At 72.2% G+C, this 114,692-nt stretch carries 101 protein-coding genes (1 of these 101 running past the window's edge); 57 read left to right on the top strand and 44 right to left on the bottom strand.

Annotation, left to right across the window (positions count from 1 at the left end; genetic code table 11):
• Positions 1–126, bottom strand: partial view of an amino acid adenylation domain-containing protein gene (locus tag ABGB17_RS16260; protein ID WP_347630175.1) — the beginning only. Its footprint begins 10,014 nt before the window's first position; only the first 126 of its 10,140 coding nucleotides appear in the window; the start codon lies at positions 124–126; the stop codon falls past the left edge of the window.
• Positions 123–1,970, bottom strand: a complete 1,848-nt coding sequence (locus ABGB17_RS16255; protein ID WP_347630173.1) for a non-ribosomal peptide synthetase — start codon at positions 1,968–1,970, stop codon at positions 123–125. Before ABGB17_RS16255 ends, ABGB17_RS16260 begins: the two co-directional genes overlap by 4 nt.
• 433 nt (positions 1,971–2,403) lie before the next feature.
• On the opposite strand from ABGB17_RS16255, the gene ddaH reads away from it, so the two are divergent.
• Both ddaH and rocD read left to right on the top strand, forming a co-directional pair.
• The gene (ddaH, locus tag ABGB17_RS16250) at positions 2,404–3,204 is read left to right on the top strand and encodes a dimethylargininase (protein WP_347630171.1); all 801 of its coding nucleotides are present in this window, start codon (positions 2,404–2,406) and stop codon (positions 3,202–3,204) included.
• Positions 3,201–4,430, top strand: coding sequence for an ornithine--oxo-acid transaminase (gene rocD / locus ABGB17_RS16245; RefSeq protein ID WP_347630169.1), 1,230 nt, complete (start codon positions 3,201–3,203; stop codon positions 4,428–4,430). The genes ddaH and rocD overlap by 4 nt, the downstream gene beginning before the upstream one ends.
• A 131-nt stretch (positions 4,431–4,561) precedes the next feature.
• Here the strand turns inward: rocD and ABGB17_RS16240 are convergent, their stop codons facing one another.
• A complete protein-coding gene (locus tag ABGB17_RS16240; protein WP_347630167.1) occupies positions 4,562–6,157 on the bottom strand; it encodes an alkaline phosphatase D family protein in 1,596 nt (531 codons plus the stop codon).
• Positions 6,158–6,223: 66 nt separating this feature from the next.
• Positions 6,224–6,652 (bottom strand): MarR family transcriptional regulator, encoded by a 429-nt coding sequence (locus ABGB17_RS16235; protein WP_347630165.1) that lies wholly within the window; start codon positions 6,650–6,652, stop codon positions 6,224–6,226.
• Between the two features lie 41 nt (positions 6,653–6,693).
• Here ABGB17_RS16235 and ABGB17_RS16230 point away from each other — a divergent pair, with 41 nt between their 5' ends.
• The 3 genes from ABGB17_RS16230 (at position 6,694) to ABGB17_RS16220 (ending at position 10,329) form a co-directional block, all read left to right on the top strand.
• Positions 6,694–7,794, top strand: a complete 1,101-nt coding sequence (locus tag ABGB17_RS16230) for a substrate-binding domain-containing protein (protein ID WP_347630163.1) — start codon at positions 6,694–6,696, stop codon at positions 7,792–7,794.
• Positions 7,795–7,903: 109 nt separating this feature from the next.
• Complete coding sequence (locus ABGB17_RS16225) at positions 7,904–9,316, top strand: APC family permease (protein WP_347630162.1); 1,413 nt, start codon at positions 7,904–7,906, stop codon at positions 9,314–9,316.
• Positions 9,313–10,329, top strand: a complete 1,017-nt coding sequence (locus tag ABGB17_RS16220; RefSeq protein ID WP_347630160.1) for an acetamidase/formamidase family protein — start codon at positions 9,313–9,315, stop codon at positions 10,327–10,329. The genes ABGB17_RS16225 and ABGB17_RS16220 overlap by 4 nt, the downstream gene beginning before the upstream one ends.
• An 80-nt stretch (positions 10,330–10,409) precedes the next feature.
• Here the strand turns inward: ABGB17_RS16220 and ABGB17_RS16215 are convergent, their stop codons facing one another.
• Positions 10,410–10,937, bottom strand: coding sequence for a GNAT family N-acetyltransferase (locus ABGB17_RS16215; RefSeq protein WP_347630158.1), 528 nt, complete (start codon positions 10,935–10,937; stop codon positions 10,410–10,412).
• A gap of 150 nt (positions 10,938–11,087) precedes the next feature.
• Here ABGB17_RS16215 and ABGB17_RS16210 point away from each other — a divergent pair, with 150 nt between their 5' ends.
• The 3 genes from ABGB17_RS16210 (at position 11,088) to ABGB17_RS16200 (ending at position 13,703) form a co-directional block, all read left to right on the top strand.
• On the top strand, positions 11,088–11,975 hold the full coding sequence (locus ABGB17_RS16210; RefSeq protein ID WP_347630156.1) for a sulfotransferase: 888 nt from the start codon (positions 11,088–11,090) through the stop codon (positions 11,973–11,975).
• Positions 11,972–13,123 (top strand): glycosyltransferase family 4 protein, encoded by a 1,152-nt coding sequence (locus ABGB17_RS16205; RefSeq protein ID WP_347630154.1) that lies wholly within the window; start codon positions 11,972–11,974, stop codon positions 13,121–13,123. The genes ABGB17_RS16210 and ABGB17_RS16205 overlap by 4 nt, the downstream gene beginning before the upstream one ends.
• 238 nt (positions 13,124–13,361) lie before the next feature.
• The gene (locus tag ABGB17_RS16200; protein ID WP_347630152.1) at positions 13,362–13,703 is read left to right on the top strand and encodes a hypothetical protein; all 342 of its coding nucleotides are present in this window, start codon (positions 13,362–13,364) and stop codon (positions 13,701–13,703) included.
• On the opposite strand, the gene ABGB17_RS16195 is transcribed toward ABGB17_RS16200, so the two are convergent.
• Positions 13,700–14,641, bottom strand: coding sequence for an NAD-dependent epimerase/dehydratase family protein (locus tag ABGB17_RS16195; RefSeq protein WP_347630150.1), 942 nt, complete (start codon positions 14,639–14,641; stop codon positions 13,700–13,702). The genes ABGB17_RS16200 and ABGB17_RS16195 overlap by 4 nt on opposite strands.
• 23 nt (positions 14,642–14,664) lie before the next feature.
• Positions 14,665–15,006 carry a YrdB family protein gene (locus tag ABGB17_RS16190; protein ID WP_347630148.1) on the bottom strand — a complete coding sequence of 114 codons (342 nt, stop codon included), beginning with the start codon at positions 15,004–15,006 and terminating at the stop codon, positions 14,665–14,667.
• Between the two features lie 122 nt (positions 15,007–15,128).
• On the opposite strand from ABGB17_RS16190, the gene ABGB17_RS16185 reads away from it, so the two are divergent.
• The 6 genes from ABGB17_RS16185 (at position 15,129) to ABGB17_RS16160 (ending at position 21,179) form a co-directional block, all read left to right on the top strand.
• Positions 15,129–15,836: a TetR/AcrR family transcriptional regulator gene (locus ABGB17_RS16185; protein ID WP_347630146.1), complete on the top strand. Its 708-nt coding sequence runs from the start codon at positions 15,129–15,131 to the stop codon at positions 15,834–15,836.
• A gap of 41 nt (positions 15,837–15,877) precedes the next feature.
• Complete coding sequence (locus ABGB17_RS16180; RefSeq protein WP_347630144.1) at positions 15,878–16,603, top strand: phytanoyl-CoA dioxygenase family protein; 726 nt, start codon at positions 15,878–15,880, stop codon at positions 16,601–16,603.
• Positions 16,604–16,760: 157 nt separating this feature from the next.
• Complete coding sequence (locus ABGB17_RS16175; protein WP_347630142.1) at positions 16,761–17,114, top strand: VOC family protein; 354 nt, start codon at positions 16,761–16,763, stop codon at positions 17,112–17,114.
• A 99-nt stretch (positions 17,115–17,213) separates the two neighbouring features.
• Positions 17,214–19,601 carry an excinuclease ABC subunit UvrA gene (locus tag ABGB17_RS16170; protein WP_347630140.1) on the top strand — a complete coding sequence of 796 codons (2,388 nt, stop codon included), beginning with the start codon at positions 17,214–17,216 and terminating at the stop codon, positions 19,599–19,601.
• Between the two features lie 544 nt (positions 19,602–20,145).
• Entirely contained in the window at positions 20,146–20,970 is an 825-nt protein-coding gene (locus ABGB17_RS16165; protein WP_347630138.1) for a helix-turn-helix transcriptional regulator, read from the top strand.
• Positions 20,958–21,179 (top strand): DUF397 domain-containing protein, encoded by a 222-nt coding sequence (locus tag ABGB17_RS16160; RefSeq protein WP_347630136.1) that lies wholly within the window; start codon positions 20,958–20,960, stop codon positions 21,177–21,179. The genes ABGB17_RS16165 and ABGB17_RS16160 overlap by 13 nt, the downstream gene beginning before the upstream one ends.
• 22 nt (positions 21,180–21,201) lie before the next feature.
• Here the strand turns inward: ABGB17_RS16160 and ABGB17_RS16155 are convergent, their stop codons facing one another.
• Positions 21,202–21,558 (bottom strand): hypothetical protein, encoded by a 357-nt coding sequence (locus ABGB17_RS16155; protein WP_347630134.1) that lies wholly within the window; start codon positions 21,556–21,558, stop codon positions 21,202–21,204.
• Positions 21,559–21,704: 146 nt separating this feature from the next.
• Here ABGB17_RS16155 and ABGB17_RS16150 point away from each other — a divergent pair, with 146 nt between their 5' ends.
• Entirely contained in the window at positions 21,705–22,358 is a 654-nt protein-coding gene (locus ABGB17_RS16150; RefSeq protein WP_347630132.1) for a winged helix-turn-helix transcriptional regulator, read from the top strand.
• A 20-nt stretch (positions 22,359–22,378) separates the two neighbouring features.
• Here ABGB17_RS16150 and ABGB17_RS16145 read toward each other — a convergent pair whose 3' ends face one another.
• The 9 genes from ABGB17_RS16145 to leuA form a co-directional block, all read right to left on the bottom strand.
• Positions 22,379–23,020: a DNA alkylation repair protein gene (locus ABGB17_RS16145; RefSeq protein ID WP_347630235.1), complete on the bottom strand. Its 642-nt coding sequence runs from the start codon at positions 23,018–23,020 to the stop codon at positions 22,379–22,381.
• Positions 23,021–23,097: 77 nt separating this feature from the next.
• Positions 23,098–24,366, bottom strand: coding sequence for an ATP-binding protein (locus ABGB17_RS16140; protein ID WP_347630130.1), 1,269 nt, complete (start codon positions 24,364–24,366; stop codon positions 23,098–23,100).
• 99 nt (positions 24,367–24,465) lie between these two features.
• Positions 24,466–26,208, bottom strand: coding sequence for a HAMP domain-containing sensor histidine kinase (locus ABGB17_RS16135; protein ID WP_347630128.1), 1,743 nt, complete (start codon positions 26,206–26,208; stop codon positions 24,466–24,468).
• On the bottom strand, positions 26,205–26,906 hold the full coding sequence (locus ABGB17_RS16130) for a response regulator transcription factor (protein ID WP_347630126.1): 702 nt from the start codon (positions 26,904–26,906) through the stop codon (positions 26,205–26,207). Before ABGB17_RS16130 ends, ABGB17_RS16135 begins: the two co-directional genes overlap by 4 nt.
• 43 nt (positions 26,907–26,949) lie before the next feature.
• The gene (locus ABGB17_RS16125; RefSeq protein ID WP_347630124.1) at positions 26,950–27,765 is read right to left on the bottom strand and encodes an ABC transporter permease subunit; all 816 of its coding nucleotides are present in this window, start codon (positions 27,763–27,765) and stop codon (positions 26,950–26,952) included.
• Entirely contained in the window at positions 27,762–28,655 is an 894-nt protein-coding gene (locus ABGB17_RS16120) for an ATP-binding cassette domain-containing protein (RefSeq protein WP_347630122.1), read from the bottom strand. The genes ABGB17_RS16125 and ABGB17_RS16120 overlap by 4 nt, the downstream gene beginning before the upstream one ends.
• A 101-nt stretch (positions 28,656–28,756) precedes the next feature.
• Positions 28,757–29,125 carry a peptidase inhibitor family I36 protein gene (locus tag ABGB17_RS16115; protein ID WP_347630120.1) on the bottom strand — a complete coding sequence of 123 codons (369 nt, stop codon included), beginning with the start codon at positions 29,123–29,125 and terminating at the stop codon, positions 28,757–28,759.
• A gap of 239 nt (positions 29,126–29,364) precedes the next feature.
• On the bottom strand, positions 29,365–29,724 hold the full coding sequence (locus ABGB17_RS16110; RefSeq protein WP_347630118.1) for a peptidase inhibitor family I36 protein: 360 nt from the start codon (positions 29,722–29,724) through the stop codon (positions 29,365–29,367).
• Between the two features lie 485 nt (positions 29,725–30,209).
• Positions 30,210–31,925, bottom strand: coding sequence for a 2-isopropylmalate synthase (gene leuA / locus ABGB17_RS16105; RefSeq protein WP_347630116.1), 1,716 nt, complete (start codon positions 31,923–31,925; stop codon positions 30,210–30,212).
• A 362-nt stretch (positions 31,926–32,287) separates the two neighbouring features.
• Between leuA and ABGB17_RS16100 the strand changes: the two genes are divergently transcribed.
• From ABGB17_RS16100 to ctaD, 4 genes are all read left to right on the top strand, one after another.
• Positions 32,288–32,533, top strand: a complete 246-nt coding sequence (locus ABGB17_RS16100; protein ID WP_347630114.1) for a DUF2630 family protein — start codon at positions 32,288–32,290, stop codon at positions 32,531–32,533.
• Between the two features lie 228 nt (positions 32,534–32,761).
• On the top strand, positions 32,762–34,183 hold the full coding sequence (locus tag ABGB17_RS16095) for an SGNH/GDSL hydrolase family protein (RefSeq protein ID WP_347630112.1): 1,422 nt from the start codon (positions 32,762–32,764) through the stop codon (positions 34,181–34,183).
• Between the two features lie 316 nt (positions 34,184–34,499).
• Positions 34,500–34,703, top strand: coding sequence for a cold-shock protein (locus ABGB17_RS16090; RefSeq protein ID WP_347630110.1), 204 nt, complete (start codon positions 34,500–34,502; stop codon positions 34,701–34,703).
• A gap of 494 nt (positions 34,704–35,197) precedes the next feature.
• Positions 35,198–36,856 (top strand): cytochrome c oxidase subunit I, encoded by a 1,659-nt coding sequence (ctaD, locus tag ABGB17_RS16085; protein WP_347630108.1) that lies wholly within the window; start codon positions 35,198–35,200, stop codon positions 36,854–36,856.
• An 8-nt stretch (positions 36,857–36,864) separates the two neighbouring features.
• On the opposite strand, the gene urtE is transcribed toward ctaD, so the two are convergent.
• The 5 genes from urtE to urtA form a co-directional block, all read right to left on the bottom strand.
• On the bottom strand, positions 36,865–37,557 hold the full coding sequence (gene urtE / locus ABGB17_RS16080) for an urea ABC transporter ATP-binding subunit UrtE (RefSeq protein ID WP_347630106.1): 693 nt from the start codon (positions 37,555–37,557) through the stop codon (positions 36,865–36,867).
• Positions 37,557–38,372, bottom strand: coding sequence for an urea ABC transporter ATP-binding protein UrtD (gene urtD, locus ABGB17_RS16075; RefSeq protein WP_347630104.1), 816 nt, complete (start codon positions 38,370–38,372; stop codon positions 37,557–37,559). Before urtD ends, urtE begins: the two co-directional genes overlap by 1 nt.
• Positions 38,369–39,472 (bottom strand): urea ABC transporter permease subunit UrtC, encoded by a 1,104-nt coding sequence (gene urtC, locus ABGB17_RS16070; protein WP_347630102.1) that lies wholly within the window; start codon positions 39,470–39,472, stop codon positions 38,369–38,371. Before urtC ends, urtD begins: the two co-directional genes overlap by 4 nt.
• On the bottom strand, positions 39,469–40,335 hold the full coding sequence (gene urtB, locus ABGB17_RS16065; RefSeq protein WP_347630099.1) for an urea ABC transporter permease subunit UrtB: 867 nt from the start codon (positions 40,333–40,335) through the stop codon (positions 39,469–39,471). Before urtB ends, urtC begins: the two co-directional genes overlap by 4 nt.
• Positions 40,336–40,596: 261 nt before the next feature.
• Entirely contained in the window at positions 40,597–41,826 is a 1,230-nt protein-coding gene (urtA, locus tag ABGB17_RS16060) for an urea ABC transporter substrate-binding protein (RefSeq protein WP_347630097.1), read from the bottom strand.
• Positions 41,827–42,150: 324 nt separating this feature from the next.
• Here urtA and ABGB17_RS16055 point away from each other — a divergent pair, with 324 nt between their 5' ends.
• The 6 genes from ABGB17_RS16055 to ABGB17_RS16030 are packed head-to-tail and all read left to right on the top strand — an operon-like array spanning position 42,151 to position 46,750.
• Positions 42,151–42,453 (top strand): urease subunit gamma, encoded by a 303-nt coding sequence (locus ABGB17_RS16055; protein WP_347630095.1) that lies wholly within the window; start codon positions 42,151–42,153, stop codon positions 42,451–42,453.
• Positions 42,450–42,815 carry an urease subunit beta gene (locus ABGB17_RS16050; RefSeq protein WP_347630093.1) on the top strand — a complete coding sequence of 122 codons (366 nt, stop codon included), beginning with the start codon at positions 42,450–42,452 and terminating at the stop codon, positions 42,813–42,815. Before ABGB17_RS16055 ends, ABGB17_RS16050 begins: the two co-directional genes overlap by 4 nt.
• Positions 42,808–44,532 carry an urease subunit alpha gene (locus tag ABGB17_RS16045; RefSeq protein WP_347630091.1) on the top strand — a complete coding sequence of 575 codons (1,725 nt, stop codon included), beginning with the start codon at positions 42,808–42,810 and terminating at the stop codon, positions 44,530–44,532. Before ABGB17_RS16050 ends, ABGB17_RS16045 begins: the two co-directional genes overlap by 8 nt.
• 2 nt (positions 44,533–44,534) lie before the next feature.
• Complete coding sequence (locus ABGB17_RS16040; RefSeq protein WP_347630089.1) at positions 44,535–45,266, top strand: urease accessory UreF family protein; 732 nt, start codon at positions 44,535–44,537, stop codon at positions 45,264–45,266.
• Positions 45,256–45,954 (top strand): urease accessory protein UreG, encoded by a 699-nt coding sequence (gene ureG, locus ABGB17_RS16035; protein WP_347630087.1) that lies wholly within the window; start codon positions 45,256–45,258, stop codon positions 45,952–45,954. Before ABGB17_RS16040 ends, ureG begins: the two co-directional genes overlap by 11 nt.
• Positions 45,955–45,997: 43 nt before the next feature.
• A complete protein-coding gene (locus ABGB17_RS16030) occupies positions 45,998–46,750 on the top strand; it encodes an urease accessory protein UreD (RefSeq protein WP_347630085.1) in 753 nt (250 codons plus the stop codon).
• On the opposite strand, the gene era is transcribed toward ABGB17_RS16030, so the two are convergent.
• From era to ABGB17_RS16015, 3 genes are all read right to left on the bottom strand, one after another.
• Complete coding sequence (gene era / locus ABGB17_RS16025; protein WP_347630083.1) at positions 46,741–47,661, bottom strand: GTPase Era; 921 nt, start codon at positions 47,659–47,661, stop codon at positions 46,741–46,743. The two genes, ABGB17_RS16030 and era, sit on opposite strands and share 10 nt — an antisense overlap.
• Positions 47,662–47,670: 9 nt before the next feature.
• The gene (locus ABGB17_RS16020; RefSeq protein WP_347630081.1) at positions 47,671–48,009 is read right to left on the bottom strand and encodes a cytidine deaminase; all 339 of its coding nucleotides are present in this window, start codon (positions 48,007–48,009) and stop codon (positions 47,671–47,673) included.
• 61 nt (positions 48,010–48,070) lie between these two features.
• Positions 48,071–48,715 carry a hypothetical protein gene (locus tag ABGB17_RS16015; RefSeq protein ID WP_347630079.1) on the bottom strand — a complete coding sequence of 215 codons (645 nt, stop codon included), beginning with the start codon at positions 48,713–48,715 and terminating at the stop codon, positions 48,071–48,073.
• Between the two features lie 201 nt (positions 48,716–48,916).
• On the opposite strand from ABGB17_RS16015, the gene ABGB17_RS16010 reads away from it, so the two are divergent.
• Positions 48,917–50,074, top strand: a complete 1,158-nt coding sequence (locus ABGB17_RS16010) for a S8 family serine peptidase (protein ID WP_347630077.1) — start codon at positions 48,917–48,919, stop codon at positions 50,072–50,074.
• A gap of 209 nt (positions 50,075–50,283) precedes the next feature.
• Complete coding sequence (locus ABGB17_RS16005) at positions 50,284–52,380, top strand: hypothetical protein (RefSeq protein ID WP_347630075.1); 2,097 nt, start codon at positions 50,284–50,286, stop codon at positions 52,378–52,380.
• A gap of 60 nt (positions 52,381–52,440) precedes the next feature.
• Here the strand turns inward: ABGB17_RS16005 and ABGB17_RS16000 are convergent, their stop codons facing one another.
• Both ABGB17_RS16000 and ABGB17_RS15995 read right to left on the bottom strand, forming a co-directional pair.
• Positions 52,441–53,553 (bottom strand): arabinogalactan endo-1,4-beta-galactosidase, encoded by a 1,113-nt coding sequence (locus ABGB17_RS16000; RefSeq protein WP_347630073.1) that lies wholly within the window; start codon positions 53,551–53,553, stop codon positions 52,441–52,443.
• A 35-nt stretch (positions 53,554–53,588) separates the two neighbouring features.
• Positions 53,589–55,556, bottom strand: coding sequence for a beta-galactosidase (locus ABGB17_RS15995; RefSeq protein ID WP_347630071.1), 1,968 nt, complete (start codon positions 55,554–55,556; stop codon positions 53,589–53,591).
• A 209-nt stretch (positions 55,557–55,765) separates the two neighbouring features.
• Here ABGB17_RS15995 and ABGB17_RS15990 point away from each other — a divergent pair, with 209 nt between their 5' ends.
• From ABGB17_RS15990 to ABGB17_RS15935, 12 genes are all read left to right on the top strand, one after another.
• On the top strand, positions 55,766–57,088 hold the full coding sequence (locus ABGB17_RS15990) for an extracellular solute-binding protein (RefSeq protein WP_347630069.1): 1,323 nt from the start codon (positions 55,766–55,768) through the stop codon (positions 57,086–57,088).
• Positions 57,085–57,996 carry a sugar ABC transporter permease gene (locus ABGB17_RS15985; RefSeq protein WP_347630067.1) on the top strand — a complete coding sequence of 304 codons (912 nt, stop codon included), beginning with the start codon at positions 57,085–57,087 and terminating at the stop codon, positions 57,994–57,996. Before ABGB17_RS15990 ends, ABGB17_RS15985 begins: the two co-directional genes overlap by 4 nt.
• Before the next feature lie 43 nt (positions 57,997–58,039).
• The gene (locus ABGB17_RS15980) at positions 58,040–58,918 is read left to right on the top strand and encodes a carbohydrate ABC transporter permease (RefSeq protein WP_347630065.1); all 879 of its coding nucleotides are present in this window, start codon (positions 58,040–58,042) and stop codon (positions 58,916–58,918) included.
• A gap of 5 nt (positions 58,919–58,923) precedes the next feature.
• On the top strand, positions 58,924–59,928 hold the full coding sequence (locus ABGB17_RS15975) for a LacI family DNA-binding transcriptional regulator (RefSeq protein WP_347630063.1): 1,005 nt from the start codon (positions 58,924–58,926) through the stop codon (positions 59,926–59,928).
• 156 nt (positions 59,929–60,084) lie between these two features.
• Positions 60,085–60,435, top strand: a complete 351-nt coding sequence (locus ABGB17_RS15970; protein ID WP_347630061.1) for a YbaB/EbfC family nucleoid-associated protein — start codon at positions 60,085–60,087, stop codon at positions 60,433–60,435.
• Positions 60,436–60,494: 59 nt separating this feature from the next.
• Positions 60,495–61,391: an SseB family protein gene (locus ABGB17_RS15965; RefSeq protein WP_347630059.1), complete on the top strand. Its 897-nt coding sequence runs from the start codon at positions 60,495–60,497 to the stop codon at positions 61,389–61,391.
• Complete coding sequence (locus ABGB17_RS15960; protein ID WP_347630057.1) at positions 61,388–61,777, top strand: hypothetical protein; 390 nt, start codon at positions 61,388–61,390, stop codon at positions 61,775–61,777. Before ABGB17_RS15965 ends, ABGB17_RS15960 begins: the two co-directional genes overlap by 4 nt.
• 191 nt (positions 61,778–61,968) lie before the next feature.
• A complete protein-coding gene (locus ABGB17_RS15955) occupies positions 61,969–62,373 on the top strand; it encodes a YbaB/EbfC family nucleoid-associated protein (RefSeq protein WP_347630055.1) in 405 nt (134 codons plus the stop codon).
• A gap of 3 nt (positions 62,374–62,376) precedes the next feature.
• Complete coding sequence (locus ABGB17_RS15950) at positions 62,377–62,703, top strand: hypothetical protein (protein ID WP_347630053.1); 327 nt, start codon at positions 62,377–62,379, stop codon at positions 62,701–62,703.
• An 84-nt stretch (positions 62,704–62,787) separates the two neighbouring features.
• Positions 62,788–73,608, top strand: a complete 10,821-nt coding sequence (locus ABGB17_RS15945; protein ID WP_347630051.1) for a hypothetical protein — start codon at positions 62,788–62,790, stop codon at positions 73,606–73,608.
• Positions 73,608–74,132: a hypothetical protein gene (locus ABGB17_RS15940; RefSeq protein WP_347630049.1), complete on the top strand. Its 525-nt coding sequence runs from the start codon at positions 73,608–73,610 to the stop codon at positions 74,130–74,132. Before ABGB17_RS15945 ends, ABGB17_RS15940 begins: the two co-directional genes overlap by 1 nt.
• A 51-nt stretch (positions 74,133–74,183) precedes the next feature.
• Positions 74,184–74,795, top strand: a complete 612-nt coding sequence (locus ABGB17_RS15935; RefSeq protein ID WP_347630047.1) for a hypothetical protein — start codon at positions 74,184–74,186, stop codon at positions 74,793–74,795.
• 14 nt (positions 74,796–74,809) lie between these two features.
• Here the strand turns inward: ABGB17_RS15935 and eccCa are convergent, their stop codons facing one another.
• Entirely contained in the window at positions 74,810–78,784 is a 3,975-nt protein-coding gene (gene eccCa / locus ABGB17_RS15930; protein ID WP_347630045.1) for a type VII secretion protein EccCa, read from the bottom strand.
• A gap of 889 nt (positions 78,785–79,673) precedes the next feature.
• Between eccCa and eccD the strand changes: the two genes are divergently transcribed.
• Positions 79,674–81,161 carry a type VII secretion integral membrane protein EccD gene (eccD, locus tag ABGB17_RS15925; RefSeq protein WP_347630043.1) on the top strand — a complete coding sequence of 496 codons (1,488 nt, stop codon included), beginning with the start codon at positions 79,674–79,676 and terminating at the stop codon, positions 81,159–81,161.
• Here the strand turns inward: eccD and ABGB17_RS15920 are convergent.
• The 3 genes from ABGB17_RS15920 to ABGB17_RS15910 are packed head-to-tail and all read right to left on the bottom strand — an operon-like array spanning position 81,131 to position 82,773.
• On the bottom strand, positions 81,131–81,535 hold the full coding sequence (locus ABGB17_RS15920; protein ID WP_347630041.1) for a YbaB/EbfC family nucleoid-associated protein: 405 nt from the start codon (positions 81,533–81,535) through the stop codon (positions 81,131–81,133). The two genes, eccD and ABGB17_RS15920, sit on opposite strands and share 31 nt — an antisense overlap.
• Before the next feature lie 19 nt (positions 81,536–81,554).
• The gene (locus ABGB17_RS15915; RefSeq protein ID WP_347630039.1) at positions 81,555–82,331 is read right to left on the bottom strand and encodes a hypothetical protein; all 777 of its coding nucleotides are present in this window, start codon (positions 82,329–82,331) and stop codon (positions 81,555–81,557) included.
• A 55-nt stretch (positions 82,332–82,386) separates the two neighbouring features.
• Entirely contained in the window at positions 82,387–82,773 is a 387-nt protein-coding gene (locus tag ABGB17_RS15910) for a hypothetical protein (RefSeq protein WP_347630037.1), read from the bottom strand.
• Between the two features lie 105 nt (positions 82,774–82,878).
• Here ABGB17_RS15910 and ABGB17_RS15905 point away from each other — a divergent pair, with 105 nt between their 5' ends.
• The gene (locus tag ABGB17_RS15905) at positions 82,879–83,283 is read left to right on the top strand and encodes a YbaB/EbfC family nucleoid-associated protein (protein ID WP_347630233.1); all 405 of its coding nucleotides are present in this window, start codon (positions 82,879–82,881) and stop codon (positions 83,281–83,283) included.
• Positions 83,284–83,320: 37 nt separating this feature from the next.
• Here ABGB17_RS15905 and ABGB17_RS15900 read toward each other — a convergent pair whose 3' ends face one another.
• Together ABGB17_RS15900 and ABGB17_RS15895 are read right to left on the bottom strand one after the other, a co-directional pair.
• Positions 83,321–83,809, bottom strand: coding sequence for a hypothetical protein (locus ABGB17_RS15900; RefSeq protein ID WP_347630035.1), 489 nt, complete (start codon positions 83,807–83,809; stop codon positions 83,321–83,323).
• A gap of 165 nt (positions 83,810–83,974) precedes the next feature.
• Entirely contained in the window at positions 83,975–84,775 is an 801-nt protein-coding gene (locus tag ABGB17_RS15895) for a hypothetical protein (RefSeq protein WP_347630033.1), read from the bottom strand.
• Between the two features lie 158 nt (positions 84,776–84,933).
• On the opposite strand from ABGB17_RS15895, the gene eccB reads away from it, so the two are divergent.
• The 5 genes from eccB to ABGB17_RS15870 all read left to right on the top strand — a co-directional run bounded on the left by eccB (position 84,934) and on the right by ABGB17_RS15870 (position 89,037).
• On the top strand, positions 84,934–86,373 hold the full coding sequence (gene eccB / locus ABGB17_RS15890) for a type VII secretion protein EccB (RefSeq protein WP_347630031.1): 1,440 nt from the start codon (positions 84,934–84,936) through the stop codon (positions 86,371–86,373).
• Between the two features lie 175 nt (positions 86,374–86,548).
• Entirely contained in the window at positions 86,549–86,866 is a 318-nt protein-coding gene (locus ABGB17_RS15885) for a WXG100 family type VII secretion target (RefSeq protein ID WP_347630029.1), read from the top strand.
• Positions 86,867–86,889: 23 nt separating this feature from the next.
• A complete protein-coding gene (locus ABGB17_RS15880) occupies positions 86,890–87,201 on the top strand; it encodes a WXG100 family type VII secretion target (RefSeq protein ID WP_347630027.1) in 312 nt (103 codons plus the stop codon).
• A gap of 69 nt (positions 87,202–87,270) precedes the next feature.
• Complete coding sequence (locus ABGB17_RS15875) at positions 87,271–87,669, top strand: hypothetical protein (RefSeq protein WP_347630025.1); 399 nt, start codon at positions 87,271–87,273, stop codon at positions 87,667–87,669.
• Positions 87,670–87,684: 15 nt separating this feature from the next.
• A complete protein-coding gene (locus ABGB17_RS15870; RefSeq protein ID WP_347630023.1) occupies positions 87,685–89,037 on the top strand; it encodes a hypothetical protein in 1,353 nt (450 codons plus the stop codon).
• 443 nt (positions 89,038–89,480) lie between these two features.
• On the opposite strand, the gene ABGB17_RS15865 is transcribed toward ABGB17_RS15870, so the two are convergent.
• The 4 genes from ABGB17_RS15865 to ABGB17_RS15850 all read right to left on the bottom strand — a co-directional run bounded on the left by ABGB17_RS15865 (position 89,481) and on the right by ABGB17_RS15850 (position 92,845).
• Positions 89,481–90,773 (bottom strand): hemolysin family protein, encoded by a 1,293-nt coding sequence (locus tag ABGB17_RS15865; RefSeq protein WP_347630021.1) that lies wholly within the window; start codon positions 90,771–90,773, stop codon positions 89,481–89,483.
• Complete coding sequence (ybeY, locus tag ABGB17_RS15860) at positions 90,770–91,249, bottom strand: rRNA maturation RNase YbeY (protein WP_347630019.1); 480 nt, start codon at positions 91,247–91,249, stop codon at positions 90,770–90,772. The genes ABGB17_RS15865 and ybeY overlap by 4 nt, the downstream gene beginning before the upstream one ends.
• 7 nt (positions 91,250–91,256) lie before the next feature.
• Positions 91,257–92,213: a PhoH family protein gene (locus ABGB17_RS15855; protein ID WP_347630231.1), complete on the bottom strand. Its 957-nt coding sequence runs from the start codon at positions 92,211–92,213 to the stop codon at positions 91,257–91,259.
• Positions 92,214–92,500: 287 nt separating this feature from the next.
• Positions 92,501–92,845 carry a histidine triad nucleotide-binding protein gene (locus ABGB17_RS15850; RefSeq protein ID WP_347630018.1) on the bottom strand — a complete coding sequence of 115 codons (345 nt, stop codon included), beginning with the start codon at positions 92,843–92,845 and terminating at the stop codon, positions 92,501–92,503.
• Positions 92,846–92,992: 147 nt separating this feature from the next.
• Between ABGB17_RS15850 and ABGB17_RS15845 the strand changes: the two genes are divergently transcribed.
• Entirely contained in the window at positions 92,993–93,598 is a 606-nt protein-coding gene (locus ABGB17_RS15845; protein WP_347630229.1) for a SigE family RNA polymerase sigma factor, read from the top strand.
• Entirely contained in the window at positions 93,595–94,275 is a 681-nt protein-coding gene (locus tag ABGB17_RS15840) for a hypothetical protein (RefSeq protein ID WP_347630016.1), read from the top strand. The genes ABGB17_RS15845 and ABGB17_RS15840 overlap by 4 nt, the downstream gene beginning before the upstream one ends.
• 9 nt (positions 94,276–94,284) lie before the next feature.
• Here the strand turns inward: ABGB17_RS15840 and ABGB17_RS15835 are convergent, their stop codons facing one another.
• From ABGB17_RS15835 to ABGB17_RS15825, 3 genes are all read right to left on the bottom strand, one after another.
• Positions 94,285–95,010, bottom strand: a complete 726-nt coding sequence (locus ABGB17_RS15835; protein ID WP_347630014.1) for a 16S rRNA (uracil(1498)-N(3))-methyltransferase — start codon at positions 95,008–95,010, stop codon at positions 94,285–94,287.
• A 10-nt stretch (positions 95,011–95,020) separates the two neighbouring features.
• Positions 95,021–96,334 (bottom strand): acyltransferase, encoded by a 1,314-nt coding sequence (locus tag ABGB17_RS15830; protein WP_347630012.1) that lies wholly within the window; start codon positions 96,332–96,334, stop codon positions 95,021–95,023.
• 104 nt (positions 96,335–96,438) lie between these two features.
• Entirely contained in the window at positions 96,439–97,023 is a 585-nt protein-coding gene (locus ABGB17_RS15825; RefSeq protein WP_347630227.1) for a helix-turn-helix domain-containing protein, read from the bottom strand.
• A 126-nt stretch (positions 97,024–97,149) separates the two neighbouring features.
• Between ABGB17_RS15825 and ABGB17_RS15820 the strand changes: the two genes are divergently transcribed.
• Entirely contained in the window at positions 97,150–98,169 is a 1,020-nt protein-coding gene (locus ABGB17_RS15820) for an aldo/keto reductase (RefSeq protein WP_347630010.1), read from the top strand.
• Between the two features lie 21 nt (positions 98,170–98,190).
• Here ABGB17_RS15820 and dnaJ read toward each other — a convergent pair whose 3' ends face one another.
• Both dnaJ and hrcA read right to left on the bottom strand, forming a co-directional pair.
• On the bottom strand, positions 98,191–99,330 hold the full coding sequence (dnaJ, locus tag ABGB17_RS15815) for a molecular chaperone DnaJ (RefSeq protein ID WP_347630008.1): 1,140 nt from the start codon (positions 99,328–99,330) through the stop codon (positions 98,191–98,193).
• Complete coding sequence (gene hrcA, locus ABGB17_RS15810) at positions 99,330–100,337, bottom strand: heat-inducible transcriptional repressor HrcA (protein ID WP_347630225.1); 1,008 nt, start codon at positions 100,335–100,337, stop codon at positions 99,330–99,332. Before hrcA ends, dnaJ begins: the two co-directional genes overlap by 1 nt.
• 183 nt (positions 100,338–100,520) lie before the next feature.
• On the opposite strand from hrcA, the gene ABGB17_RS15805 reads away from it, so the two are divergent.
• From ABGB17_RS15805 to ABGB17_RS15795, 3 genes are read left to right on the top strand one after another with little or no spacing between them, the layout of a single operon-like run.
• Entirely contained in the window at positions 100,521–101,513 is a 993-nt protein-coding gene (locus tag ABGB17_RS15805; protein WP_347630006.1) for a hypothetical protein, read from the top strand.
• A gap of 20 nt (positions 101,514–101,533) precedes the next feature.
• The gene (locus tag ABGB17_RS15800) at positions 101,534–102,364 is read left to right on the top strand and encodes a DUF3097 domain-containing protein (RefSeq protein ID WP_347630004.1); all 831 of its coding nucleotides are present in this window, start codon (positions 101,534–101,536) and stop codon (positions 102,362–102,364) included.
• On the top strand, positions 102,361–103,137 hold the full coding sequence (locus ABGB17_RS15795) for a DUF4870 domain-containing protein (RefSeq protein ID WP_347630003.1): 777 nt from the start codon (positions 102,361–102,363) through the stop codon (positions 103,135–103,137). The genes ABGB17_RS15800 and ABGB17_RS15795 overlap by 4 nt, the downstream gene beginning before the upstream one ends.
• A gap of 24 nt (positions 103,138–103,161) precedes the next feature.
• Here the strand turns inward: ABGB17_RS15795 and hemW are convergent, their stop codons facing one another.
• Together hemW and lepA are read right to left on the bottom strand one after the other, a co-directional pair.
• A complete protein-coding gene (gene hemW, locus ABGB17_RS15790; protein ID WP_347630001.1) occupies positions 103,162–104,379 on the bottom strand; it encodes a radical SAM family heme chaperone HemW in 1,218 nt (405 codons plus the stop codon).
• A gap of 7 nt (positions 104,380–104,386) precedes the next feature.
• Entirely contained in the window at positions 104,387–106,213 is a 1,827-nt protein-coding gene (gene lepA / locus ABGB17_RS15785) for a translation elongation factor 4 (RefSeq protein WP_347629999.1), read from the bottom strand.
• A gap of 249 nt (positions 106,214–106,462) precedes the next feature.
• On the opposite strand from lepA, the gene rpsT reads away from it, so the two are divergent.
• From rpsT to ABGB17_RS15760, 5 genes are all read left to right on the top strand, one after another.
• Positions 106,463–106,732 (top strand): 30S ribosomal protein S20, encoded by a 270-nt coding sequence (rpsT, locus tag ABGB17_RS15780; RefSeq protein ID WP_347629997.1) that lies wholly within the window; start codon positions 106,463–106,465, stop codon positions 106,730–106,732.
• 233 nt (positions 106,733–106,965) lie between these two features.
• Entirely contained in the window at positions 106,966–110,325 is a 3,360-nt protein-coding gene (locus ABGB17_RS15775) for an ABC transporter permease (RefSeq protein WP_347629995.1), read from the top strand.
• A complete protein-coding gene (locus ABGB17_RS15770) occupies positions 110,322–113,036 on the top strand; it encodes an FtsX-like permease family protein (RefSeq protein WP_347629993.1) in 2,715 nt (904 codons plus the stop codon). Before ABGB17_RS15775 ends, ABGB17_RS15770 begins: the two co-directional genes overlap by 4 nt.
• A 2-nt stretch (positions 113,037–113,038) precedes the next feature.
• On the top strand, positions 113,039–113,983 hold the full coding sequence (locus ABGB17_RS15765; RefSeq protein WP_347629991.1) for an ABC transporter ATP-binding protein: 945 nt from the start codon (positions 113,039–113,041) through the stop codon (positions 113,981–113,983).
• The coding region (locus ABGB17_RS15760; RefSeq protein WP_347629989.1) for an ABC transporter ATP-binding protein at positions 113,980–114,692 on the top strand (713 nt) is incomplete at its 3' end. The genes ABGB17_RS15765 and ABGB17_RS15760, both read left to right, overlap by 4 nt.

The following is a 114,692-nucleotide window of genomic DNA, read 5'->3' as shown; positions in this document are numbered from 1 at the left end:
GAGTGCCGCGCAGTCCACGACTCCGGACAGCTCCACGAGCCACGGCACGTTGTACAGCGCGCCATGGTCATCCATCTGCTGGTGCAGCCACAGGCGCTTCTGCGCGTGGGAGAGCGGTCCGCTCACAGGTCGTCTCCGCTCTGAGGGGGCCGGGAGGCCCGGATCAACGACGGCCGGGCAGCCGGCAGGGTATGCAGGTTCGCCGCCAGGGCTTCGATGGTTCCCATGGCGAACAGCTCCGTGAGTGGCATCTCGACCCCCGCCGCACGCCGCATCCGCTCGATCAGCCGCTGCGCGACGATCGAGGTGCCGCCCAGATCGACGAAGTTGTCGTCGATGCTCACATGGTCGATGCCGAGGACCTGGCCGAACAGGTCGCACAGCAGCCGCTCCGGGTCCGTGCCCGGCTCGCGGCCCGCGCCGCGCCTCGCTTCCGGGCCGGGTGGGGGCAATGCGGCACGATCGACCTTGCCGTTGGACGTCGTCGGCAGCTCCGCCAAGACCACGTAGAAGCTCGGGACCATGGCGGAGGGCAGGTGCCGTGCGGCAAGGCCCCGCAGCTCCCGTACCAGGTCCTGGTCGTCCGGCGCCTTCCTCCGCGTGAGATAGGCGACGAGGACGGGCTCCCCGTTGTACGGCGCGGCGGTCACGACCGCCCTCGCCACGGCGGGGTGCGTGCCCAGAACGGCCTCTATCTCGCCGAGTTCGATCCGGTGGCCCCGCAGCTTCACCTGATGATCCACGCGACCGGCGAACTCCAGGTCGCCCGACTCGTTTCGCCGGCCCAGGTCACCCGTGCGATACATGCGCGTGCCAGGCGGGCCGTACGGGTCGGCCACGAATCGGGTGGCCGTCAGGCTCGAACGGTTCAGGTAGCCCCGGGCCAGCCCTTCGCCGGCGATGTAGAGCTCGCCGATCTCGCCCGGCGTGACCGCCGTCAGCTGATCGTCGAGGACGTACACAGCGGTGTTCCGCACCGGCTGACCGATCGGCGGCGGCTTCGTGTGGCTCCCCGACAGCCGCGCGAACGTGGACCAGACCGTGGTCTCCGTCGGCCCGTAGAGGTTGGTCACCCCCTGCGCGAACCGGCACAGACGGGTCGCCAGATCCGGTGGCAGGGCTTCACCGCCGACCATGGCATGCACCCCTGACAGTGCTTCGGGATGCCGCTCCACCAAGCCCTGCCACAGGGTCGGCGTGGCCTGCATGACGTCGGCGCCGGAGCGTACGAGGAGCTCGGCGAGGGCAGCCGGGTCGTCCACCGTCTCCTTGTCCGCGAGAACGACCGTCATCCCGCACAGCAACGGAAGGACCAGTTCGAGCACGGCGATGTCGAAGGCGGGCGTGGTCACGGCGAGGAGCGTCGTCCCCTGCCTCAGGCCGATGAGGTCGGCCACGGAGACGCAGATGTTCGCGAGCGCGCGGTGAGTGACCACTACCCCTTTGGGCTTGCCCGTGGAGCCGGAGGTGTAGATCGCGTACGCCGCGTCGTCCGGGTGGACCATGACGAACCCGGCAGCGGGGCTGCCGGGTGAGGGCCGATCCATCAGGATCTTGGGGATCGCCGCCTCGACGTCGCCGACCGCCGAGTGCGTGAGGACCAAGGCGGGCCTGGCGTCGTGGAGGACGTCGCCGATCCGCTCGGGGGGGTGAGCCGGGTCGAGGGGGATGTAGGCTGCCCCGGCGCTCAGCACGCCGAGGATCGCCACCACCATGTCGACGGAACGAGGCAGCAGGAGCGCGACATAGCTGCCTCGCCCGACACCGCCGGCGATGAGCCGATCCGCGAGCCGGCTGACTCTTTGCGCCAATTCGCCATAGGTGACATGCCGGTCTTTCAGCCTGACGGCGATTTCCTCAGGGATTCGTGCCGCGGTCGCTTGAAAAGGCGTCAGAACCGATTCTGATTCCGTCATGCCCGGCCAGGGCTGGGTGTGTGGGGTTGTTGCCAGGTTCAGCCACTGCCCCATAACCACTAGCTCTCCTTGGCCACAGCTTTCTCCGCGTTCTATGCGGAAGAACATAACCAGGTGAAAATGCCGCAATGGGCAGGTTGACCGGCAGGGCTGCGGCACCTTACCGGGAGCGGGCCGGCGTGCGAGCGTGGGCCCGCACCCGCCGCCAGGCAGCATGAGCCCGCCACAACGCGATCACTCCTGCGGGCGGATGCCGCTCGATCGCTGCCGTGGTGGTGAGTGGGCTCGGGTGGTGGGGTGGTGTGACGGGGGTGTAACGGCTGCGTGGCGGTGGGGTCACTGTGCAACGGATCGATGGTTCTGGCTTTCGGGACGCAATCGATCCTCGGGGAGGCGCAAGGTCTGTGGCTGGTTGGGGCGTATCGCGGTTTTTAGGCTGTAGCCATCTCTGACCAGCAGGTTTCGATGGTTCTCGACGGAGTGATACATGGCGCCCAGCCGGCATTTCCTTATGTGCCGACCCGAGTACTTCGCGGTTGAGTACGCGATCAATCCCTGGATGGATCCTCAGGCGGGGGCCGACGCGGCCACGGCCGTGCGGCAGTGGGAGGGGCTCAAGGCCGCGTATGAGGAGCTGGGGCATCGGGTCAGTCTCATCGAGCCGGTCGAAGGGCTGCCGGACATGGTGTTCGCGGCCAACGGGGCGCTCGTGGTGGGGGGGCGGGTCTACGGGGCGCGGTTCGCTACGGCGGAACGGGCGGCGGAGGGGCCGGCGTACCTGGAGTGGTTCACCTCGAACGGGTTCGGCGACACGATGGCGGCGACGCAGATCAATGAGGGGGAAGGGGACTTTCTCACCCTCGATGATGTGATTCTCGCGGGGACGGGGTTCCGGACGGCGGTGGCGGCGCATCAGGAGGCGCAGGAGTTCCTCGGGCGGGCGGTGGTGACGCTCCGGCTGGTGGATCCGCGGTACTACCACCTGGACACGGCGCTCTTCCCGATCGACGGGCGGAACGTCGCGTACTATCCGGGGGCGTTCTCGCCGGGGAGCCAGGAGGTGCTGCGGCGCATGTTCCCGGACGCGGTGATCGCGTCGGCGGAGGACGCGGCGGTGCTGGGGCTGAACGCGGTGAGCGACGGTGAGAACGTCGTGGTCAACGTGGAGGCGGCGGAGTTGTCGCTGGAGTTGAAGCGGCGCGGGCTGAACGTCATCCCGGTCGACCTGAGCGAGTTGCGCAAGGCCGGCGGCGGGCCGAAGTGCTGCACATTGGAGATCCGCCCATGAGCGTGACGCACGACCTGATCGAGCGCGCGGAACGGCACAGCGCGCACAACTACCACCCGCTGCCTGTCGTCGTCCGCGAGGCCCGGGGCGCCTGGGTGACGGACGTGGAGGGCCGGCGGTACCTGGACTGCCTGGCGGGGTACTCGTCGCTGAACTTCGGGCACGGCAACGAGGAGATCCTCAAGGCCGCCGAGGACCAGCTCAGGAGGCTGACCCTCACCAGCAGGGCGTTCTTCCACGACCGGTTCGGGGAGTTCTGCGAGGGTCTCGCCGCGTTGTGCGGCAAGGACATGGTGCTGCCGATGAACACCGGCGCCGAGGCGGTGGAGACCGCGATCAAGGTGGCCCGCAAGTGGGGGTACGAGGTCAAGGGCGTGCGCCCGGACCAGGCCAACATCGTGGTCATGGAGGACAACTTCCACGGCCGCACCACCACGATCGTGAGCTTCTCCACCGATCCCGACGCCCGTGACGGCTTCGGCCCCGCCACCCCAGGGTTCAAGATCGTCAAGTACGGCTCGGCCGAGGCGGTCCGTGACGCCATCGACGCCGACACGGTGGCGGTGCTGCTTGAGCCGATCCAGGGCGAGGCGGGCGTGCTGGTGCCGCCGCCGGGCTACCTGCGGCAGGTGCGGGACATCTGCACCGAGAACGACGTGCTGTTCATCGCGGACGAGATCCAGTCCGGCCTCGGCCGCACCGGCGACACCTTCGCCTGCGACCACGAGGACGTCGTGCCCGACATGTACGTGCTCGGCAAGGCCCTCGGCGGCGGCGTCGTGCCCGTGTCGGCGGTCGTGGCGGACGCGGACGTGCTCGGCGTGATCAAGCCGGGCCAGCACGGTTCGACGTTCGGCGGCAACCCGCTGGCCTGCGCCGTCGGGCACAGCGTCGTGGAGTTGCTGCGTTCCGGCGAGTACCAGGCCAGGGCGCGGGAGCTCGGCGAGATCCTGCACGAGCGGCTGCGTGCCCTGATCGGCCCGGTGGAGCGCGGCGGCCGCGGCGTCGTCGCGGTCCGCGGGCGCGGCCTGTGGGCCGGCGTGGACATCGACCCCACGCTCGGCACCGGCCGCCAGGTCTGCGAGGCCCTGCTGCGCCACGGCGTGCTCGCCAAGGACACCCACGGCTCCACCATCCGCCTGGCCCCGCCGCTGGTCGTCACCGCCGAGGACGTGCACTGGGCGGTGGACCGGCTCGCCGAGGCCCTCGCCGAACTGGCCGCCTGACCGGGGCGGGAGATCGCGCACGGCCCGGACCCGCGGGCCGTGCGGCGAATCAGGAGGCTGTGCGACCGGTCAGAGAGCCGGCGCGGCGAGGCAGAGGGCGGCGCGGTGGTCGCGGAGCCGGCGCCGCGGCGTCAGAGCCGCGGCGGTGTGGTGGTGAGCACGACCTCGGCCAGCTTCTCGTACTCGGGGCGGGCCGTGTGCCAGCGCACCGCCGCCTTGCGTCCGTCCAGCACCAGGGTCGCGAGCACGTTGGGGAACCACGGCCCGTCGGTGATCTTCCATCGGAAGGCCCGCCGGGGCAGCCGCGCCGCGCGGGCCAGCACGGCCCCCACCAGGGTCGCGACGCCGAACTGCCCGACCACGTTGGCGAACCGCACGACGCGGCTCAGCGGGTTCCGGATCGGCGAGCACACCGCCTGGTAGATGCGGGCGTGGTCCAGGTCCCCCCCGGCGGAGGTGGCCGCCGCCAGGTAGGAGTAGTGCACGTCCCCGGACAGCAGCACGACGGTGGCCGGCGCCCGCCCCCGCCGCCCGGCGGAGATGTCCACCAGCAGCGACCCCAGCCGGTCGAACGACCGCCGGAACGCCCCCCAGTGCTCCAGGTCGATGGCCTGGCGCATCGTCTCGGCCACCTTGGCGGCCCCGCGCCCCCAGGCCCCGCCCGCGACGGCCTCGTTCCAGCTCTCCACGTCGAAGATGCCGCTCGGCAGGAACACCGGCACCGAGGAGCCGATGAGCAGGTGGTCGACGTCCCCGGTGGCCCGCTCGGCGAACCACTCCCATTCCCCTTCGTCCACCATGCTCCGCTTGTCGGGGTCGAGCTCGCGGGCGCAGCGGGTGTCCAGCATGATCAGCCGGTTGTGGCCGACGTCGCGGCTGTAGCTCCACCGGTTGGAGGAGGGGTCGGCGTCGGCGAGCGCGGCGAACGCGTCCAGCGCCGCGCCGCCGTCGGCGTCGCCGGAGGTGATCTCCGCGTACGTCGGGTCGGCCTTGCGCTCGGACGGCGAGAGATTGCCGAGGTGCTGGTAGATCCAGTACGCGCCGAGCGCGGCCACCACCCGGCTGCTCCACCAGGGCACCTTGGAGATCTCGCGGCGCCAGGCGTCGGAGGTGTTCCAGTCGTCGCGCACGTCGTGGTCGTCGAAGATCATCGCTGTGGGCACCACGGACAGCACCCAGCGCACCAGCGGCTCGGTCCACGCCTGCCGGTACAGCTCGGCGTACTCGTCGAAGTTGACGATCTCGTTCGGCCCGTCGTCGCGCCGGGCGCGGATGAACGCGAGCATCTCCTGTGACAGCTCGTCGGCGTACACCTGGTCGCCGAGGAACAGCAGCAGGTCCGGCGGCTCCTCCCCCGCCATCAGCCGTTTGCCGTACTCACGCAGCACGTCCACGCCGTGGGTGGCCTCGTGCGCGGGGTCGTGCGGCACGGTGGTGCGGCAGGAGCCGAACGCGACGCGGCGCAGCTCGGTGACGTGGCGGATGCGGCTCGGCGGGAAGTCCTCCACGGGCCAGACCCGGGTGCCGTCCAGCTCGACGGCGTACTCGCCGCTCTCCTGGACCTCGACGATGGCGTAGTGGTGCCCGTGCACGGTGAAGGTGCGGACGGCGGAGCGGGTGCCCTCCACCTCGACGGCCACCTCGCAGGGGTCGCTTGTCTCCACCCAGATGGACGCGCCGTCCTCGTCGGAGTAACGCAGCATCGGGCCCACCAGCAAGCCGGCCACGGGACCTCCTTCGTTGAGCACTGTCGAGCAGCGTTATGAACCTTATGCGCAAACCTGGCGGCGGGCTCATCCCTCCAGGGACCGGACCAACTCTTCCAGGTCGCGCATCAGCCGCTCGGTGCGGGCCGTCCCGTAACCGGCGAGGATCACCCGGTGGTGCTCGGCGATCCCCGCCTCCAGGCGGCCGAGAAGGTCACTGCCCCGTGAGGCGAGGAACACCGCGACCTTCCGGCGGTCGGCCGGATCGTGGCCGCGGTAGACCAGCGCGCGGTCCACCAGACGGTCCACGGCCTTGGTCAGCGTGGGGTGCGGCATCAGGGCCGCCTCGGCGAGGTCGCCCATGGAGTGGCCGCGGCCGTCGGCGAGGGCCTGCAGGATGCGCCACTGGTCCACGGTGACGTCCTCGGCGGCGAGCGCCGCCGCGAGGGCCCGGTTGACGGCTCGCTCGGCGCGGCTCAGAAGGTACGCCAGCGAAGACCCGAGTCCCGTCACCATCGCAGGCTCCCTTCGTCCGGGCGTGCGCAAGGAGGATACTCGTGCGCGTGGCCGAGCACGTCCCGATGGTCATCGACCCCCTGGAGGCGCACCTGCTCCAGGCTTGCACGCTGCGCGTGGGCCTGGTGGTGCCGGTGTCGGGGGTGCTCGGCATGCTCGGGCCCTGCGCCATCAACTGCGCGACGCTGGCCGCCACCGAGGTCAACGCGGCCGGCGGCGCGCTCGGCAGGCCGCTGGAGCTGGTGCTGGTGGACGGCGGCCGGGACCCGGCGCGGGTGGCCCGCGAGGTCGCCGGGCTGGTGCGGGCGGGTGCGGTGCACGCGCTGGTCGGCACGCACGCCAGCGACGTCCGCGTCATGATCGAGCGCGCGGTGCGCGGCGCCGCGCCGTTCGTCTACACCCCGCCGTACGAGGGCGGCGCGCGTCCCCCGGGGGTGTACTTCCTCGGCGAGCCCGCGTCGCGGCAGGTGGGGCCGGGGCTGGACTGGCTAGTGACGCACCGCCGGGCGCGGCGGTGGTTCCTGATCGGCAACGACTACGTGTGGCCGCGCCTGGTGCACGCCTCGGCGCGGGCCCACCTGCGGGAGCGGGGGGCGACGGTGGCCGGCGAGCGGCTCGTGCCGTCCGGCACGGCCGACATGGCGCCGCTGGTGCGCGAGGTGGCCGCGCTGCGTCCGGACGCGGTGCTGCTCAACCTCATCGGCAGCGACCTGATCGCCTTCAACCGGGCGTTCACCGCGCACGGGCTGACCCTGCCGCGCCTGTGCGGGGCGCTGGAGGAGCACGGGCTGCTCGCCATCGGCGGCGACACCACGGGCGAGCTGTACGCGGCGATGGGGTACTTCGGCAGCGTCGCCACCGACGCCGGGCTCGGCCTGGTCGAGCGGTACACCCGGATGTTCGGGGCGGACGCGCCGCTGCTCAACGCGCACGGGCACGGCTGCTACGAGGGCGTGTTGCTGGTCGCGGCGCTGGCCCGGCGGGCCGGGTCGCTCGCCGTGCCCGCGGTCGAGGCGGTCGCCGACGGCACCACCATCGTCACCGGGCGCGGGCCGCTCACGCTGACCGGCCGCCAGGTGCGGCAACGGGTGTACGTCGGGCGGGCCGACGGGCTGGACTTCGACGTCGTCACCTCGGCCTGACCCCGGGGGCTTTGTCACTCGCGTGTAAATCTTTCGATAGAAACCTTTTCCGTTTCAAGGATAGGTCCTAATGTACGGCTCTGCCCAGTTTTGTCAGAAGGAGCCGTCCATGACCTCCACCCCCGGGACCTCGTCCCCCTCCGCGTCCGGCGTGGAGCGTTTCGGCTACAAACAGGAACTCCAGCGATCCCTCGGGTTCGGCGACCTGCTGATCTACGGCCTCATCTTCATGGTGCCGATCGCGCCGTTCGGCATCTTCGGCGGCGTCTTCCAGGCCTCCGGCGGCATGGTGGCGCTGGCGTACGTCATCGGCATGGTCGCCATGGCGTTCACCGCGCTGTCCTACGCCCAGATGGCACAGGCGTTCCCGATGGCCGGCTCGGTCTACACCTACGCCGGGCGCGGCATTGCCCCGTCCGTCGGGTTTCTCGCCGGGTGGGTGATCCTGCTCGACTACGTGCTGGTGCCCGCCCTGCTGTACCTGGTGGCGAGCGCGGCCATGGCGTCGTTCGTGCCCGCCGTGCCGATCTGGGCGTGGCTGATCGGGTTCATCGTGCTGAACACCGGGGTCAACTACTTCGGCATCAAGATGACCGCGCGCACCAACAAGATCATGCTGGTCGGCGAGCTGATCGTGCTCGCGATCTTCCTGGTCGTCGGCGTGGTCGCGCTCGCGCAGGGCAAGGGCCACGGGAGCTTCTTCAGCCCGCTGTTCGACTCCTCCACCTTCTCCTGGTCGCTGGTGTTCGGCGCGGTGTCGGTGGCGGTGTTGTCGTTCCTCGGCTTCGACGGCATCTCGATGCTCGCCGAGGAGAGCCGCGAGGACAGCAGGCGCCTCGGCCGCTCCATGGTGATGGCGCTCGCGCTGGCCGGCGTGCTGTTCATCGTGCAGACCTGGGTGGCGGCGCTGCTGGTGCCGGACCGGGCGGGGCTGCTCGCCGGCGGCGACCCGGCGGGCACCGCGTTCTACGACACCGCGGAGTACGCCGGCGGGCACTGGCTGAGCGTGCTCACCGCGGTGACCACCGCCGTGGCGTGGGGCTTCGCCAACTCGCTGGTCGCCCAGGCCGCCACCTCGCGCCTGCTGTTCGCCATGGCCCGCGACCGGCAGCTCCCCGCCTTCCTCGGCAAGGTGCATCCCACGCACAGGGTGCCGGTCAACGCCACCCTGCTGGTCGCCCTGGTGTCCCTCGGCCTCGGGCTGTACATGAGCACCCGCGACGACGGCATCACGCTGCTCAGCAGCCTGGTGAACTTCGGCGCGATGACCGCGTTCCTCGCGCTGCACGTCTCGGTGGTCTGGCACTACGTCATCCGGCGCGGCAGCCGCGACTGGTGGAAGCACCTGATCGCCCCCGCCGCCGGGTTCCTCATCCTGCTGTACGTCGTGATCAACGCCAGCATCGCCGCCCAGGTGCTCGGCTTCGTCTGGCTGGCCGTCGGCGTCGTCGTGCTCGTCGGGTCGTACCTGCTCGGCCGCCGCCCCACCCTGTCCGGCATCAACACGGAGGTCTCGGAGTGAACGTCGTCTCCTACCGCCCCTCCCCCGGGGAGCTGTCCTACACCTTCGGCGGACGGCCCGCCGTCGGCCGGGTGACCCCCGGCACGGTGCTGGAGATCTACACCGAGGACTGCTTCGGCGGGCGGGTGACGGGGGTGGACGACCTGCCGTCCCAGGTGTGCGAGTTCCCCTACCTCAACCCCGTCACCGGCCCGTTCCACGTGGAGGGCGCCGAGCCGGGCGACACCCTCGCGCTGCACTTCGTGAGCATCACGCCGGCGCGCGACTGGGCGGTGTCCACGACATTCCCGCACTTCGGCGCGCTGACCTCCACGCACACCACGGCCACGCTCCAGCCGCCGCTGGAGGAGGTCGTGTGGATGTACGAGGTGGACACCGAGCGGGGCGTGGTGCGCTACCGGGCCCGGCGCGGCGACTTCACCATGGAGATGCCGCTCGACCCGATGCACGGCACCGTCGGCGTGGCGCCCGGCGCGTCCGAGGCCCGCATGACGATCACCCCGGACGCGCACGGCGGCAACATGGACACCCCCGAGCTGCGCGCCGGCGTCACCGTGTACCTCGGGGTCAACGTCCCCGGCGGGCTCTTCGCCGTCGGCGACGGCCACTGCCGCCAGGGCCACGGCGAGGTCTGCGGCACCGCCGTGGAAGCCGCGATGAACACCGTGGTCGCCGTCGAGCTCGTCAAGGGCGCCGTCACCCCCTGGCCCCGCCTGGAGGACGACGGCCACCTGATGTCCACCGGCTCGGCCCGCCCCCTTGAGGACGCCTACCGCATCAGCCAGCACGACATGGTCACCTGGGCGTCGTCCCTGACCGGCCTGGACGAACTGGACGCCTACCAGCTCGTCAGCCAGGGCGGCGAGGCCCCGGTGGGCAACGTGTGCGACACCAACTACACGATGGTCGCCAAGATGCCGAAACGCTACCTCGGCGTGCCGGAGGTGTACGAGGGGGCACACGCCCGGCTCCGCGCCCTCGGCGCGGAGTATCTCGGCCGGCCTGGTGCTTAGTTGGACTTAGTAAGTGAACGGCCTGCCCGGCTCGTCGGCACGATTCCTGTTCGCATCGGCGGCGGCCGTGGCATGCGGCGTCATGATGGCCACGAGGACGGCCTCGGCCCTGAGAGGCCGTTCGGGGGCTCGGGCAGCCGAAACTGGAGTGCGGGGAAACGTGGCGCGGTGAAGCCGGCCGCGTGGTACAGGTCGATCGCGTCGGCGGTGGCGTTGAGGTCGATCACCTGGACGCCGGTCTCGTCGCGGAACCAGGTGAGCAGCGCTTCCAGGCAGGCCCGTGCGTGGCCGCGCCGCCGCCGGCGTGGGTCGGTGCTGATGTTGAAGACGTGGCCGTGCAGGCCGCCGGGGTTGGACGGGCCGGGGGCGCGGCGGTCGCAGATGCCCGCCGCGGCGCACACGACCCCGAGCTCGGGATCGTCCACCACGAAGGCGGCGAAACCCGTCCTGTCCGCCAGCCGTTCGGCGAACCATGCCTCGGCGGCCTTGCGCCACTGCGCGTCCTCGTCGCCGACCGGCACGCCCATCGCGTCCAGCATCAGGGCACGCAGGCGGGTCAGGGCCTCCGCGTCGGCCACCGCCGCCCTGCGGATCATCGAGTCGGGCATGTCAGGAATCAAAGCAGCGGGCGGCCGGCCACCGCGAACCCATTTCCGGACGGCGGACGCCGTGTGCCGCGTTCGCGGTCAATTCATCTGGTCGATGCTGGAAGGTAATACTCAGTCATTTCCCAGGTAAGCCGGGTATGTTGAACCAGCATGAACTGGAAGCGCAAGATCAACGATGCGCTGACCGGGGCGACCGGATTCCAGATCCAACGAGTAGGAAAAGTAGACTCCACCGCTCCTGGGCCGGTCCCGGCCCCTTCCGCCGATTCCCTGATCCGGCCGCCGGCCGATCCGAAGGCCGACCGGCTGCTGGTGAGTCCTATCTTCATCCTTTCTCCGGTGCGATCCGGATCGACCCTGCTCAGGGCCGTCCTCAACGCTCACCCGGCGCTGCACGCGCCGCATGAGCTGCACGTACGCCGGCTGACCGTCGGGTTCGGCACGTCCCTGGCGGAGAAGGCCATGGACGCGCTGGGGCACAACCAGGCCGACCTGGAACATCTGCTGTGGGACCGGGTGCTGCACCGCGAGCTCGTCAGGAGCGGCAAGCAGTACATCGTGGACAAGACGCCGGCGAACGCGTTCGCGTACCAGCGGATCAGCACGTGCTGGCCGGACGCGCGGTTCGTCTTCCTGCTGCGGCACCCGGCGTCCATCGCCAAGTCGTGGCACGAGGCGAGCCCCACCAAGCGGACGCCGGAGGAGGCCGCGCTGGACGCCCTGCGGTACATGAAGGCGGTCGAGCGGGCCCGCGCCGCGCTGCCGGGGCTCACCGTGCGGTACGAGGACCTGACGGCCGACCCGGAGACCGTGACCAGGAGCATCTGCGACTTCCTGTCGCTGCCGTGGGAGCCGGGCATGCTGACGTACGGGGAGCAGGCCGTGGTGGTCAAGGGGCTCGGGGACTGGAAGGACAAGATCCGCTCGGGCACCGTGCAGGCGGGGCGGGAGCTGCCGTCCGCGGACGAGATCCCCGAGTCGCTGGTCCCGATGGCGCGCACGTGGGGGTACCTGCCGGGGGTGACCGACCCGACGTGAAGATCCGTTACATGCTCCTGCACGCCTACGGCATGGGCGGCACCATCCGCACCGTGGTGAGCCAGGCCAACGCGATGGCCGCGCTCGGCCACGACGTCGAGATCGTCAGCGTGGTGCGGCGCCGCACCAAGCCCCAGTTCCAGATCGACCCCCGCGTCCAGGTATGGGCCCTGAACGACCAGCGGCAGGGGGTGCCGTCCGACTCGTTAGGACGCCGGGCCTGGCGCCGGGTGCGCGGCAAGCTCGTGCCGCCCCGCGAGTACGCCGCCCGGTACTTCACCGAGGGGGTCGAGGCCGCCGTCATCCGGTACGTGTCCTCGCTGGAGGACGGCATCCTCGTCACCACCCGTCCGGCGCTGAACCTGATCTCCGCCCGCCGCGCCACCGCAGGCGTCATCCGGGTGGGCCAGGAGCACATGAACCTCAAGACCTACCCCAAACGGGTGGGCTCGGCCATCGTCCGCCACTACGGCAAGCTCGACACGATCGTGACGCTGACCGCGAGCGACCAGGCCGAGTACGAGAAGGCCCTGCCCGGCGCCCGCATCGTGCACATCCCGAACGCCGTGTCCGCCGCCGGCCGCGAACCCACCCGCCAGGAGAACCCCGTGGTGATCGCCGCCGGCCGCCTGGTGGCGCAGAAGGGGTTCGACATGCTGATCCCCGCCTTCCGCCAGGTCGCCGACGCCAACCCCAACTGGGAGCTCCGCATCTTCGGCTCCGGCCCCAAGGAGGAACGCCTGACCACCCTCATCAAGGAACACGGCGTCGAGGACACCGTCCACCTGATGGGCCGCACCCAGAACCTCCCCGACGAACTCACCGCCGCCTCCATCTACGTCCTCAGCTCCCGGTTCGAAGGCCTCCCCATGGTCATGATCGAGGCCATGAACCACGCCCTCCCCGTGGCCGCCTTCGACTGCCCCACCGGCCCCGCCGACGTCCTCACCCACGAGAAGAACGGCCTCCTGGTCCCCCCCGACGACATCGACGCCCTGGCCGCGGCACTCAACCGCCTGATCGCCGACCGCGACCTCCGGGTCCGCCTCGGCACCGCCGCCAGGGAACGGGCCCGCGACTACACCCCCGAGGTCGTCATGCCGCAGTGGGAGTCGTTGTTCCGGGACCTGCTGGAGCATCGGGGCTGACACCCCGGACTGGAAGGTCGTCAGGCTCCACCGGGTGCCGTGAACGGTACGCCCCGGGCCCCGGCATGAGGAATGCGCGGGAAATATCCGGTGGAGCTTGAGGCCATATATGGCGTATCCGCTGTTTTATTGGCGTTGATCGTGCGCACGGCGGCGAATATCTTTGAGTTCCGCCGGGGAATTCATGGGTCCGGCGTGACGAATGTCGCCGACCCGGCGACGGCACGAAGGGGGCACCGTGCGCAAGATAATCCGTACCGGTTTCGTGGTGGTGACCGGCCTGGTGGCGGCGCTGGCGATCGCACCGGCCGGGAGCCAGGCCGCGGCGGCGCACGCGGGCGCCGAAACCGGCTCGCACGATCCGTGCATCAGGACAGTCCGGGTATATCAGGACGACGAGGGTTTTTGGCATGGGGTCGGATACAACTGCTCGCTGTACGGCGGCAATCGATCCCTGAGATACGCCGACGGACTGAATCACAGCCCTTGCGCTTTCGTGGAGGGAAAGGCGTTCCACGACTGGATCATTCCTCCGTGGGCGGCCCAGGGGCCGATCACCATGGTGGCCTACTGCGTCTAGGCCGGACGGCCGGCGTGCCACCAGGCGAGGGTCTCGCGGAGAGCGGTGTCCGTGGAGGTGGGGGCGACGCCGAAGGTGGTCTCGAAGGCGGTGGAGTCGAGGATGAAGGGACGGGTGCGCTGGTGCTGGGTCTCCATGAGTTCGCGGATCATGGGGGTGAACAGGCCTATGGCGCGCAGGGCGATGTCGGGGACGCGGGTGACCTTGGGTGTGGGGGCACCGGCGATCTGGGCGAAGCGGACGGCCATCTGTTCCATCGTGAGGGCGGGGGTCGCGGTGGGGATGTGCCAGGGGCGGCCCCAGGCGCGGGGGTCGGAGCCCGCCACGGCGAGGGCGCGGGCGACGTCGGGGAGGTAGGTGACGCTGTGGGGTGCGTCCACGGCGCCGATGTGCCGGACCGGCTTGCCGGCCAGGATGGGGGCGATGAAGCGGTCGGCGAAGAAGGTCTGGTCGCTCATGCCGGGGCCGTAGAAGTCGGAGCCGCGTAGTTCGGTGGCGCGGACGCGGCCCTCGCGGTGGGCGGCGAGCATGTCGTGCCACATCGTCGCGCGGACGCGGCCCTTGGTGCCGGTGGCGGCCAGCGGCAGGTCCTCGGTCATGGGGCGGTTCACCTCGCCGTACACGTAGAGGTTGCCCAGGGTGACGAGCACCGCGCCGGACGCCTCGGCGGCGCCGAGCAGGGCGGAGGCCATGGGGGGCCAGTCCTGCTGCCAGCGGTGGTACCGGGGGTTGACGCAGTTGTAGAGGACGTCGGCGCCCTTGGCGATGCCGGTCAGCGCCTCGCCGTCCGAGATGTCGGCCGGCGTCCGGGTGATGCCCGCCGCCACCGGGCCGGAGCCCGAGCGGGTGACGACCGTCACCTCGTGTCCCTGGCCCGCCAGCAGCCGGGCGAGCCGGCCGCCGACCTGTCCCGCTCCGACCACAACGTGCTTGCCCATGAGGGGCTCCTTTTCGAGAGATGTCAGACCTGGCGCCACACGACGCGCAGCACCGCGTTCAGGAGGAACAGCGCCGCGAAGACCGCCGCCGCGGCCGGCAGCCCGGCGGCGAAAGCCGCCGCCACTCCCCCGCCGAACCACACGATCTCCAGCGCGGCCCGCGCGACCCCGCGCAGGGGCACGCGCGCCTTGGGCGCCCCGAAGACCCCCCAGACCACCGCGAACAGCAGCGGTAGAGCGACGGCGGCGGGCAGCGCCCACCCGGAGGGCGCGGCGGTGAACGCCCAGTACCCGGCGGCCAGGTAGACGCCGAGCTCCAGGAAGAACATCAGAGCCATGTTGGCTCCCTTGGCCACGACCGTCATCGGAGGTTCCTCTGGTTTCGTCCAGTACTGCTCTGCAATGAGAGCAATGCTCTCTCAAGAGAGCGGCACTCGTCAAGAGCAGTGCTCTCGATTAAGCCGCCCGCTCTGCTATGGTCGGTACCGTGAACGCAAGCCGTACCGCCAGGGAACGCGTCCGCGCCGAGCTCATCGGCGAGATCAAGGACGTCGCGCGCCGCCGGCTCGCCGCCGAGGGCACCGCCGGCCTGTCCCTTCGCGCCGTGGCCCGCGAGCTGGGCATGGTCTCCTCGGCCATCTACCGCTACTTCCCGAGCCGCGACGACCTGCTGACCGCGCTCATCATCGAGGCCTTCAACGCCGTCGGCGAAGCGGTGGAGGCCGCCGACGCCGCCTGCCCGCGGGACCGCCACCTGGACCGCTGGATGGCCGTCTGCCGCGCCGTCCGCACCTGGGCCCTCGCCCACCCCCACGAGTACGCCCTCATCCACGGCTCCCCCGTCCCCGGGTACGTCGCACCCCAGGACACCGTCGTTGCCGCCGCCCGCGACGGCATCGTCATGACCGCCATCATCCGCGACGCCCAGGAGGCCGGCGTCCTCACGCCACGCCTGACCGGTCTCCCGCCCGCGCCGCCGAGTTTCGCCCTCGACGCCGCCCGCCTGGGCGAGGCCCTCGGCGCCCCGTTCTCCGAGGACCTGCTGCTGGCCGCCCTGATGGCGTGGACCCAGATCTACGGCTTCATCAGCTTCGAGCTGTTCGGCATGTACAACAACGTGCTCGACACCCCCGCCGACGCCTTCGACCACACCGCCCTCGTGCAGGCCCACCTGCTCGGCCTGGTCCCCGGCTGAGCCGGATAAATCGCTGGACGCCGCTGATAGCGTCCTTATCCGTGCATGCCATCGACGTCGACCGTTTCCTCACCGACGGCTTCGCCAAGGTCGAGGCGATCGTCCCCCGGGACGTCGCCGACCAGGCCAGGGCCCTGCTGTGGCGCCGCATCGGCCTCTCCCCCGACGATCCGTCCACCTGGACCCAGCCCGTGGTCTGGACCGCCGACCTCACCGGTCAGGGCCCGTTCGGCGAGTTCATGCGCAGCCCTCGCCTGCACGCCGCCCTGAACGCCGTCGCCGGCGAAGGCGGCTGGCACCCCCGCACGAGCCTCGGCAACATCCCCGTCCGGTTCCCCGTGAGCCCCCCGGCGGACGACCGCGGCTGGCATGTCGACCACAACACCCAGCGCCCCGACCACACCTGGGGGGTCAGCGGCCGCCCGCACACGTTGCTGCTCCTCGTGCTGTTCTCCGAGGTGAGCGAGGCGGACGCCCCCACCCGCATCCGCGCCGGCTCCCACCGCGACCTCGCCCCCCTGCTGGACGAGACCGTCTTCGACCCCATGCAGGCGGGCCCCTTGTTCGACGAGACAGGCAAGAACCGCCCCGTCGTCCTGGCGACCGGCCTCCCGGGCGACGCCTACGTGGTGCACCCCTTCACCGTGCACGCGGCCCAGGAACACCTCGGCACCGAACCCCGCTTCATGGCCCAGATGCCGATCATCCTGAAGAGACCTCTGTCGCCGGGCGACGACACGCCGCTCGGCCGCGCCGCCGGCTGGTAAGCCCCGCGCCAGGCGAGACCGGTCAGGAATCGAGAAGCGCAGGTCACCGGGTCACACATAGCCTGACCTGCGAAGAAAGAACGATTCACGCCGGGCCCCTCGACTTGCGGACCTCCCGTCCGCGCGTCCGGGCCCGGCCACGACTTCAGGAGTGACCATGACCGGCGCTTCCCCCCAGGGAATCAAGACCGTGCTGCACCCCGTTTCCGACCTGGAGAAGGCCAAGGCCGTGTACGCCGCCCTGCTCGGTGTGCCACCGCAGGTCGACGAGTCCTACTACGTCAGCTTCGAGGCCGCGGGCCAGCACATCGGGCTGGTGCCGGGCGGTGGGCCGCAGGGCATGACCTCGCCGGTGGCCTACTGGCACGTCCCGGACATCGAGGCGAAGCTGGCCGAGGTGACCGCCGCGGGCGCCACCGTGAAGGAGCCCGCGCACGACGTCGGCGGCGGCCGCCTGGTGGCCACCGTCATCGACCTCGACGGCAACGTCCTCGGGCTGCTTCAGGACTGATGAGCGTCCGCCGCCAGACCGACATACTGGTCGGAACTGGTTAGGCCTAGCCAGGCGACGCCGACCGACAGAGACCACCGCGTAACAGATGGAGACACGATGAGCACGGCCATGAGGACGGACACGGGGTCGCCCGCGCCGCACGTCGCCGACAGCCACGACCTGATCCGCGTGCACGGGGCGCGCGTGAACAACCTCAAGGACGTCAGCGTCGAGATCCCGAAGCGCCGGCTGACGGTGTTCACCGGCATCTCCGGCTCCGGCAAGAGCTCTCTGGTGTTCGGCACGATCGCCGCGGAGTCGCAGCGGCTGATCAACGAGACCTACAGCGCCTTCGTGCAGGGGTTCATGCCGTCGCTGACGCGGCCCGAGGTCGACGTGCTCGAAGGGCTGACGACCGCGATCATCGTCGACCAGCAGCGGATGGGTGCCGACCCGCGTTCCACGGTCGGCACCGCCACCGACGCCAACGCGATGCTGCGCATCCTGTTCAGCCGGCTCGGGCAGCCGCACATCGGCTCGCCCAACGCGTTCTCCTTCAACGTCCCCTCGGTCCGGGCCAGCGGCGCGATCACGGTCGAACGCGGCAACAGCAAGACCGTGAAGGCCACCTTCACCCGCACCGGGGGGATGTGCACGCGCTGCGAAGGCCGGGGGTCGGTCACCGACATCGACCTGACCCAGCTCTACGACGACAGCAAGTCGCTCAACGAGGGTGCGCTCACCATCCCCGGCTACAGCGCCGACGGCTGGTACGGCCGCATCTTCAGCGGCTGCGGCTTCTTCGACCCGGACAAGCCGATCCGTAAGTTCACCAAGAAGGAACTGGACGACCTCCTCCACAAGGAACCCACCAAGATCAAGGTAGACGGCATCAACCTGACGTACGAGGGCCTGATCCCGCGGATCCAGAAGTCGTTCCTGTCCAAGGACGTCGACGCGCTGCAGCCGCACATCCGCGCCTTCGTGGAGCGGGCGATGACGTTCACCACGTGCCCCGAGTGCGGCGGCACCCGGCTCAGCGAGGCGGCGCGGTCGTCGAAGATCAAGGGCATCAGCATCGCCGACGCCTGCGCCATGCAGATCAGCGACCTGGCCGGATGGGTCCGCGAGCTCGACGAGCCGTCGGTGGCGCCGCTGCTCGCCACGCTGCGGCGCACCCTCGACTCGTTCGTGGAGATCGGGCTGGGCTACCTGTCGCTGGAGCGGCCGTCGGGCACGCTGTCGGGCGGCGAGGCGCAGCGCGTCAAGATGATCCGCCACCTCGGCTCCTCGCTCACCGACACCACCTACGTCTTCGACGAACCCACCACGGGCCTGCACCCCCACGACATCCAGCGGATGAACAACCTGCTGCTGCGGCTGCGGGACAAGGGCAACACGGTGCTCGTCGTGGAGCACAAGCCGGAGACGATCGCGATCGCCGACCACGTCGTCGACCTCGGCCCCGGCGCCGGCGCGGCGGGCGGCACCGTCTGCTTCGAGGGCACCGTCGAGGAGCTGCGGGCCAGTGACACCGTCACCGGCCGCCACCTCGACGACCGCGCCTCCCTCAAGGAGACCGTGCGGACGCCCGCCGGCAGGCTGGAGATCCGCGGCGCGTCGACGCACAACCTGCGTGACGTGGACGTCGACATCCCGCTCGGGGTGCTCGTCGTCGTCACCGGCGTCGCCGGCTCCGGCAAGAGCTCGCTCATGCACGGCTCGATCCCCGCCGGCGCGGGTGTGGTGTCGGTCGACCAGGGCGCGATCCGCGGCTCGCGGCGGAGCAACCCGGCGACCTACACCGGCCTGCTCGACCCGATCCGCAAGGCGTTCGCGAAGGCCAACGGCGTGAAGCCGGCCCTGTTCAGCGCCAACTCCGAGGGCGCGTGCCCCACCTGCAACGGCTCCGGCGTCCTCTACACCGACCTGGCGATGATGGCCGGCGTCGCCACCACCTGCGAGGAGTGCGAAGGCAAGCGGTTCCAGGCATCGGTGCTGGACTACCACCTCGGTGGCCGTGACATCAGCGAGGTCCTGGCGATGTCCGTGACCGAAGCCGAGCAGTTCTTCGCCACCGGCGAGGCACGCACCCCCGCCGCCCACACCATCCTGACCCGCCTGTCCGACGTCGGCCTCGGCTACCTCACCATCGGCCAGCCCCTCACCACCCTGTCCGGCGGCGAACGCCAGCGCCTCAAGCTGGCCACCCACATGGCCGAGAAGGGCGGCATCTACGTCCTGGACGAGCCCACCGCCGGCCTGCACCTCGCCGACGTCGAACAACTCCTCGGCCTGCTGGACCGCCTGGTCGACTCCGGCAAGTCAGTGATCGTCATCGAACACCACCAGGCCGTCATGGCCCACGCCGACTGGATCATCGACCTGGGCCCCGGCGCCGGCCACGACGGCGGCCGGATCGTCTTCGAAGGCACCCCCACCGACCTCGTCAGAACCCGCTCCACCCTCACCGGCGAACACCTGGCGACCTACGTCGGCCTCTGACCCCCCGCCACCGGCCCGGACGGCGCACCACACGGTGCGCCGTCCGCCGTCGCCGCAGACTCCCCACCCCAGAGAGATCGCCTGCACGATGACGAGCCCCCGCCCGTGCTCGTCGCCGCCGTGCTTCAGCACCCGGGGCTCGTGGAGGCGCGACCCCGGGTCGGTCACCTCCACATAGACGACCCCTTCGGCCTCGCTGACGATGAGACCGATGAAATCCTCCGGCCCGGCACCGGAGTGCGTGACCGCGTTCGTCACCAGCTCCGACACGGCCAGCACGACGTCGTCCACCGCCGGATGCCCGTCCCCCAGCCATCCCCGCACCTCGGCCCGCGCCCGCGCGACGGACTCATGGACTCCGGCGAGTTCCGTCTCGCCCAGGACTCTCGGTACCGCGCTCGCCGTCTGCATGTTTCACCAGTTTCGAAGGTCTCTTCACGGTTGCCCCTCCAACCATCCCCGATATTGGATACAGTCCGTAACTGATTGACTTCAACGGGCAATCAACGGTTTCGGTGAAAGGCTGAGAAGACAAGGGCTCCCCATGCCGAAGGAAAGCGAGCTGTCCCCGTCAGATTCGCCTGTGGCTCTGTTCGGCTACGAACTGCGCCGATTCCGCAAGGAGAAGGGCTGGTCTCAACAGCGCCTGGCGCGGACGGTGCCGTACTCGGTGGGAACCATCAGCATGATCGAGACAGCGAAACGGTGCCCGTCCGAAGAATTCGCGCGCCACTGCGACGAGGCGTTGCAAACCGACGGCGCCTTGACGCGGCTCTGGCCGATGGTCACCCGTGCGTCCGCGCCTCCATGGTTCCGGCCGTGGCTCGACGTGGAGACCACCGCAGAAGTGATCCGGACGTGGGAGCCTTCGCTCGTCCCCGGCCTGCTGCAGACAGAGAACTACGCCCGGGCCATGCTGAGCGGCGAGCCGGGCGTGACGATGGAGGAGGTAGAGGAGCAGGTCACGGCACGGATGGAACGCCAGTCGGTCCTGAGGCGCAGCAAGCCGCCGATGTTGTGGGCCGTGCTCGACGAAGCGGTACTGCATCGCCCGATAGGCAGTTCGGCGGTCATGGCCGAACAGTTGGAACACCTGATCCAGGCCGGGCAGACACCACGGATCACCATTCAGATCCTCCCCCTCACGGCCTGCTCGACCACTGGCCTTCTGGGAGGATTCGCCATCGCCGAGGCGGATGGCTCACCCGATACGGCATACATCGAGGCTGCCTCGAATGCCCAGGTAACAGACTGGACAGAAACCGTCAGAACCCTAGCATTCAGGTACGAAGGCATTCGGTCCGAAGCACTGCCACAGCGTGAATCCCTGGAGTTGATCAAGGAGACGATGTCCCGATGGACGAGCTGATGATGGTGTGCGGCACCACCCACTGGACACGATCCTCCTATTCCGGCAGCAACGGCGGTAACTGCGTCGAGGTGGCGAGACTCCCGGGAGCGCGGCGGGCCGTGCGGGACAGCAAGGATTCGTCCGGGGTGGTGCTGGTGGTCGGCGGACGGCAGTGGAGTGCTTTCGTCGCCGGGGTCAAAGCGCGGACGCTCGGCGGGCGAGCCTGACTGCCGGCGCCGCCCACATCGCTTACTTCTCGGCGTTCGCCGACTTGACCTCGACAAGGATCACGTTCACTTCGCCTGCCAGCAACTCCCAGGCGTGATCGAAAGCGGTCTCCTGCCAGACGACCGCACCGGGGTTGAGATCCACGATCTGTGCGGTCCCATCAGGCCAGGTCACTTTCTGCCGCCCGGAGCCGAGGTTGACCACGAGCATCGGTCGGTGGGAGTGCATCGCGCTTTCCCAGCCGTGAGAGGCCCGCGCCTGGATCACCCGGACGTGGTCGTTCTCGAACACGACCTGGTGGGCGTCGGGGTCCACGATCGTCGCATGCTGGGGGTTCTGAGCTGGGGCCGTGGTCGGTCTCGGCAGCGAAATGCTCATAGCAGGCTCCTGTCTCGGCTTGTCGCGCGACCTCGGCGCCGGTTCCGCCCGGTCGGTTGCTAAACCATAACCATGCAAGGTTGTTAAAAACAACCGTAGTCGGTGATGGTTTAGGATCAGGTTGAGAGCGTCAAAGAGGGAGTGTCATGCCGACCAGTCGTAGCTATCGGGACTCGTGCGGGATGGCTCGGGCTCTCGACGTCGTCGGGGAGCGGTGGGCACTGCTGGTCGTCCGGGAGTTGCTCTTGACGCCTCAGCGTTTCTCCGAGCTGCGGCACGCTCTGCCCAACGCCAGCTCGAACCTGCTTGCCGATCGGCTTCGGGAGCTCGAACAGCACGGGGTGATCCGTCGCCGCAAACTGGCCTCGACGGCAGGTCCGCAGGTGTATGAGCTGACGGAGTGGGGCCGGAAGCTGGAACCGGTCGTCCTGGCTCTGAGCGATTGGGGGATCGATGCCCCGAACCCGCCGGAGCCCACCTCGCTCAGCGCCACCTCGGTGCTGATCTTCTTGCGGATCGGGGTCCGTCCCGACCCGGCGGCGCCGCCGATCGTCTGCCGCCTCGATCTCGACGGCTCGGTCTGGACGGTCCGCGTAGCGGGCGGAGAGGTTCAGGTGCAGAGCGGTGAACCCGCCACGGCCGACATCTCGCTTCGCACGGACCCCAAGACGCTCGGCGGCCTCCTGGCCGATCCGGCCTTGCTCGACGCCGCGCTCGCCGACGGGCGCGTGGCCCTTGTGGGTGACCTTCTCACCCTTGAGCGGCTGCTGTACGGGGCCGCCGAGCCGCACCGGTCGTGAGATCTGTGCCGGGCCACGCCCTAGTCGTGCCGGCGGCGCACCATCTCGGTGATCCAGATGGGGGCGAAGGGGGACGTGCAGCCTGGGGAGGTCGGGTAGTCCTTGAGAACCTCCAGGCGCTCGCCGATGGCGATGGCGCGGTCGCGGTGGGTGGGGTGCTCGATGCCGATCTGGGCCAGGCAGTGGTTCATCGCCCACTGGAGGCGGTCGGGAGCGGATTTCATCTCGGCCTCGATGACGTCCAGCAGACCTGGGAGGTCGAGGGTTTCGGGGTTCTTGGCGACGCGTTCGGTGGTGAGGGCCCAGCCGGCGCTCGCGACCACGGGGTCGGGGTCGGCGAACCAGGTCAGGCGCAGGGCTTCGGAGTGGGGGTTCTTCTTCACCACGTAGTTCACGAGCCAGTCGTGGACCTTGGGGGTGCGCGACTCGCGCAGCATGATGTCCAGTTTGTCGCGGTCGAAGGCCTTCGGGCGGCAGATCAGGAGTGCCAGCAGTCTCGCGGCGGTGTCGCCGGTGTCCCAGAGGAGACAGGCGAGATCCTGCTGGGTCTTCAGGCGTTTCGCGATCGCGCGTAGTTTGCTGAGGTTCACGCCGTGGTCGTCGCCGTGTCTCTCGTTCACCTCGCGGATCTTCGGGTCCTCAAGACCGGCCAGTTCCGCCATCAGCTCGGCCACCGTCGTCTCGGCCACCGTCGTCTCGGGCACGTCAAGCCTCCTGTCCGTCATGTGCGGGATGCAGCTTATGGGGTGGCTTGCCAGAGGGCGCTGATGGGGACGGCGCGCATCCGGGGGCCGAAGGGGAGTGTCTGGGTGCCGGTGTAGAGGACCATGCCTACTACGAAGTCGTCGCCTACGCGGTCGGAAATGTGATGGAGGCCCCGGAAGTCGTGGGGGCGGACGGTCGAGGAGGCCTTCACCTCTATGCCGGCCACCTTTCCCTGGCGGGTCTCCAGGACGGCGTCCACCTCGACCTGGTCCTTGGTGCGGTAGTGGTACAGGTCGGCGCGTTCCTCCGACCAGGTGAGCTGGCGTGCGAGTTCCATCAGGACGAAGCCCTCAAGGAGGGGGCCGAGGGAGCCTTCGGGGCGGATCAGGGTGCGGGTGTCGGCGCCCAGGAGGTTGGCGGCCACGCCGGAGTCGACGAAGGCCAACTTCGGAGTGTTCGTCGCACGACCGCTGAGGTTGCGGGACCAGGCGGGGACGCGTTTGGTGAGGAAGACCTCCTCCAGGAGGGCCAGGTAGCGGTGGACGGTGCTCATGGAGACGCCGGTGGCGCCCGCCAGGGAGTTGGCCACCAGGAGGCTGCCGGAGCGGGCCGCCAGGAGGCGCAGGAGGGTGCGTAGCTCGGGGGCGCGTTCTATCTCGGAGAGCTGGGTGATGTCGCGGGCTATCAGGTCGGCCACGTAGGAGTCGAAGAAGCGTTCGCGGCGGCGGGGGTTGGTGCGGGCGATCGCCTCGGGGAAGCCGCCCCGGACGACACGGTCGGCGTATTCGGTGCGGGTGACGGCCGAGGTGTGGCGCAGGTCGGGGCCGTGGGTGAACAAGGCGTCCACGAAGCGGTCGGGGGTTCCGTCGATCTCGCCTTGGGAGAAGGGCCAGAGCTCTATGGTCTCCACCCGGCCCGGGAGGGTGTCGGGCAGAGCACGCAGGCCGAGAACGCGGGCGGAGCCGGTGAGGAGGTAGCGGCCGGGGCGGGGGTCGGCGTCCACCTGTTCCTTGATGGCCAGCAGGAGTTCGGGGGCACGCTGGATCTCGTCGATGACCATCGGGTCGGGGAAGGCCACGAAGCCCGCCGGGTCGGTGAGCGCGGCCTGGCGGACGACCGGGTTGTCCAGGGTGCGCCATTCGGCCGCCCTGTCCTTGGCCACCACGCGGACGAGAGTGCTCTTCCCGGCCTGGCGCGCGCCGTTGACCAGGACCACGCGGGTGTCGGACAGCGCTTCGGCCACCGCCGTCTCGGCGTGCCTCGGGCGTACGTCGCCGAGCGGGGTCCATCCAGTGCCTGCCACCAGATCAGGATGCCATACCTGGCACGTTCGCCAGGGTTGCGCTGACACATTGGTCGCAGGGTCGCTGGAACGTTGGTCGCTGCCCAGCTGAGACGTCGGTCAGAGGACTGCCGGGAGGATCAGGACGAAGGAGGCGCCGTGGCCGGGAATGGTGTGGAGGGTCAGGGCGCCGTCGTGGGCCCGTGCGAGGGAGTGGGCGATGGAGAGGCCGAGGCCGGCGCCGGTGGAGGTGGAGCGGGAGCGGGAGGGGTCGGTGCGGTAGAAGCGGTCGAAGACGCGGGCGGCCTGGGCGGCGGTGAGGCCGGGACCGTGGTCGGTGACGGCGAGTACGGCCACCGGGGCCGGAATGCCGACGCCGGTCACCGTCATGCCGATCCCCGCCAGACCAACTCTCGCCACACCAGACCCCGTCACACCAGCCCCCGTCTCACCGGTCCATGTCGTGCCGATCCCCGCCGAACCGACCCCCGTCGTGCCGGTCCCCGGCGTCGTGCCGTTCTCTGTGATGGTTCCTACGGTGATCTCGACGGGGGTGCCGGGTGGGGTGTGGGTGACGACGTTGCTGATGAGGTTGGTGACGACCTGGCGGAGGCGGGACTCGTCGCCGAGGACGGGGGCCGGGGCGGGTGGGCCGCCTTCCGGGGCGGTGAGGGTGACCGTCCGGTCGGGGGCCAGGGCTTGGAGGTCCAGGCGGGCGTCGGCGGCCAGGGTGCGCAGGTCCATGGGGGCGAGGTCCAGGGGGAGCGCGTCGCCGCCCTCGTCCAGGCGGGCCAGGAGCAGGAGGTCCTCCACCAGGTGGGACAGGCGGGTGGCCTCGGTTTCCATCCTCGCCATCGCCTGGTCGACGTCGGTGAGGCCGCCGAGGCGGTGAAGCTCGGTGAAACCCTTGATGCCCGAGAGCGGGGTGCGCAGTTCGTGGCTGACGTCGGCGACGAAGCGGCGGAGACGGGACTCGGACTCGGCGCGAGCGGCGAAGGCGTGTTCGATCTGGGTGAGCATGCCGTTGAGTGAGGCGGAGAGGCGGCCGATCTCGGTGTTCCCCGCGCCGGGGACGCGGCGGGTGAGGTCGCCCGAGGCGATGGCGGCGGCGGTCTCCTCGATGCGGCGCAGGGGGCGCAGCCCGGCGCGGACGGCGAACAGGCCGGTCAGGGTGAGGACGGCGAGGAGCGCGGCGCCCGTCACGAGGACGGCGACGCGCAGGCGGGCCACGGTGGAGATCACGCCGTCGAGGGAGACGGCGAGGACCACGTCACCCCCGGCCGTGGTCACACCGGGGATCACGGGACGGGGCAAGGCGACGACCCGCCACGAGCCGCCGCCCGCGCGGTCGGGGACGTCGAAGGGGTGCTGGGCCCGGCGGGCGACGTCGTCCGGGGCGAGGGACGGCAGGACGGGGCCGCCGTGGCCCTCCCGCGCCGGGAGGCGGACCTCCTGGCGGACGGCGCCCGCCGGGGTCAGGATCGCGACGTAGACATCAGTGATCAGGTCGAGGTTCGCGGCGGGGTTCCGCGTGGTGAAGGGGGCGGCCCTCGCGGGGAGGTCGGGGGCGATGAGCGGGAGCAGGGCGGCGAGTCCGCTGAGAGAGCGCAACTGCCGGTCCACGCGGTCCACCAGGTTCGCGCGCAGCATCCCGATCACGATCGACCCGCTGACCACGAGCCCGACCGCCAGCAGACCGCTGGTGATCAGCAACAGGCGGGCACGCAACGAGAGCCGCCACCGCCGGCGGGAACGCGTCCGTACCTCGGCGCGACGCGGGCCGAGGCCGGAGGGGGCCGTGCCACCGGAGGGTGGGGTGGTGGGGTGGCGCGGTGGGTGGTCGCCGCCGGGAGGGGGGGTCATCGGGGTTTGCGCAGGACGTAGCCCACGCCGTGGACGGTGTGGATGATCCGGGGGCCGGTGGGGTCGAGTTTGCGGCGCAGGTAGCTGATGTAGGTGTCGACGATGCTGGAGTCGCCGGCGAAGTCGTACTGCCAGACGTGGTCGAGGATCTGGGGTTTGGAGACCACGCGGCCGGCGTTGAGCACCAGGTAGTGCAGGAGGCGGAACTCGGTGGGCGACAGGCGGACGGGGACGCCCGCGCGGTGGGTCTGGTGGGCCTCGGGGTCGAGTTCCAGGTCGCCGACGACCAGGGTGGACGCCTCCGGGGAGCCGGTGCGGCGCAGGACGGCGCGGATGCGGGCGATCAGTTCCTCCAGGTCGAACGGTTTGGTGACGTAGTCGTCGCCACCGAGGGTGAGCCCGGTGACCTTGTCCCGCGGGGAGTCGCGTGCGGTGAGGAAGAGGACGGGGACCGGGGGGCGGGCGAGGTCGCGCAGGCGGCGCACCACCTGGAAGCCGTCCAGGTCGGGCAGCATCACGTCGAGCAGCACCAGGTCGGGACGGTCCGCCCGTGCCGCGTCGAGCGCCTCCGCTCCGGTGGCGGCGGACGTCACGGCGAAACCCGCGAAACGCAGGGTCGCCGAGAGCAGCTCACGCACCGTGGGCTCGTCGTCCACGACCAGCAGCCGCTCCCGCCGGTCACCGTCGCCCCCCGTCATCCCGTCCCCTCCTCATCGGCTCATCGCCCTGACCAGGGTGGCATCAGGCGTCACGGCGGCGGAAGACCACGAGGGCAGCCGTCAGGAGCACCGCGATGTAGGCGCAGAACACCGCGAAACCGGCCCACGGCGGGAGAAGCGCGGGGCCCTCGTTCAGGCTGACGAGCCGGCCGCCCGCCGTGGTCGGGAAGTACTTCACCGCGAACGTCGCCAGCCAGGCCGGGAACAGCGACGACAACGCCGGGATGAGCAGGGACACCAGGAACAGGACGGTGACCGATCCGGTGGTGGTGCGGACGAGCAGGCCGATCGCGAGGCCGAACAGGCTCGTCAACGCCATGTGCAGCCCCACCCCCGCCAGGGCCCGGGCCACCCCGGGGTCGGTGAGGGCGAAGAAGGGCAGTCCCTTGGCGGCCAGCACCGCCCGGGCGGTGAGGAACATGGTCACCGCGGCGACCCACCCCGCGACCAGCGCCATGGCCGCGTACACCGCCGCCTTGGCCGCGAGGACCCGCCCCCGGCGCGGGGCCGCGGTGAGGGAGCCGCCCATGGTGCCGGTCGCGTACTCCACGGTCACCGCCCTCGCCCCGAAGTAGCCGGCGACGAGCTGCACGATGACGAACCCGCGGAACACCCAGTCGAACGGATGCGCCGCCTCGTCCGATCCGCCGTGGTCCTGACCGGCGGCACCCGCGAAGAGCGCGGTGAGCAGCACGCCCACCAGCACCAGGGCCACCAGCGCGATCCAGGTGGACCGCAGTGTGCGCGCCTTGGACCACTCGGACCGCAGCACGTCCCGGAACCGGGCCCGTCCCCGCGCCACCACGGACGTGAGGTCCCGGCCGGTCGTGGCGGTCATCGGGCCGCTCCGAACTCGACGTCGGCGCGGGTCAGCTCCATGAAGGCGTCCTCCAGGGACGTCCGGCGCGGGGTCAGCTCGTGCAGGACGACGCTCTCGTCCGCGGCCAGCCGCCCCACCTCTTCCGGGGTGACACCGGCGATGGTCAACTCCTCGCCGTCCTGCCGCACCGCGGCACCCATGGCGGTGAGGGCGTGGGCGAACCGGCGGGCCTCCGGGGTCCGGACGTGGACCTCGCGGGCGCGCAGGACGTCCTCCACGGAGGTGTCCGCGATCAGGCGACCCCGGCCGATCATGACGAGGTGGTCCGCCGTGAGCGCCATCTCGCCCATCAGGTGACTGGACACCAGCACCGTGCGCCCCTCCGCGGCGAGGTCCCGCATCAGTGTGCGGATCCACAGGATTCCCTCAGGGTCGAGACCGTTGACCGGCTCGTCGAAGATGAGCACCGCGGGGTCGCCGAGCAGCGCCGCCGCGATCCCCAGCCGCTGCCGCATGCCGAGCGAGAACGTCCCGGCCCGCCGCCCCGCCACCGAGGACAACCCGGCGAGGCCCAGCACCTCGTCCACCCTCCGGCGCCCGATCCCGTTGCTGTCCGCCAGGCACACCAGATGGTCCCGCGCGGTACGGCCAGGATGCGCCGCCCCGGAGTCCAGCAGCGCCCCCACCGCCCGCATCGGCGCCGGCAGCGCCGCGTACCGCACGCCGAGCACGAGCGCGTCCCCCGAGGCCGGCGCGTCCAGCCCCAGGATGACGCGCATCGTGGTGGTCTTGCCCGCCCCGTTCGGCCCGAGGAAGCCGGTGACCACCCCGGGCCGCACGTCGAAGCTCAGCCCGTCGACCGCCATGACGTCGCGGTACCGCTTGCTGATCCCCCTTACCTCGATCACTGTTCCCCCTCCGGACGACGTGGACATCTCATGCCGCGAGATGCTGGCACGCCGCGCTGGAGGTCCCCGCAGAACTCCTGTGAGGTCTCTGTGAGCTCAGGTCACCAGTTGATGAAGACACTCAACGCCGGCTCGGGGAGGGTGGGGTAACGCCGCTGCGGGCCCACACTCATGAGGAAACGCCCCGTGCAGTTCGACCCGCTGTACAGCAGGGCCGTCAGGCCACCCGGGCTGTTGGTGTTGTTGACGACGGATCTGACCTGGAACGGCGCGTTGTGACACCCGGAACCCGTCGGCAGCACGGCCATGCTGCCGACATAGACCGAGGAACTCCAGCCGCAGACCCTCCCCACCGGGCAGTCCCCGGGCGCCATGGCCCTGGCCTGCACCTGTGCCGGGCTGAGCGCCACCAGGGCGGCGCCGGCGACGAGCATCGCGGACAACATCCTGACCGACCTGCGTACGGACATCGGGACTCCCTTTCCTGGATCACCGTGGTGAGGCGGGCAGGGATGAATGCCGGTCGTTTACTGATCCCCGTCAGGAACCCGCCGTCATCCTCGGAGGCCGATTCGTCCCCCGCATCAACGCATCCGCGCCGGGGGCGGTCAACAAGTCCGCGACGCGTCGCCGCATCGCCCGTGCGTGCGTGGACCACCCCCGGTTCCGCCCTGAACGTTTCCACGCCGGGCAGGACCGGAAAACCGCCTCACCAGGCGAGCATCGCGCTGAGGGCGGGGGCGGGAAGGACGGGGTAGCGCTGGGTGGGCAGGACGTTGACCATGGAGCGGCCCGTGCAGTTGAGGCCGGTGTACAGGAGGGCCACGGCGGGGATGCCGGGGCTGCCGAAGGTGTTGGCGATGGAGTTGAGCGGGAACGGCGTGTTGACGCACCCGCCGCCCGCCCGCAGGACGGTCATCTTGCCACGGTAGTACTGCTCGCTCCAGCCGCAGATGTTCCCGGGGCGGCAGTCCTCCAGGGCCACGGCCTGGGCCGGGGTGACGGACAACAGGGCGGCTCCCGCGACCAGCGCCGTCGACAACACGCGGGTGAATCTGCGTACGGACATCGGTACTCCCTTCCCTGGATCACCGTGGGTGAGGCGGGCAGGGATGCCTTGATGACACCTGGGTCTTCCCCGTCCCCGTTCACGAAACCGCCGTCGCCCGCGGAGATGGATTCGTCCACCGCATCAACGCACTCGCGCTGAGAGCGGTCAAGATCTCATCACAGCATCGCCGCGTCCCCCGTGCGTACGGGGACGACGCGCCGTTGCCACCATGAATCTTTCCTCTGCCGTCGCACGTCCCTCCCGTCCCCGGGTGATCCGCCGTACAGCGGCGCCGGATTCGCCGTACCACGTCCCGCCGACGCGGCGCCGATCAAGGACGGCACACGGCGGCGGGGCGGGGGGCGGGCTCAGGGCGGTGGCACGGCCGCCGTGGCGGCGGCCGTGCCCAGGAGGGTCGAGGTCATGCGCGGTGGCATGGCGGCCGCGCCCAGGGAGGGCCAGGGTCAGGTGCGATGGCGCGGCGGCCGTGTCCAGGGCCGGGGTCAGGTGCGGTGGGCGCGGTTGACGGCGGAGAGGATGGCCTTCAGGGAGGCGGTCACGGTGTTGGCGTCCACGCCGATGCCCCACAGGGTGCGGTCGGCGATCTGGCACTCGACGTAGGCGGCGGCGCGGGCGTCGGAGCCGGCGCTCATGGCGTGTTCGCTGTAGTCGAGGACGCGGATGTCCACCCCGACGCGGCTGAGGGCGTCCACGAAGGCGGAGATGGGGCCGTTGCCCACGCCTTCCACCTCGCGGATCTCGCCGTCCATGCGGATGTCGGCGCTGATGACGTCCTTCTCGTCGACCTTGGAGACGTTGCGGTGGGCCAGCATGGCGAAGCGGCCCCAGGGGCGGTCGGGGTTGGGGAGGAACTCGTCGCTGAAGATCTTCCACATCTCGGCGGGGGTGACCTCGCCGCCCTCGGTGTCGGCGCGGGACTGGATGACGCCGGAGAACTCGATCTGCAGGCGGCGCGGCAGGTCGAAGCCGTGCTCGGCCTTCATGATGTACGCGACGCCGCCCTTGCCGGACTGGCTGTTGACCCGGATGACGGCCTCGTAGGTGCGGCCGACGTCCTTGGGGTCGATGGGCAGGTACGGGACGGCCCACGCGAAGTCGTCCACGGGGACGCCGGCGGTGGCGGCGTCGCGTTCCAGGGACTCCAGGCCCTTCTTGATGGCGTCCTGGTGGGAGCCGGAGAAGGCGGTGTACACCAGTTCGCCGCCGTAGGGGTGGCGGGGGTGCACGGGGAGCTGGTTGCAGTACTCGACGACGCGGCGGATCTCGTCGATGTCGCCGAAGTCGATCTTGGGGTCGACGCCCTGGGAGAACAGGTTCATGCCCAGGGTGACCAGGCAGACGTTGCCGGTGCGCTCGCCGTTGCCGAACAGGCAGCCCTCGATGCGGTCCGCGCCCGCCATGTAGCCGAGCTCGGCGGCGGCGACGGCCGAGCCGCGGTCGTTGTGGGGGTGCAGGGACAGCACGATGGAGTCGCGGTAGCGCAGGTTGCGGTGCATCCACTCGATCTGGTCGGCGTAGACGTTGGGCGTCGCCATCTCGACCGTCGCGGGCAGGTTGATGATGACCTTGTGGTCGGGGGTGGGCTGCCACACGTCGTTGACGGCGTCGCAGACCTCGACGGCGTACTCCAGCTCGGTGCCGGTGAACGACTCCGGCGAGTACTGGAAGAAGATCGTGGTGCCGGTCATCTGGTCGGCCAGCTTCTTGCACAGCTTGGCGCCCTCGACGGCGATGGCCGTGATGCCGTCCTTGTCCTGCCCGAACACCACACGCCGCTGCAGGGTGGAGGTGGAGTTGTACAGGTGGACGATGGCCTGCTTGGCGCCGCGCACCGACTCGAAGGTGCGCTCGATCAGCTCGGGCCTGGCCTGGGTCAGTACCTGGATCACCACGTCGTCGGGGACGCGGCCCTCTTCGATGATGCGGCGGACGAAGTCGAAGTCGGTCTGCGAGGCGGCAGGGAAGCCCACCTCGATCTCCTTGTAGCCCATGCGCACCAGCAGCTCGAACATCTTCAGCTTGCGGTGCGAGTCCATGGGGTCGATCAGGGCCTGGTTGCCGTCGCGCAGATCGACCGCGCACCACTGCGGCGCCCGGTCGATCACCTGATCAGGCCAGGTGCGGTCTTTCAGGCGTACGGGGGTGAACGCCTCGTAGCGCTGGAACGGCATGGGGCTGGGCTGCTGCTGGGGATACATCGTGCTCCTCGTCGGTCTGCCGGAACCGGGGCGGCACAGGAACGACCTGGCATGAAAGAAGGTTCGCCGCCACCGGGAAAGTCACAGGCGGCCGACGCGCAGCACATCGCTCCGCGGCGAGGGAGCCGGCCTCTTACAGGCCCTCGCCGCGGCGGCTAAGAAGCAGCCCGCGCAGCATAGGTCCGACGGTAGCAGATGGGCGGGGGCCGGCGAGACGGCGTCTCACCTGGTGACCGTTCCCTGACGTGTCGCGGAGGCCGGTGGAGGGTCCCCGGCCTGGTCAGGAGCATACCGGCCGACCTTTGTCAGCGTATGGGATGCGATACCCGTAAGCTCCCCCTAAATACGACGAGGAGGCGGGCATGCAGGACGGGGAGATCTTTTCGAGGATCAAGGAACTTGTCGCCGAGGAGCACGAGCTGCGGGAGCGCGTGGCGGGCGGCGAGGTGTCCTCGGAGGACGAGCGGAACCGGGTGCGGCACCTGGAGGAGTCCCTGGACCAGTGCTGGGACCTGCTGCGCCAGCGCAAGGCCCGCCGCGAGTTCGGTGAGGACCCCGACCACGCGGCCCCGCGGCCGGTCAGCGAAGTGGAGAACTACCTGCAGTAAGCGGGCCGTGGAAGTTTCAGCCAGGCGCGGGACGCCGAAAGGTTTCCGTCCCCTCCCCTAAGGCATTCACCTGCCCTCCGGCAGGCCCATCGCGGGGTATGCGGCCATGCGGCCGTGGATCCGTTGACCGTGTGACGCGGGCGACGTACGTTGCGCCCGGAAACGTTCGGGTCGATCACCGAAACGTTTCAATCTGATTCGTCGGAACGGTCGAAGAGGAGACCTGTGATGCGACGCCCCATGCCCGCGCTCATGCCGGTGTCAGGCAGGCGGGGAGCCTTGGCCGACCTTGGAGAGTCGTCGATTGGCAGATGGGTCACCGCCGTCCTCATCGCCTTCGCCGTCGTCGTGGCATCGCCGGCGATCGGCGCGCTCGGCGCGCCCAAGGACCCCGTCCCGGTGAACGACCTGACCGGCGGCGGCCACGGCGGCGTGAGCAGCGCGCACTGGGTGAACACCTGGGTGTCGATGCCGCAGCTCACCGAGCCGCACAACATGCCGCCCGCGCCGTTCACCCAGGACGGCCTGGTGCTCGCCGACGCCACGCTGCGCCAGACGGTGCAGGTGTCGGTCGGCGGACGGCAGGCGCGGCTGCGGTTCTCCAACGCCTTCGGCGGCGCCGCGCTGCCCATCACCAAGGTCGCGGTGGCCCTCCCGGCCGGCGGGCAGGCCGGGGTGACGGGCATCGAGCCGGGCACGTCCCGCCCGGTCACCTTCAGCGGACGGCCGTCGGTGACGATCCCGGTGGGCGCGCAGGCGGTGTCCGACCCGCTGAACTTCACGCTGGCGCCGCGGTCCAACCTGACCGTCACGATCTACCTGGCGCAGGGGCAGGCGTCCAGCGACATCACCTCGCACCCCGGTTCCCGCACCTCCTCGCACCTCCTCGCCGGCGACCACGTCACCGACCAGGACCTGACGGGGGCGACCCGGACCGACCACTGGTACTTCCTCAGCGGCGTCGAGGTGTGGTCCCCGCCGCAGACCGCGGGCGTGGTCGTCGTGGGCGACTCGCTCACCGACGGCCGGGGCTCCACCACCAACGGCAACGACCGCTGGCCCAACCAGCTCTTCGACCGCCTGCAGGCGAGCCCGTCCACGCGTCACATCGCCGTGCTCAACCAGGCCGCGGGCGGCAACCGCGTGCTGAACGACGGGCTCGGCCCGAACGTGCTGGCGCGGCTGGACCGTGACCTGCTCGCGCAGAGCGGGGTGAAGTGGCTGCTGCTGTTCGAGGGCGTCAACGACATCGGCACGGCCGCGGCGACCGCGGAGGCGCAGGAGAAGGTCGCGGCCGACCTGATCGCGGCGTACGAGCAGATCATCACGCGGGCGCACGCGCACCAGATCCCGGTGTACGGCGGCACGATCACGCCGTTCGGCGGCAACAACCCCGGCTACGACGACCCCGAGGGCCTGCGCGAGAACACGCGCCAGGCCGTCAACCGCTGGATCCGCACCGGCGGCAGGTTCGACGCGGTGATCGACTTCGATCGCGCGGTCCGTGACCCGGCGAACCCGCGCCAGATCCTGCCGGCCTACGACACCGGCGACCACCTGCACTTCAACCCGGCCGGCTACAAGGCCATCGCCGACGCCGTACCGGCGCGGCTGTTCCTCGGCTCCCCCACCCCGCGGGGCTTGGAGTGACCCCTCCGGCGTGACGCGGCACCGAGGTCTCCGTGTGCCCCGCCCCACCGTCCCTGCGCCGAGGAACGCCGGTCAGGACGGCGGGGTGGGGCCCCGTCGCCGGCGACCGGGCGGGGGCCAGGTGCGTTCTCCCGGCGCAGGTGATATTCTCTGACCAGTTGCAGTTGTGGTACCCATGAAACTTGTGTGCGCCTAACGGTATGTGACGTTCAGGTGCACTTTTTGTTTTCCGGCCAGCTCCGGAGGGGCCTCATCAGGCGACGCGGAACCCGTACGGTGCGGGTTCCGGCTCGGCCCCCTGTAAAGGAGTATTGACATGGCTGTCGGCACTGTGAAGTGGTTCAACGCGGAAAAGGGCTTCGGCTTCATCGAGCAGGACGGCGGCGGCGCCGACGTCTTCGCCCACTACTCGAACATCGCCGCGCAGGGCTACCGCGAGCTGCGCGAGGGTCAGAAGGTACAGTTCGACGTCACCCAGGGCCAGAAGGGCCCGCAGGCGGAGAACATCGTTCCCCTCTAACCCCGGGACGCCACCAAGAGCAAGGGCCCGCGCCTTCCAGGCGCGGGCCCTTGCTCGTCGTGGTGCCTCAGAGTTTGTGCAGCTTGCTGCATGGTGTCGGGATTCGTTCCTGCCGTGATCGAAAATCGATGAGCACGGCGACTCCGTCTTCCACACCCATGACCACACCAAGACCGTACCGATCGTGGGTCACCTGGTCGTGGACGCTGAACCTCTCGGAGGGAGGGAGGGGAGGCGGCGGTTTGAAGGGACTCGTGGACAGGTGACGGCGGGACGCGCCGCTGGCTGGCTTCATTGTCTCCAGTATGTGCCGTCGGCGAGACCGCCCGCTACGTGTTGCCCCTGGCGATCGACGCCGGGGCAGACCCGTGGAGCCTCAGGGCCGGCCACCGAGCGTGCGGTGTTTTGTAGGGGTTTGCTGGTGAAACACCCGCGGGTGGCGCGGGCGGGGGAATGAAAGAGGTGTGGCCGCCCAGGGCGGACGGGGGTGGGGCATGGTCTCGGAAGCCGTGCTGGAGCGACGGGAACGACGGCGCGAGCGTGCTTATTCCGCGGTGAAGTGGGCCGCGTCCACCGATCACAAGGTGATCGGCAATCTCTATCTCATCACGGCGTTCGGGTTCTTCCTGTTCGCGGGGATCCTGGCGATGCTGATCCGGGCGGAGTTGTTCGCGCCGGGACTGCAGATCTCCGGCGCGAAGAGCTACAACCAGTACTTCACCATCCATGGCACGCTGATGCTGCTGTTGTTCGCGACGCCGCTCTTCGCCGGGTTCGCCAACGCCGTGATGCCGCTGCAGATCGGCGCGCCGGACGTGGCGTTCCCCAGGCTGAACATGCTCAGCTACTGGCTCTTCCTGTTCGGCGGCCTGATCGTGGTGGCGGGCATGTTCACGGCGGACGGGGGCGCGGACTTCGGATGGACGGCCTACACGACGCTGTCCACGGAGCAGTACACCCCGGGCCTCGGGCCGGACATGTGGATCATGGGCCTGGTCATGTCGGGCCTCGGCACCATCCTCGGCGCGGTCAACTTCATCACCACGATCATCACGATGCGGGCGCCCGGCATGACGATGTTCCGCATGCCGATCTTCACCTGGAACACCCTGCTCACCAGCATGCTGGTGCTGCTGGCGTTCCCGGTGCTGGCGGCGGCGCTGCTCGCGCTGGCCATCGACCGCAGGCTCGGCTCGCACATCTACGACCCGGAGACCGGCGGGGTGCTGCTGTGGCAGCACCTGTTCTGGTTCTTCGGCCACCCGGAGGTGTACATCGTCGCGCTGCCGTTCTTCGGCATCGTGACCGAGGTGCTCCCGGTGTTCAGCCGCAAACCGGTGTTCGGCTACATCGGGCTGGTCGGCGCCACCATGGCCATCAGCGGCCTGTCCGCGGTGGTGTGGGCGCACCACATGTTCGTCACCGGGCACGTGCTGCTGCCGTTCTTCTCGTTCATGTCGTTCCTCATCGCGGTGCCCACGGGGGTGAAGTTCTTCAACTGGGTGGGCACGATGTGGCGCGGGCACCTGGTCTTCCCCACGCCGATGTTGTTCGCGGTGGGGTTCCTGGTGACGTTCCTGTTCGGCGGCCTGACCGGGGTGGTCCTGGCGTCGCCTCCGCTGGACTTCCACGTGAGCGACAGCTATTTCGTGGTGGCCCACTTCCACTACGTGCTGTTCGGCACCGTCGTGTTCGCCATGTTCGCCGGCTTCTACTTCTGGTGGCCCAAGCTGACCGGCAAGATGCTGGACGACCGCCTCGGCAAGCTGCACTTCTGGACGCTGTTCGTCGGGTTCCACCTCACGTTCTTCGTGCAGCACCTGCTCGGCACGCAGGGCATGCCGCGCCGCTACGCCGACTACCCGGACGAGGGGAACCTGGTGTTCATGAACCAGCTCTCGTCCGTCGGCGCATTTCTGCTGGGCGCGTCCACCCTGCCGTTCATCTGGAACGTGGTGAAGACGTGGTGGCGCGGCGAGAGGGTGACCGTGGACGACCCGTGGGGCCACGGCAACTCGCTGGAGTGGGTCACCTCCTGCCCGCCGCCCCGGCACAACTTCCTCCGGATCCCGCCGATCCGCTCCGAGCGTCCGGCGTTCGACGTGCACTACGCCCTGCGCCCGCCCCCGCGGGAGCCGGTGCGCAGGGAGTAGCCGCGGCGTCACACGGCCAGCAGCCGGTGCACCTCCTCGTCGTGCAGGTCGTCGGCGGTGCCGTCGCGCACGACGTGCCCGGCGTCCAGGATGAGGAACCGGTCGGCGAGCCGCAGCGCCAGGTCGAGGTACTGCTCCACCAGCAGCACCGCGAGCCCCGAGGCGTGCAGCCGCTCGATGGCCTCCTCGATCTCCAGGATGATGGACGGCTGGATGCCCTCGGTGGGCTCGTCCAGGATCAGCAGCTTGGGCCGGGTGACCAGCGCCCGCGCCATCGCGAGCTGCTGCTGCTGGCCGCCGGACAGGAAGCCCGCCCGCCGTTTCAGCAGCGGCTTCAGCCGGGGGAACACCTCCAGCGCCTCGTCGATGGCCGACGGGTCCCGGTGCGGCGAGGCCTCCAGCGTCACCTGCAGGTTGCCCTGCACGCTGAGCTGCGGGAACGTCTCGTGGCCCTGCGGGACGTACCCGAGGCCGAGCCTCACCCGCTGGTGCGGCGGCAGGCGCGTCACGTCGGTGCCCTCGAACGTCACGGTGCCCCCGGTGGCGGGCAGCACACCCATCACCGTGTTGAGCAGCGTGGTCTTGCCCACGCCGTTGCGCCCCATGACGCAGACCAGGCTCCCCGGCGCCACGTCGAACGACACGCCGAACAGCACGCGCGCCCTGCCGTACCCGGCCTCAAGGCCCCGGACCGACAACATCACGTCACCTCCCCGGCGGCCGTGCCCACGCCCGCCGTCCGTTCCCCGTCCGGCACGCGGGCGCCGGCCTCGTCCCTGGCCCGGCCGAGGTAGACCTCCTGCACCCGCGGGTCGGCACGCACCTCGTCCACCGAGCCCTCGGTGAGCACCTTGCCCTCGTGCAGGACGGTGACCTGCGAGGCGTACCGCCGCAGGAACTCCATGTCGTGCTCGATCACGATGACCGTGTGGTCCTTGGCGATCTCGGTGAGCAGCAGCCCGGTGCGGGACCGCTCGTCGGCCGACATGCCGGCCACCGGCTCGTCCAGCAGCAGCAGCCGGGGCCGCTGCGCGATGAGCATGCCGATCTCCAGCCACTGCCGCTGCCCGTGCGACAACACCCCGGCGGGGCGTTCCGCCAGCGCGTCCAGGCCGGTGATCTCCATCGCCGCGGCGACGTCGCCGGAGACACCGCGCCGCCGCCGCGCCAGCGACCACAGCGGCCTGCGGAACGACGCCGCCAGGTCGAGGTTCTCGATCACGGTGAGCTTCTCGAACACCACCGAGGTCTGGAACGTGCGCCCCACGCCCATGCGGACGATCTCGTGCTCCTTGCGGCCCACCAGGTCGGCGCCCTCGAACCGCACGGTGCCGGACGCCGGCTTGGTCAGCCCGGTGACGACGTCCACCAGCGTGGTCTTCCCGGCGCCGTTCGGGCCGATCAGGAAGCGCAGCTCGCCCTGCCGCACGGTGAGGTCGATGCCGTCGATGGCGCGGAAGCCGTCGAACACCACCGAGAGGTCCCGCACCTCCAGCAGCGCGCCGTGGTCGCTCATGCGGGACGCCTCCTGCGTGCCGTGACGAGGTCACGCGCGGCGGCGGCGACCCCGAAGATCCCCTTGGGCGCGAGCGTCATGACCAGGATGAACAGCGCCCCCTGCAGGTACAGCCAGCCGTCGGCGAACTGCTCGCTGAAGGACGTCTTGGCGTACCCCATGACCACCGCGCCGAGGATGGCCCCGGCCAGCGCGAACCGGCCGCCGACCGCGACGGCGACGACCAGCTCCAGTGAGGGCACCACGCCGAGCAGCGCGGGCGAGATGATGCCGACGACCGGCACGAACAGCGCCCCGGCCAGGCCCGCCATGCCGGCGGACACCGCGAACGTAAGGGTCTTGACCGTCGCGGGGTTGTAGCCGAGGAACCGCACCCGGTCCTCGCCGTCGCGCACCGCGATGAGCAGCCGCCCGAACCTGCTGCGCACCATCTGCCAGGCCAGCAGGTACAGCACCAGCAGCACGACGGCGACGACGACGTACAGCCCGCGCTGCGTGTTGTCGGCGGCGAGGTCCTGCCCGAACAGGTCGAAGAAGTTGGTGAGCCCGTTGGTGCCGCCGGTGAGCCCCTGCTGGCCGACCAGCAGGATCACCAGGGCGGCGGCGAGCGCCTGGGTGAGGATGGCGAAGTACGCGCCGCGCACCCGCTGCCGGAACACCAGCGAGCCGAGCAGCACCGCGAGCAGCACGGGCCCCGCCACCGCGAACACTATGGCGAACACCGGGTTGGCGAACGGCACCCACAACGCGGGCAGCTTCTCCACGCCGCTCCACACCATGAAGTCCGGCAGGTCGCCCCCGGCGTCGCGCAGCTTGAGGTACATGCCCATCGCGTAGCCGCCGAGCCCGAAGAACACGCCCTGGCCCAGGGTGAGCATGCCGCCCTGCCCCCAGGCGAGGCCGATGCCGAGGGCCACGATGGCGTAGCAGAGGTACTTGGCGAGCAGCCCGAGACGGAACGGCTCCAGCAGCAGCGGTGCCACCACCAGCGCCAGGATCGCGACGGCGGCGAACACGGCGGGGCCGCGCAGGCGCCGTCCGAAGGACGGCCCGGGGGGCGGGGCCGCGACGGTCACGGCGTCGCGCACGGTGGTCGTCATGTGAGCGCCCTCGATCGAAGCACGAACAGGCCCTGCGGCCGGATCTGGAGGAACGCGATGATGGCCACGAACACGATCACCTTGGCCAGGCTGGCGTTGGTCCAGAACTCGGCGTAGGAGTTGAGCAGGCCGAGCGCGACGGCGGCGAGCACCGCGCCGCGCAACTGCCCGAGGCCGCCGGCCACCACCACGAGGAACGCGTCCACGATGTAGTAGGTGCCGAGGGCGGGGCCCACCGGGCCGATGAGGGTGAGCGCGACGCCCGCGATGCCGGCGAGGCCGGAACCGATGAAGAACGTGCGCTGGTCGACCCGCCCGGTGTTGATGCCGCTGACCGCGGCGAGCTGCCGGTTCTGCATGACGGCCTGCATGCGGCGCCCGTGGGAGCTGCGCGTCATGTACACCCAGATCGCGACGACGCTGCCGACGGCGAGGGCCATGATGAACATGCGGTTGTAGGGCAGGATGCCGATGCCGCCCTGCAGCCACGCCGGCGCCGGCACCTGCACGTTCGGCGCGCCGAACAGGTCGCGGGCGAGTTGCTGGAGCACCAGGCTGACGCCCCAGGTGAGCAGCAGCGTGTCCAGCGGGCGGCCGTAGAAGTGGCGGATGGCCGTGCGTTCCAGGATCCAGCCCATGATCCCGGCCACGAGGAACGCGACGGGCAGCGCGACGAGCACCGCCTGGCGCCCGGCCCAGTCCTGCAGGAGGTAAGCGGTGTAGGCGCCGGCCATGATGAACTCGCCGTGCGCCATGTTGATCACGCCCATCTGCCCGAACGTGAACGTGAGGCCGAGCGCGATGAGCAGCAGCACGGCCCCGATCGACAGCCCGATGGGGAGCTGGTTGACTACCGCCTCCATCCGGCCGTCACCTCCCGCCCGTCCTGGCCGACCGCATGGACGGCTCGCCGCCGTCCATGTCAGTCCCGTTGTGCATAAGCCGGAGATCCCTTCTGTACGGCGGGGCGGGGACGGCCCTGCCGGCTCCGGGACGCGGGGGCGCCGCGTCGCCGCGCCGCGGTGCTTCCCGCGGTCGGGTCGCCCCGCGTCCCGGAACCCGTTCTGGTGTGGCCGGGTGAGACTCGCCCGGCCCGGCCACTCATCTCGTCGGGCACGCCCTCGTCAGGCGAGGCCGCCCGCCCAGGAGTACGTCTTCAGGTAGGGGTCGGGCTTGATGGGCTTGCCGGAGTTCCAGACCTCCTTGATGAGGCCGTCCGGCTCGATCACGCCGATCCGCGCGGTCTTGTACATGTGCTGGTTCTCGCCGTCGATGGTGACGAGGCCCTCGGGCAGCTCCAGGGCGATGCCGCCCGCCGCCTTCTTCACCGCCTCGATGTCGGTGCTGCCGGCCTTCTTCACCGCCTCGGCCCACAGGTAGACCGCGTTGTAGCCGGCCTCCATCGGGTCGGACGTCGGGCGGTCGGCGCCGTACTTGGCCTTGAACGCCTCGACGAACTTCTTGTTGGCCGGGTTGTCGGTGGTCTGGTAGTAGTTCCACGCCACGAGGTGGCCGGCGATGTTGTCGACGCCGATGCCCTTGACCTCTTCCTCGGCGACGCTGACCGACATGACCGGCATCTTCTCGGCGGTGACCCCGGCGCTCTTCAACTGCTTGAAGAACGCGACGTTGCTGTCGCCGTTCAGCGTGTTGAAGACCGCGTCCGGCTTGGCCTGCACCACCTTGTTCACCAGGGTGCTGTACTCGGTGTGGCCGAGCGGGGTGTACTCCTCACCGAGGATCTCCATGCCGTTCGCCGCAGCGTACGCCTTGATGATCTTGTTGGCGGTACGCGGGAAGACGTAGTCGCTGCCGACCAGGAAGATCTTCTTCTTGCCCTCTTCCTTCAGGTAGTCGAGGCCCGGCACGATCTGCTGGTTGGTGGTGGCGCCGGTGTAGAAGATGTTCGGCGAGCTCTCCAGGCCCTCGTACTGCACCGGGTACCACAGCAGGCCCTTGCGCTTCTCGAAGACCGGGAGCATGGCCTTGCGGCTGGCGGAGGTCCAGCCGCCGAACACCGTGGCCACCTTGTCCCGGGCGATCAGCTTCGTGGCCTTCTCCGCGAAGGTCGGCCAGTCGGACGCGCCGTCCTCGACGACGGGCTCGATCTTCTTGCCGAGAACGCCGCCCGCGGCGTTGATCTCCTCGATGGCGAGCAGTTCCGCGTCCCGCACCGTGACCTCGCTGATCGCCATGGTGCCGCTCAGCGAATGAAGTACGCCGACCTTGATCGTGTCGCTTCCAGCTCCTGCGGAGGCACCGCCCGAGGCCGTCGTCGGCTCACCGCCACAGGCGGTGAGACCGGTCGCCAGGAGCGCGACCGCAGCCCCGATGCGCCAAGCTGAATTCCGCAATTAGTCCTCCTTGCCGATACGGCCCCCGCACCGACCCGTCTGCCGCAAAGGTCCGCGAACGAGGTTTCGCGACAAGGTCGCAAATGTTAATTGCCGTTTACCGGCTCTTCACCTCATCAACACGACCGCACCTCAAAGCCCTGACGCCATAAGGTTTTTCGCGCCGGCCGAATCTGGCCGCGAAATCTCACCCATAGCAAAACTTTCTGGTGAATCAGGGACGCCGGGCGCCGGAGTAAGGTGACAGCGGGCCCCGCCGGTGCCGACACGAACTGGAAATCCGCACGTCACCTCACCGAAACGGTCGTTGCCTAGGGTCCGGCCATGCGGCTCACCCCACACGAACAGGAACGCCTGCTCATCCATGTAGCGGCGGGTGTCGCCCGTGACCGGCAAGCCCGTGGGCTGCGGTTGAACCACCCGGAGGCCACCGCCGTCATCGCCTCCTTCCTGCTGGAAGGCGCCAGGGACGGCCAAAGCGTGGCCGACCTCATGGAGGCGGGCCGCAAGGTCCTGCGCCGCGAGGACGTCATGGAAGGGATCCCCGAGATGCTGGAGTCCGTGCAGATCGAGGCGACCTTCCCCGACGGCACCAAGCTCGTCACCGTCCACCGGCCGATCACATGATCCCCGGCGAGATCGTGCACACCGGCCCGCCCGTCCCGCTCAACCCGGGACGCGAACGGGTCGTCCTGCGCGTCGTCAACACCGCCGACCGGCCGGTCCAGGTCGGCTCCCACTACCATTTCGCCGCCGCCAACCCCGGCCTGGAGTTCGACCGGGAGGCCGCGTGGGGCCTGCGGCTGGACGTCCCCGCGGGCACCGCCGTCCGGTTCGAGCCCGGCGTCGAGCGGGACGTCACCCTGGTGCCCATCGCCGGGCGGCGCGTCGTCCCGGGCCTGCGCCCCGAGTGGGCCGGGCCGCTCGACCACGGCCCGCCCGCCACAGAACCATCACAGACCAGTGCGGACGGGGACCCACATGCCTGAACCGGCGATCGAACGCCCGAGATACGCCGTCCTGTACGGCCCGACGACCGGCGACCGGATCCGTCTCGCGGACACCGATCTGTTCGTCGAGGTGTCGGAGGACCTCAGCAGGGGCCAGGACGGCGGGGGCGACGAGGTCGTCTTCGGCGGTGGCAAGGTCATCCGCGAATCCATGGGACAGGCCCGCGCGACCCGGGCCGAGGGCGCCCCCGACCTGGTCATCACCGGCGCGGTGATCCTCGACCACTGGGGCGTGGTGAAGGCCGACATCGGCGTGCGGGACGGCCGCGTCGCCGCCATCGGCAAGGCAGGCAACCCCGACACCATGGACGGTGTGCACCCCGACCTGGTGATCGGGCCCTCCACCGAGATCATCTCCGGCAACGGCAAGATCATCACGGCCGGGGCCATCGACTCGCACGTCCACCTCATCTGCCCGCAGATCGTGGACGAAGCCCTCGCCGCCGGTGTCACCACGGTCATCGGCGGCGGCACCGGCCCGGCCGAGGGCACCAAGGCCACCACCGTCACCGGCACGTGGTACCTCGCCCGCATGCTGGAGGCGATGGACGGCATGCCCGTCAACGTCGCCCTGCTCGGCAAGGGCAACACCGTGAGCGAGGACGGCCTGCTGGAGCAACTGCGCGCCGGGGCCTCGGGGTTCAAGCTGCACGAGGACTGGGGCACCACGCCGTCCGCCATCGACGCGTGCCTGCGGGTGGCCGACGCCACCGGCGTGCAGGTGGCCATCCACACCGACACCCTGAACGAGGCGGGGTTCGTCGAGTCGACGCTGGCCGCGATCGGCGACCGGATGATCCACGCCTACCACACCGAGGGGGCGGGCGGCGGGCACGCGCCCGACATCATCCGGGTCGCGTCGTACCGCAACGTGCTGCCGTCCTCGACCAACCCGACCCGGCCGCACACCGTGAACACGCTGGACGAGCACCTCGACATGCTGATGGTCTGCCACCATCTCAACCCCGCGGTGCCCGAGGACCTGGCCTTCGCCGAGTCGCGCATCCGGCCGTCCACCATGGCCGCCGAGGACGTGCTGCACGACCTCGGGGCCATCTCGATGATCGGTTCGGACTCCCAGGCCATGGGGCGGGTCGGCGAGACGGTGATCCGCACCTGGCAGACGGCGCACGTGATGAAGAAGCGGCGGGGCGCGCTGCCCGGGGACGGGGGCGCCGACAACCTGCGCGCCCAGCGGTACGTGGCGAAGTACACCATCTGCCCGGCCGTGGCGCACGGGCTGGACGAACACGTCGGGTCCGTGGAGGTGGGCAAGCTCGCCGACCTGGTGCTCTGGGACCCGGCGTTCTTCGGCGTCAAGCCGGACGTCGTGCTCAAGGGCGGAGTCATCGCGTACGCGCAGATGGGCGACGCCAACGCGTCCATCCCCACGCCGCAACCGGTGATGCCGCGCCCCATGTTCGGCGCCGCACCGAAGACCGCGGCGGCGACGTCGCTGCACTTCGTGGCGCCGATCGCCCTGGAGGACGGGCTGGCGGGCCGCCTGAACGTGGACCGGCGGCTCGTGCCGGTCGCGGACGTGCGGCGGCGCGGGAAGGAATCCATGCCGAACAACGGCGCCCTGCCCGCCATCGACGTCGACCCCGACACCTTCGCGGTGCGGGTGGACGGCGAACTCGTCGAACCCGCCCCGGCCGTGGAACTGCCCATGGCCCAGCGCTACTTCCTGTTCTGACCATGACGGCGGCGCTGCTGCTCCTGGCCGACTCCCGGCTCCCCGCCGGCGGCCACGCCCACTCGGGGGGCGCCGAACAGGCGGTGCGCACCGGGGACATCACCGGGCCCGGCGACCTCGCGCGCTTCCTGCGGGGGCGGCTCGCCACCACCGGGCTCGTCGCCGCGTCCCTCGCCGCCGCGGCGTGCGCGCTGGCGAGCGGGACGGCGCGCCCCGACGGCACCGGGACCTCGGCGGACGCCGGACGGTCACCCGGCGCGGGGACGTCCGTGGACGCGTGGCGTGCGCTGGACGCCGAGGGGGACGCGCGGACGGCCTCGCCCGCGCAGCGGGACGCGAGCCGCACGCAGGGGCGGCTGCTGGTGCGCAGCGCGCGGCGCATCTGGCCCTCGCCCGCGCTGGACGCGCTGGCGGCGGCCGTGCCGCAGGGCACGCACCATCCGATCGCGCTCGGCGCCGTCGCGGCGGCGGCGGGCTGCGATCCGTACGACGCGGCCCTCGCGACCGCGTACACCACGATCACCGGACCCGCCACCGCGGCGGTCCGGCTGCTCGGTCTCGACCCCGTCGTCGTGCACCGGGTGCTCGCCGGCCTCGGGCCGGAGCTCGACGGCGTGGCCCGCGCGGCCGGCACAAGCACCGCGTGGGAAGACCTTCCCGCGCACGCCGCACCCGCACTCGATCTGCTGGCCGAACAGCACCTACGCACGGAGGTACGGCTCTTTGTCAGCTAACCACGACGACCGCCACGACCGTCCGGACCCGCACGGCAGGGCACTGCGCCTCGGCGTCGGCGGCCCGGTCGGCAGCGGCAAGACCGCCCTGGTCGCGGCGCTGTGCCGCACGCTCGGCCCCGTCCTGCGCCTGGGCGTGGTCACCAACGACATCTACACCACCGAGGACGCCGACTTCCTGCGCCGCGCCGGGGTGATCGACCCCGAACGCGTCATCGCCGTGCAGACCGGCTGCTGCCCGCACACCGCGATCCGCGACGACATCGCGGCCAACATCGACGCGGTCGAGACCCTGGAGGAACGCTTCGGGCCGCTCGACCTCGTCATCGTGGAGAGCGGCGGCGACAACCTCACCGCGACCTTCAGCAGGGGGCTGGCCGACCAGCAGATCTTCGTGCTGGACGTGTCCGGCGGCGACAAGGTGCCCCGCAAGGGCGGCCCCGGCGTCACCGGCGCCGACCTGCTGGTCATCAACAAGACCGACCTGGCCAAACACGTCGGCGCCGACCTGACCGTCATGTCCAGGGACGCGGCGGCCGTCCGTGAGGGCAAGCCGGTGCTGTTCACCTCGATCCGGGAGGTGCCGGAGGTGTACGCCGTGGCCGAGTGGGTCCACGGGGTCACCCAGGCCTGGGCCCACGCCCAGGCGGGGCCGCACGACCACGTCGTGCCGGCCTCCGGTACCTGAGGGCGTGCGGCGGGCCGTGCCGATGAGCACCACCATGGAGACCGTGAACCCTGATCGGGCGGGCACACCGCCGCCCGGCCGGCGGTCGCTGCGTGCGCGGGCCGTGGCAGGTACCGAGAGGTCGGGCGGGCGTACGGTGCTGCGCACGCTCCGGTCGGATCCGCCGCTGACCTTGCGGCAGACCGGGCCGGAGCGGGTGCACCTGGTGTCCACCGCCGCCGGGCCGCTCGGCGGCGACCTGCTGGAGCTGGTGCTCGACGTGGCGCCGGGCACCACGCTGGAGATCGCGTCGGTGGCGAGCACGCTGGTGCTGCCCGGCCCCGGCGTGTCCCGTGTGGTGGTGCGGGCCCGGGTCGGCGCAGGGGCGGTGCTGCGGTTCGCCCCCGAGCCCACCGTGCTGGCCGCGGGCTGCGACCACCGCATGGACGTGCGGCTGGACCTGGACGAGGACGCCCGGGTGTCCTGGCGCGAGGAGATCGTGTTCGGGCGGCACGGCGAACGTCCCGGCGTGTGCCGTTCCCGTTTCGACGCCACCGTGGCGGGGGTGCCGCTGCTGCGCCAGGAGCTGTCGGTGGGCGACCCCGCCGTGGACGGCAGCCCGGCGGTGTACGGCGACGCCCGCTGCGTCGGGAGCGTGCTGCTCACCGGCGTCCGCCCGCCGGCGCCCGTGTTGTCCGAGGGCTGCGCCGTGCTGCCCCTGGCCGGCCCCGGCACGCTGGTCTCCGCCCTCGCCCCGGACGCGCCCGCCCTGCGGGCCCGGCTGAACTGGGGGGAGGCCGAGGCGGCTCAGTCGTAGAAGCCGAGGCGGCGGAGCTGCTTGGGGTCGCGCTGCCAGTCCTTGGCGACCTTGATGCGCAGGTCCAGGTAGACCCGGGTGCCGAGCAGGGCCTCGATCTGCTGACGGGCCCGCGTGCCGACGTCCTTCAGCCGGGCGCCCTTCGGGCCGATGACGATGGCCTTCTGCGAGGGGCGCTCCACGAACATGTGGGCGTAGACGTCGAGCAGATCGTCCCTGCCCTCCCGGGGACCCATCTCCTCCACGACGACCGCGATGGAGTGCGGAAGCTCGTCGCGCACCCCTTCGAGTGCGGCCTCCCTGATCAGCTCGGCCACCAGCACCTGCTCGGGCTCGTCGGTCAGCTCGCCGTCGGGGTACAGCGGCGGGGACTGCGGCAGCCGCGCGACGAGCTGCTCGGTGAGCACGTCGAGCCGCTCCCCCGTCTCCGCGGACACCGGGATGATCTCCGCGAAGTCCGCCAGCTCCGAGACCGCGAGAAGCTGCCGGGCGACCGCCTCGCGGTCGGCGAGGTCGCACTTGGTGACCACCGCGACGACCGGGGTCTTCTTCACCGCGGCGAGCTTCTCGGCGATGAACCGGTCGCCCCGGCCGATCGCCTCGTCGGCGGGCACGCAGAAGCCGATCACGTCCACCTCGGTCAGGGTGGACAGCACCAGGCTGTCCAGGCGCTCGCCGAGCAGCGTGCGGGGCCGGTGGAGGCCGGGGGTGTCGACGACGACGAGCTGCGCGCCCGGCCGGTGGACGACACCGCGGATGGCGCGGCGGGTCGTCTGGGGCTTGGAGGACGTGATGGCCACCTTGGCGCCGACCAGCGCGTTCATCAGCGTCGACTTGCCCACGTTGGGCCTGCCGACGAAACAGGCGAAACCGGCTCTGAACTCAGTGGCTGGAGAACTCACGCCCCCCATTCTCCCGGATCAGATGAAGCGGCCCTTCACCGTGCCGTCCGGAGCGGCGAGGAACAGCACCGCGTCACCGAGGTCCTCGATCGCCGCGACGTCCTCGTCCGCCGGCTCGTCACCATCGGTGACCAGGGCCGCGGCCTCCAGCGAGACGGCCCCGCTGGACACCGCCATCGCCACCGCCACCTGCACGGCGGTCAGCTTCAGCGACGGCAGGTCCACGTTGGTCGCGGTGTAGGTGCGCCCGGTCTCGTCCCGCACCGCCGCCCCCTCGGCCGTGCCGTTGCGCGCCCGCGCCGCCCGCGCCAAGGTGATGATCTTACTGTCCTCTGGATCGAGGCTCGTCTCGCTCACGCGCCAAGGCTACTGGCCCCCGCCGCGCCGCCGACATGACCATCCGCAGAAGGCGGAGGGGTCACCGGCCGGGGGGCTCCTGGACGGCGGCGACGACGGACTCGGCGAGCTGGGCGGTCTGTTCGGGGTCGAGACGGGCCACGCCGGTGTGCACGAGGGAGACGAGGAGGTCGCCGGTGCGGACCACCACCAGATGCATCTCGTACGGGTAGCCGCCCACCCGGCCGCGGTAGCCGCGGGACTCCATGTCGTCGCCGAGCGGCCGCAGGGAGAGGTCAGAGGCGACGAGGCGGTCGCCGCGGCCGGCGCTGTCCATGGTGGCGGACGGGCAGGAGCGCATGAGGTCCCCGATGTGCCGCAGGGCGTCGCCGGCGTCGCCGTCGGGGTACACGGCGAGCACCACGCCGGCGGTCTCGCCCAGGTGGTCGCCCTCGAAGGTGACGGACTCGGCGAAGGCGGGCTGCTCGTCGTCCGGCCTGCCCTCGGCCAGGTCGAAGAGGCGGAGGCAGTCCTGCTCGGCGGGGCGGAACGGCGATCGCCAGGCGGCGGAACGGTGGGCGAAGTCCACACCCTGGTCCACCAGCTCGCTCAGCGCGGCGCGGGCCCGGCTCAGCTCCTCGGGCCCCGCCGCGCCGTCGCCTGGGCCACAGGCCGCCGTGGCCCAGGCGAACAGGGCGCAGGCCAGGAACACACCAGTGACGCGCATCGCGCTCCCCCGAGATCCCGCACGCGGGACTCCCCGGCTCCCGCCGGACGTGATCCTTCCCGTCCCCTCCCCCGGCAACCTCGGTGATCGTCAACGCTTACCGCCTGTTGACACGCCGATGGCCCGCGACCCGGCCCGCACGCCGGCGTCCCTCGCACTACGCTTCTGCGGCGGGTCCGTACGGCGGGAGGAGGCGGGGCTGTGGCCGGTCGTGGGGTTCTCGCCGCGGGGGTGGCGCTGGCGTTCGCCGTCGGGCCGGGGGTGGTGCCCGCGTTCGCGGAGGCGCCGGTGCGGTGCGCGCCGGCGCGGGGCGGGGTGCAGGTCGGGGAGTCCTGGGGGCAGCGGCGGCTGGCGTTCACGGGGGTGTGGGGGCTCACCAAGGGCGAAGGGGTCACGGTCGCGGTGATCGACAGCGGGGTGGACGCGCGGCATCCGCAGGTGCGGGTGGCCAAGGCGGTCGATCTCACCGGGACGGGCGCGCGGGACTGTCTCGGGCACGGGACGGCGGTGGCGGGGATCATCGCGGGGCGGGACATGCCGGAGATCCCGTTCGCGGGGGTGGCGCCGGAGGCGCGGCTCATCTCGATCAAGCAGACCAACGACGAGACGGGGGACGTCGCGCTGCTCGCCCGGGGGCTGGTGCGGGCCGCCGAGCTCGGCGCCAAGGTGGTCAACGTGTCCATCCAGACGCACGACCAGCCGGATCTGAAGGCGGCCGTGGAGTACGCGCTCGCCCGGGACGTCGTCGTCGTGGCCGCGGCGGGGAACGTGAAGAAGGGCGACGGGACGCCCGCCCCCGCCTACCCGGCCGCCTATCCCGGGGTGCTCGCGGTGGGGTCGGCCGGGCCCGACGGGCGGCGCACCGACTTCTCCAACGCCGCGACACCCGTCTCGGTGCTGGCGCCCGGCAGCGACGTCACCAGCACGTGGCCCGGCGGGTCGTACCGGCAGGACCTGGAGGGCACCAGCTACGCCGCGCCGTACGTCGCGGGGGTGGCCGCCCTGGTGCGCGCCCGGCACCCCGGGCTGGACAACGTCCGGGTCCGCAGGCGCATCGAGATCACCGCCGACGGGGCGTCCGGCGCGGGGACCGGGGCGGGCATGGTGAACCCGCTGCTCGCGGTGACCGAGATCATCCCGTCGGAGTCGGTGGCCATCGCCCCGCCGGTGCCGCAGCCGCTGCCCCCCGGGGTGGTGAGCAAGGCCGTCCCACCGGACCACGAGGCCGTCACGACGTCGGTCACGGTCACGGTGGTCGCGCTCGGCGCGGCGGCGCTGGTGACCGGGGTGGGCCTGGTGCTGCCCCTCGGCCGGAAGAGGGGCTGGCGACCTGGACGCGCGGCCGTCCCGGAGGAGTGAGGGCCGGCCGTGGCCCGAAATGTCGCGCACTCCGGGTTTCCGGAGCGGCGTTCATGAGCCCTGATCAGGTCTTGGCCCCACTACCCGTCCGGACGCCAACAAGACCGTAACAGGTGCTACACAAGTGACTAAATATCCGGAATGTGGCTTGTGCGATGTGATGTCATGTCCCACTGGAGACTTGATCCACAGGGGAAGGCAAAAGGGACATGCAGGCATTAATGCCGGACGACCCCCGAAAAGTAGGCGAATACTCCCTACTTGGACGCCTTGGTCAGGGACCACGCGGCACCACTTACCTCGGCCGGATCGCCGGCCCCGGCGCCGCGGGGACGCCCGGCACGGAAGCGGGGGCCTCCACCACGTCCCCGGCCGGCACCGCGCCGCCGGCCGGGGAGAACTCGATCGTCGCCTCGCCGGACGGCGCCACGTCTCCAGCCGGGAAGGCCGCGTCCCCGGACGGGGAGACCGGGACCGCGCCGGCGGCCGAGGACACGGGGCCGCTGTTCGTCGTCAGGCTGCTGTCCCCGCGGCCTGGTGCGGACGGCGCCGCCCGGGGCGCGCTTCTGGACGAGTTGTCGGCGGCGCGGCGGGTGTCCGGGGCGCACGCCGTGCGGGTGGTGGACGCCGGGTGGGTGGGTGACCGGCCGTATGTCGTGCGTGAGCACGTCGAGGGTCGTTCGCTGCGGCAGACCGTCGAGGCCGGCGGGCCGCTGGCCGGGGACGCGCTGGAGCGGGTCGCCGTCGGGGCGCTCACCGCGCTGACGGCGGTCCACCTCGCGGGGCTGAGCCACGGCGCCCTCACGCCGGGGAACGTGCTGCTCACCCCGGACGGCCCCAGGGTCGCCGACTTCGGCCTCCCCTCCCCCGGTGGCGCCACGGCGTCCGGCCAGGACGACCTCCACGCCTGGGCCACCACGCTGGCGTACGCCGCCACCGGCACCCTCGGCCTCGACCTCGCGGTCCTGCCCGTCCCGCTGCGCGACGTGGTGTCCGCCTGCCTGTCGCCCGACCCGGCCGCCCGGCCCACCGCCCAGGGCGCCATGCTCTGGCTGCTCGGCCAGGAGCGCAACCAGCTCGCCGTCGCCGCCCCTCAGGTCACCCCCGTCGTGACCACCGCCACCGTGGTGCCGGCGCAGGAGGTGCCCGCCCAGGTGTGGGGGGCGCCCGCGTTGCCCACGGAGGAGGCCGCGGCGGAGGCGGCGCGCACCGTGCCGGGGGAGACCTCGGAGCCCGCGCCGGCCGTCGCGCGGAGGAAGATCGGCGGGCGGTTCCCGGTGGGGCTGGCCGCGGGCCTCGGTCTGGTGGTCGGGTTGTCCGGGCTCGGGCTGTGGGGAGCCGGGCACTACGCCGCGCCGCAGCAGATCGGGCGGCTGGCCGCCGAGGGGGACGCCACCGGGGCCCCGGCGGCCGCGGACGGCGCCGGCAGCGGCGTGGGCGGCACCGGGGTGGGGGGCACCAGCGCGCCCCGGGCCCAGGTCACCGTGCCGTGGGCCGTCACCCCGGGGCCGCAGGAGACCGGTGTGTACCCGCTGGACATCGGTGACGACCCCGTCGTCCCCACCCTCTCGCCGGGGCCGCAGTTCACCCCGCCGGCCGTGCCGACCACGGTGCCGACGACCGCCACTCCCACGCCGGCGCCCACGGTCACCGTGACCACCACGCCGACCGTCACCCCGTCCGGCGAGAGCACCCCGTCGGCCACCCCCAGCCTGGACACCCCCACCCCGACCCCGAGCGGGACGGCCCCGCCGAGCGGCACCCCGTCCCCGAGCGGTGCGGCGACGCCCACCGCGTCCGGGCCGGTCACCCCCGCGCCGAACCCGTCCAGGACCGCCGTCCCCGGCCCGACGGTCACGCCGCGCCCGACCGTGACCCGCCCGGTGACGCCGCGTCCCACGGGCACCACCCCGCCGCGTGTCACCCCGCGTCCGTCGTACTCGCTGCCCCGCACGCAGCCGCTGGGCACCAACCCGTACAACCCGCAGCGGATCTGCAACAGCGCGGGCAAGGGCACCGGGTTCGGCCTCCAGCGCTCCAGCGCCTTCACCGGCGGCGTGACGTACCAGTTCTACGACGCCGCCACCGGCGCCAACTGCGTCGTCACCATGAAGACCAGCAACATCGGCACCGCCACCCCGGTCTCGGCGACCCTGGAGGTCCAGGGCCAGGCCCCGGTCACCGACAAGGGTTCCTTCTCCTACTACGCCGGGCCGGTCATCCTCACCGCCAAGGGCAAGTGCGTCCGGTTCACCGGCACGGCAGGCACCGCCTCGACGTCCGTGCCCTTCGGCAACTGCGGCTGACACGGCGCGGCGCGCCACGCCCCCGGATGAGCGAGGGGCGTGGCGCGCGCGGGAAAGTGGTCAGCGGCCGAGCTCGGCGAGAGCCGGGAGCGCGCGGTCGTTGAAGTCGAACAGGGCCTGGTTCTCCCAGGCGTTGCCGGAGTTCGGGTCCGCGGGGTCCCAGCCGCTGCCGCGGACGGCCGTCCAGGTGGGCTCCCACCAGATGACGCCGAGGCCGCGGCCGTTCGGTACGGCGGCCACGACGTCCTTCACGGCGCGCAGCAGGTTGGTCTGGCCGGTGGGGGTGGCCGGGTAGCCGGGGAAGGGCTCGTTGCCGCCCACCACGTTGGTGAGGAAGTCGTCGTTGCCCGCGGTGAACGGGTACGCGGTCTCGACCACCAGCGCGGGTTTGCGGTAGCGGGCGGTGATGTCGTTGATGTTGGTGCGGAACGCGGCGAGCGTGCCGTGCCAGACGGGGTAGTAGGAGAAGCCGATGACGTCGAACGGCACGCCGCGCGAGGTCGCGTTGTCGAACCACCAGCGGTAGAGGCCGTTGTCGCCGCCGTCGGGCAGATGCAGGATGATCTTGGCGGAGGGGAAGACGTTGCGTACGGCGCTGGTGCCGGAGATGAGGAGCTGGGAGAGGTTGGCCCAGTTGGAGCTGCGGCCGTCCTCCCACAACATGCCGCCGCTGATCTCGTTGCCGACCTGCACCATGTCGGCCGCCGTGCCCTGCGACCGCAGGCCGTTCAGCACGTCGTAGGTGTGGTCGTACACGGCCTGCCGCAGCCGGGTGAAGGAGTAGGACGTCCAGGCGGCGGGCTTGTACTGCTTGCCGGGGTCGGCCCACGCGTCGGAGTAGTGGAAGTCCACGAGCAGGCCCATGCCGAGCGCCTTGACCCGGCGGGCCATGGTGAGCACCCGGCTCTTGTTGTTGTAGCCGTCGGCCGGGTTCACCCAGACCTTCAGGCGGATCATGTTGACGCCGCTGTCGCGCAGGATGGTCAGCGCGTCGCGGCGGTTGCCCCACGCGTCGTACCACGAGCCGCCGAACGCCTCGGACTTCGGCAGGCTGGACACGTCCGCGCCCCTGACGGACAGGGTCGCCAGGCGCGTCGTCGCCTGTGCGGGCGGGGGCAGCGCGGGCAGCATGAGCGCCGCGCCGCACAGCAGTGCCGCGATGGTGCGTTTCATCGTGACCTCCAGGTCAGGTAGAGGTTCCACCGGGATTACTCGCGGACCACGGTCACCCCGCCCGCCGGTACCGTGACCTGGCCCTCGTACACCGTGCCGTCGAGCGCGTCCCGCCCGGTGACCCCGGGGACGGTGACCGGCTCGCCGCCATGGTTGATCAGGAAGAGGTGGCCGCCGCGCCGCACCGGCTCCAGCGTCTCCGGCAGCCCGCGCGGCCGCTCCACCCCCGCCGCGTCCAGCGCCCGGGTCAGCGCCGGGCGCAGGTCCCCGGGGGCGGTGGCGAGGTACCACGCGACACCACCCCCGAGGTCGTGCCGGGTCAGCGCGGGGTGCCCCGCGTCCGGCCCGTCCGCGAACAGCTCCACGGCCCGCGCGCCGGCGGGCCGCACCCGCTCGGACCACACACGGCCACGCTCCCCGCCGGACAGCGCCACCCGCTCGTCCTCGCGCAGTGGGTGGAACTCCTCGACGCTCAGCCCGAGCACCTCGCGCAGCGCCCCGGGGTACGGGCCGGGATGCACGGTGTCGTTACGGTCCACTATGCCGGAGAAGTACGACACGAACAGGTGGCCGCCCGCCTCGACGTACCGGTGGAGGTTCTTGGCACCCGCCTCGGTGAGCAGGTACAGGGCGGGCGCGACCACCAGCCGGTACCCCGACAGGTCGGCCGCCGGGTGCGCGAAGTCGACGGTGACGTGCTCGCGCCACAGCGCCTCGTAGTAGGCGTCCATCCGCTCGCGGTGCCGAAGGTCCACCGACGGCCGCCACTCCAGCTCCAGCGCCCAGGCCGACTCCCAGTCCCACACCAGCGCCACCTGCGCCGGCACCCGGCTGCCGCGCACGTCCGCCAGCGCGGCGAGGTCGCGCCCGAGTGCCACGACGTCGCGCCACGCCGCGGAGTCGGTGCCGGCGTGCGGCACCATCGCCGAGTGGAACTTCTCCGCGCCGAAGCGGGAGGCACGCCACTGGAAGAACAGCACCGAGTCCGAGCCCCGGGCGACGTGGGCGAGGCTGTTGCGCCGCATCTCCCCCGGCTTCTTGGCGATGTTGCGCGGCTGCCAGTTGACCGCGCCCACCGAGTGCTCCATCAGCAGCCAGGGCCGTCCCCCGCCGAGCGAGCGGCTGAGGTCGGCGGACATGGCCAGCTCGATGTGGTTGCCGGGACGCTCGGCCGCGAGGTAGTGGTCGTTGGCGACCACGTCCACCTCGCGCGCCCAGGCCCAGTAGTCCATGGAGGCGCAGTTGGTCGTCATGAAGTTGGTGGTCACCGGCACGGACGGCGTGAGCTCGCGCAGGATGTCGCGCTGCAGCCGGAAGCACGCCAGGTGCTCCTCGGAGGTGAAGCGCATGAAGTCGAGGCGCTGCGCGGGGTTGACCACGGTGTGGTTGGCGCGGGGGGCGTCGATCTCGGCCCAGTCGCCGTACCGCTGGCCCCAGAAGGTGGTGCCCCACGCGGCGTTGAGCGCCGGCAGGTCGCGGTACGTGCGGCGCAGCCAGCCGCGGAACGCCTCCGCGCTCGCGGGGCAGTAGCACTCGCCGAGCGGCGCGCCGTACTCGTTGTGCACGTGCCACAGGGCGAGGGCCGGGTGGTCGCGGTAGTGCCCGGCGAGCGCGCGGACCAGAGCGGCGGTGGCCTCGCGGTACTCCGGTGAGCTCGGGCAGGCCGACTGGCGTGCCCCGGTGCCGAGCCGCACGCCGTCCCGGGTGACCGGGAGCGAGCCGGGGTGGCGGTGGGAGAACCACGCCGGAGGCGTCGCCGTGGGCGTGCCGAGGTCCACGGCGATCCCGGCGTCGTGCAGCCGGTCGAGGATCTCGTCCAGCCAGGCGAAGTCGTACGCGCCGGGCGACGGCTCCATCAGCACCCACGAGAAGATGCCGACGCTGACCAGGTTCACCCCGGCCTCGCGCATCAGGCGGACGTCCTCCTCCTGAACCTCACGGGGCCACTGCTCGGGGTTGTAGTCGCCACCGTAGGCGACACCGACCGGAAAGCGCCGGGGCATGGACTTCTCCCTACCGAGTCTCTGTGAACGTGCACAGTAGCTCAGCACCTGCGGCTTGAGAAGACGCAGCGTCCGGGGCTGCGGGAAACACGAAGTTAACGACCAGGCAACAGCCCCTTGACGGGCATGGAGCAGGGAATCAGTCTGTGAACGTTCCCAGAGCGCCGCTCTCAATCCTTGATCGAGTACTCCAGACGACGGAGGCAGGGATGCGCACCAAGCGCCTTTCCGCCGTGGCGACGGCATTGCTCACCGCCCTTCTGGCCGCCACCGGGTGCGCCGGATCCGACCCCCCAGGGGCCCCGGCCGCCTCCGGACCGGCGAGCTCGGCCCCGGCCGGGCCGGTCACGTTGACGTACTGGACCTGGGTCCCCAACATGGACAAGATCGTCACGGTGTGGAACCAGGCCAACCCCGACATCAAGGTCACGGTGAGCAAGCAGGCCGGCGGGGACGACGCCTCCGCCAAGTTCCTCACCGCCGCCAAGGCCGGCAACCCGCCCGACCTGGTGCAGGCCGAGTACCAGCACCTGCCGTCGTTCGTGGCCGCCGACGCGGTGGCCGACATCGCGGCCGAGACCGGCGCCGCGCGCGGCGAGTTCACCCCGCAGTTGTGGAACCTCGTGACGCTCGGCACCGAGGGCGTGTACGCCGTCCCGCAGGACAGCGGGCCGATGATGCTCTACTACCGGCCCGACCTGTTCGAGAAGTACGGCATCGACGTGCCGAGGACGTGGGAGGAGTTCGCCGCGGCGGCCCGCACCGTGCGGGACAAGGACCCCAAGGTGTACCTCGGCACGTTCTCCAGCAAGGACCCCGGCGCGTTCACCGGGCTCGCCCAGCAGGCGGGCGCCCAGTGGTGGTCCATCAGCGGTGAAGCCTGGAAGGTCGGCATCGACGACGCCGCCACCCGCAAGGTCGCCGACTACTGGGGCGGCCTGGTGAAGGAGGACGCCATCGACGACATGCCGTACTTCACCCCCGAATGGAACAAGGCGCTCAACGACGGCACCCTGCTGACCTGGCCGTCCGCCGTGTGGGGGCCGGGCGTGCTCGCCGCCAACGCGCCGAAGGGCAAGGGCAAGTGGGCGGTCGCGCCGCTGCCGCAGTGGGGCCCCGGGGAGAACGCCAGCGGCTTCTGGGGTGGTTCGTCCACCGCCGTCGCGGAGAAGTCGCCGAACCGGGCGGCGGCCGTGAAGTTCGCGACCTGGCTCAACACCGACCCGCAGGCGCTGCGGCTGCTCATCGACGAGGGCGCCGTCTACCCGGCCTCCACCAAGGGGCAGGCCGCCATGACCGCGGCGCCGGCGTACTTCTCCAACCAGCCCGACTTCTGGCAGCAGGCGCAGAAGATCGCGGCGACCGCGCGCGGCTTCACGTTCGGGCCGAACGTCAACGTCACCTACAACGCCTTCAAGGACGCGTTCGGCAAGGCGCTGCAGGACAAGTCGCCGTTCGCGGACGCCGTGCGGGTCATGCAGGAGACGACGGTCGCCGACATGCGCAAGTCCGGCTTCCAGCTCGCGCAATGATCGGACGCCACGGTGCACGCGGCGCCCGCGCGGTGCCGTACCTCTTCCTGACCCCGGCGGTGGTGCTGTTCACGCTGTTCCTGGCGCTGCCCATCGGGTACACGGCCTACCTGAGCCTGCGCGGCACCAAGGTGTCGGGGCTCGGGCTCGGCCGGGGCGCCCGCCGCGAGGTGTACGTCGGGTTCGCCAACTTCGCCGCCGCGATCGGGGACGGCGAGCTGTGGGCGGGGTGGCTGCGCGTGCTCGGGTACGGCGCGCTGGTGCTCGCGGCGATGCTCGGGCTGGCGCTGCTGTTCGCGCTGCTGCTGGACTCGGCGCACGTGCGTCTGGCGCGGTTCTCCCGCATCGCGATCTTCCTGCCGTACGCCGTGCCCGGGGTGGCCGCCACGCTGCTGTGGGGGTTCCTGTACCTGCCGAGCCTGAGCCCGGCGCAGGGGCTGCTGTCGGCGATCGGCGGGGAGGTGGACCTGCTCGGCGCGGGCACCGTGATGTTCTCGATGGCCAACGTGGCGGTGTGGGGCGGGGTCGGCTTCAACATGCTGGTGCTGTACACGACGCTGCGTGCCGTGCCGCGGACGTACTACGAGGCGGCGCGGATCGACGGGGCGGGCGAGGTGACGATCGCCCTGCGGGTGAAGATCCCGATCCTCATGCCGGCCATCATCCTGACCACGGTGTTCTCCCTCATCGCCACCATCCAGGTGTTCACCGAGCCGACGGCGCTGCGGCCGCTGACCAACACGATCAGCTCGACGTGGAGCCCGCTGATGAAGGTGTACCGGGACGCGTTCGTCACCGGCGACCTGTACTCGGCGGCGGCCACGTCGATCGTCATCGCGGGCGTGGCGCTGGTGGTGTCGTTCGGTTTCCTGCGCGTGGTGCGCGACCGCGCCTTCCAGGAGCGGTGATGGCGACCACGACGCGCCCCGCCCACCCCGTTCAGGAGCCGTGATGGCGACCACCGCGCTGCCCGGCCGCGCCGCCGCCCGGCCGCGGGCCGGCGTCGCGCCGGGGCTGGCCTCCACCGTGATCCTGCTCGGCGGGGCGCTGTACTGCCTGTTCCCCGTCGCCTGGGTGGTGGTCGCGGCCACCAAGTCGCGGGCCGAGCTGTTCTCCACCGGCACGTTCGCCGTCGGCACCGGGCTGCTGGAGAACCTGGCGGACCTCGCGGCGTACCGGGACGGGGTGTTCTGGTTGTGGATGCTGAACACCCTGCTGTACGCCGGGGCGGGGGCGCTGCTGTCCACCGGGGTGTCGGCGATCTCGGGGTACACCCTGGCCAAGTACCGCTTCCCGGGCAGGACGCTGTTCTTCAACCTGCTGATCGGCGGCATCCTCGTGCCCGCGGTGGTGCTGGCCGTGCCGCAGTACCTGCTGCTGTCCAGGCTGGGGCTGGCCGACACCTACTGGGCGGTGCTGCTGCCGCAGATCCTCAGCCCGTACGGCATCTACCTGTCCCGGGTGTACGCCTCGGCCGCCGTGCCCGACGAGCTGATCGACGCGGCGCGCATCGACGGGGCCGGGGACCTGCGGGTGTTCGGGCGGGTGGCGCTGCCGCTGATGGTGCCCGGCATGGTCACCGTCTTCCTGTTCCAGTTCGTGGCGATCTGGACGAACTTCCTGCTGCCGTTCATCATGCTGGGCAACGACCGCAAGTTCCCGCTGACCGTGGGGCTGTACACGCTGCTCGCCGCCGGGGCCAACCAGCCCGCCCTGTACAACCTGATCATCACGGGGGCGCTGCTGTCGCTGATCCCGCTGATCGCGCTGTTCCTGACCATGCAGCGCCACTGGCACGCCGACCTGTCGGGCGGGGCCGTGAAAAACTGATGCTCGTGCAGAGGAGACGCCCCACCATCCACGACGTGGCCGCCGTGGCCGGAGTCTCCCGGGGCACGGTGTCCCGGCTGCTCAACGGGGACAAGTACGTCAGCACCTCGGCCAAGGTGGCGATCGAGCGCGCCATCGCCGAGACCGGGTACGTCGTGAACCGCAACGCGCGCAGCCTGGTCACCCAGCGCACCGGGTCGGTGGTCATGGTGTTGTCCGAGCCCCAGGAGAAGCTGTTCGAGGACCCCAACTTCAGCGTGCTGCTGCGCACCGCCACCCGGCGGCTCGCCGAGCGGGACGTGTCGCTCGTGCTGATGATCGCGGCCGACGACAGCGACCGCGACCGGGTGGTGCGGTACGTGCGGGGCGGGCACGCCGACGGGGTGCTGCTCATCTCCACCCACGCGGGCGACCCGCTGCCCGACCGGCTGAGCGACATCCCGGTGATGGCGGTCGCGCAGGGGGCGGTGCTCGGCCGCGAGAACGTCATCCCGTACGCGGCGGCCGACGACCGCGAGGGGGCACGGCAGATGACGCGGTACCTCGCCGGGCAGGGGCGCAGGCGCATCGCGACCATCACCGGGCCGCTGGACACCCCCGGCGGGGCGCTGCGCCTCGCCGGGTTCTGCGACGTGCTCGGGCGGCGGGCCGCGAAACGGCTGATCGAGCACGGCGACTACACCCAGCTCGGCGGGGAGAGCGCGATGGCGCGTCTTCTGGAACGTGCCCCCGACATCGACGCGGTGTTCGTCGGCTCCGACCTCATGGCCGCCGGGGCGCTCTCCACGCTGCGGGCCGCCGGGCGGCGGGTGCCGGACGACGTCGCGGTGGCCGGCTTCGACGACTCGGCGGTGGCCATGACCACCCATCCGCCGCTCACCACCATCAGGCAGCCGCTCGCCCGGGTGGCCGAGGAGACGGTGGGTCTGCTGCTCGGGCTGATCGACGGCGCCGAGTACACCGGCCCGGTCATCCTGCCCACCGAACTCGTCGTCAGGGAGTCCGCCTGACCCGTCTGTTTGGCTTTCAGGGGTTTGACCGATCACGATACGGTGAGACGCCATATGGCGGCGCCTGCGTGCCCCCGTAGGCCAGGGGTTCTCCGGCGGCACGACCGCGCGGCGCCGCGACTCCGGACCACCCCTGACAGCGGAGGGCGAATACGTATGACGTGGCGCGGCGAGCCGTTCTCACCGACCGGTGACCCAGAGGTCGATCAGGTACTGGAGACGCTCGCCGTGCAGACGGCGCAGTTCGAGGAGGTCGGCCGCCGCCTGTCCGCCACCCTGGGCCGCGGCGAGGCCGAGGACGGCCGCGTGGTGGTCGAGGTCCGCACCGGCGGCTCCCTGGCGTCCCTGCGCATCGACCCCCGCGCCCTCACCCTCGGCCCCGAGGCCCTCTCCGCCGCCATCCTGCGCGCCGCCAAGGAGGCCGAGACCAACGTCGCCAACCGCGCCGAGGCCGTCATGCGGCCCCTCCTCGGCGAGGACAAGCCCCGCGCCCCCACCGACGACTGACCCCCTCGCCGGAGAGGGAGCTCACCGGAGAACGACCGGCGGCGCGCGTGGAGCTTAGAGTGATCGGCGTGGATGTGTCGCTGGAGGAGCGCCTGCGCCTGGCGTGGGCCGAAGGGGACGTCGCCGGGTGCCTGGCGCTGCTGCGGGTGGCGCAGTTCGGATTGCCGATCACGGAGAGGGCGGCTCGTGGTGAGGAGCGGCCCGCATGGGCGACGGTGGCGGACGAAGAACGCGTGTGGGTGGTCGCCTACACCTCGGCCGAGGCGATGCGGGCCTCCATCGGGGAGCTGACGGCGTACCACCGGGTGGTGACGCTGCCCGAGCTCGCGGCGGGGTGGCCCGATCCGCGGTGGGGGCTGGCGGTGAACCCGGGGGCACCCGAGGGGTTCTTCCTGGAGTCCGGCACGGTGGCGCGGCTGGCGGCGCCGTCGCTGGCGCAGGACCGGGACGCGGATCCGGCGGCGGGGCCGCCGGTGCTGCAGAAGCTGTTGCGGCCGGTGGACCTGCACGCCTACCTGGCCGAGGGCGATTCCCGCGTCTCGGGGTACTGCCACCACGCCATGGACGTCGCGCACATCGCCACCCCCGCCGTCCTCGCGGACGCGCTCGGACGGGGCGGCGAGGAGGGGGTGCTCACCGACCAGGGGTCGGTGCACCTGCTGCGGTGGCGCGCCGCGGGGCTGAACCTGTACCGCGTGCCGTACGGCGGGGTGGACGAGGAGACCCGCGACGCCGTGGCGGGATGGGTGATCGAGGAGCCGCCGTTCGCCGGCATGGGGTTCGGGCCGAACGCCGACCAGGTGGTCCGCGAGTACCGGGTGGACGGCGCCGGCCTGCCGCACGGCGCGGAGATCTGGGAGCTGACCACCGGGGGCGCCGAGCACCGGCGCGCGGTGTACGACGGCGACCTCGACCGGTGGCTGCTGGCGCACGTCCGCCCCCGGGAGACGTCGTGACCCGGCACGGCTACCGCGCGCGGTGGCGCGGCGCCGAGTACCCCGCCGTCCCCGACCCCCGCCCGGACGGGGTGTGGATGCGGCTGCGCGGCGGCGCGCCGGCCGAGGGGTTCGCCGAGGTGGCGCCCGGCGTGCACGTGCGGCCGGTGCCGGCCGGGGAGTGCGACGAGGTCGTGCACGCCGTCACGGTCGGCGAGTGGCGCGGCGCGTCCTGCCAGGTGCTGGACGCGCGGGACGAGGAGCTGCTCCTGGAGTACGCCGGGGGGTCGCTGCCGGTGGCCAGGGAGCTCGGGCTCGGGCGGGTGGAGCGGGGGGTGTACCGGGGGTGGGTGCCGCGGGACGAGGTGCGGGACCTGCGGGAGCATGCCGTGCGGTTGGAGTTCTAGCCAATTTCCCGACATTTCTCTATAAATCGGATATAGAGCCCAGAGGTTTACCTACGGCTCACAATGCTTGCCGTGTCACTGGAGAAATGCCAGAATGACCGCCCATATCAGCTTGTTTTCCTGATGTTGGCTGATGGTTTCGGAGTGGTTAAGCCTTCCGTGCTGTGCAGCGGGTGCTCGGGGGAGGTCCGGTGGAACCCTACGAGAGCGGGGACGCGGCGGGTCTGCGGGTCTACGCCGACGAACTGCGCGCCGGATTCCTGCGCATGCAGGAGGAGATCCCGGCGCTGCACGAGAGGGCCCGCACCCTGCAGGTCACCGAGAAGTCCCCGGACGGCCTGATCTGCGCCACCGTGGGGGCGCGCGGCGACCTCGTACGCCTCGACATCGACCCCCGCGTCTACCGGCGGCCCGACTCACGGCACCTGGCCGACACCATCACCGCCACCGTCCACCGGGCCGCCGCCAGGGCACGGGAACAGGTCCTGGAGATCTTCGCCCCGCTGATCCCCGGCGAGCAGATGAAGGCCCACCTGGACGGCGACCTTCCGGCCGTCCTGGAGCAGATGACCGCGCGGCTGCCCGGGGAGAGGTGACGGATGGGTGACCACATCGACGTACGGCACCAGCAGGCGGGGCTCGCCATCAGCCGCTGGGACACCGCCGCGTCCGGCGTCACCAACGCCTGGAGCACCGGCAAGCAGGCCGTCAGGCAGCACACCAGCCGGTCGCCCTGGGGGAACGACTCGGCGGGGCAGGCGTTCAAGGCGGCGTACTTCGGCAGCGGCGGCGGCCCGGAGCAGATGATCCGCGACGGCGACCGGATCATCGAGGACGTGGGCCTGCTCGGGGAGAAGGTCCGCACCGCCGTGACCCGCACCAAGGACACCGACCAGGGCCAGGCCGGCGCGATCCAGAGCATCTGACCGGACCGCGGCCCCTGAGCGGGCGCGGCGACGACGACGGGGTGGGGACGTGGCACAGGGGACCTGCGGCTCGGCCGGGCGGGCGTGACCGTGGCACCGGGCGGGAACGGGGCGGTCGACCCCGACACCACCGGCGGCGGCGGCCTGCCGACCATCGCCACCGGCGCGGGCACCATGAGCGACGTGACCCCCGCGTGGGGGGAGAGCCTTCCCGACTGGGCCGACCTGCTGATCTCGCTGATCGTCTCCGGGCAGAGCTGGCCGGAGGCCAGCGAGAGCGGGCTGTGGGACCTCGCCCGGGCGCACCAGGCCCTCGGGACCGATCTGTGCGACGCCACCGGGCCCGTGGTCGAGGCGTGCGTGGCGGTGCTGAACGGCTGGGACGTGCCCGCGACGCCGGCGTTCCTCGCCGAGGCGCGGCGGCTGCTGGAGTCCGAGGGCAGCAGCGTGCCCGCGCTCGGGGTGCGGAACCTCGCGTACGCGCAGCAGGCGAACGCGTTCGCGCAGGAGACGCAGTACTCCAAGATCTCGATCAACGTGGCGTTCTGGGTGGCCGTCAGCGCGGCGTTCATCGCGGTGGTGGCGGCGTTCTTCACCGCCGGCGCCAGCACCTCTGCCCTCGGCCCCATCGCGGCGACCGCCCGTACGGTCATCGGGCGCATCCTGCAACGACTCGCCGCCGTCGCCGGCCGCAGCTTCGGCACCCGGCTCGCCGCGCAGACCGCCGGACGCGCCACCCTCGGCCGCACGGTCCTCGCCAGCCACCTCGCCCGGGAGGTCATCGAGGAGGTCGGCGAAGAGGTCTTCATCGACGCCTACACCCAGCGCGAGCAGATGCGCCTGGGCACCCGCACCTCCTGGGACTGGCGCAAGACCACCGCCGCCGCCATCGGCGCCGCCGGCGGCGCCGTCATCGGGATAAAGCTGGCCTCCCCCCTGTCCCGCGCCACCGGCCGCATCCCCGTCCTGCGCACCCTCACCACCGCAGGAGGCACCGCCCCCGGCGTGGGCAACGCCTTCGCCCGCTTCCCCGGCCGCGCCGTCCAGACCGGCCTGAACAACATGGCCGCCTCCCCCGGCGGCAGCTTCCTCGCCAACGGCCTCGTCTACGGCCAATGGTCCCTCCCCACCGGAGAATCCCTCCTGGGCGCCGCCCTCGGCGGCGCCGGCCGCACCAACACCATCAGCCCCTTCAACCCCGACGTGGCCACCGCCGCCCTCCACCCCCTGACCACCCTCACCAACGCCACCGCGACCGCCAACGCGGCCGACGCCTACCACCCCACCGCCACCTCTCCCCCACCCTCCACAACCTCCCAGCCCAGCACCCCCCCAACCAGCACCAACGAACCCCCCACACCCACCACAGGCCCCACCACCACAGGCCCCACCACCACAGGCCCCACCGGCGGAGGCCCCACCACCACAGGCCCCACCACCACAGGCCCCACCACCACAGGCCCCACCACCACAGGCCCCACCGGCGGAGGCCCCACCGGCGGAGGCCCCACCGGCGCCGCTCCCACCGGCAGCTCTCCCACCGGCGGCGGCTCCACATCGAGCGGCCCAGGAGGCGGCCCGCCCGCCACAGGAGACCCCGCCAGCCGTCCCCCCGGATCCACCCCCACCTCCACAACAGGCGGCCCCACAACCAGCGGCCAGCCCACCACCGCCCCGACAGGCACGGGCGGCGGCACAGGCGGCGGCACGGGTGGCAGCACGGGTGGCGGCACGGGTGGCGGCACCGGCACAGGTGGCGGCACCGGCACAGGTGGCGGCACCGGCAGCGGCCCGGGTGGCGTGGGGGGCACCACGACCAGTGCCCCGATCGGGAACCCCTCGGCCAGCGGGCCACCTCCGGCTGCCCCCATTCCCGAGAACGCGCCGAGCGGCACGTCAACGGCAGGCGACCCCAGCGGCTCCACCACCGGCCCCAACCCCACCAACGCCGCCCCTGGGCAACCAGGTGGCACCGTCCCCACTAGCACCACGCCGACCGGCACCACGCCAATCAGCGGGGCACCTACTGGCAGCACGCCACCTGGCACCACGCCAACCGGCAGCACACCGACCGGCGGGGCCCCCACTGGCAGCACGCCACCGGGCAGCACGCCAATCGGTGGCACGCCGACCGGCAGCACGCCGACCGGCAGCACGCCGATCGGAGAGGCTCCGACGGGCAGTACGCCAACCGGTGGCGCGCCCACGGCCGGTTCACCCACAAGTGGCGTCCCCGTGGGGTCCTCCCCCGCGGGAGGCGCTCCGGTAGGTAGTTCTCCTACGGGAGGTGCTCCCACGGGGAGTGGGCCTGCTGGTGGTGCACCCACTACCGCGGCTCCTGGCGTCCCGGTGGGACCGCCCGCCGCCGCGTCTGGTGGCGGTGACCCGGCAGGAACCGCGCCTGCCACACCGCCGGGGGCGGCACCTGCCACACCGCCGGGGGCCGCGTCCTCCCCACCTGGAGCTGTGTCCGCGAACCCCTCCGGCGTCGTGCCAGGCGTCCCTGGCGTCCCTGGTGCGACGCCGGGTGCCGTCCCCACCAGCGGGAACGCCCCGGACGGCAACCCCACGGGCAGAAATGTCCCGGACGGCAGCGCCACGGGGAGAAATGCCCCCGACAGCACTGCCACGAGCGGGAATGTCCCAGGTGGAAGCGCCATGGGGGGAAACCGTGGGGCCGGCGCGGGGCGGGCCCTGGTCGCTCGGGGTGGCGCGGTGGTGGATCCGCAGGTGGTGCGGGTCGTGGACAGCGCGGTCAGTGAGGTGCTGCCGGTGGTGGCGCCTGGGGCGCTGCCGCTCCAGGACGGGACGGTGCGCGTCCGGGCCGACGGCAGGACGACGCGGGTGCCCGCGGACGCGGTGGACAGGGTGCGCAGGCGTCTGGCGGTGCGGGTCGCGGATGGTGTCGCGGAGGAGCGGGTACGGGCCGAGGCGGCGGCGTGGCTGGGGGCCGCCGTCGCCCGCGCGGAGCATCGGCCTCCGATGGAGGGGGCGCTCAACGCCCTCGGTGACTTCGCCACCGCCTTCACCGGCACCGGCACTCTTGCGGCCACGGTCGCCCAGGACGTCGTCGGTCACCGCTGGGACCGCGTGGCCGCGTACGACCTCACGGACCCCGCCCGGCTCCTCGCCTCCGAGGCCGGCACCTCCCCCGCCCCCCAGCCCTCTGACACCGACGCCCTCCTCCTGGGTCCCCTGGACCGGGAACGCCAGGAGATCGCGCACCAGATCGCCGCCCTCACCGACCCCGCACAGGAGCGCACCACCACCGGCCCCCGACAGGGCCCCCCACAACCTGACCAGGGCGTAGCGCAACCGGCACAGGGCACGACACGACCTGAACAGGGCACGACGCGACCCGAACAAGCCGCGACACGACCCGCACAGGAGGCGACACGACCCGAACAGGGCACGACACGACCCGAACAAGGGACGACGCGACCCGAACAAGCCGCGACACAACCCGAACAAGGGACGACGCCACCCGAACAAGCCGCGACACGACCCGCACAGGGCGCGACGCGACCTGAGCAAGGGGTCGTGCGGCGGTTTCTCGGTGCGATGAACCCGCTGGGGCCGGCGATGGGGGCGTTCGACTCGTACATCGAGGGGCGGTACGCCGAGTATCGGTATCTGGCGGCGGCTTGGGCGGCGGCGGACGCTGACGGGCGGGGGCGCTATCGGGGCGAGATGGAACAGGTCGCGCGGACGCTGGAGTCGTACGAGCAGGTGGCGCCCGTTCCTCCGTGGGCCGGGGAGGGGGTCCGTACCACCGCTTCCTCTCTCATGCCAGCGGCGGCTGCCGCCGTACCGGCTCAGAGTGCGCCGAGCGACCCGCGTGCGCGGGAAGTGGCCGATGTCGTGGCGCGGGTCGGACGGGTGCGGGAGACGCTGGCGGCGGCGGAGCGGGGGCTGCACGAGCGGTCGGGGGTCAACCGGGGGCGGGCGGCCGAGGCGCGGAAGCGGGCGGACAAGGCGAAGAAGCTCGCGCGGGACGCCGCCAAGGCGCAGGACGCGGGGCACGGTGAGCGCCGGCGGCGGCATCGGGCGGACCGGGCGCACGAGCGGCTGACGGCCGACCGGTTCGAACGCATCGCCAAGGCGTACCGTACGGCCGCCGGGCACGCCGCCGAGCTGGACCGCGCCTACGCCGACCTGGCCACGCTCCTCAGCACAGGTACGCCTGCCGCACCCACACCGGCCGCTCCCACCACCACACCGGCCGCTGCGTCTCAGGTCGCCACCACGCCGTCCGCCACTTCACCGGCGCCCACCACGGGCCAGGCCACCACCACACCGAACGCCGCGGGGCAGGCGGGGGGCACCTTCGCGGTCGAGCTGGAGAATGCGCTGCGGGTGGTGGAGGAGGCGTATGAGCGGTATCGGGAGGCGGTCGGGCGGGTGCGGCCGGTGGCGGAGGTGTTGGTGGGTGGGGTGCCGCATGGGGTGTTGCCGCACATGGGGGCGTTGACGGCGGAGGTCAACTCGTTGCTGGAGCGGGCGGGGGTGGCGCAGCGGTTCACGGCCGAGGATCTGATGTGGGAGCTTCGGGCGGAGTACCGGCGGATGGCTTCGGGGGACGGGGCGGTGCTCAGGGTCGGGGAGGCGGAGCTCAGGGTGCGGTTGCGGGCCGGGGAGCCGGTCGAGGTGGCGGAGCCGGGGATGGCGGCCTCGGAGATGATGGTGGGGCGGCTTCCCCAGGGTGGGGGGTGGGTGGCGGCGGCCACGGCGCGGTTCCTCGGGTCGGCGTTCAAGGTGGACCCGGTGGCGCTCGCGCGTCTGGTGCCGGCGGTGGATCCGGCGTGGGCGCAGGTGCGTCAGCTCGCCAAGCACGCGGTGCTCAACGGGCGGTGGAGCCGGGGGCATCTCAGCCAGACGTCGGGCAGTGCCGCGGAGTTCGTGCTGCCGGGGCAGGTGACCGACAACCGGGGGGACGCCACGATGTACCGGCTGCGGGCCGGGTACGACGTGGATCTGCGTGTGCCGGGGCGGCGGGACGCGGGACGGTGGACACCGGTGCGCCGGGTCGCCGAAGGCTTGCCGGGCGACAAGGCCGGGCTGGACCTGTGGATCTCGCACGCCCACACCGAAGCCGCGCCCGCCAAGCAGTTCCGCCTGCCGCGGAGAGAGCCAGGAGCCAGGTTCCCCCGTCACGCCGTGCTGGCCATGGACGGCCTGACCACCTTGGCCGACGACACGGTGGCCGCGATCGCCCTCGGCAATGGCGGCCGTCCGCAGATCACCCTCGGGCCGGACGCCAGGGCGCAGATCCACGCGGTGCTCACCGAGGATCTTCCTGGGAGGCTGAACGAGGCCGTCGAGGGCAGGCACGGCCTGCAGCGGGTGATCAGCGACGACGGCCGGCCGGTCGGATACCTGCGGGTGCGCACCACCGTGCGGTCGGTACCGGTGCTGGTGGGCAACGCCAGCACCAAGCAGCACCAGGAGTGGCTCGGTGTCGGCTTCTCCGGGGCGAGCGGCTCGGCCACGGCGACCCGTTCCTCGGGCGTCGCGGTCACCGCGGGCGTCAAGGACGGCTCCGACGCCACGCCGGGCGCGAAGGGCTTCGCGGCGTTGAAGGCCAGGGCGTTCGCCACGGTCCAGCGTTCGACGTCCCGCTCGGACGGCCTCAGTTCGGGCGGCATGGCGATCCTGCCGATGGTGCGCCGCTGGATGGGCCACAGCAACACCCACGTGCTGGTCCTCTCGCACGAGGTGACCTACCTGGCGCTGGGCCACAGCGAGCCCCACCTCCCGGTGCACGGCCGGGGCACGGCCCTGGTGCAGACCCCCGAGCCGGACGCCGCCCGCTACGGCTGGCCGGTGGACGCGCGGGCCGTACGCACCGGCAACGGCGTACCCCTGCGCAACCCGGACGGCACGCTGGTGCTGCGGGACGACCCCACGGACGCCGCGCCGCAGGACCGCCGCCGCGTGCTCCCGGGCTGGTTGCGCCCCGCCGAGGACACCCCGCGCGGCGCGGGCCCGGTGACGGTGGAGCTGGACCAGGCCGAGGTGGAGCGCCGCCAGGAGGAGGCCGAGAGCCGGCTGCGCCGCATGGGCCTGCTGCCCGAGCTGCGGCCGGACGGCATTCCGCGGCTGTCCCCCCTGCCGGCGGTGCGGGAGGCGCAGCTCACCAACATGCGGGAGGTCGCCGAGCAGTTGTCGGCGAACGCGCTGCGCACGAGGATCGACCAGGCGGCGCAGGACGGCGTCTTCTTCGACCTGCAGCGGGTGCGCCCCGGCCTGTCCATGGAGCACGTCACGGTGCGGGTGCGGCTGACCGCCGCCCCGGACGCCGGCTACGTGGGCGTCACCACCGCCGAGCCGCACGTCTCCCTGAACATCGGCTCCAGCACCGCCACCCGTTCCCGCAGCCGCTCGCGCAGTACGTCGGCCGGCGCCGGCGTGGGCGTCGGCCCCGCTCCCGGTACGACGGGAACGGTGTGGACGGGCGCGGAGGCGAGCGCTCAGGGGAGCTGGGGCCGCGGCGCGGGCTGGTCGGCGTCCAACACCCTCAACTCGGTGACGCTGATCGAGAGCACCGGCCAGACGGCGGTGTTCGCCACGGGCTACGACCTGGCGATCGACGTCATCGGCCGCGACGGCCGCGCCGAACCGCTCCTCACCCCCGGTGCGGCCCCCGTACCGGCACGGCTGCTGGTGCCCGCCGACCTGCTGCGGCGCCGTTCCACGGACCCGGCGCCGGACACCCAGCCCACCACCATGGACATGCTGCGCCGCTCGACGCTGCTGCACATGGACGCGGGAGACCTGATCCCCGCCGTCATGAGCGTGCTGCCGTCGAGCGCACGGAGCGACACGGCGGCGTTCCACCACGTGGCCGCCTTCGCCAACGTGCGCAACCTGATCTCCAACCCCGCGGGGCTGTACTCGGGGCACCGCACCGAGGTCGTGATCCGCCCGAGGGCCGCCGGGCAGACACGGGCGACGCTGACCATCGACGTGGTGCCGAAGGAGTCGACGTTCGTCGGCGACGGGGACCTGGTGACCGGCGAGATCATCCTGGCGCTCGGCGGCAGCTCCACCACGCTCAGCACGCAGCGCGGCGCCGGCGCGAACGCGTCCACCGGCCTCGGGCAGCGCGCCGCGGACGGCACGGGCGGCGGTGCCGGCGTCAACGGCGGGGTGTCCGGCGGCTCCTCGCACGCGTCGACGCACGCCACGACGTCCGGTCGCGAACAGCTCACCATCGAGACCGGCCGCAAGAACCACTACCTGATGACCGCCGACATCGTGGTCACCGGGCAGGAGGCCGGTTCGTCCCGGCCGCAGCGGGTGACGCTGCCCGCCACGGTCCTGTACGCGCTGCCGGAACGCGACGCCCTGCTGCTGTACGGGCGGAGCGAGATGTCGCTGCCGCTGCACCAGGTGGCCGACGCGGTGCAGCGCTACCTGAACGGCGACCTGCGGCTGGACCCGGCGATGGCGGTGCGGGTGGCGCGGCGGTACGTCGCCGAGCGTGAGGCGGCCCTGAAGGCGGGCACCCCGGTCGGCCCGCTGGTGGCCGGGCACACCGCCGAGACGCTGTTCACCATGATGGCGGACCGCATCGACTCGCCGTCCGCGCCGAGCAGGGACCTCGCCGACATGCTGGACCCGGCCCGGCAGCGGCCGAGACGTGAGGTGGCGCTGCCCGCGCAGTTCCGGGACGCGATGGGCCTGACGACGTTCGAGACGGTGGACCTGACCGGGCCGGACGGGCAGCCGATGGAGCCGTTCGACGCGGTGATGGCGGGTGTCGCGGCGGTGGTGCCCGAGGCGGCGGGCAGCGACCCGGTGTTGTGGCGGGCGATGTTCGGCGACCTGGCCGGCGAGAACTGGTGGGGCAAGATCGACGACATGGCGGCGTCCCACGGGTTCGAGTGGGAGCTGCCGGTGCGGGTCGGGCCGCACCGCACCGACCAGGTGCGGATCACCGTGCGGGTGGAGATGGGTGAGGGCACCACGCTGCTGGAGGGCAAGAACGACGAAGTGGTGCACATCTCCCAGCAGTACGCCTACCGGCTGCGTGGCCGGTCCGCGTCGTCGAGCCGGTCGGGCGGGTTCGGGGCGGCAGGTGACGCCTCCGGAGGCGGGCACGCGGCGAACGCCGGGGTGGGCACCGACCGGGGCCACACACGGTCGGCGGCCGGTACCGTGCAGCGCACCCTGCTGCAGCGGGCCGCGTCGTTCGACGGCGCCGACCGGGTCAGCCACGACGTGACGGTGCGCGTCGAGGTGTCCCGCGAGTCCCTGCCGCCGACCCGGCCCGCGACCAGGCTGACCCGCCCTCTGCACGCCGCCACGGCCCGCGTCACCGAGGTCCTGGACGCGGCGAACCGGCGCCTGCGCTCACTGCCGCCCCCGGTGCCCGCGTCCACGCAGCCGGTGGAGTTCACGCTGACCGGGCGGGCGGTGCGGCTGGTGCCGGACGGCCTGACCGTCCCGGCGGAACGGGCCCCGGCCGAGCCGTACCGGGTCCCGGACCCGCGGCCGGCGCCGCTGCCCGAGACGTACTTCACCGAGAGCACGCGCGCCGAGTCCCTGATCGACGCCGTGCGGGAGCGGCTGGCCGGGGCCGACCTGCTCGGCCCTGAGGGGGTGCGCGAACACTGGGTGACGGTGGGGCAGGAGCTCGCGCCGATGGCCCGCACGGCGAACTTCCGGCTGATGACCGACCCCGAGGGCCATCATGTGCTGCGCCTGCCCGTGCCCGGCACGTACGACGAGGTGGTGGACGTGTGGGTGCGGGCCCGGCCGTCGGAGCCGCGCCTGGTCATCGGGCCGCGCGGGGACGTGGAGCTCGGGCGGGTGGACCGGCAGGAGCGCAGGTACGAGTCGGCGGTGGACCGCGGGCGCATGCTTCCCCTCGGCGTCAACGGCGGCCTCGGGCAGGACGCGGCCGGCACCGGTGAGAGCTTCTCGGCGGGCGAGCAGTCCGGGGACCGGGCGTCGTCCAGCGGGGGGAACCGCAACGAGACGAGCCTGTTCCTCAAGGGCTCGACCGTCACGGCGGCCTTCCGGGTGGACTTCGACGTGGCCTTCGAACGCCGCACCGTCCGCCGGAGCGGCGCGGAACGGCCCGGCCACCGCGCCGCGCTGCCGCTGCCGGTCACCGGGACCGCGTACCTCATGATGCCCGCCGCCGAGTACGACGAGATGCTGCGCCGTCTGGAGGCCACCCCCGCCCCCTCCCCCGGCTGGGACTTCGGCGAGGACCGCCCCGCGCGGCGGCTCCCCTGGCGCCGCCCGGCCACCCACCCGGCACCGCCGCACGTCCTGGACGAGGTCCTCGACGCCGCCGGCCGGACGCTGGGCCCGTCGCCGTCCGCCGGCGTGGAGGAGGTGTCCCGGGCCGTCGCCCGCGAGGTGCGGCGGCGGGCGGCCGGAGGTGGCCCGGTGTCGCTGGTGACCTCGTCCGCCCCGGTGGACCTGCCGCTGCCGCTGACGTGGGCGCGGATGCTGGCGCGTGAGCTGCGCACCCCTGTGTGGATCGGCGTGGAGGAACGCGGCCAGGTGCGCGGCTACCTCGCCGGCCCGGACGGCACCCTGACCGCCGAGGACCCGGACGGCGGGTTCGCCGCGGCCTTCGCCACCCTGCCTCCCGAGCTGTGGTCGGCCGCCCGCGCGGCCGACGTGGACCTGCGCGAACTGTTCAACCGCCCACCGGCCGCCGGGGAGCCGAGCTTCGCCGACCGGGTGCGCGCGGAGCTGGCGGCCCTCGGCGCGCCGGTGCCGCGTGCGCCTGAGCCGGTGTTCCCGACCGTGTTGTGGGGCCCCGGCCCCGGCCAGATCACCGGCTCCACGATGGGCGGCACCGGCACCACGGCCCCCGAGGACCCCGGGTCCGGTTTCGTGCGGAGCCGGCCCCCCGAGGCCGGCCCCGTGTCCGAGCCGGAGATGCGCGCCGCGTGGTCGGAGGTGGGCCCGTCGGACATCGGCGGCGGGTACACGGGCTCGTCCTGGGCGGACGGCGACCCGCTGCTGCGGGTGGACGTCCGCGGCCTGCCCCCGCAGCACTACCGCCCCGTGGTGGAGGAACTCCCCGGCGACCTGATGGCCAGGACCGAACGCGCCTCGGGCACCGCCGCGGACCCGCACCTGATGAAGCTCGACCCCCGCGTCCCCGCCGACCAGGTCACCCGCGCGATGCTCCACGAGGTCGGCCACTCCATCCGTACACTCCCCGCACCTCAGCAGGGCGCCGCCCCCACACAGAGCACCACCCCCGCACAGAGCACCACCCCCGCACAGAGCGCCGCCCCCGGACAGAGCGCCACCCCCACGCAGAGCGCCGCTCCCGGACAGAGCGCCGCCCCCGGTGCCGCACCGGGGGAAGGGACCGCGACCGGTGCTCAGCCGCGCCAGGGGGTGATCCGGTGGTCGTTGACGGCGGGCGCTCAGGAGGCCGCCGAGGACGCCTGCGTGGCGGCGCGGGCGGACGAGTACCGGTACCTGTCGCGGCGGTGGGCCGAGGCCGCGCCGGAGGGACGGGCGGAGCTGCGGCGGCAGCTCGAAGGGCTGGCCCGTGTCATCACCGCACGGGGCCACACCCCGCCGTCCCCGCCGTGGGCCGCCCCTGGCGCGTCCCCGGCCGCGCGGCCCGGCATGGGCACCCTTCTCAACCCCGATCAGCGGCCCGCCCCACCCCCCGCGGGCCCGCCGGGTACGCCTCCCCCAGGCGCGGGCGGCACCGGAGGACGGCCCGGCGAGTCCAGGGACGAGTTCTGGAACCGTATGCGGAAACTGGCGAACACCACCGGCTGGATCCCGCCGGACGAGGAGGACTGCGAGTGCCCGCCGGAGGGCCTGTGCCGCTGCGGACGCCGGGGAGGCGAGCCGGCGAACGGCGGCAGGCCGGCCGCGGTCCCGGCGGGCGGCGTGGAACGAGGTGAGGAGTGATGGTGCTTCCGGTGGCGAGGACCAGGGACGAGGCGCACCTGTACCTCGACCTGCATCCGTGCGCGGCATGCGGGTCGGTGGACGTCACGTGGGAGGACGCACTGGTGGTGACGGACGGAGTGGCCGCCACGCGGTACTCCGGGACGTGCCCCGGCTGCGGGGCGGCCCGCCGGTACGAGTTCGGGGTCCCGCGACGCGAGGTGGTCGCGGCCGGTTTCCCGGTGTTCGGCGGCCCGGAGCCGTCACGATTGCTGGACGCCGGGGAGTGGCTCTGGGTGGCCGACCTGACCGCGGGCGACGTGCCGCCGCACGACCCGCCGGCCGCCCGGCAGGCACTGGCCATCGCCACCGCGGCCGTCGAGGAGGTCGTGAAGTTCATCCCGCCGGGAGCCGACCGCGTACCGGACGAGGCGTTCTGGTCCGACCGCGGCCGCAGGGTGCGGGCCGCGGAACCGGGCCGTTTCCAGGTGGACCGCCTGCTCGTGGTCCGCGACACCTACCGCGACCTGGGGGAGCGACGCTGACCGCCCTCGTGGCCGGATAGTGTCGGCACCGAGCGCGCGAAGGAGGGCCGCATGACCTTGCCCCTGGCCAGGACACTGGTGGAGGCTTACCTGTACATCGAGGTCACGGCCGTCGGCCTGCGCACGGAGGACGACGACGAGAGCGCCGCCACGTTCAAGGACTACGACGCCCACACCACGCTCACCGAAGGCCGGGAGGCCTGGACGGTGCGCTTCGACGGCGGGGAGATGGGCCTGCCCCTCCGCCTCGCCGTCGTGGTCCCGTACCACACCGAGTTCGCCGCCCGCCGCGAAGGCATCCGCTTCGGCCACGGCCCCTCCGAGATCATCGACCCCGGCCAGTGGCGTGTGATCAGCGGCGGCTACGCCCGCCAAGCCCTCCGCGACGACCTCCTCTTCGCGAAGGACCCCACCGACACCACCCGCTACCAGGGGGTCGTGCTCGGCTGGGAGTCCGCCCGCGACGCCGCCGCCGAGGTCGCGAAGTTCCTGCCGGACGAAGCCGACGAGATCCCCGCCGAGACCTTCTGGACGGAGATGGGCCGCACCGCCCGCCACGACGACCCCGAGTGGTTCACCCGCGAAGGCATAGCGGAAGCCATCGCCTTCTTCCAGGAGTCCCTGGACGACTTCGTCGCCGCCCACCCCCAGCACCGCGCCTGACGCCGGGAGCGGTGTCAGCGCTCCGCCGGGGCCTCCGGGGGCAGGAAGGCGGTCTGGACGAGGCGGGAGCCGTAGCGGCGGTCCACGTAGTAGGCGCGGCCGGGGGGAAGGGCGTGCGGGCGGACGCCGAACAGGACGCCCTCGTCGCGGTCGCCGGAGAGGATCACGGCCGGGCTGGCCATGTCCTTCAGGCGCTGCATGACGGGGTCGAACATGCCGCGGCCGGCGCCGCCCATCGCGCGGGACAACACCAGGTGGAGGCCGATGTCGCGGGCTTGGGGAAGGAGGTCGAGCAGCGGCGCCAGGGGGTTGGTGCCGGTGGCCACCAGGTCGTAGTCGTCCACCACGAAGTACAGGTCGGCGCCCTTCCACCAGGTGCGGGAGCGCAACTGGTCGGGGGTGAGGTCGGCGGGAGGCAGGCGTTTGACCAGGGCCTCGCGGGCTTCGGCGACCATTTCGGCGGCGGTGGTGCTGGAGGCGGCGTAGCCGATGCGGTGCTCGGTGTAGGCGGCGTCCAGCAGGGAGCGGCGGTAGTCGATGACGACCAGGCGTGCCTGCGCGGGGGCGTGCCGGGCCACGACGGCCTCGGCGACCAGCCGCAGCAGGTTCGACTTGCCGCTCTCGGTGTCGCCGATGACGGTGAGGTGCGGGTCGGTGTCGAAGTCGGCCAGCACAGGCGACAGGGTGGCCTCGTCGATGCCGATGGGGATGCGCGCCCCCGTCTGCTCCGGGCCGGGCAGCGCGTCGGCGGGCAGGACGGCGGGCAGCAGGCGCACCCGTGGCGCCGGCGCGCCCTGCCACGCCTCGCGCACGCCGTCCACCAGGGCCCGCACGCCGACGCTGAGGTCGTCGGCCTGCCGTACCCCGTCGATGCGGGGCAGCGCGCTGAGGAAGTGGTGCCCGTCCCGGGTGAGGCCTCGCCCCGGCACCCCTTCCGGCACGGCGAGCGCCGCCTTGCGGTTCACCTCGGACTCGTAGGCGTCGCCGAGCCGCAGTTCGAGCCGTGAGCCGAACAGGTCGCGGATGCCGGGGCGGAACTCCGACCACTTGTTGGTGGCGGCGACGACGTGGACGCCGTACCCGAGCCCCCGGGCCGCGAGGTCGGTGATGGTCGGCTCCAGCGAGTCGAACTCCTGCCGCACGGTGAGCCAGCCGTCCACCACGAGGAACACGTCGCCGTACCCGTCGCCGGGCATCGTACCGTCGGCGACCTGGCGCCGGTAAGCGGCGAACGAGTCCACGCCCCGCTCGGCGAACTCCCGCTCCCGCCGCCGCAGCAGCCCGGTCACCTCGGCGACGGTGCGGCGCACCCGGTCGGCGTCCAGGCGGTTGGCGACGCCGCCGACGTGCGGCAGCCCCTCCAGGGAAGCGAGCGTGCCGCCGCCGAAGTCCAGGCAGTAGAACTGCACCTCCTGCGGGGTGTGGGTCAGCGCGAGCCCGGTGATGAGCGTGCGCAGCACGGTGCTCTTGCCGCTCTGCGGCGCACCGGCGACGGCGAGGTGCCCGGCCGCGCCGGACAGATCCACCCCGAGCGGGTCGCGCCGCTGCTCGAACGGCCGGTCCACCACGCCGAGCACCGCGCGCAGCTTGCCGCGGCCCGCCCACCCGGCGGTGGTGAGGCCGTGCTCGGGGGTGATGCTGAGCGGCGGCAGCAGGTGGCTCAGCGTCAGCGGCTCGGCCAGCGGCGGCAGCCAGATGCGGTGCGCGGGCGGGCCGTACCCGCCGAACTGCCGCACCATGATGTCGAGCAGGCTGTCCCTGCCGGTCACCGCGGCCGCGGGCTCCGGCTCGACCGGCCCCGGGGTGACCGGCACCGGGACGTACGCGGGGCCGTACGCGACGACCTGCCGCCGCTCGGGGGCGGCGCGGCGTTCCCTGCGGGTCTCGGGGGCGAACGGCCCGGAGACGTACGCGGCCTTGAAGCGGGTCATGCCGCTGGTGTCGAACTTCAGGTACCCGTTGCCGGGTGCGGACGGCAGCTCGTAGGCGTCGGCGGCGCCGAGCACCACCCGGCTCTCCATCGCCGAGAACGTACGCAGGCCGACCCGGTACGACAGGTGGGTGTCCAGGCCGCGCAGCCGCCCCTCCTCCAGCCGCTGGGAGGCCAGCAGCAGGTGCACGCCGAGGGAGCGGCCGAGGCGCCCGATCATCACGAACAGGTCGATGAACTCGGGCTTGGCCGACAGCAGCTCGCTGAACTCGTCCAGCACCACGAAGAGCGTGGGCAGCGGCCGCAGGTCGGCGCCCTGTTCCCTGGCGCGCTCGTAGTCGCGCAGCGAGGCGTAGTTGCCGGCGGCGCGCAGCAGCTCCTGCCGGCGCACCATCTCGCCGTGCAGGGCGTCGTACATGCGGTCCACCAGGGGGAGCTCGTCCTCCAGGTTGGTGATCACCGCGGAGACGTGCGGCAGGGTCTCCAGGCCGAGGAACGTGGCGCCGCCCTTGAAGTCGACGAGCACGAAGTTGAGGATCTCGGAGGAGTGGGTGGTGGCGAGGCCGAGCACCAGCGTGCGCAGCAGCTCGCTCTTGCCGGACCCGGTGGCCCCGATGATCAGCCCGTGCGGCCCCATGCCGCCCTGCGCCGACTCCTTGATGTCCAGCTCCACGACCCGGCCGTCGGCGCCGAGCCCGATCGGCACCCGGAGGCGGTTGCGAGGGGCCCGGGGACGCCACAACGCCGGGACGTCCAGGCGCCGCGGGTCGGGCACGCCCAGCAGGTCGGTGAGGGTCATGTCGGTGGCCAGCACGTCCTGGCCCTCGCCGCCCTTGGCGGGGGAGGCGCGCAGCGGCGCGAGCTGGCGGGCCAGGCCGTCCGCCTGGAGGTAGGACACCCGGTCGGGGCGGCCGAGGCCGGTGACGACCTCCTTGCCCGCGTGGTCGAGCTGGACGCGGTTGAAGCGGTCGGGCAGCACCTCGAGACGCAGGGTGAGGTCCTCCTCGGCGGGGGACGCCGAGCCGCTGAGGTCGATGAGCGTGACGCCCTGGATGGCGTCCGCGCCGAGCGGCGAGTCCTGCGGGACGTACCCGCCGTCCAGGATCACCACGTGGTACGGCAGCGACTCAGGGGAAGGGCCGGGGCGGAACCGGCCGCGGTCCTTCAGCTCGGTGCCGAGCAGGCGGTCGAGGTCGCGCAGGTCCTCGGACATGAGGCGCACCGGGCCCGCGGCGTCGGTCTCCTCGGGGTGCAGGGCGTGCGGGAGCCACTTCACCCAGTCCCACTGCGACATCCAGTCCTTGCCGGCGCACACGGCGACGCGCATGTCGTCCGGGGAGTGGAACGCGGTGAGCTGGCAGACGAGGGCGCGGGTGAGGTCGCGGACGGCCGCCGCGTCGCCGGTGGGCACGATGCGGGCGAACGAGTGGAGGGCCATGGCGATCGGCAGGTCCGCCACGGTGGAGTGGGTGCGCACGAAGCGGCGCAGGGCACCCGCGGACATGGCGTCCAGGTCCTCGACCGGCTTGGAGTCCGGCGGGACGAGCTGGACGGCGAGCCGCTGCGTGCCGGTGCCGACCCTGACGGTGGCGAAGTCGCCGTCCCTCGGCCGGCGCTCCCACAGGCGCGGCCCCATCACGACCGACCACAGGGCGGCGGGGTCCGGGCCGTTCCAGGTCAGGGCCTCGCGCTGCTGGCGGGCCGCCTTGCGTACCTTTTTGCGGGTCTGGGAGAGGTAGCGGAAGTAGTCGCGGCGCAGCCCGTTGAGCCGCATCTTGCGCTCACCGGCGGCCCGGCCCATCTGGCTGAGGCTCATGCCGACCATGGACAGCGCGAACATGCCCCCCGCGACGTACATGATGGGGCTGCCCGCCCCGCCCCCGGTGAACATCAGCGCCATCGCGGCCCCGCCCGCCGCCATCGGCATGAAGGTGAGCACCTGCGTGAACCCCGCGGACGTCGTCTCGGGGATCTCCGGCGGCGACTCCAGCAGGATCTCCCCCCGCGGCGGCGCGGGCGGCGGCCGTCGCTCGGGCCGCCGCACCACGACTATGCCCACGCCACTCCCCTAGGACCGGCCCGCCCCGGGGCCACCCGCATGCCGACCCGCCCACCGTAGCGAATCCCCCACCCCTCTCTCCGGAGGAATCTCACACAACCCCCGTATCCCTAGAAACCCACACATGTCACCTCACCCCGCTCCCCCCGCCCGCTACGGTATTCCGCGTGACCCGAGTGGAGCCGTCATGACCCCCGACCCCCCCTTCGGCCCCCCGCCCTCCCCCGGCGGCCCGGGCACCTCGGGCGGCCCGGACACCCCGGGGAGCCACGGCGGCCCCGGGACCCCACACGGAACGGGTGTTCCCGGCGTCATAGGACTTCCGGAGGGATCGGCCGCCCAGTACGGGACGGGTGGTGCGGCTCCCGAGTACACGACCGGCGGCCCGGCCGCCCCATACGGGACCGGCGGTGCGGCCACCCAGCACGGGGCCGGCGGTGCGGCCGCCCCGTTCGCGACCGGCGGCGCGGCTCCCGAGTACGCAACCGGCGGTGCGATCGCCCCACACGGGACCGGCGGTGCGGCCGCCCCGTTCGCGACCGGCGGCGCGGCTCCCGAGTACACGACCGGCGGTGCGGCCGTCCAGTACGCAGCCGGTGGATCGGCCCCGTCGCACGCGGCCGGTCCCGGCGGTCCGGGCAGGCCCAGCGTGCCGGCCGCGCCGGCCTGGCCGGTGGGCCCCGCCGTACCGGCCGGCGACCCCATGCACACGCAACCAGTGCACATGAATCCTGCACACGTGCAAGCCGCTCAGATGCCGCCTGCTCAAGGGCCGCCCGCTCCGATGCCGCCCACCCCGATGTCAGCCGCCCCGATGCTGCCTGCGCAGGTGCCGCCTGCGCAAGTGCCGCCTGCGCAAGTGCCGCCCGCGCAGGTACCGCCCGCCCCAATGCCGCCCGCGCAGGTGTCGGCCGCGCAGGTGCCCCCCGCACAGGTGCCGGCCGGGTACGGGGGCGGAGGGAACGGTGGGGTGCCGGTGGCGGTGTTGCGGGCGCCGGGGGCGGCGGTGGCGATGACGCGGGTGACGATCGTCACGCCGCGCAAGAGGGTCGATCTGGCCATACCGTCGGACCTGCCGCTGGCGCATGTGCTGCCGGGCATGCTGGGGGCCGCCGGGGAAACGGGGGACGATCCGGCGTTCGTGTCGAGCGGATGGGTGCTGCAACGGGTCGGCGGGCGGCCGCTGGACTTCGACGCGGGCCTCGGGGCGCTCGGGGTGCGGGACGGCGAGGTGCTGTACCTGCTGCCGCGGCCGTCGGAACTGCCCGAGGCAGTGTTCGACGACGTGGCGGACACCATCGCGACCGGGATCAAGGAACGGGCCGGCCGGTGGCAGGCCAGGCACACGCGGGCGACGGGGCTCGGGGCGGCGATCGCGTTCCTGCTCGCGGGCGCGGTCGCGCTGACCGTGGCGGGGCCGCCGTGGCGGCTGACGGCGGTCGTCACCGGGGTGGCCGCGCTGCTGCTGGTCGGCGCGGGCGCCGCGTTGTCCCGGGCGGTCGGGGACGCGGGCGCCGGGGCCGCCGTCGGGTACACCGCGCTGCCGTACGCGTTCCTCGCCGGCATGTACGCCCCGGCGCGCGACGCCGGCCTGCTGTGGTTCGGCGCGCCGAGCGTGCTCGCCGGGTTCGCCATGACCGCGCTCGCCGCCACCGTCGCCGGGTGGGCGATCGCCGAGGGCCTGCCGAACTACTTCGGCGTCGTCATCGCCTCACTGGCGGGCGCGGCCGGCGCCGCCACGGTGATGGTGTGGGACGCCCCGGTGCCCGGCGTCGCGGCGGCCGTCGCCACCGTCCTGCTCGCCTGCACGCCACTGGTCCCCGCGTTGTCGTTCAGGCTGGCCCGCCTGCCGCTGCCCGCCGCCCCCCGCAACGCCGAGGAACTGCGCGCGGAGACCCAGGAGCTCGACGGCCCGGACGTGAAGCGGCGCGCCGTGGAGGCCGAGCGCTTCGCCACTGGCCTCGCCGCGGGCGTCGCCCTGGTGGCGCTCGCCGGCGAGGCGCTGCTGCTCGGCGCGGACGGCTGGGCCGCGCGGGCCACGCACGTGGTGCTGGCCCTCGCGCTGCTGGTACGCGCCCGGGTGTTCCTCGGCGTCGGCCAGCGGCTGTGGCTGATCGGCGCCGGGACGGCCGGGCTGGTGTTCTTCCTGGTCTCGGTGGCCCTGGTGGGCAAGGACGCGGCGCTGCTGATCGCCCCCGCGCTGCTGGTGGCCGGCGCGGTGGCCGCGAGCATGGGCCTGTACCTGTCCACCGAGCGCCCGACCCCGTTCTGGGGCCGCGCCGGGGACGTGCTGGAGTTCACCCTGATCATGGCCCTGTTCCCGCTGACGCTGGCCGTGCTGGACGTCTACTCCTGGGTCCGCGGCCTGGCCGGCTGATCGGCGAGGTCCCCCATGGACCGGGCCGTCTCCTCCAGCCAGGCCAGCATGCCGTCCAGGGCGGGCACGTCGGCCGCCCCGCCGAGCACGGCCTCGCCCCGCACACGGGCGTCGTCCTGGGCGGCACGCACGGCCTCGGTGACCGCGTCGGCCAGGGAACGGCTGTCCAGCCGCAGCGCCCTGGGGTCCAGCGTGACGTGCTCCAGCCGCCCGCCCGCGTCCACGACGGCACTGACCAGGCCGCCGCCCGCCGCGCCCTCGCCCTTCAGTCCGGCGAGCGCGCCGATCGCGTCGCCGAGGCGCCGCACCGACGCCATGCTCTGCTCGGCGACACGCGCGAAGTCCTCCGGCCGCAGCCGTTCGGGGTCGAACACAGGACGACTCCTTCGCCGGTCAGGGCTGGTAGGTCCGCGGGGTCGCCTTGGTGGGCTCACGCCACTCGAACCCGGACGACGGGGGCAGCCGGCCCGGCCCCGCGGCCTCCTGGAACGGCGGCAGCCCGTCCGCGACGATGACGGCCTTCCTGAAGTCCACCTTGGCCTCGCGGGTGGGCTGGAGGTCGAACATCTGGACGTAGGCCCTGCCGGCGAAGTACACCGACATGCCGCCCGCGACCGCGGACACGACCTTCGCCAGCATGCCTGTCGCCGTGGCGATGACGCTGTTGGCCAGCAGCCCGAGCATCTGCAGCCGGGCATACCCGGCCGCGGCGTACGGCGTGGCGAGCATCGCGGCCGCGATGGCGACCCCGAACAGGAGCACGGCGGCGACGCGGGCCAGGGCGAGCCAGTAGGCGCGGTAGGCGTCGCCGAGCTCGTCCACGATGCCCGCGACGGTCTTCACGTAGGCGCGCAGGCTTTCGACGGCCTCCTGGTAGCGCTCCACGGCGTCGGCGAACGCGTCGCGGTCCGCGGCGATCCAGCCGTCCTTGCCCGCCTCGCCCAGGTTGCGGATGTAGGTCTTGTTCGCGGTGTCCAGCCGGGAGTGCAGGGACTCCCAGTTGTTGTAGGCCTCCGCCATGCCCGGCACGTTGGCGACGGCGGTGGCGGCCATCGCGACCCCGGTGACCAGCGGGCGTGACAGCAGCGCCGCCTGGCGCAGGTCGCGCAGCACGGCCGCCGCGCTGCCCGCCGCGGTGGCGGGTGACGGCCCGAAGGGACCGGGTGGCATGGCTGTCTCCTTTTCACGGGCGCCGTCGCCCGGCTCGGACGCCGCGCGGCCCCGGTCAGACGTAGACGACGGTGGACTGCTCCTCGGCGGTGCGCCAGTTGCGGCGTGCGATCTCCAGGCGCTCGGCCCAGGCCTCCAGCACCGCCTCGGCCTCGGCGAACTTCTCGCGCACGTCGTCCTGCACCCGGCCGTACGGCACGCCGACCAGCACCTCGCCGATGGCACCCCAGCCCGGGAACGGCACGGTCGTGGTGTCGATCAGTTCGCGCATGCGGCGGATGGCAGGCAGCACGTCCTCGTCGATCTCCTTGACGATGCCCTCGATGGCCGCCGAGGTGACGTACCGCTCCTGGCCCATTCCCCCGCCCTCCGTGATCGGCGTGACGAGATGGATGTCTACCAGGGGTGCGGCCGGGGTGGGCGGCCTGCCTGATTTATTCATCTATGCCAGGCTCATCGGCAACTTGGGGGATGATCACTGTTCATACGGACTTGGGGGTTCTGCGGCGGTAAGGTGCGTGCGAGGCGACGGAGGTTGGTTCGCGTGATGGACTTCGGTGACTTCGCCCACATAGACGCCGAGAAGCTGCTGCGCGGTACGCAGGAACAGTTCGCACGCCTGGAGGAGCTCCAGCGGCGCACCGGCGCCGTGACCGGCGTCGCCCGCGACGAGAACGGGCTCGTCCGCGCCGAGTACACCCAGGACGGGCTGCGCGACCTGCGGATCGACCCGCGCGCCATGGAACTCTCCTCGGGCGACCTGGCCGAGCTGATCAAGCAGGTGATCGCCGCGGCGGCCGACGACCTGCGCGCCAGAGCCGCGGCCCTGATGAGCGAGGTGTTCGGCTCCCCCGGCACCCCGCCGCCGTCCCCACCCAACGAACCCCCCGGCCGCACCGACGAAGAGATGACGGCCCGCCTCGACACCCTCCGCCGCCGCCTGGACCCCTGACGGCGCGGCCCCTTCCGCCGCCTGGCCCCGTGCCGGCTCAGCCCTGCCTTTTCAGGCTGCCGGTGAACGCGGTCGTCACCGTGCCGACCGCGTGGTACCCGGCCACGACCGTGATCGTCCCCTCGCCGGTGAGCCGCACGGTCATGGTGAGATCCGCCAGGCAGGTCATCCCGGACGGCAGGTCGTCCGGGACGGAGGTGCTGCCCGCCGCCAGCTCGATGCGGCTCTCGCCCACCTCGGTCAGCTTCCAGGAACGCGAGCAGCCGACGCCCCCGGGCCAGTCCACGGCACGCTGCTCCGCGACGACCTCCCCCACGGCGGCCTGCCGGATCGTGATGTCGTCGATCCCGCTCGCCGGCTTCGGCGACCACGGATCCGCGATCTGCATCACCATCGTGCCGCGCCACGTCCCGAGAAACCCCGCCGGGACGACGCCCTTCGTGCCTTCCCCGGGCCCCGGTGACGGGACCAGCCATGCCACGACCGCCACCAGCAACCCGAGCACGCCTGTGGCGGCCGCGATCACCCCGGTCCGCGCCTCGAGCGTCCTCCCGAAGAACCGGCCCCAGGATCGGCGCCTTCTGATCGGATCCGGGGCGGGACCGCCCGGTGCGGGTTGTGGCATCTCGTCGGACACCGGCCTTCACTCAGCGGCCTGAGGACCGCGCCAGGGGGTGGGCGGGATCGGCGCTCAGGCGCCGGGGACGTCCGGCGGAGGCACCGGCGGCCGGGACGGATCCGGCGGCCCCGGGATGTCCGGCGGGGGCACCGGCGGCTGTGACGGATCGGGCGGCCCAGGAACGTCCGGCGGCGGCACCGGCGGCCGCGACGGATCCGGCGGCCCGGGCACGTCCGGCGGCGGCAACGGCTCCGGCGGCCCCGGGATGTCAGGCCCGGAGGGCCGCGAGGGACCCGGCGGCACAGGAGGGCCGGGGCTCGGCGGGATGGGCCGACCCGGGTTCGGCACCGGCGGCACCACCGGGTCAGGGTGGCCCGGCACGTCGGGATTCGGCGCCGGCGGCACCGCCGGGTCGGGACGGCCCGGCAGGTCCGGGTTCGGCACCGGTGGCACCGCCGGGTCGGGGTGGCCCGGCAGATCCGGGTTCGGCACCGGCGGCACCGCCGAGTCAGGGAAACCCGGCAGATCCGGGTTCGGCACCGGCGGCACCGCCGGGTCGGGGTGGCCCGGCAGGTCGGGGTTCGGCACCGGCGGCACGGTCGGGTCCGGCCGGCCCGGCAGGTCCGGGTCGGGGATCGGCGGTGCGTCCGGGTCGGGCTGACCTGGGAGGTCCGGGTTCGGGGTGGGCGGCACGCTCATGCGAGGCGGCCGGGGGAACCGCGAGCCGCCGGGGCCGGAGGCCGCAAGGGGGCGCGGGCCGGCGAGGCCGGGGGCCGCGGTGACAGGTGTTCGCGGGGTCGGCGCGCCGGCCGTCGTGGCCGGTGCGGTGGGGTCGTCGTGCAGCAGCGTCTCGGTTGCTCCTCGTCCGTTCATCGCCGCCTCCAGACCGCGTCTCCATCGAGGCTCACACCACACTACCCACACCAGGGCCGCTCAATTGACCCGACGATCCGGGCGTCATGGGTGGAATGCCGCTTCTATGCTGTCGGGCACGCGCCGGAGGCCGCGGCCGGCGACGCGGGGAGGGTGGCATGCAGACCCGTCGTGATCTCTACCAGGCGCACCGCCTGATGACGCAGCGCCTCGGCATGGCGCTTCTGCAGGGCGAGCCGGACGTCCCCGAGTCGCCGATGCGGCGGCACAACGTGGCGATGTTCTGCGGTGTGCTGGTGGCGGTCCTGGTGACGGCCGCGTTCGGCATCTGGGGGTTGCTGCGGCCGGGCGGGGCCACCGCGCTCACCGAGCCGGGCACGCTCATCGTCGAGGAGGGCACGGGGGCCACGTACGTCTACAGCAAACCCGAGGCGCGGCTGATCCCGGTCGCCAACTACACCTCGGCCCGCCTGCTGCTCGGCACCAACGACGTGACCGTGCGCACGGTGTCCTCGGCGTCGCTGGCGGGCTTCGCCCGGGGCACGCTGGTGGGCATCCCGGGTGCCCCCGAGTCGCTGCCCGCGCCGGACAAGCTGGTGCGGGGTCCGTGGTCGGCCTGCGTGGCCGAGGCGATCGGCTCGGGCGGGACGCGGCGGCCGTACGTCACGCTGGTGGGCGGCATGGCGGTCGGCGGCCGGCCCTTCGGCGCGGGCGCCATGATCGCCGACGACGGGCAGCAGTCGTGGGTGATCTTCGCGAACCGCCGCATGCGGGTCAGCGAAACGGGGGTGCGCGCCCTGACCGCGGACCGGCCGCGGCAGGTGCCTGCGTCGTGGCTGAACGCCCTGCCGATCGGCCCGGACTTCGCGGGCCCCCGGATCACCGGCCGGGGCCACCGCATGCGCGGCCCGGACGGCCTGCCGTCCGCGGTGGGCCGCGTCTACACGGTCCCCGCGGTGACCGGCGGGGACGCCCGGTGGTACGTCCTGCTGCGCGACGGCCTCGCCCCGATCTCGCAGACCCAGGCCACCCTGCTGCTGCAGGACCCGGCGAGCCAGGCCGCGTACGGCCGGGGCCGCATGCGCCCCCTGGAGGTGGACGCGGCGAGGGCCAACGCCTTCCCGCAGTCCCGCACGTCGGCCGCCGCGGAAGGACTGCCGCCCACGATGCCGAAGATCGAGACGCCCGACCCGGCGGCCCCGCTGTGCGCGGTGTACGCCGACACCGAGAAGGGCTCCACCCGGGCGAGCCTCACCGTCGGCGGCCGCGTCGCGATGCCGCCGCCACCCGGCGCGGGCGCGGACCCTGACCACGTGGACCAGGTGCTGCTGCCCCCGGGTGCCGCGGCGCTGGCCGGGCTGCTGCCCGGCGAGGGCCAGTTGCAGGCGGTACGGGACCACTCGCTGATCACCGACCAGGGGCGCCGGTTCGCGCTGGCGTCCGCCGACGTGCTCGGCATGCTCGGGTACGACGCCGCGCACGTGACGCCGGTGCCCGCGCACCTGCTGCACCTGATTCCCGAGGGCCCGGCGCTCGACCCGGCGGCGGCGCGGGTGCCCGTGCCCGCCGGGGGGACGCCGTCTCTGCAGGTCCAGTGAGGTGCAAGTGATGGGGCTCGCTACAGAGGCACAAAACCGTTACTGATGTGTAATGTGACGCATGTCCCCCATGTGGGGATTGATCCTAGTGTGGCAGTGATCAAGCGGGGGCCGACGACGCGTTCCTGGTGACGGCCGCTGCGTGAACGGCACAGGCCGTACATGGAGGTATCCCATGGCACAGCAACAGACCGCCGCCAATCTCCCCCAGATCGTCGAGGCCGCGAAGCGGACCGAGAACGCCCAGACGCTGATCGGCGGCATCCAGTCCCAGCTCCAGGGGCACGTGTCCGACCTGCGGGCCGGCTGGGGCGGGCAGTCCGGCATGGCGTTCGAGTCGGTGTACAACGCGTGGAACACCGAGCTCGGGGTCGTGCTGCGCGAACTCGGCGAACTCGCCAGGAAGCTGCACGTGGTGGAGTCGCAGTACCGGAAGACCGAGGCCGAGCAGGCCGGCGCCGCGACCCGGCTCGCCGCGGACATCAACGCCTGAGCCCACGACCGACGGAGACCATCATGGCGATCAACAACGACGTCGACCGTACGCTCGTCAACTTCGGCAGCATGGCCACCGGGCGCCAGGACTTCGCCCGCCAGTGGCAGGCGATGGAAGGCACGCTCCAGCAGCTGGAGACCGAGCTGGACCGCCTGCTCGGCGAGTGGGACGGCGAGGCGCGCAACGCCTACTGGGCCGCCCGCGCGCAGTGGGACGCCGCGTCCGGCCGCATGGCGGCGCTGCTCAACCAGCTCGGCGCGGTGATCGAGCAGGGACACGAGAACTTCTCCCTCACGGAGAAGGCCAACGTCGCGATGTTCGACGGCCGCTGACGCGGCGCACGGACGGCGGGCCGTCCCGGCGCGCACCGACGACGGGGCGGGCGGCATAGGGAAACGTTTATGGGCGAGAACGGCAGCAGCGGGTTCGCGTACGACGGCTGGCAGCTCGACCCCCAGTGGCCGGGCATCAAGGTGGGCGACGGGGTCGACGTGCACCACCCCTCGGTGCGCAACCTGCTGAGGGCGCTGCGGGAGGACGTGGAGCGCCTCAAAGGGGTGCAGGCCGGCACGGTGCAGCACCTGCGGGCGTACGGCAAGGTGACCACCTCCCACGTCGGGGAGTGGGACGCGGCGCAGCAGCTCGGCGTGGTCTTCGACCAGGGCCACACGGCGATCACGACCGGCTACGACAAGCTGGTCGCGCAGTACGAGGCCGCCATCGCGGTGATCGAGGCGGCCTTCCAGAACATCGGGAAGGCCGAGCACGCCAGTGATGTCGGCATGCCGGACCTGACGTAGCCGGGATGGGTGGGCATGGGGCGGATTAGCGAGATACAGGCCATCAAGGCGGGCACCGCGGCGCCGCACGGGGACCCCAGCACGTACGGCGGCGTCGAGAGCGTGCGCGCCAAGATCGAGAACACCGACCCGGACTGGCTGGCCACCGCCGGGGACGCCTACATCCGGGCGGCCGGCATGCTGGAGGACACCTACCACCTCCTGGAGTCCGTGGCCGGCTCGATGGCCGGGCACTGGAAGGACAAGTCGTCCGAGGAGGCGCAGAAGGCGCTGCAGATGCTGCACGCCACGGCGCGGGAGCTGGCGTACCGGTCGCGCGAGGTGGGGGCGGCGCACAACGACTACGCCGCCGAGCTGCGCGAGGCCAAGGCCAACCTGCCGACCAGCGGCTGGTTCACCTGGGACGACGACATCGGGGAGAACTGGAAGACGATCTCCCCGATCACCATCATCGAGGGTGCCGTCACCGGGGAGACCAAGAGCGACAACGACAAGGCCCGGGAGCACCTGGAGCGCATCAACCAGCGCATCTCGGCCGTCTACCAGTCGCTTCCCCCGCACGTCACGATGGTCCTGCCTGCCCCGGGGCCGCCCACCACTCCCCCGGTGATCCCCGTGGAGTACCCCGGCGGCGGTGGTGGCCACGGAGGTGGCGGCGGCGGTTACGGCGGCGGTGGCGGTTACGGCGGCGGCTCCGGTTTCGGCGGCTCGGGGGGCGTCCCCGGCTTCGGCGGCACCGGTTACCCCGGCGGTGGCGGGGTCATCCCCGGCGGCACCGGCGGCGTGCCCGGCACCGGCGGCGGCCTCCCCGGTGTGGGTGGTCCCGGCGCGGGCGGCTCAGGCTCCGGCGGCGGTTCCGGGCTTCCCGGCACCGGCCTCCCGGGCGACGGCTCCGGCGGCACCGGCCCGGCCGTGCCCCCCGGCGGCACCGGCCTGGACCCGAACGACCCGCGCAGCACCGGCCTGGCCGGCGTCAACCCGCCCGCGGTGGCCCCGCCGAACGCCACCACCCTGCCGACCGGCACCCCCGGCGTCCCGAACCCGCCCGGTGTCCCGGCCACCCCTCCCACTGCCCTGCCTCCGGCCGGCACCACCCCTCTGGGCACGGGCCCCCTGGGAAGTGGTCCGTTCGGTACCGGCCCTCTGGGCGGCGGGACGGGTTACGGCGCCGGCGCCGCGGGAGCGGGCGGCCAAGCCGCCCTGGCCGGCCGGGCCGCCGCGGGCACCCCCATGGGCGGCATGCCGTTCATGCCCATGGGCGCCTCCCCCGGCGACGGCGACCGCGAACGCGAACGCACCACGTGGCTGACCGAGGACGAGAACATCTGGGGCGGCGACACCCCGGTGGCCCCCACCGTGATCACCTGATCGGACGGCGCTCCAAGCCCCCCGGCGCCCCCGAACGTGACCCCGGGAGTTCTCGAACTCCGAGGAGCCCGGAACGGGACACCCTGCTTTCTCGAAACCACCGACGCCCCCGGGATCACCTGATCCCGGGACCCCGGAAACGCCAAGGGTGCCCCGCCTGCGTGAAGCAGGCGGGGCACCCTTCTGGCGTCCGGTCCCGGTCGGCTCGCACCGACCGGGGCCGTGACGCGTCCCCCCAGCCCTGACAGCGTGCCGCGAACCCCTCCTCGGCACGCCGCCCCCTACCGGCGCCCCGAGCCGTTGGGCGCCTGAGGAAAAGATCGCACCTGCCACTTGCAATCCACTTAAAGGACACTTGCCGCACTTGCCGCACATCACCGGATATCCCCACGGAACCGACGGGTCGGTCACCTTACCGTGTGGCCCAGCAGGGGAAGGACGGGTCAGTCGGTGTCCGTGGTGGTGGAGACGGAGTGGCGGTGGACGACCACGGTGCTGATCCGGTTGCGGCGGCCGGCGGTGGTCTCGGCGGTGAGGCTGAGGCCGTCCACGAAGGCCTGGGAGCCGGCGATGGGGACGCGGCCCAGGGCGTGGGCCAGCAGGCCGCCCACGGTGTCCACGTCCTCGGTGTCTATCTCGGTGTCGAAGAGTTCGCCGAGCTCGTCCACCGAGAGGCGGGCGGTGACGCGGGCACCGCCGTCGTCCAGCCACTCGACCTTGGGGGCCTCCTGGTCGTACTCGTCGGTGATCTCGCCGACGATCTCCTCCAGGACGTCCTCGATGGTGACGAGGCCCGCGGTGCCGCCGTACTCGTCGATGACGACGGCGAGGTGGATCTGGCGGGCCTGCATCTCGCGCATCAGCTCGTCGATGGGCTTGCTGTCGGGGACGTAGGTGGCCGGGCGCATGAGGGACTCGACCTTCTCCTGCTCGGTCTCGCCGTTGTCCCCTGACTCGTGCACGCGCCGCACGATGTCCTTCAGGTAGGCGATGCCCACCACGTCGTCCTCGTTCTCGCCGACCACCGGGATGCGGGAGAAGCCGCTGCGCAGCGCCAGCGACAACGCCTGGGCGAGGGTCTTGCCCCGCTCGATGAACACCATGTCGGTACGCGGCACCATCACCTCGCGCACGATGGTGTCGCCCAGCTCGAACACCGAGTGGATCATCTGCCGCTCGTCGGGCTCGATGACCCGCCGCTCCTCGGCCAGGTCCACGAGGTCGCGCAGCTCCGCCTCGGAGGTGAACGGCCCGTCGCGGAAACCCTTGCCGGGGGTCAGGGCGTTGCCGAGCAGGATCAGCAGCTTGGGCAGCGGCCCGAAGATGCGGGTCAGGCCGTACACGATGGGCGCGCCGGCCAGCGCGATCGGCTCGGCGTGCTGCCGCCCGAGCGTGCGCGGGGACACCCCCACGATCACGTAGCTGATCACGATCATGACCCCGGCCGCGGCGGCGTACGCCGGCCCCTCGTCGCCGAGCAGGTCGATGAACAGCAGCGTCGCGATCACCGTGGCGCCGAGCTCGCAGCTCAGCCGCAGCAGCAACAGCAGGTTCAGGTACCGGGGCGGGTCGGCGACGATCGCCTGCAGGCGGTGCGCGCTGCGCCGTCCCTTACGCGCGAACTCCTCGGCGCGCACCCGCGAGATGCGGGCCAGCGCCGTCTCCGCGCTGGCGATCAGGCCGGCGACGACGATGAGAAAGCCGGCGGCCAGCAACCATCCGGTGGGGGAACTCACGGCTCCCGCCGCACCCCCCGCCATGCTTCCAGCAGCTCACCCTGCAGGCCGAACATCTCCTTGTGCTCCTCGGGTTCGGCGTGGTCGTACCCGAGGAGGTGGAGGATGCCGTGCGTGCAGAGCAGCTCAAGCTCCTCACGTGCGCCGTGCCCGGCCTCGGCGGCCTGCCTGGCCGCCACCTGCGGGCACAGCACCACGTCGCCGAGCAGCGCGGGATCGAGCGCCGCGTCGGCGTCCTGACGGGCGCCGCCCTGCATGGGCCGCAGCTCGTCCATGGGGAAGGCCAGCACGTCCGTCGGCCCCGGCTCGCCCATCCACTGCTCGTGGAGCTGGGACATGGCCGCCTCGTCGACGATCAGGATGGACAGCTCGGCGAGCGGGTGGATGCCCATGCGCGCCAGCACGAACCCGGCCAGCTCGACGAGCGAGGCCTGGTCGACGTCCACTCCGGACTCGTTGGCCACCTCGATACTCATGATTTTCTTATCTTCCCCTGGGGCGCTTGCCGCCCTTTATGGCGTGCGGCTCGGCGGTCGCCAGGTCGTACCGGCTGTAGGCGTCGACGATGTCGCTCACCAGCTTGTGCCGGACGACGTCAACGCTCGTCAGCCTGCTGAAATAGATGTCCGAGATGCCCTCCAGGATATCCTGGACGACCTTCAGGCCGCTCTGCTGCCCACCCGGCAGGTCGATCTGCGTGACGTCGCCGGTGACGACGATCTTGGAGCCGAACCCCAGGCGGGTGAGGAACATCTTCATCTGCTCGGGCGAGGTGTTCTGCGCCTCGTCCAGGATGATGAACGCGTCGTTCAGCGTGCGGCCGCGCATGTACGCCAGCGGCGCCACCTCGATCGTGCCCGCCGCCATCAGCCGGGGGATGGAGTCGGGGTCGAGCATGTCGTGCAGCGCGTCGTACAGCGGGCGCAGGTAGGGGTCGATCTTCTCGTACAGCGTGCCGGGCAGGAACCCGAGCCGCTCCCCCGCCTCGACCGCCGGCCGCGTCAGGATGATGCGGTTGACCTCCTTGGCCTGCAGGGCCTTCACGGCCTTGGCCATGGCCAGGTAGGTCTTGCCGGTGCCCGCCGGCCCGATGCCGAACACGATGGTGTGCTTGTCGATGGCGTCGACGTAGCGCTTCTGGTTCACCGTCTTCGGGCGGATGGTGCGGCCCCGGGAGGACAGGATGTCCAGCGACAGCACGTCGGCCGGCCGTGCGGTGCTCATGCGGAGCATGGCGATGCTGCGCTCGACGGCGTCGGCGGTGAGCTGGGCGCCGGACTGCAGGAGCTCCACCATCTCCTCGAAGAGGCGCACCACGAGGGCGCTCTCCTCGGGGCTGCCGCTGATGGTGATCTCGTTGCCCCGCACGTGGACGTCCGCGCGGAACGCCTTCTCGATGACGCGCAGCAGCTCGTCGCGGGACCCGAGCAGGCTCACCATGGAGTGGTCGTCGGGGATGATGACCTTGGCCTGGGTGCGGGTGGGGCCTTTGCCGCGCGGCGGTTCGCCGGTCTTCGCGCCGTTCGGCGCACTGCGGTTCTCGTGTGACTCGGACATGGGCGGCCCTTGCGGCCTGCTCGCCTCCCGGTCTTGCTTATCTGGGTTGTGCGTGTCTCACGCGGATATCGCCATTCATGCTCTCGCATCCGGCCGGGCCGCGCCGCTGAATAAGCCCATGGTATCCGGGCGCGGGCCGCCGCCGGGGTGCGGTTCTCGTCCGGTCGTCGTCAGCCGGGCGGCCAGGTCAGGGTGCGCCCGCCGAGCACGTGGGCGTGCACGTGGAAGACGGTCTGGCCGGCCTGCGGGCCGGTGTTGAACACCAGCCGGTACCCGCCGCCGGCGACCCCCTCCCGGACCGCCACGGCGTGCGCGGCCTTCAGCACCTCGTCCGCCAGGCCGTCGTCCGCCTCGGCGAGCGCGGCGGCGTTCTCGTAGTGGCCCTTGGGGATGACCAGCACGTGCGTGGGCGCCTGCGGGTTGACGTCCCGGAACGCCACGGTGCGGTCGGTCTCGTGGACGATCGTGGCCGGGATCTCCTTGGTCACGATCTTGCAGAACAGGCAGTCTGTCACGCCCGCATGGTAGTCACCTCTGTTGCCAATCGGTAATACCGAGGAGGCAGCGCGGAATGATCCCCCCGGCTAGGGTTGGTGTGCGACACTTCAGCGTCAGCAGCGGTCAGTGTCGGCGAGGCCACCGGCGAGGACACGAACTGGGTCATGCCCCCTAAAGAACCGGCAGAGCGTAAACCCTCTGGAAAGGCCGTGCGTCCAACTGATGTGACCACCGAGACCCTCGTGGCCGACAGGTCGCTCGGGGCGGTGCCCGTCGGTTGGGACGCCGACGTGGCCGTTACGGCGCTTTACAGTGCCCACTATCGGTCGCTCGTGCGTCTGGCCGTGCTGTTGGTCCGCGACAGCGCCACCGCGGAGGAAGTCGTACAGGACGCCTTCGTCGCCCTTCATGGGGCGTGGCGTCGTCTGCGCGACACCGACAAGGCACTCGCCTACCTGCGACAGTCGGTCGTCAACCGCTCGCGCTCCGTGCTTCGCCACCGGGCCGTCGTCGAGAAGTACGCTCCGAAGGGGCTGCCCGACGCGCCGAGTGCCGAGAACGGCGCGATCGGCGAGCTCGAACGGTCCGCCGTGATCGAGGCCCTGAGGGGGCTCCCGGCACGGCAGCGCGAGGCTCTGGTGCTGCGGTACTACGGCGACCTCTCCGAAGCGGAGATCGCCGGTGCCATGGGCATCAGCAAGGGTGCGGTGAAGAGCCACACAGCCCGCGGAATGGCCGCCTTACGGACTTTACTGGAGCAACTGTCATGACCGAGTCCCCCGACGAGTACGGCGACATCCTGCGCCGTGTCTTGCGTGCGGAGGCGGATTCCGTCGTGCCCTCCGCGGAAGGACTGGAGATCATCCGGACCCGCATCGAGCAGCGCGGGTCACGGGGCATCTTTTGGTGGCGCGCCGCCGCGTCGGCCTTCGGGGCCGTGCTGGTGGCGGCCGCGATCGTAGCGTTCGTGCCTTCGTTGCGCGGCGACGGCGGTGGCGACCAGCGTTCCATCATGCCCGTCCAGTACGACACCGCCCCACCTGACGAGTCGAGCACGCGCAGACCGCCCGGCAACCTGCCGCCCACCACCGGCGGCTCCACCCGCCCCCTGCCGGCCTCGCCGACACCGGGCGCGTCCACGATGGTCCCCAAGCCGAGCACCCTGCCCACCCCGGGCGCCGACTGCGCGACCGCGCCGCCCTCGGACGGGGCGCCGTGCCCGGCGCCGTCGGAGTCCGAGTCGGAGTCCGACCCCGAGGGCCGCACCACCGAACCCAAGCCGAGGCCCACCCAGTCCAAGACCCCCACCAAGGCGCCGACGCCCGCCGCCCCGACCGAGCCCACCCCCACGCCCGCCGAGCCCACCCCGACGGTCAGCGTGACGCCGCAGATGCAGACCGACGGGCCGTCGGACGCCCCCGCGCAGGACCAGCAGGCCGGCGACTGAGGTCGCCGGTCACCACCGGCCGGTGCGGGCGAGCAGCACCGCCGCCGCGGCGACACCCGCGGTGGAGGTGCGCAGGATCGTGGGGCCGAGCAGCGCGGGGACCGCGCCGGCCTCGCGGAACCTGGTGAGCTCGGCGCCGTCCACGCCGCCCTCGGGGCCGACCACGACCACGATGTCGCCCTCCCCGGGCAGGGGCAGGCGGGACAGCGGCTCGGCGGCCTCCTCGTGCAGCACGGCGGCCGTGGCGGCGCCGCGCAGCAGCTCCGCCACCTGCGCGGTGGTCGCCTGCTCCGTCACCTCGGGCAGGTGGAAACGACGGGCTTGCTTGCCCGCCTCGCGGGCCGCCGACCGCCAGCGGGCCAGGGACCTGGCCCCCCGGTCGCCCTTCCACACGGTGACGCACCGCGCCGCGGCCCAGGGCACGATGACGTCCACCCCGGCCTCGGTCATCATCTCGACCGCCAGCTCGCCCCTGTCGCCCTTGGGGAGCCCCTGAACGACCACCAGCCGCGGCGCCGGCGGCGGGACGACCCGCCGTCCGAGCACCGCCACCCGCAGGTTGTCCTTGCCGGCGGCCCGCACCTCGCCCTCGGCCACCGTGCCCGCGCCGTCGGTGAGGTCCACCCGCTCCCCCGGCCGCAACCGGCGCACGGCTGCGGCGTGCCGGCCCTCGGCGCCGTCCAGCACGATCTCCTCGCCCGACAGGTCGTCCGCCAGGAACACAGGCACGCTCACCCGTGAAACCTTAGCCAGCTCTCTCCTCGCCCGGAGCACGGGCGCCCGCCTGGGGCAGGGAGTGGCGCCGCCGGAGCGCGGCGAGCAGGAACACGCCGCCGAAGTAGACGAACACGCCGGGCGGCAGGCCGAGGGGGCCGTCGCGGGCGGGTCCTGACAGGGCGACGGCGAGGAGGCCGGCGACCACGGAGGCCGCCCCGGTGACGATCAGCGCGGTGGGCACCGGGCCCCGCACCGCCGGCACCGCGGCGCCCGCCAGGGCCGCGCGCCGCTCGAAACGGCCGAAGGCGGCGACCAGGGCGGCCAGGATCAGGGCCAGCGTGGCGAGCCAGGGGACGCGCAGGGCGAGCCAGAGCGGGGAGACGGGGGCGGCCGGCGGGAGGGCTCCGGTGCCGTACAGCAGGAGGACGCCGATGACGGCGGCCGTCATGTGCCAGAGGAACAGCGTGAGGACCACCGAGTTGACCGCGACCACGGCCGCCCAGGGGCGTGGCCGGCGCAGCCATCGCCGCGCCGGTTCGCGGGTGGCGAGCACGATGCCCGTCTGGGCCACGGCGAGGGCGAGAAGCGCGAGGGTGGGCGGGGCGGTGTTCTGGTTCTGCTCGCCGCCGATGCCCACCATGCTGACGGGGTAGGGCCCGGGGACGGTGAGCAGGACCAGCGCGGCGACCCCTCCGGCCGCCATGGGAATCCCCCACCGTGACGGCAGCCCGCCGTCCCGCATGACGAAGCCCGTCTGGTGGACGGCCAGCCACGCCAGCAGGTAGTTCGCCGTCCCGATGTACGGCACGCCGAAGCCGAGCCGGGCCAGGTCCACCAGCCCCACCACGGCCGCCAGCCCCACCGGCACGGCGAGGCCCGCGCGCCGGTGCAGCGCGTACATGAACGGCGTGAGGAACACGACCGCGAGGTAGGCCACGAGGAACCACAACGGGATCGTGGCCAGCCACACCGCCGTCCCCACCAGCCCCGGATCGGCCCCCGCCGCCCTGGCCGTGAGGGCGGCCGCCGCGAGCACGCACACCAGCACCGTCGTCGGCCACACCAGCCGCACGGCCCTCCCGAGCGCCCACCCCGCCGCGTTCCCGCCACGTCGCACGTGCGACCGCAGCGACGCCGCGTTGGCGTACCCCCCGACGAGGAAGAACAGCGGCATGACCTGGAACACCCAGGTCAGCGGATGCGTCCACGGCACCAGCTCGAGAACGCTCCCGCCCTGGTACCGCCCGCCGTCGTGGGTCACGTGAATGGCCAGCCAGTGCCCCACGACCACCATCACGATCGCGAGCCCCCGCACGAGATCAATCTGCCGATCCCGCTCCACGGCGACCCACCCCCCGACCGACGCGGCCTGCTCACCTACCTACGACGTTAACCCGGCCGTCCGGGCCACCTTGGTCCGGAACCATGTTCCGCGCAGGCGCGGCCTCAGCGCGGCAGACGCAGTCCCGCGATGAGGATCTCGACCATCCGGCGTGCGTCGTAGCGGGGATCGTTGTCCGCGCCGATGCAGAGGTTGCCGACACCGCGCATGAGCTCGTAGGCCTCGACGCCGGAGCGGATCTCGCCGGCGCCGGCCGCGGCTTCGAGCAGCTGGGCGCACACGGGGACGAGCCGGTCGAGGAAGTAGGTGTGCAGCGCGTCGAAGCCGGCGTCGCCCGACCGCAGCACGGCGGCGAGCCCGTGCTTGGTGACGAGGAAGTCGACGAACAGGTTGATCCACCGCCCCAGTGCGGCGTGCGGAGTCGCACCGCTCGCCAGCAGGGCCGGACCGGCCTCGGCGCAGGCCTCGACCTGGTGCCGGTAGACGGCGATGATCAGGTCCGCCCGGGTCGGGAAGTGGCGGTAGATCGTGGCCACCCCGACCCCGGCCCTGGCCGCGATGTCGCGCACCGGCGCCTCGACCCCCGAGGTCACGAAGACCGCCGCGGCGGCGTCGAGCAGCGTCCTCTCGTTGCGCCGGGCGTCGGCCCGCTTGCGGGGTGCCGCACGCCCCGCGCCCTCGTCGTCCACCGCGCCGTTCCCTCCGCCGTCCGAGCTTGCCAAACGGAACCACGTTCCGTATCGTTTGTGGAACCAGGTTCCGTTTACCCGATGATGCCAGATCCAGGGACCACTTCACAGTTGGAGGAACACCCCATGCAGTACCGCACCTTGGGCCCCACCGGCGTGCAGGTCAGCACCCTCGTGCTCGGCGCGATGAACTTCGGCACGATCGGCCGCACCACCCAGGACGAGGCCACCGCCATCGTCGACGCCGCCCTCGAAGCGGGGATCAACCTCATCGACACCGCCGACATGTACAGCGACGGCCAGTCGGAGGAAATGGTCGGCAAGGCCATCGCCGGCCGCCGCGACGACATCGTGCTGGCCACCAAGGCGTGCATGCCGATGGGCGACGACCGCAACCACCGGGGCGCCTCACGGCGCTGGCTGATCACCGAACTGGACGCCAGCCTGCGCCGCCTCGGCGTCGACCACGTCGACCTCTACCAGATCCACCGCTGGGACCCGGCGACCAGCGACGAGGAGACCCTGTCCGCCCTGACCGACCTGCAGCGCGCCGGGAAGATCCGCTACTTCGGCTCCTCGACCTTCCCGGCGTACCGCCTCGTGCAAGCCCAATGGGCCGCCCGGGACCACCACCTGAGCCGCTACGTCACCGAGCAGCCCAGCTACTCGATCCTGCAACGCGGCATCGAGACCCACGTGCTCCCCGTGACCCAGCAGTACGGCCTCGGCGTGCTGGCGTGGAGCCCCCTGGCCTCGGGCTGGTTGTCGGGCGCCGTCCGCGAGGGCCGGCAGTTCACCACCAACCGCTCGGCGCTCCTGCCCGAGCGCTTCGACCTCTCCATACCGTCCAACCGCGCCCGACTCGACGCCGTCGAACTCCTGGCGAAGATCGCCGACGAGGCCGGCCTGACGCTGATCCAGCTCGCACTGGGATTCGTCACCGCGCACCCCGCCGTCACCAGCGCGATCATCGGCCCCCGCACCCTGGACCACCTGCACGCGCAACTGGCCGCCGCGGACACCGCGCTCTCCCCCGACCTCCTCGACGCCATCGACTCGATCGTCCCCCCGGGCACCGACCTCGCACCTCAGGAGAAGTTCGACACGCCCCCCGCGCTGCTCGACCCGTCACTGCGCCGCCGCTGAGGGGTCAGGAGGCAGGCCCGGTCAGCGGCCGTTGAAGGCGTCGCGGAGACGGGAGAAGAAACCCTGCTGGCCGGGGGCGAACTTGCCGGGAGGGCGCTCCTCGCCGCGGAGCTTGGAGAGCTCCTTCAGCAGCTCCTCCTGGGCGGTGTCCAGGCGGGTGGGGGTCTCCACGTTCACGTGGATCAGGAGGTCGCCCCGGCCGGTCTCGTTCAGGTGCTGTACGCCTCTGCTGTACAGAGGGATGACCTGGCCGGACTGCGTGCCGGGACGGACGTCGATCTCCTCGGCGCCGTCCAGGGTCTCCACCGTGAGGATGGTGCCCAGGGCGGCGGCGGTCATGGGGATCTGGACGGTGCAGTGGAGGTCGTCGCCGCGGCGCTCGAAGATCTGGTGGGGGCGCTCGACGATCTCGAGGAACAGGTCGCCGGGGGGGCCGCCGCCGGGGCCGATCTCGCCTTCGCCGGCGAGCTGGATGTGGGTGCCGTCCTCGACGCCCGCGGGGATGCGGACCTTGATGGTGCGGCGGGTGCGCACGCGGCCGTCGCCGGAGCACTCCTGGCAGGGGTGCTGGATGATGGAGCCGAACCCGCCGCACTGCGGGCACGGGCGGGCGGTCATGACCTGACCGAGGAACGAGCGGGTCACCTGGGAGATCTCGCCGCGGCCGTGACACATGTCGCAGGTGTCGGGGTGGGTGCCCGAGGCGGCGCCGGAGCCGTGGCAGACCTCGCACAGGACGGCGGTGTCCACGACGAGCTCGCGGGTGGTGCCGAACGCCGACTCGGCGAGGTCCAGCTCCACGCGGATGGTGGCGTTGCGGCCACGCCGCGCCCGCGAGCGCGGCCCGCGCGCCCCCGCGCCACCGCCGAAGAAGGCGTCCATGATGTCGCTGAACGGGAACCCCGCGCCGAACCCGGCACCGGCCCCCCCGGGGCTGCCGCCCCCGCCGAACGGGTCGGCGCCGAGATCGAACATCTGGCGCTTGTTGGGGTCCGACAGGACCTCGTACGCCTGGTTGATCTCCTTGAAACGCTCCTGCGTCTCAGGGTCGGGGTTCAGGTCGGGGTGCAGCTCCCGCGCCAGGCGGCGATACGCCTTCTTGATCTCGTCCTGTCCGGCGTCGCGGCGGACGCCGAGGATGGCGTAATAGTCGCGCGCCACTAGGACCCCGCCAGAATCTGGCCGACATAGCGTGCCACTGCGCGCACCGCTCCCATGGTCACCGGGTAGTCCATTCGCGTCGGGCCCAGCACTCCGAGCCGGGCCAGTTCATTGTCGCCCGAACCGTATCCGGCGGCGACGATGGAAGTGCCGTGAAGGCCGGAATAGGGGTTCTCCGAGCCGATGCGCACCGTCACCGAGGAGTCGCTGGCCTCCCCGAGCAGGCGCATCAGCACGACCTGTTCCTCAAGTGCCTCCAGCACGTCGCGCAGGCCGACGGTGAAGTCGGCCGTGAGGTTGGCCGTGCCGGCGAAGACGATCTTCTCGTCGTGCCGGTCCACGAGCGTGTCCAGCAGGACGGACGTTATCGTGCCCGCCATCGGCCGGTCGTCCTCGGGGAGGCGCTCGTGCAGGTCGGCCACCGTCTCGGGCACGCGGCTCAGCGCGCAGCCGTCCAGGCACGCGTTGAGCACGGCCCTCAGGTGGGCGATGCGGTCGTCCTCGACCATGTCGGGAAGGTCCACGACCCGCTGCTCGACCCGCCCGGTGTTGGTGATCAGGACCAGCATGATGCGCCGCTCCGACAACGGCACCAACTCGACGTGCCGCACCGTGGAACGGGTCAGCGAGGGGTACTGCACCACCGCGACCTGCCGGGTGAGCTGCGCGAGCAGCCGCACCGTGCGCGTCACGACGTCGTCGAGGTCGACGGCCCCGGCGAGGAAGGTCTCGATCGCGCGGCGCTCGGCCGCCGACAGCGGCTTGATCTGGGACAGCCGGTCGACGAACAACCGGTAGCCCTTGTCGGTGGGCACCCGCCCCGCGCTGGTGTGGGGCTGGGCGATGTAGCCCTGCTCCTCCAGCACCGCCATGTCGTTGCGTACGGTGGCCGGCGAGACGCCGAGGTTGTGCCGCTCCGCCAACGCCTTGGACCCGACGGGTTCGTTGGTGGACACGTAGTCCTCGACGACGGCGCGCAGAACCGCCAGCTTGCGATCATCGAGCAACGTGCTCACCTCCTGCCTGCTCCGTGCCTGCGTGAACGTCTGGCCTGGCACTCAGTGTTCCCGAGTGCCAAGTGTACGGCTCCTGCCGACACGGTGCGATAACCTGCGGGGCACAGCCCGGGAGCGGCATCCCGACAAGCGGGTTGCTATCGGCCGGCAAGTGACATGGTCCACACTTTCGACATGACCGAGAACACCCCCCGGCCCGAGGACGCGACGTCGCAGATCCCGCGCCCCTACCCCTTCGGCGAGCAGGCCGCACCCGGCTCGTCCCCTTACGGCGCCCAGGGAACCCCTTCCTACGGCGCTCAGGCGGGCGGCGGCTCCGGCGATCGTCCGCCCTTCGGCTCCTCGCCCGGCGGTCAGGGGTACCCCCCGCCGCCCGGCGGCGGCCCCGGCCCCTACGGCCCTCCTCCCGGGCAGGGCTACGGCGGGCAGCCCGGCGGGTACGGCGCGCCCTCCCCCGGGTACGGCCCGCCACCCGGCGGGCAGGGCTACGGCCCTCCTCCCGGCCAGGGCTACGGTGGCCCGTCCTACGGCGCGCCGTCCCCCGGCTACGGCGCTCCCCCGTCGACCGGCGGCCAGGTGCGGCCCCGGCTGCTGTGGATCTTCCTGGCGTGGATCGTCGCGGTGGTCTGCGTCGGCATCGGCGTCGCCGGTTTCGCCGGGGGCCTGTTCAAGACCCTCGACGACGCGGCACCCGACAAGACGTTCCAGAGCGGCGGCAGTGTCGTGGCCGCGGTGGACCCCGCCGAGAGGCCCGCCCTGTACGCCTCGTCGTCCGGCCCGGCCAACGTGACGTGCATCGCCGAGAGCACCGCCACGGGCCGCAAGGCCAAGCTGACCAACCCGGCGACCGCGCAGACCATCACCGCCGACGGGCGCCTGTGGGAGCTGCTGTTCGACATCGGCGTGCCCGCCGCCGGCGAGTACCGGTTCACCTGCCAGGCCGAGGAAGGCCAGCGGGTGGTGTTCGGCGTGGGCAAGGCCCTGACGGCGAACAGCGGCGCGCTGGTCGGCGGAGTGGCCGCGTTGTTCCTCGTGCCGCTCGGCGGGTTCCTGCTCGCGCTGATCGTCACCATCGTGGTGCTGGTGCGCCGCAGCCGCTTCCGCAAGCGGATGCCGCAGGGCGGCGCGCCGTACGGCGGAGGGTGGCAGCCCACGCCGGGCGCCTGAGCTTGCTAGCGTGCCCTGCTATGCGGGACTACGGACGGGATGTTCTGGCCGGCGGCCGGTGGAGAAAGCCGCGGGCCGAGATCCCGCGCGTCCCCGCCGAGCCCGGCCTGGTCGTGGAGGACGCCGACGGCGCCGGGGAGGGTTTCTGCGGCGCCGTGGTGGCCTGTGACAAGGAGGCCGTCACCCTGGAGGACCGGTTCGGACGGCGCCGGGTCTTCCCCCTGGCACCCGCCGCGTTCCTGCTGGAAGGCAGGCCGGTGACGCTGGTACGCCCCGAGACCCCCGCCGCGCGCGCCCCCGGCCGCAGCGCGTCCGGGTCCGTCGCCGTGACGGGCCTGCGGGCGCGGGTGGCCCGCGAGAGCCGCATCTACGTCGAGGGCGTGCACGACGCGGCCCTGGTGGAGAAGATCTGGGGCCACGACCTGCGGGTCGAGGGCGTCGTGGTGGAGTACCTCGAAGGCGTGGACGACCTCCCGGCGATCGTCGAGGAGTTCGCCCCCGGCCCGGGCCGGCGCCTCGGCGTGCTGGTCGACCACCTGGTGCCCGGTTCCAAGGAGAGCCGCATCGCCGCCCAGGTGTCCTCCCCCGAGGTCCTGATCACCGGCCACCCCTTCGTGGACATCTGGCAGGCGGTGAAACCGTCCGTGCTCGGCATCCCCGCCTGGCCCGTGGTCCCCCGCGGCGTGCCGTGGAAGGAGGGCGTGATCGACGCCCTCGGCTGGCACCTGCCCCCCGCGGACGCCTGGCGCCGGATCCTCGGGTCCGTCCGCACGTACACCGACCTTGAGCCCGAACTCCTCGCCCGGGTCGAGGAGCTCATCGACTTCGTGACCACCGAGGAGCACCCATGACCACTCCCCCCGCCACTCCCGGCGACCCCGACCCCACCGACGAGACCCGCCAGGCCCCCCGCCCCGGCTTCGACCCCCCGCCCCCCACCGGCCACGGCCCCCAGGACCACCCCCCGGCCGGACAGCCGTACCCGCAGCCCGGCTACAGCCAGGAGTACGACCGGCCGGGGTACGCCCAGCCCGGGCACGACCAGCCGGGATACGGCCAGCCTGGATACGACCAACCGGGGTACGGCCAGCCCGGGTACGGCCAGCCCGGATACGCCCAGCCTGAGTACGGCCAGCCCGGATACGCCCAGCCTGAGTACGGCCAACCCGGATACGGCCAACCGCCCTACGGACAGCCCGGATACGGCCCCCAGCCCGGCTACGGTCCTCAGCCCGGCTACGGTCCCGGCCACTTCCGGCCGGGGTACGGCGAGCCGCACGGCCGCGGTCGCTACGGCCCGCGCCCCGGCACCGACGACACCACGATGGCCATGCTCGCCCACCTGCTGGGCCTGCTCACCTCGTTCGTCGGCCCCCTCATCCTGTACATGGTCAAGAAGGACGAGTCCCCCTACGTCCGCGACCAGGCCGCCGAGTCCCTGAACTTCCAGATCACCCTGGTCATCGCGTACGTCGTCTGCTTCGTCCTGTCCTTCCTGATCATCGGCCTCATCCTCCTCCCCGTCCTCTGGATCGGCTCCCTGATCATCATGATCATGGCCGCGGTCGCCGCCAACCGAGGAGAGAACTACCGGTATCCGGTGAACATCCGGTTCGTCTCCTGAACCCGGAGCAGGAACGGGCCGGGGTCAGGTCAGGTCGCGGATCACGGCGTCGGCGAGGAGGCGGCCTTTCAGGGTGAGGACGGCGCGGCCCTCGGTGAAGGGCTCGGGGGCGAGGAGGCCGGTGGCCAGGGCCTGGGCCGCGGCTGTGCGGGAGGGCTTGGGGATGTCGGACAGGGGGTAGCCGGAGGCCAGGCGGAGCTCCAGCATCAGGCGTTCCAGGTGGCGGTCGGCGGAGGTGAGGAGTTCGCGGGCCTGGGCGGGGGAGATGCCCTTGGCGAGGCGGGCGGCGTAGGGGGCGGGGTGCTTGACGTTCCACCAGCGCACGCCGTTGACGTGGCTGTGGGCGCCGGGGCCGGCGCCCCACCAGTCGCCGCCGGTCCAGTACAGGAGGTTGTGGCGGCAGCGGGCCTCGGGGGACGTGGCCCAGTTGGAGACCTCGTACCAGTTGTAGCCGGCCTCGGTGAGCATGGCGTCGGCCACGGCGTAGCGGTCGGCGGCGACGTCGTCGTCGGGCATGGGGAGCTCGCCGCGGCGGATGCGGGCGGCGAGGCGGGTGCCCTCCTCGACGATCAGGGAGTACGCCGAGATGTGGTCGGGGGCGGTGGCGACGGCCGCGGCGAGCGACTCGCGCCAGTGGTCGTCGGTCTCGCCGGGTGTGCCGTAGATGAGGTCCAGGCTGATGTGCTCGAACCCGGCGGCGCGGGCCTCGCGGACGGCCGCGGCGGGGCGGCCGGGGGTGTGCAGGCGGTCCAGCACGCCGAGCACGTGCTGGGAGGCGCTCTGCATGCCGAAGCTGACCCGGGTGAAGCCACCCGCCCGCAGCTCCGCCAGCGCGGCGGGGCCGGTGGACTCGGGGTTGGCCTCGGTGGTGACCTCGGCGCCCGGCGCCAGCCCGAACTCGGCGTCGATGGCACGCAGGACCGACACCAGGTCGGCCGCCGGGAGCAGCGTGGGCGTGCCGCCGCCGAAGAACACCGTGCTCACCGGCACGTCGGCGTCGCCGAGCACGCGCCGGGCCAGCCGGATCTCCTCGATCACGGTGGACGCGTAGTCGGCACGGGACGCGCCGGGGCCGAGCTCGGCGGCGGTGTAGGTGTTGAAGTCGCAGTAGCCGCAGCGGGCCACGCAGAACGGCACGTGCACGTAGAAGCCGAACGGCCGCGAACCGAGGCCGCGCAACGCCTCCGCGGGCAGCTCGCCGGTGGCGGGCACCGGGTCGCCGCCGAGTACTACAGAAGGCACGCGGTCGTCACTTCCTGGCCTTGTCCACGCTCGCGGACTCGGTGGACAGCGCGGCGACGAAGGCCTCCTGCGGCACCTCGACCCGGCCGACCATCTTCATGCGCTTCTTGCCTTCCTTCTGCTTCTCCAGGAGCTTGCGCTTACGGGTGATGTCACCGCCGTAACACTTGGCGAGGACGTCCTTGCGGATGGCGCGGATGTTCTCGCGGGCGATCACCCGGGAGCCGATGGCGGCCTGGATGGGCACCTCGAACTGCTGCCGCGGGATGAGCTCCTTGAGCTTCTTGGCCATCTCGACACCGTAGGCGTACGCCTTGTCGCGGTGCACGATGGCGCTGAACGCGTCCACCGCCTCGCCCTGGAGCAGGATGTCCACCTTGACCAGGTCGGCCGACTGCTCGCCCGAGGGCTCGTAGTCCAGCGAGGCGTACCCGCGGGTGCGGGACTTGAGCTGGTCGAAGAAGTCGAAGATGATCTCGCCGAGCGGCAGGGTGTACCGGATCTCGACGCGGTCCTCCGACAGGTAGTCCATGCCGCGCAGCGAGCCGCGGCGGCCCTGGCACAGCTCCATGATGGCGCCGATGTGCTCGGCCGGGGACAGCAGCGTGGCCTTCACCGTGGGCTCGTAGATCTCGGCGATCTTGCCGGCCGGGAACTCCGAGGGGTTGGTGACGACGAGCTCCTTGGCGTCCTCCATGATGACGCGGTAGATGACGTTCGGCGCGGTGGAGATGAGCGAGAGGTTGAACTCGCGCTCCAGCCGCTCGCGGACGATCTCCATGTGCAGCAGCCCGAGGAACCCGCAGCGGAACCCGAACCCGAGCGCCGCGGAGGTCTCAGGCTCGTAGACCAGCGCCGCGTCGTTCAGCCGGAGCTTGTCGAGGGCCTCGCGCAGCTCGGGGTAGTCGTCACCGTCGATGGGATAGAGGCCGGAGTACACCATGGGGCGCGGGTGGTCGTACCCGCCGAGCGCCTCGGCCGCGGGGCGAGCCGCGGAGGTGACGGTGTCGCCGACCCGTGCCTGGCGGACGTCCTTGACGCCGGTGATGAGGTAGCCGACCTCCCCGACGCCGAGCGACATGGACGGCACCGGCTCGGGCGAGATGACCCCGATCTCCAGGGTCTCGTGGCTGGCGCCGGTGGACATCATGATGGTGCGCTCGCGCTTGGACAGGCTGCCGTCCACCACCCGGACGTAGGTGACGACGCCGCGGTAGGTGTCGTAGACCGAGTCGAAGATCAGCGCACGGGCCGCGGCGTCCGCGTCGCCCACCGGGGCGGGCACGTGCTGGACCACGTGGTCGAGCAGCTCCTTGACGCCGGCGCCGGTCTTGCCCGACACGCGCATCACGTCGGACGGCTCGCAGCCGATCAGCCCGGCGATCTCCTCGGCGTACTTGTCGGGCTGCGCGGCGGGCAGGTCGATCTTGTTGAGCACCGGGATGATGTGCAGGTCGGCGTTCATGGCCAGGTACAGGTTGGCCAGGGTCTGCGCCTCGATGCCCTGCGCGGCGTCCACCAGCAGGATCGCGCCCTCGCACGCCTCCAGGGACCGCGAGACCTCGTAGGTGAAGTCGACGTGGCCCGGCGTGTCGATCATGTTGAGCACGTGGCCGTCCCAGGGGAGGCGGACGGCCTGCGACTTGATGGTGATGCCGCGCTCACGCTCGATGTCCATGCGGTCGAGGTACTGCGCCCGCATCTGCCGGTCGTCCACGACACCGGTGAGCTGGAGCATCCGGTCGGCGAGGGTGGACTTGCCGTGGTCGATGTGCGCGATGATGCAGAAGTTGCGGATCAACGCGGGGTCGGTCTGGCCAGGCTGGATGCGCACCGGGGTCCGTTTCAACTGATTGACGACGAGGCGAGAGCCTGGCGGGCGTGCCGCTGCCGCGCTCTACCCCATCAGTTTACCGGCAGGCACGACCACCGATCTCTTGCCTGCGCTAACATAAACCTGCGGGGGTGTGCCGTGATCTCCGATTTGGGGAGGCACCTCGCGAGTTGGTACCCTGTACAACTGCGTGTGGCGCGCCCTCTCTGCCCGCGCGCCCCATCCATCGACTTTCACCGAGGCTTTTTCGTGGCGAACATCAAGTCCCAGATCAAGCGCAACCGGCAGAACGAAAAGGCCCGGATGCGCAACAAGGCCGTCAAGTCTTCGCTGAAGACCGCGATCCGCAAGTTCCGCGAGGCCGCCGAGCAGGGCAAGGCCGATGAGGCCACCGCCCTGATGCGCGCCGCTTCGCGTCAGCTCGACAAGGCCGTCAGCAAGGGCGTCATCCACAAGAACCAGGCTGCCAACCGCAAGTCGGCCATCGCCAAGCGCGCTGCCGCCCTGCAGGCCAAGTAGCCGTACCGGGCTCCGGCCCGGCCGTTCTGGCGCCGCGTCCTCACCGAGGACGCGGCGTTTCGTCGTGTCCGGAAATGCCTGGCACCCGGGTATTCGGGAAATGTCACGATTTCGATATCACAGGGCCGTCCCCGCTGGATATCGGCTCTATCACCGTGAGTCCCGGCCTCTTCCCTGCTGAAGATCCGCAATTAGGGTGTACGAAACGGACATAACGCAGCGGGAGGCGGTTCATGCGGGGGCGGACACCTCTGGTGCTGAGGCGTGCCTTCAGCGAGCCCCTGCTGGTGTTCGCCGCGTTCGGGTCGATCCTCCTCGCGACCACCACCCTGGTCGCGCTGACCATGTACGCCTCCACCGTCGCCGACGTCGGTGTGAAGCGCGCCATGCGGACCGCCCCGACGACCGTCACCGCCACCACCGTCAGCGCCTCCATCCGCGAGGGCGGCTTCCCCGCGGCCGACGGCGCCGTCCGCGCCCGGATCGGCGAGCTGAGCACGGGCCAGGGCACCGCGCCGGTCCCGCACGAGATCAGCCTCAGCGCCGAGTCCGACTCCTACGCCATGCCCGGCCAGCAGCGCCTGGAGCATCCGGAGCTGACCCGGTTCGGCACCTACGACGGCCTTGACCGGCAGGCCCGGCTGCTGGAGGGCTCCTGGCCCCGGCCCGCCGCGGGCGGCGCCGTGGAGGCCGTGCTGTCCCAGCCCGCGGCCGAGGCCATGGACCTCACCACCGGGCAGGAGTTCGTCGTGGTGGGCCGCCTGGACCACAAACCGGTGCGGGTCACGCTCACCGGCGTGTACCAGCTCCGCGACCCCTACGCCGAGCGCTGGGCCGGCGAGGAACTGCTCCGCAAGGGCATGGAGCGCGGCGACTACACCACCTACGGCCCGCTGATGGTGCCGCGCGAGACCTTCCTCGCCCGTTTCACCACCAGCGTGAACTTCGTCTGGACCGCCGTCCCGGACCTGTCGGGCCTCGACCAGAGCAGCCTGCGGCCGTTCGCCGCCTCGGTGGCCCGCCTCGGCGACGCGCTCGAACGCGACTGCCCCACGTGCGAGACGTTCAGCCGGCTGCCCGACATGCTGACCGCCCTGGACCGGGCCGCCCTGGTCGCGCGGTCCACGATGCTGGTCCCGGTGCTGCAACTGCTGCTGCTCGCCGCGTACGCGCTGATCCTCACCGCCCGCCTGCTGGCCGACCACCGCCGCATGGAGGTGGCGCTGCTGCGCTCGCGCGGCGCGGGCAGCGTGTGGCTCGGCCTGCTGGCGGGCGCCGAGACCCTGCTGGTGGCCGTGCCGTGCGCCCTGGTGGCGCCGTTCCTCGCTCCCCCGCTGCTCGGCCTCGTCAACACCCTGCCGTGGATCAGGGCCGCCGGGGTGGACGTCGCCGCCGAGCCGGACGGCACGGCGTTCGCGGTGTCCGCCGGGGTGGCGCTGGCGTGCGCCGTCCTGCTGGCGCTGCCCGCGCTGCGCGGCGCCCGGCGCACCTACGTCGAGGAGCAGTCGCTGCGCGGCCGGGGCGACCGGCAGGGCTGGCTGCAGCGGGCCGGCGGCGACGTCGCCCTCGGGGTGGTCGCGGCGCTCGCCATCTGGCAGTTGCAGCGGTACGGCGCCCCGGTGACCGCCACCAGCACCGGCGACCTCGGCATCGACCCGCTGATCGTGACCGGCCCGGCGCTCGCGCTGCTGTGCGGGGGCATGCTCGGGCTGCGGCTGGTGCCGCGCGTCTCCCGCCTCGCCGAGCGCATCACCTCGCGGCGGCGCGGCCTCGCCCCCGCACTGGGGTCCTGGCAGGTGAGCCGCCGCCCGGCCCGCTACTCCGGCCCCGCGCTGCTGCTCACCATGGCGGTGGCGATCGGCGTGGTGTCCATGGCGACCGCGGCGACGTGGCGCGGCTCCCAGCTCGACCAGGCGCGCCACCTGGCCGGCGCCGACCTGCGGGCCTCCGCGCCGCCCGACTCGGCCCAGCTCGGCCGCATGGGGCGCGGCGCGGCGTACGCGGCGCTGCCCGGCGTGACCGCCGTCAGCCCCGTCTACCGGGGCAACGTCGCCTTCTCCCAGGGGAACGTCACCCTTCTGGCGGCCGACGCCGCCAAGCTCGGCACGATGGTGACCCTGCGCGACGACCTGTCCCCCGTGCCGATGACCGCCCTGGCCGGCCGGCTCGCCGCCGGGCGGCCCTCCGTGCCGTCCGTGCCGCTGCCCGGCACCCCGGACTCACTCGCCCTGGACGTGCGGCTGCGCCTGGACCGGCCCGAGGTGGCCGAGCAGTACGTGGCGCTGCGGCTGCGCATGGTGCTGACCGACGCGCTCGGCGTGCAACGGCACGTCTCGTTCGGGCCGCTGGACGCCGACGGCGCGGCGCACCGCCTCACCGCCGACCTCACCGCGCTCGCCGGCCAGGAGGGCCGGCTCGCCTACCCGCTAGCGATCCGGGGGTTCAGCGTCCAGGTGCCGGTGCCGCTCGACGGCAGCGGGCTGGAGCTGGCGGTGGACGCGATCAGCACCGGCGACGGCGCCCGGGTGACGCTCCCCTCGGGTGTGCGGTGGGGCCACCTGGCGCGGCGGGAGGGTCACCTGACCGGCGAGCAGGTCACCGCCGGACCCGGCCTGTTCACTGTGCGGGTCCACAAGCCGTCCGGGATGGTCCCCGGTGAGCCCGCGGGCCCCGAGGACGTCGCGCTGATCGCCGCGCCCGCGGACGTCCCGGACGAGGAGCTGTTCACGACTCCCCCCAACGGGAACGACGGACGTCCGAGCCCGCCCGCCGGCGCGGACGCCGGGCGCAACCCGTCGATCTTCCGCCCGATGCCCGTGGTGATCACCTCCGACGTCGCGGCCCGGGAGCGGCTCGCCGTGGGCGGCGGCGGTCTGATGGAACTGGACGGGCGGCCGGTGCAGATCACCGTCGCCGGGATCGTCCGGGCCATGCCGGGCACCGCGGCGGGCGTCCCCGCCGTGCTCGCCGACCTGCCCACCCTGGTCGCCAGGGACGTGGCCGCCGGGCGGGAGCCGCACGCGCCGATCGAGTGGTGGATGGCGGCGAGGGACCACGACTCCGGGCCCGCCGCGGCCGAGCTGGCCCGCCACCCCGACTGGGACCAGACCGTCGTGGACCTCGGCACGCTGACCCGGGAACTGCGCGACGACCCGCTGGCCAGCGGCCTGCAGGGCGCGCTCATCCTCGGCTTCGCCGCCGCGCTGGTCTTCGCGGCACTCGGGTTCCTCGTGAACGCGGCGGTGGCCGCGCGGGAGCGGGGCGCGGAGTTCGCGATCCTGCGGGCCCTCGGGGTGAGCTTCCGGCAGATCTTCGGGCTGCTCGCCGTGGAGCAGGCGTTCCTCATCGGTCTGTCGGTGGCGGGCGGCACACTGCTCGCCGTGGTCGTCGCCGTGCTCGTGGTGCCGCACATCGTGCTCACCGGCCAGGCGTCCTCGGTGACGCCGCCGGTGCTGCTCGACATCCCCTGGCCCGCGACGCTGGCGATGCTCGCGGCGGTGTCGGCGCTGCTGTTCGCGATCGTCGCGGCCCTCGCCCGTTCGCTGCGCCGCCAGGGCCTGGGCCGCGCCCTGCGCATCGGGGAGGACCGATGAACCCCTTGCTGCCGCTGCGCGTGCACCGGGGCGCGGCCGCCCTGCTGGCCGTGCTCGCGCTCAGCGCCGCACTGCTGATCGGCGCGCTGCCCCGGGTGGCGGAGGCCTCTTACGACGCCGCGCTGCACGGCATCCTGAAGGACACCAGCGCCAACCTGACCGACCTGACCGTCTCCCGGCGGGCCCAGGGCCCGGAGAACCAGATCACCGAGGAGGCCGGGTTCCAGGCCCTGGACCGCGAGTGGCGCGCCTCCCTGCCGCCGTCCCTGGCGGGCCTGATGGACACACGGCCCGGCAACACCAGCCACTACAGCGCCAAGACGGTCGGCACGCCGGTGGCCGGGCGCGCCGGGCCGGGGCACGTCCCGCTCCAGATCGTGGACGTGGCGTGGCTGTCCGGCGCCGACCGGCGCATCCGGTACGTCGAGGGTGTGCCACCGGGCCCGCCGTCGGTCCAGGCGAGCGTCCCCGGGCACCCGGACCTGCGCGACCTGGACCTCTTCGAGATCGCGCTGGTCAAGAGCGCCTCGGAGATGATGGCGATCCCGGTCGGCACCACGCTGGTGCTCGGCAACAGCCGCCCGATGCTCGCCAAGGTGACCGGTGTCTTCGAGCCGGTCGACCCGGCCGACCGCTACTGGGAGCACAACCTCAACGTGCTCAAGGTGTCGGTGCGCAGGATGCAGGGCACCGACCGCGAGGAGCACCACATCACGGCGCTCACCGGGCCGAGCTCGCTGGCCCGGCTCAACGGCGAGAGCCGCGACCTGCGCTACTACTGGATCCTCGGGGTGGACAACCCCTCCCTCGACGCCCGCAACGCCGCGACCACGGTGACCGGCGTGGCGGAGTTCCGCCGGCTGATCGGGCTCGCGGGCACCGACAAGATCACCAGCTGGAGCCAGGCGGCCGGGTTCTCCCCCTGGGAGCTCGGCACCGCCCTGGACGAGGTGCTGACCGGCTACCTGCGTCAGCTCGCCACCGCGCAGGCCCTCATGTACCTCGCCACCGGCGGCCTCGCGGTCGTGGCCGCCGGGGTGCTCGCGCTGGCCGCGCAGCTCCTGACCGAGCGCATGCGCCCCGCGTTGTCCCTGGCCCGCGCGCGAGGGGCGTCCCTCGCGCAGATCGTGCGGACCGGGGCCGGGGCGGTGGCGCTCGCCTGCGCGCCCGCGGCGCTGCTCGGGTACGCGCTGTCGTACCTGGTGCCGGGGCCGGTCACGCCGATCGTGCACCTCGGGCCACTGCTCATCGCCGTCGTCACGGTGGTGTTCGCCGCCGCCCGGGTGGCCGTCGCCCACCGCAGGCCGCTGGACGAGCGCCGCGCCGACGTCGCGACCCGCCGGCCGTCCCCGCGCCGGGTGATGCTGGAGCTGCTGGTCGTGGTGCTGGCCCTCGCCGGGGCGTACCTGCTGCGCAGCCGCGGCCTCACCACCGATGTCAGCGCGGGGTCGGCACCGGCGGGCGACCCGTTCCTGATGCTGGTGCCGGTGGCGCTCACCGTGGCCGTCGCGCTGATCATCCTGCGCTGCTACCCGTACCCGCTGCGGCTCGTCGTGTGGCTCGCCGCCCGGGCGCGGCCTGCGGTGCCGTTCGTCGGCATGACCCTCGCGGCCCGCGCACGCGCCGTCACCGCGCTGCCCGTGCTGATCCTGCTGCCCGCCCTCGCGGTGTCGGTGTACGGCGCCGTCGTCGGCGGCACCCTGGACTCCACGCAGCGCCTCGCGGCGTGGCAGGCCACCGGGGCCGCCGCCCGCGTGGAGAGCGCCGCGGAGCTGCCCGCCGACGTGATCGAGCGGGTGCGGAAGGTGCCGGGTGTGCGCACCGCGCTGCCCGCCGACAAGGGCATGGCGCAGATCGGCCTCGGCGGCAAGACCGCCACCGTCGTCGCGCTCGACCTCGACGCCTACCGCCGCCTGGTCGCCGGCACCCCGCTCGAGGTGCCGGCCGCGCCCGTGGGCGGGCCCGCGGGCACCATCCCTGCCCTGGTGTCGCCAGACCTCGCCAACCTGACCGAGTTCGAGATCGGGTGGCACATCCGGATGAAGCTCAGCAAACGGGGCATCGTGCCCGACGGGCTGCACGGCATCGGGTTCACCACGCACGCCCTGATCATCGTGCCGTACGACGCCTCCAAACGCGCCGGGGCCCGCGACTACACCAGCATGCTGCTGCTCGGCGGGGAGGGCATCGACGCCTCCCGGCTGCGCGCCGCCACAGGGAACCGCCCGTCCATCCACGTGGCGACGTTCGGCGACTCCCTGGACGAGATCACCAGGACGCCGCTGACCAGCACGATCACGGTCGCCTTCCAGGTGGTCACCGTCGCGCTCGCCGTGTACGCGCTGCTCACCGTGATCATCGCGCTGGTGGTCGGGGCCGCCGACCGGGTGCGGGCGCTGTCGTTCCTGCGCACCCTCGGGATGTCGGAACGGCAGGCGGCGGCGCTGACCGTCCTGGAGATCACGCCACTGATCGTCCTCACCGCCTGCGCCGGGCTGCTGCTCGGCCTGGCGCTCCCCGCGGCCCTCGGGCCCGGGCTCGACCTCGGCGTCTACGCGGGCGGCATCGCCGTGCGGACGTACGAGCTCGACCCGGGCACCCCGGTGCTGCTGGCGGCCGGGCTCACCGCCGTGGCCGTCGGCGGCGCGTTCCTGCACGCCGCGATCGGCCGGCGCCGGTCGCTGGGCTCCATCCTGCGAGTGGGTGACTGACGATGGACACACCGATCGAGCTGGACACACCGGACCTGTCGGAGCTGGAGGCGCGTGCCGCGCACCAGCGGCCGGTCTTCGGCGAGCACGCGCACATCCTGTGCGACAACCTGGTGCGCATCTACAAGACCGAGGGCGTCGAAGTGGTGGCGCTGCAGGGCCTGGACCTGCTCGTCGAGAAAGGCGAGCTGATCGCCATCGTCGGCGCGTCGGGGTCGGGCAAGTCGACACTGCTCAACGTGCTGTCCGGGCTGGACGTGCCGACCGCCGGGGTCGCCCGGGTGGCGGGCACGGACCTGCTGTCCATGACGGCCAAGGACCGGCTGCGGTACCGGCGCGAGGTGGTGGGCTTCATCTGGCAGCAGACGGCCCGCAACCTGCTGCCGTACCTCACCGCCCGCGAGAACGTGCGGCTGCCGGTGCGGCTGGCGCGCAACCGGGGCGGGGCCGACCCCGGCGAGTTGCTGGATCTGCTCGGGGTGGGGTACTGCGCGGACCGCAAGCCGTCCGAGATGTCCGGCGGCGAGCAGCAGCGGGTGGCCATCGCGGTGGCGCTCGCCAACACGCCGCAGGTGATCCTGGCGGACGAGCCGACCGGTGAGCTGGACAGCGAGAACTCCGAGCAGGTGTTCACCGCGCTGCGCCGCGCCACCCGGGAGCTCGGCGTCACCTCGGTGATCGTGACGCACGACCCGCTGGTGTCGGAGCAGGTGGACCGCACGGTGGGCATCCGCGACGGCCGCACCAGCAGCGAGACGCTACGCCGGGCCTCGTCCGACGGGCAGATCATCGCCGAGGAGTACGCCGTGCTCGACCGGGTGGGACGGCTCCAGCTCCCCCGGGACTTCACCGGGGCGCTCGGCATGGAACGGCGGGTGCGGCTGGAGCTGGAACGCGACCACATCGGAGTGTGGCCCGACCGGCCACAGGCTGAGGACACCGAATGAACCACGAGCCACTGGTGACCGTCGAGGGCCTGCGCAAGGTCTACCGCACCGGCCCCAAAGAGGTCGTCGCCCTCCGCGACGTCTCCTTCACCGTCAACCCCGGCGAACTGGTCGCCGTCCGCGGCCGCTCCGGCTCCGGCAAGACCACCCTGCTCAACCAGGTCGGCGGCCTCGACCGCCCCGACGCCGGCCGCGTGGTCGTCGCCGGTCACGTCGTCACCGACCTCCCGGAGTCCGACCTCCTGAGGCTGCGCCGCGACGTCATCGGCTTCGTCTTCCAGTCCTTCGGCCTGATCCCCGTCCTGTCCGCCGCCGAGAACGTAGGCGTGCCGATGCGCCTGACCCGCACCCCCGTCCCCGACCGCGAGGCCCGCATCAAGATGCTCCTCGCCATGGTGGGCCTGGACCAGCACGCCAACCAACGCCCCTACGAACTCTCCGGCGGCCAGCAGCAACGCGTGGCCGTGGCCCGCGCCCTGGCCAACCGCCCCCGCCTGATCGTCGCCGACGAACCCACCGGCCAACTGGACTCCCAGACCGCCCGCCAGATAATGCAACTCCTGAGAGCGGTGGTCCGCAGCGAAGGCGTGACCGCCCTGGTGGCCACCCACGACCCCGCCCTGCTCTCCCTGGCGGACCGGGTCCTGGAACTCCACGACGGCACCCTGATCCCACCCCGCTCCCCCGCCGAACCCCTCCCGACCACCTG

The organism is Sphaerisporangium sp. B11E5 (assembly GCF_039871875.1).
In the GTDB taxonomy this organism is placed as follows: Bacteria; Actinomycetota; Actinomycetes; order Streptosporangiales; family Streptosporangiaceae; genus Sphaerisporangium.
This window is presented reverse-complemented; position numbering and strand designations above follow the sequence as displayed.

What these genes read in the sequence shown, in the direction of transcription:
- ABGB17_RS16215 (WP_347630158.1), bottom strand. Translation starts at nt 10,937, where the DNA reads ATGCCCGACTCGATGATCCGCAGGGCGGCGGTGGCCGACGCGGAGGCC.
- ABGB17_RS16195 (WP_347630150.1), bottom strand. Translation starts at nt 14,641, where the DNA reads ATGGGCAAGCACGTTGTGGTCGGAGCGGGACAGGTCGGCGGCCGGCTC.
- ABGB17_RS16165 (WP_347630138.1), top strand. Translation starts at nt 20,146, where the DNA reads ATGCCGAAGGAAAGCGAGCTGTCCCCGTCAGATTCGCCTGTGGCTCTG.
- ABGB17_RS16000 (WP_347630073.1), bottom strand. Translation starts at nt 53,553, where the DNA reads ATGAAACGCACCATCGCGGCACTGCTGTGCGGCGCGGCGCTCATGCTG.
- ABGB17_RS15950 (WP_347630053.1), top strand. Translation starts at nt 62,377, where the DNA reads ATGGGTGACCACATCGACGTACGGCACCAGCAGGCGGGGCTCGCCATC.
- eccB (WP_347630031.1), top strand. Translation starts at nt 84,934, where the DNA reads ATGCAGACCCGTCGTGATCTCTACCAGGCGCACCGCCTGATGACGCAG.
- ABGB17_RS16210 (WP_347630156.1), top strand. Translation starts at nt 11,088, where the DNA reads ATGAACTGGAAGCGCAAGATCAACGATGCGCTGACCGGGGCGACCGGA.
- urtD (WP_347630104.1), bottom strand. Translation starts at nt 38,372, where the DNA reads ATGAGCGACCACGGCGCGCTGCTGGAGGTGCGGGACCTCTCGGTGGTG.
- ABGB17_RS15770 (WP_347629993.1), top strand. Translation starts at nt 110,322, where the DNA reads ATGAACCCCTTGCTGCCGCTGCGCGTGCACCGGGGCGCGGCCGCCCTG.
- ABGB17_RS15840 (WP_347630016.1), top strand. Translation starts at nt 93,595, where the DNA reads ATGACCGAGTCCCCCGACGAGTACGGCGACATCCTGCGCCGTGTCTTG.
- ABGB17_RS15970 (WP_347630061.1), top strand. Translation starts at nt 60,085, where the DNA reads ATGACGTGGCGCGGCGAGCCGTTCTCACCGACCGGTGACCCAGAGGTC.
- ddaH (WP_347630171.1), top strand. Translation starts at nt 2,404, where the DNA reads ATGGCGCCCAGCCGGCATTTCCTTATGTGCCGACCCGAGTACTTCGCG.
- ABGB17_RS15820 (WP_347630010.1), top strand. Translation starts at nt 97,150, where the DNA reads ATGCAGTACCGCACCTTGGGCCCCACCGGCGTGCAGGTCAGCACCCTC.
- rocD (WP_347630169.1), top strand. Translation starts at nt 3,201, where the DNA reads ATGAGCGTGACGCACGACCTGATCGAGCGCGCGGAACGGCACAGCGCG.
- ABGB17_RS16005 (WP_347630075.1), top strand. Translation starts at nt 50,284, where the DNA reads ATGCAGGCATTAATGCCGGACGACCCCCGAAAAGTAGGCGAATACTCC.
- ABGB17_RS15765 (WP_347629991.1), top strand. Translation starts at nt 113,039, where the DNA reads ATGGACACACCGATCGAGCTGGACACACCGGACCTGTCGGAGCTGGAG.
- ABGB17_RS15895 (WP_347630033.1), bottom strand. Translation starts at nt 84,775, where the DNA reads ATGAACGGACGAGGAGCAACCGAGACGCTGCTGCACGACGACCCCACC.
- ABGB17_RS16175 (WP_347630142.1), top strand. Translation starts at nt 16,761, where the DNA reads ATGACCGGCGCTTCCCCCCAGGGAATCAAGACCGTGCTGCACCCCGTT.
- ABGB17_RS16050 (WP_347630093.1), top strand. Translation starts at nt 42,450, where the DNA reads ATGATCCCCGGCGAGATCGTGCACACCGGCCCGCCCGTCCCGCTCAAC.
- ABGB17_RS15800 (WP_347630004.1), top strand. Translation starts at nt 101,534, where the DNA reads ATGCGGGACTACGGACGGGATGTTCTGGCCGGCGGCCGGTGGAGAAAG.
- ABGB17_RS15795 (WP_347630003.1), top strand. Translation starts at nt 102,361, where the DNA reads ATGACCACTCCCCCCGCCACTCCCGGCGACCCCGACCCCACCGACGAG.
- ABGB17_RS16145 (WP_347630235.1), bottom strand. Translation starts at nt 23,020, where the DNA reads ATGGCGGAACTGGCCGGTCTTGAGGACCCGAAGATCCGCGAGGTGAAC.
- ABGB17_RS15855 (WP_347630231.1), bottom strand. Translation starts at nt 92,213, where the DNA reads ATGGTGAGCCTGCTCGGGTCCCGCGACGAGCTGCTGCGCGTCATCGAG.
- ABGB17_RS16190 (WP_347630148.1), bottom strand. Translation starts at nt 15,006, where the DNA reads ATGACGGTCGTGGCCAAGGGAGCCAACATGGCTCTGATGTTCTTCCTG.
- ABGB17_RS16090 (WP_347630110.1), top strand. Translation starts at nt 34,500, where the DNA reads ATGGCTGTCGGCACTGTGAAGTGGTTCAACGCGGAAAAGGGCTTCGGC.
- ABGB17_RS16110 (WP_347630118.1), bottom strand. Translation starts at nt 29,724, where the DNA reads ATGTCCGTACGCAGATTCACCCGCGTGTTGTCGACGGCGCTGGTCGCG.
- urtE (WP_347630106.1), bottom strand. Translation starts at nt 37,557, where the DNA reads ATGTTGTCGGTCCGGGGCCTTGAGGCCGGGTACGGCAGGGCGCGCGTG.
- urtB (WP_347630099.1), bottom strand. Translation starts at nt 40,335, where the DNA reads ATGGAGGCGGTAGTCAACCAGCTCCCCATCGGGCTGTCGATCGGGGCC.
- ABGB17_RS15980 (WP_347630065.1), top strand. Translation starts at nt 58,040, where the DNA reads ATGGCGACCACCGCGCTGCCCGGCCGCGCCGCCGCCCGGCCGCGGGCC.
- ctaD (WP_347630108.1), top strand. Translation starts at nt 35,198, where the DNA reads ATGGTCTCGGAAGCCGTGCTGGAGCGACGGGAACGACGGCGCGAGCGT.
- ABGB17_RS15875 (WP_347630025.1), top strand. Translation starts at nt 87,271, where the DNA reads ATGGGCGAGAACGGCAGCAGCGGGTTCGCGTACGACGGCTGGCAGCTC.
- ABGB17_RS15845 (WP_347630229.1), top strand. Translation starts at nt 92,993, where the DNA reads ATGCCCCCTAAAGAACCGGCAGAGCGTAAACCCTCTGGAAAGGCCGTG.
- eccD (WP_347630043.1), top strand. Translation starts at nt 79,674, where the DNA reads ATGCCGCCCGCGCAGGTGTCGGCCGCGCAGGTGCCCCCCGCACAGGTG.
- ABGB17_RS16040 (WP_347630089.1), top strand. Translation starts at nt 44,535, where the DNA reads ATGACGGCGGCGCTGCTGCTCCTGGCCGACTCCCGGCTCCCCGCCGGC.
- ABGB17_RS15775 (WP_347629995.1), top strand. Translation starts at nt 106,966, where the DNA reads ATGCGGGGGCGGACACCTCTGGTGCTGAGGCGTGCCTTCAGCGAGCCC.
- urtC (WP_347630102.1), bottom strand. Translation starts at nt 39,472, where the DNA reads ATGACGACCACCGTGCGCGACGCCGTGACCGTCGCGGCCCCGCCCCCC.
- ABGB17_RS16170 (WP_347630140.1), top strand. Translation starts at nt 17,214, where the DNA reads ATGAGCACGGCCATGAGGACGGACACGGGGTCGCCCGCGCCGCACGTC.
- ABGB17_RS16225 (WP_347630162.1), top strand. Translation starts at nt 7,904, where the DNA reads ATGACCTCCACCCCCGGGACCTCGTCCCCCTCCGCGTCCGGCGTGGAG.
- ABGB17_RS15940 (WP_347630049.1), top strand. Translation starts at nt 73,608, where the DNA reads ATGGTGCTTCCGGTGGCGAGGACCAGGGACGAGGCGCACCTGTACCTC.
- ABGB17_RS15935 (WP_347630047.1), top strand. Translation starts at nt 74,184, where the DNA reads ATGACCTTGCCCCTGGCCAGGACACTGGTGGAGGCTTACCTGTACATC.
- era (WP_347630083.1), bottom strand. Translation starts at nt 47,661, where the DNA reads ATGGGGGGCGTGAGTTCTCCAGCCACTGAGTTCAGAGCCGGTTTCGCC.
- ABGB17_RS16155 (WP_347630134.1), bottom strand. Translation starts at nt 21,558, where the DNA reads ATGAGCATTTCGCTGCCGAGACCGACCACGGCCCCAGCTCAGAACCCC.
- ABGB17_RS15990 (WP_347630069.1), top strand. Translation starts at nt 55,766, where the DNA reads ATGCGCACCAAGCGCCTTTCCGCCGTGGCGACGGCATTGCTCACCGCC.
- ABGB17_RS16125 (WP_347630124.1), bottom strand. Translation starts at nt 27,765, where the DNA reads ATGACCGCCACGACCGGCCGGGACCTCACGTCCGTGGTGGCGCGGGGA.
- ABGB17_RS15985 (WP_347630067.1), top strand. Translation starts at nt 57,085, where the DNA reads ATGATCGGACGCCACGGTGCACGCGGCGCCCGCGCGGTGCCGTACCTC.
- ABGB17_RS15880 (WP_347630027.1), top strand. Translation starts at nt 86,890, where the DNA reads ATGGCGATCAACAACGACGTCGACCGTACGCTCGTCAACTTCGGCAGC.
- ybeY (WP_347630019.1), bottom strand. Translation starts at nt 91,249, where the DNA reads ATGAGTATCGAGGTGGCCAACGAGTCCGGAGTGGACGTCGACCAGGCC.
- ABGB17_RS16160 (WP_347630136.1), top strand. Translation starts at nt 20,958, where the DNA reads ATGGACGAGCTGATGATGGTGTGCGGCACCACCCACTGGACACGATCC.
- ABGB17_RS15995 (WP_347630071.1), bottom strand. Translation starts at nt 55,556, where the DNA reads ATGCCCCGGCGCTTTCCGGTCGGTGTCGCCTACGGTGGCGACTACAAC.
- ABGB17_RS16015 (WP_347630079.1), bottom strand. Translation starts at nt 48,715, where the DNA reads ATGCGCGTCACTGGTGTGTTCCTGGCCTGCGCCCTGTTCGCCTGGGCC.
- ABGB17_RS16055 (WP_347630095.1), top strand. Translation starts at nt 42,151, where the DNA reads ATGCGGCTCACCCCACACGAACAGGAACGCCTGCTCATCCATGTAGCG.
- ABGB17_RS15915 (WP_347630039.1), bottom strand. Translation starts at nt 82,331, where the DNA reads ATGCCACCCGGTCCCTTCGGGCCGTCACCCGCCACCGCGGCGGGCAGC.
- ABGB17_RS15885 (WP_347630029.1), top strand. Translation starts at nt 86,549, where the DNA reads ATGGCACAGCAACAGACCGCCGCCAATCTCCCCCAGATCGTCGAGGCC.
- ABGB17_RS15870 (WP_347630023.1), top strand. Translation starts at nt 87,685, where the DNA reads ATGGGGCGGATTAGCGAGATACAGGCCATCAAGGCGGGCACCGCGGCG.
- ABGB17_RS16130 (WP_347630126.1), bottom strand. Translation starts at nt 26,906, where the DNA reads ATGACGGGGGGCGACGGTGACCGGCGGGAGCGGCTGCTGGTCGTGGAC.
- ABGB17_RS16115 (WP_347630120.1), bottom strand. Translation starts at nt 29,125, where the DNA reads ATGTCCGTACGCAGGTCGGTCAGGATGTTGTCCGCGATGCTCGTCGCC.
- ABGB17_RS16095 (WP_347630112.1), top strand. Translation starts at nt 32,762, where the DNA reads ATGCGACGCCCCATGCCCGCGCTCATGCCGGTGTCAGGCAGGCGGGGA.
- ABGB17_RS15910 (WP_347630037.1), bottom strand. Translation starts at nt 82,773, where the DNA reads ATGAATAAATCAGGCAGGCCGCCCACCCCGGCCGCACCCCTGGTAGAC.
- ABGB17_RS16255 (WP_347630173.1), bottom strand. Translation starts at nt 1,970, where the DNA reads ATGGGGCAGTGGCTGAACCTGGCAACAACCCCACACACCCAGCCCTGG.
- leuA (WP_347630116.1), bottom strand. Translation starts at nt 31,925, where the DNA reads ATGTATCCCCAGCAGCAGCCCAGCCCCATGCCGTTCCAGCGCTACGAG.
- ABGB17_RS16045 (WP_347630091.1), top strand. Translation starts at nt 42,808, where the DNA reads ATGCCTGAACCGGCGATCGAACGCCCGAGATACGCCGTCCTGTACGGC.
- ABGB17_RS15805 (WP_347630006.1), top strand. Translation starts at nt 100,521, where the DNA reads ATGACCGAGAACACCCCCCGGCCCGAGGACGCGACGTCGCAGATCCCG.
- ABGB17_RS15905 (WP_347630233.1), top strand. Translation starts at nt 82,879, where the DNA reads ATGGACTTCGGTGACTTCGCCCACATAGACGCCGAGAAGCTGCTGCGC.
- ABGB17_RS16235 (WP_347630165.1), bottom strand. Translation starts at nt 6,652, where the DNA reads ATGGTGACGGGACTCGGGTCTTCGCTGGCGTACCTTCTGAGCCGCGCC.
- ABGB17_RS16150 (WP_347630132.1), top strand. Translation starts at nt 21,705, where the DNA reads ATGCCGACCAGTCGTAGCTATCGGGACTCGTGCGGGATGGCTCGGGCT.
- ABGB17_RS16135 (WP_347630128.1), bottom strand. Translation starts at nt 26,208, where the DNA reads ATGACCCCCCCTCCCGGCGGCGACCACCCACCGCGCCACCCCACCACC.
- ABGB17_RS16100 (WP_347630114.1), top strand. Translation starts at nt 32,288, where the DNA reads ATGCAGGACGGGGAGATCTTTTCGAGGATCAAGGAACTTGTCGCCGAG.